Source organism: Parabacteroides timonensis (assembly GCF_900128505.1).
Lineage (GTDB): Bacteria > Bacteroidota > Bacteroidia > Bacteroidales > Tannerellaceae > Parabacteroides > Parabacteroides timonensis.
The window spans coordinates 3,497,273-3,612,615 of the sequence record NZ_LT669941.1; the positions used below are offsets into that span (position 1 = coordinate 3,497,273).

Consider the following 115,343-nt stretch of genomic DNA (forward strand, 5'->3'; position numbering starts at 1 on the left):
CGACAACGGTGTTATCCTTGATCTGAGCTTTTCCCGGTTCGAAAACACCGTCTTCTCCTGCAATCATAAACCCGGTCAGCTGTTTTCCTTTACACATTAGTCCGGCATCAGCATGAAGGAATGAAATAACCGCCTTGTTCTTGTCGACCGTCATTTTACTGAATACCGGGCTTTCGTAGCCGGAAGCGAGTTGTCCGTAAGCCTTTCCCAAAGCCATATTTGCCAGACGCAGACCAACGTTTTGCTTATCTGTCGGATGAATATTCGTTACATCTGCAACACAATCGGAGATTGCCACCATACCTGTTCCCGGAACCGTACGTGACACCCATTCCTGATGTTCGCGAACCAAAGCAGCCCCGTTATCGTTTGAATTATACGTATGAGGTGCGATCTGCACCAGATAAAACGGGAAATCTTTCTTAAAATTCTTACGCCAGCCTTCAATCATTGTCTTCAACAAAACACCGTAGGACGAAGCATGATCGCGGTTTGACTCTCCCTGATACCAGATTGCACCGGCCAGGGCATAAGGTACAACCGGATTGATCATCTGATTATATAAAACACCCGGCTCCACCGGCCACCAGGGATATGTTTTGTCCGGCATGACATCACATATCTGTGGATTATTCATCACCAACTCTTCCGGGGTCCAAACTTCGGCAGGAGTACCACCCCAGGAAGATACAATCAGGCCGATCGGTACGTTCAGCTCTTTTTGCAGATCACGACCAAAGAAATAAGCCACAGCACTGGTATTTTTCATTACATCAGGAGTACAGGCCGCCCAGGATGCTTCACAATTGTTCTGAAGAGTTTTTGCTCCGCGTTTAGGGATATGAAAGAAACGAATATTCGGATAATTGGCGGCAGAGATTTCTTCATCGCGGTTATCTATATTGCTCATCGGTGTCCATTCCATATTCGATTGCCCACTGCAAAGCCAGACTTCTCCCAGCATGACGTCCTTAAGTTCCCGGCTACCATCCCCCGACACAGATACCGTGTAAGGGCCTCCGGCTCCGGCTGTTTTCAATGCCGCTTCCCAGGTTCCATCCGGACGAACAACAGTTGTTGCCGTATCTTTAGGAGCCCAACTCCCGACAACTTTGATCGTAGCATTTGCCACTCCCCAGCCCCATACAGGCACATCACTCTTTTGTTGCAAAACCATGTGGTCGGTAAAAACAGAAGGCAGACTTATTTTAGCCTGCACACCGGCCATCAATAGGGAGAGACCGACAGCCATCCCGGTAATTCGTGTAAGTTTCATGTATTCCTTTGTATTTGATTGATTAACGAATTAACAAATGTACAATAAAAACTAAAACGCAAATCCCAGATTTAAATAAAACTGGAGGTTTGTGTTCTGATTCGACATACTGAAATTGGCACTCAACGGTCCGGCGATACTATTATAGGCATACCCGATACTACCGCCCCAAACGCTTTTTCCTTTTAACAGGTGAAGGAAGTCATCATGATGAATGGCATAGTTACCGATCAGCGAAATATAGTTTCGTCCGGCTATGCGTTGCCGAAAATGAAGGCGGGCCACCGCAATGGCATTGTCGAATATCTCCACCCGGTTGATACCGGCAAACGGTAATTGCTGGGGAACATATTTTCCTTCCACCTCTCCACCCACGGCATTCAGGAAAGGATAGGCCAGATTGCCTCCGATCAGTACACGTCCGTAAAGAGACGGCAGCACACTCAGATGGGAAGTGATGGGAATAACGGATGTAAAATTAAGCCCGACGGCCGAGAAAGGCGCATGACCGTTATAGCTGACAAAGTTATCCGTATAAAAAGAATAATCGGCTTTCAGGGAAACGCCTTTCGTCGGGAAATAACGCCGATCGAATGTCTCCAGATGGGCCAGAGCAAAATAACTGATGAAACCTTCCGGCTTTACCTCATACTCGTTGTTATTATCCCCTGTATACAAAAAGGAAGTATAGTTGAAATATTCATAGCGTAAGCCCACCTTAAACTTGAAGTTCAGCCAGTTCATATCAGAGTATCCGAACTCCGCCAGATGATGGGTATAACTGGTATTAAAGGTCTTATTTCCTTTCCGGTAAATATCCAGGTCATTATAAGTAAACTGATAAGCCAGATTCAGATTACGCAACGGATTCCGCTCGATCGCATAATCCAACCGTCCGTAGGAGATCTTTCCACCGACACGTCCGGTAAAAGCCAGCCGGGAATGGTTGCGTGCCCTATAATCTAAGGTTGCATTCAGTAAAACACCGATCACCTCTTCCGAATCGAAGCGGACACCCAGGTTAATCGAACTGATCGACTTCTTCTGTGCCGTCAGTACCAGATCCTGTTGTTGTTCGCCTGTCAATTTATAATTTACATTCGAATAGGCATTTGAACCGACCAGGATCGACATGGCTTTATGCAACTCTTTCAAGGTGATATGGCTATTTTCACGCAGGCCGCTGATCTGCATCAACCACTTCTCATCGCGCGGGTCGGTACCGGCAAAAGAAATATGCCGGATATAGAAACTGTCGGTAGGTAAAACTGGATATGACTTACGGGGTAATATATGTTCCTCCGGACGATAATCTTCCGGGATACCGATCTTCTTTTTTAATGCCATAATCTCATCCCAGCGGCCACGAGCTTCCTGCTCACCACGACGGATCAGCGTATCGAGTGCCGTCGTACTGAAACTGGCCGCATTATAAGGAGTCATATTCGGGCGAAACAGCAAATCGGCCCTCTCTTTATTTTTCGCATACTTTTCATAACCATGCAGGGCTATGATCTGACCGATTACATCACCGGGGGTATTCAGTCCCTCCAACACTTTCAGGTCGCTGGTCCCGAGATCAATGCCGATAATAATATCAGCCCCCATATTCAATGCGACATCGACAGGAAAATTATCATTCAGGCCGCCGTCTACCAATACCATACTGTCCAGTCTTACCGGGGCAAACACAGCCGGAATAGCCATACTCGCACGCATAGCTAAAGGTAAGCTTCCCTTATGGAAAACATAATCTTTCCCATTCACGACATCTACCGCTACGCAGGCAAACGGTATATTGAGATTATTAAAATCAATGGAATCATGGTAGCCGATCGTGAGGTTTGAGAAAAGATTCTGCAAATTCTGACCTTTGATCATACCGCTGATCACACGGTCTTTCTTCTCCTTCCCAAAAGGCAAAGAGAGAATATATCGCTCGGAATTTTCTTTTTCCGGAAACGACAGACTGGTACGTGTCACCCGATCGCTCAGGAGCATTGTCCAATCCTGATGTATCACCATGCTATCGATCTCCGCGGGAGTATAACCGATCGCATATAATCCTCCTACAATAGCACCCATACTGGTTCCCGCCACATAATCGATCGGGATACCTGCTTCCTCCAGCACTCTCAACACGCCAATATGAGCTACTCCTTTTGCTCCTCCGCCACCCAGTACGACCCCGACTTTCTTTCGCCCGGCTGTCAAGGAAGGTAAAGCGACCAGTAACATCAGCAAAAAGCAAAGTAACTTTTTCATCTGCACAATATTAATTTACGACAAATGTAATCGGTTTACATCAAAAATTGTATTAAATTTGAGCAAATTTCTCACCTTAAGAAGAAAAACTCAATATGCAAAAACTAGCATTATGTCTATTACTATGCAGCTTTACATTTCAAAGCTTTGCTACAGTAGATCCACTAAAAGGCTATCAGTATGCCTCAGAACAAGCGCCTAAAGGGGACGAATGGGAATCTCCTGAAAATCTTGCGCTAAACAAAGAACAACCTCATGCCTGGTTCTTCTCTTTCCAGGATCAGGAAAGTGCCCGGAAAGTATTACCGGAAAACAGTACGTACTGGCAGTCGCTCAATGGTGACTGGAAATTCAACTGGGTACGTACTCCCGAAGAGCGTCCGAAGGACTTCTATCAAACGAACTTCGATGTATCGGGATGGGACAATATCCCGGTACCTTCCAGCTGGAACATCGTCGGCCTTCAAAAAGACGGGACACAGAAGTACGGAACACCTATCTACGTGAATCAACCAGTTATCTTCCAGCATAAAGTAGCTGTCGACGACTGGCGCGGCGGCGTGATGCGTACCCCGCCGGAAAACTGGACAACCTTCAAAGACCGTAACGAAGTCGGTTCTTACCGCCGTGAATTCACCATCCCCCGGGATTGGGAAGACAAAGAAGTCTTTATCAATTTCGACGGGGTAGATTCGTTCTTCCATCTCTGGATAAACGGGCAATACGTCGGTTTCTCAAAAAACTCGCGTAATACGGCCAGCTTCAATATCACTCCTTATCTGGTGAAAGGGAAAAACATCGTAGCCGCTGAAGTGTACCGCAGTTCGGACGGTTCTTTCCTCGAAGCACAGGATATGTTCCGCCTGCCGGGTATCTACCGTACCGTATCGTTGACTGCCGTTCCTCAACTGCACGTTCGCGATCTGGTTGCCACGCCTGACCTGGACGCAACCTATACAGACGGTTCACTGGCTATCCGGGCAGACATCCGTAACCTGGGTAAGAAGATGGCGAAAGGATACTCGATGGTCTATTCGCTGTATGCCAATAAACTCTATTCTGACGACAATACGAAAATAGAGAACGTAACAGCTACTGCCCCCATCGCCCAGATTCCTCCGGGCTTGGAAATGAATGCTGAAACAGTCCTGAAAATACAAAACCCGAATAAATGGTCTGCCGAACAACCGTACCGTTATACATTAGTAGGCGAGTTGAAAGATAAAAAAGGTCGCACGGTGGAAACAGTCTCTACCACTGTCGGTTTCCGCAAAGTGGAAATCAAAGATACGCCCGCTTCGGAAGACGAATTCGGACTGGCCGGACGCTACTATTATGTAAATGGTAAGACTGTCAAGCTGAAAGGCGTGAACCGCCACGAAAGCAATCCGGCTGTAGGCCATGCCATCACACGTAAGATGATGGAAGAGGAAGTGATGCTGATGAAACGTGCCAATATCAACCACGTTCGTAACTCGCATTATCCGGATGATCCATACTGGTATTACCTGTGTAACAAATATGGTCTTTACCTGGAAGATGAAGCCAATATCGAATCGCATGAATATTATTACGGTGCAGCTTCCCTGTCCCATCCTGCGGAATGGAAAGATGCCCATGTGGCACGTGTCCTGGAAATGGTTCACGCCAATATCAACAATCCGTCTATCGTGATCTGGTCGTTGGGTAACGAAGCCGGGCCGGGACAGAACTTCGTGGATGCTTATAATGCGTTGAAAAAAGCGGACTTGTCACGTCCTGTACAGTACGAGCGTAACAATAAAATTGTGGATATGGGTTCCAACCAGTATCCATCTATCTCCTGGGTTCGTGGTGCCGTGAAAGGCGATTACGATATCAAGTACCCGTTCCATATCTCGGAATATGCCCACTCGATGGGGAATGCCTGCGGTAACCTGATCGATTACTGGGAGGCGATGGAGTCGACTAACTTCTTCTGTGGCGGTGCCATCTGGGACTGGGTAGACCAATCACTCTATAATTACACACCGGATGGAAAACGTTATCTGGCTTATGGCGGCGACTTCGGCGATACGCCTAACGACGGACAGTTTGTTATGAACGGTATCGTATTCGGCGACCTGGAACCGAAACCTCAATATTATGAAGTAAAGAAGGTGTACCAGCACATCGGTGTAACAGAAGTCGATGCCTCTAAAGGCCTTTTCGAAATCTTCAATAAATATTATTTCAACGACCTGTCTGATTATGCCGTAAAATGGTCACTATACGAAAACGGGAAAGAGGTGGAAAGCGGATCATTAAATCCGGGTACAGTAGCTCCCCGTAAGCGTGTGCAGGTAGCCGTTCCTTATAATTACAATAAACTGAATGCCGAAAATGAATACTTCGTCAAGGTACAGTTCCTATTGAACGAGAATAAACCCTGGGCTGATAAAGGCTATGTAATGGCAGAAGAACAACTTCCTGTAAAAGCAGCAACAGACAAACCCGCTATTAATGAAGTAGCGAATGCCGCTACCGGCAAACTAACTATCGACAAACAGGCTGATCCACGCTTCTCCACCATCAAGGGAGATAACTTCGAAGTTAAATTCGACAACGAGACCGGTACGATCTACTGTTTGAATTACAATAACGAAACAATCATTGCCGACGGTAATGGACCGAAACTGGATGCTTTCCGTGCCTTTACCAACAACGACAACTGGTTCTACGGGAGCTGGTTCGAGAATGGACTACACAACCTGAAACATAGAGCCACAGCCTCTAAGGTTCTTAATAGAAAAGACGGTGCTATCGTATTGTTCTACACCGTAGAATCGCAAGCTCCTAATGCCGCCAAAATCCTGGGAGGAACTTCCAGTGGCAAAAACAGCGTGGAAGAGCTGACCGACAAAGTATTCAGCGACGATAACTTCAAGTTTACTACCGACCAGGTATGGACCATCTATCGCGACGGCTCCATCGAACTACAGGCAAGTATCACATCCAACAACCCGAGTCTGGTTTTGCCTCGTCTGGGTTATATGATGAGAGTTCCTCAGCGTTATGAAAACTATACTTATTACGGACGTGGCCCTGTTGAAAACTATGCCGACCGTAAAGTGGGGCAGTTCATCGAAATGTATCAGTCGACTGTTGCCGACCAGTTTGTGAATTTCCCGAAACCACAGGACATGGGCAACCACGAAGACGTACGCTGGTGTGCCCTGACCGACAAGGCAGGTAAAGGAGCTGTCTTTGTAGCGACCGACCACCTCTCTACTTCGGCATTGCAATACTCTGCACTCGATCTGACACTGGCCGGACATCCTTACCAGCTACCGAAAGCCGGCGATACTTATCTGCATCTTGACCTGGCCGTTACAGGCCTGGGAGGTAACAGTTGCGGACAGGGTGGTCCATTGGTACAGGACCGTGTGTTTGCCGGACAAAACAACATAGGGTTCATCATCCGCCCGGCAGCGCAAGACCTTTCGGCTGTGGCACAGGTTTCAGCCGCAGGCGATATTCCTTTTTCTATTACCCGTAACCGTACAGGATTGGTAGAATTGTCGTCTATCGACAAAGAGGCCGTCATCTGCTACGTGATCGGTAAAGACAAGAAAGCGAAAGAATATACGGAAGCTATCCCGATGCGGGAAGGCGGAACGATCACAGCCTGGTTCAAGAATAACCCGGAGATCAAGTCTACAAAAACTTTCAATAAGATGGAAAGCATACAGACGGAAGTTATCTATGCCAGTAGCGAAGAAGTGGACGGAGGCGATGCCAAGAACCTGGTAGACGGCGATCCGAACACGATCTGGCACAGCATGTATTCCGTTACCGTCGCCAAATATCCGCATTGGGTAGATTTGGATGCGGGTGAAGAAAAAGCACTCAAAGGCTTTATCTATCTGCCACGTCAGGATGGCAGCAATGGAAACATCAAGGAATATTCCATCCAGGTCAGTCCAGACGGAAAGAATTGGGGAGAGCCCGTTTGTAAAGGCCAGTTCGCCAACAACAAGGATGAAAAGAAAGTCCTTTTCGACAAACCGGTAAAAGGACGTTACATCCGCTTCACAGCCTTGAGCTCACAGAACGGACAGGATTTCGCAACAGGGGCAGAACTTACTATTCTGAGTGAATAAAAAATCCATCTGCATAGAATTATGTAGATAATACTTAAAAAGAAGAGCGATTAGAATCTATTCGCTCTTCTTTTTTGATCTATATATTAAGGTTGGTCCAATCCTCATCATCTCACTTAATAATCAGATCAAACCATATATATTCTTTCATATCGAACACATTATGCCATTCCTTAGGTGGTAACTTTGCATTACGGACGTCACAATAACTACCTGCCAATCTTAACTCCCCATCAACCATCACCTCCCGTAAAGCACCACTCGTATAACCAATAAGAGGGATTGTATCACCAGAATGATAAAAGTCTGTCGGATATATTTCCAATAAAATACTATGTAAAACATCATCCACCTCTACTTTTTCCTTAACTTGCTTTTCTTCTCCAACAATAAAACATACCTCATGTGCATGGAGCGGTTCAGCTTCAATATGAATCAACAAAACTGTATCCTTTATTACATAAGAGGGGGCATTCAATATTTTATAAGATACAGTTCCTTCTTTGTAATGAGCCATCCGTATCCTATAAGTTTGTCCTTGTAATTCGCCGGATAGCTTTATTTTTTGAATACTTGCCGGAGATTCAGTCTCTTCATAATGAAGGCGAACTGGAAACGACTGTTTGTTATCGCAACCAATCATTAACAGAAATAATACGATCAATTGAAAATATTTCACCATCTCACTTTAAATAAACAATCATCAAGACAGGGTTATCATCCTCTCCTATTCCTTTTAGTTGTTCGTGATTGAGAATTTCAGGATTCTTTTCGGCTTCTTTGAATATATCCTGTACTTCCCAAACATACAATAAAGTTTTACTATCTAATGATGCTACAGGACGAAGAGGTAATCCTCCGCTCAAATCATTTTTAATAACACCACCGATTAGTTTATAACAATCTCCGTTTTTCTTATCAAACATGGCCATTTGCTGTTTGCGTACATTCTCACCCGCCCAGTTTGAATAAGGCATAAACAAATAAGGATCTGTTTCTATAGCCTGATACCTGATATAAGGAGCAGCAAGCGACTGGTACCGCTTATTATCTCCGTCCAGATATTCAAAACGACATTCAATAGGTAAAGAATATTTTCCCATTTGAAATATATAACGCGGCTCAAGTAGATCCTTTGTGACAATAAACAAGGTATCATTATAATAATCCTTACAGCAAACCATATTTTCATATCGGAACATATAGCGATCTGTGGGACTGCTCATCATCCATGAATACTGGCTATTGAGCTCAAATAAATCTGATCGCGGGAAAGTTTTCAACGTATCCCCTTTGATATCAGAAATATAAATACGAGTCTTTCTTTTCCCGTTTGTGTTACGTACAAATGTAACCGATGTCGTATCATTCAGCATGGAGAAATCACCCGATTCAATATCCGGACTTTTCATTGACCGAAGGAACTTTCCCGACTCCATATCATAGACATTAATCCGTTGAGAGGTTGTCATCATAAAAACCAGTCCTTTTTCTTCGTCGACATCTATTTGAGAGATCCAGACAAACTCACCAGGGCCACTTCCTTTGCGCCCGATCTTACGGACAAATTTACCATCCGTGGTATACTGGAATAAAGTTTCGATCCACGGCAGAAAGAAATACTTATCAGTCTTCAATATGTTCGCGTCTTTTAAAGCCCTGATCAAGCATTTATCATTCGTCTCTAGCGGTATATATTTTACAGAATCAGCAATTTCACTCAGTAACACTTCGCGCTCTGTCTCTATACCGGTTTCAAACGGAACAGTCATCGGGTATACTGGAACTGCCGGCACGACCTCTATTTCTTCTGCCGATTTCTCCGTCTTCTTTCCTCCGCAGGAAAACAGGAAAGAGATAATGATTACTATTGATAAAATTTTAAATCGATCCATCCCGTATATATTTAAATGATTACTAAACGATTCCTATTCATTTTAAATAAACAATCATCAAGACTGGGTTATCATCCTCTTTCAAATTCTTTAATTGCTCATATTCCATAACAGAAGGATCTTCTTCTGCCAGTTCCAGCACTTCGGATGCTTCCAGATAATAAAGTAATATATCATCTGCAATACGCGTTTCCGGATAAAAAGGCAAACTACCTTGCATATCATTCTTGATACGATTGTTTTTCACCTTATAGCAAGTTCTTTTCTTCTTATCATACAGAGCCAAACGAGGTAACTCGTCTTTGTTAGTAACGTCCCAGGAGGTATAGGGAAGAAACACCCATTTGGAAGTTTCGTGGAAATCCGGTCGCAGATAGGCTTGTGCGGGTTCAGAATAGGCTTGCCAGTTTCCCTCCAAAAGCTCAAAACGTCTTTCTTTCGGTATCTTATACTTTCCTAAATCGAGAATGTAACGAGGCAGAAGTTGCTCTGAAGTAACCGTAAAGACCGTATCATTATAGTATTCTTTACAACAGGCTTCTCCTTTAAAAGAGTATACATAGCGGTCGTAGCGTCCCCACAAATAATAATTCAATCCATTAGCAATCGTAAACTGATCATATTGAGGGAAAGCTTTCAATGTCTCTCCCTGCCGGTTAACCAGGACAAGCCGGTCTTTCTTCTGCCCCGTATTATTATAGAAATAGCCGACATACGTACTATCTCCTAACAAAGTGAACTGCCAGCAGAAAGGTATTTTAGACTCCCCTGCATAGTCTCCGTCTACTGTATAGGTAAGAATCCTTCCATTATCCATTATATAAATCTGTTTCAGCCTGTCGTTAGTAGCAATAAACCGAATTATGCTATATTCTCCTGGCCCTTGTCCCCGTTTGACTACTGAGCGGACAAACTTACCGTCATCTGTAAATTGCAATAGTCCTTCGCTGCATGGAATAAACAAATTATGATCCACCATCTGTATCATTCCTTGAGATACTTTTGCCACCAAACACTCGGGTTTTGTTTCCAACGGAACAATCTTTACCTCTTTGGCAATTTCACTCAACAGGACTTCCTGCTCCGTCTCAATACCTTTCGCAAAAGAAATCGTTACCGGATATTCCAGATCAAATACTGTTTCCGAAAGAGCTTGTTCACCAGATTTCTTTCCTCCACAAGCTGTCAGGAGCAAACTAGCAGAAAATATAAAAGATATATAGATCTTATTCATAACCGTATCTGATTAATTATCCTGTTTATTTCGATACTAATTCATTGATAATGCCAATAATCTCCTCATCCGTTGTATCCGCACTATACCCCTGTATGACTTTTCTGATTATCCGCTGACCATCGAGGATGAAAAAGAAAGGGACTGCCCCTCCGGTTTGAAAAGCCGCGACAACATCATCGTCGGCAGCTAAAAAAGTATACCCTATTTTATGCTTGCCGACATAATTCTGAAGTGCATGTCCTTTCCGCACCCATGTTTCTATAGCAACCACTTCGACATCTTCCGTATTATAATCTTTTTTCAACTTATTCAGAAAAGGAATGGATGCCATACACGGACCACAACCGATTCCCGTCAACTGAACAACCAGTACTTTGCTCTTATCAAAATCAGACAACGAAACAGTCTTCTCATCAGCATCTTTCAATACCCAATCCGGCGCTTTCTTACCAACGAGATCCGACTTTCGCGTCGTATCCCTCACTTCCCCATATCGCCTGATCTCATAGCCTTTCGGGAAATAGCCGAACAGGTCGAAATCAGAAATTGAGATCTTGTTTAGTTCCGCATCCACACAGTCTGAAGAAGAAATACTATGCGACATTTCCCGCCGATATTTATAAGGTAAGTCATTTGATTTACCGATCCATAGTTCATAGCCAGAAGTAGGATCTCCAAAATCGAATGGAGGCTTGGGAATATAATAAGCCTTTCCGAAAAACTCAACCTGCCTGTCCTCATGGATAACCAGTTTCAAATAACGGTAATCGTCGAACTCTTTCAAATCGGTCGAGATACTATCGGTCGTCTCCAGGATATAGTTGACAATACTTTTGGTATAATTAAAAAATGGGGGTGATACGAGTCTAAATGGCAAATCCCTATGCGTAAAATCATCAATCATGATCCCTTTCTTATCATGATAGGTGGTTACATTCACTTCACCATTATAGCCAAATTCGAAACAGGTAGTGTCCGTTCCTTTCAGTATCACGAAACTACTTCCGATAGTAGTATCTTTCGGATTAGTATATTCTTTACAGAATAGACGCTCTGCCACTATCGGAATGGTATCACCCGGTTCCCATGCTTTAACATCTTCATAATAGGTAGCCGAATTAATTTTATCCAACTTCTCCCACACCTTTTTCAGGTACTCTGTCGTACCGGCATCCATCTTTTTCTTCTGCCCTTCGCAAGGTATGCAAAGAATAAGGGTGAGTAGCCATATACCCGCCATTCCAATCCGTTTTCCCATATTTATTCTTATTTAGGTTATTCAGACTTTTTCCCTTGTTCGAGAATTTATCGGTCAACTTTCCTCTCTGCATTAACATTGCTGGCAGAATCCTTCGAAGCCATCTCTTTCTGTCCCTGTCTCTTCATAGCTGCACGCATCTGTTCATGATGTTGCTTTTCTATTTCAGGAGGTTCGGGTAAACTGTTAATCAGAGAACGTAAGTCGATCAATGAGAGTTTGCTCTTTTTCCCGTCGGGAGCCAACATCGTCAACTCGCTGACACTACGGAAAAAAGCTTCCTGATACAAGTCTTCCAGGAAAAAACGATAACTATGAAGTCCTTTGGCCGATTCATTCCGATTCATATATTCGGTCAGGTAGATATACTTACTGAAAAGTGTCTTCTGCAATTTCACCTCATCCTCAAACAGGCCAGCTTCTATTCCCCAATAATTCTTACTGATCTCATACAGGAAATTCAGTTGCGTCGGATCTTTCTTCCAGGCCTCATAATACAATTTTTCCGCTTCTTTGAAACGACCGTCGCGTTCTAACGTACTCCCCCTGAAAGTTGTCAATAAATTGACAAAGAAGGACTTCGGTTTCATACATTCTTCCGCTTGATCGAATAGCTGATAAGCCCGTTGCCGATCGTATGTCTTACCTAATGAAGCACCGTAAAGAAGGACAGTTTCCACATCAGTAGAATCAATCTCATAAGCAAACCCCAAGGGCTCGACAGCATCCAGTGCATGGCCCGACATATAGCGGGCGGCTCCTGCATATTTGAGGTTAAGAAAAGAAGAATCGCCTTCGGCCAGTAAACCGGTATAGACCGTATCCGCTTTCAGATAATTCTTCGTCATATACAAAGCCATCCCCTGACTCTGTCGTATCTGACGATTATCCGGGTTATAAAACAGAGCCGTATCGCATATCTGTAAAGCCCCCTTTCCATCTCCCATCCGAAGCAAGGTATTTATCAGGGAAGAAGCCACACGGATATTCTCAGGATTTATTTCCAAAGCACGTCCATACAAGGAAAGAGCAATCAAAGTATTCGGACCGGTTCCTTTTTTTATATGACAATCGGCAAGGCCGGCAAGAATGGAAGGATTATCACTTTCAAAGGAAGCAAGGGTATGGTAATATTCCATCGACTGCCCGTAATCTCCTAACTGATAATAAAGACGGGCTAACTGATTATTGGCATAAAAGTTCAGCGTATCCGATTCCAGTACTTTCCGGAAACAACGCTTCGCCTCTGTTATTTTTCCAAAATTAATGGCTGCACGGGCAACTGCATTCAATGCATCCACATTGGTTGTATCCATCGACAGACAATGCCGGAAACATTGGTATGCCTCCTTATACCGGAGCATGCCTTCATAAGCCTGGCCGATAGCTGACATAGTAACATAGTCGGCTGAATCTGCCGCTGTAAGACTATCGGCCCGGGCTATCACCTTCGCAAACTGCTTTTTGTTCACCAGTTCCTGAAGCGATGAACTCTGTGCCTGCCCCATAAGGGACAGGACACTGAGAAGAAGCAAAACAGTATATTTATGCATCATCAGCTTTACTATGTTTTGTGATTACTGCAATCTGAAAGTAAGAGGAACAGTGTATTTTACTCTCACTGCTTGTCCACGCTGAGTACCCGGTGTCCACTTCGGCATTTCACCGATGACACGTAAAGCTTCCTTATCTAATTCCGGATCAAGCCCCTGAATAACAGCAGCATCACTAAGCGAACCATCCTTTTCTACTATAAACGAACAAACCACCCGTCCCTGAATACCTTTTTCCTGAGCTTCTTTCGGATATTGTATCGTTTTTGACAGGAAACTGATAAGAGCATTCTGTCCGCCAGGGAAGTTCGGCATCTTTTCTACCATTGTAAAGACTTGATTGGAGGAGCTTGACTGATTGTCAGAATTACTGCTACCATATCCCACTACCATGATACCTTCGTTATCATTATCATCATTCGGAACAGAACTAGTACCATCCGCTCTTTGCAGGCGGAAGGTAACGGGTACTGTATATTTTACAGCCACGTCTTGTCCTCTTTGTTTTCCGGGAATCCAGTTCGGCATTCCCGAAAGTACCCTGACTGCTTCTTTATCGAGCGATGGGTCGACACCCCGGATCACCTCGATATCACGGATGGAGCCATCCTTTTCCACAATGAATGAAGCCGTCACACGTCCCTGGATACCATTTTCCTGGGCTATCACCGGATATTTAACACTCTTTGCCAGATATTTTAACAACTCCCCTTGTCCACCCGGATATTCAGGCATTACTTCCACTACGGTAAACACCTGATCCGACACTATTTGCGGTGTATTCGATGATCTCTGCGGAGTAGTTGACTGAGGTTGCGACTGCGTTCTGGAAACCGTTCCATCCGAATACAACTGTACCTTCAAATCTCCCAATACATCTTTCACTGCCACTTCTTTTGACTTAGTCCCCGGGAATGAGAATACAAGAACTGCGTTCTTCGTCGTCTCCAGAGCGAATTTTCCATCCAGATCCGTTATTGTCCCGATGTTAGTTCCTTTTACAATCACGTTCGCACCGATTATCGGCCCGTTAAAATCGTCTATCACCTGACCTTTCATTTTTACGACGTCTCCCGAAGCGATATTGAACTCGGTAGCTTCTTTTACTTCGGCAACGGCATCGGATGCAATTTTCCCCGTGATACGGGCAACCGCCTCGATGTTGCTAAGCAGCATCAGGAATGCCGCCAGAGGAATGAATATCAGGTATTTTGTTCTTCCGATCCCGTGGGATCTCTTTTTATTCATCATACTGATTCTGTTTTTTAGATGTAATACGTTAAAACTATTATATAATGTTGCTGCAGCCTGATAATGATGGGCAAGGCCTAACAGGTGATACTGATAGCTCTTGCTGTCGTATCCGGATTGGATAACGGTATTGTCCGCCAGGTATTCCAGATTATGGCGTACTTCACGTTTCAGAAGCCACGCAAAGGGGTTCACCCAGCATATAACGGTAATCAGCTCGCAAATCATCACATCTACCGAATGCCATTGGAATACGTGTGTACATTCGTGTGTAAGTATCTCATCTATCTCTTTATCCGAATGGCTTTCCGGATATATGAATATCATTTGAAAGAACGAAAAGGGTCCGGCGGGTTTACTGAGCCGGTAGACCGGCACGCCATGTATAACTGTCCGCTGGCTGTTATAGGCCAGTAGCAGGATACTGCCGAACTGAACCAGGAAACGGACTAAAAGAAGGGCCACGACACCCCAGTAAAAATAGGAACTTGCCGAAAGCAGGATATTCTTCCAGTCGGTCTTCACCACCACATCGGGTGTTACGGTGATTTCCGGCAAGATGGCCGAATACATCTGTATCACTTCCGTCATCGGCTCCTGTTCTTTTACCCATTCCTGTATATTAAGCAAGGGGTAAAGTAGCGCCAAGCCAAAGAAAGCAAGGAGAGAGATACGGCGCAACTTAAAGAACGTGTCCTTATAAAAGAGCAAACGGTAGAAGGCATAAAAGAGTACAAAGGCTACATTCACCTTCAGAAAGTAGGCAAATTCCGGTGTCATGGTAATAAGGTGTTAAAAGGTTTATTCTTTTCCTTTTTCTATCAGATCGATGATGTCTTTCAAATCATCCGTAGAGATCTTCTGCTCTTTGGCGAAGAAGGAAACCATCTCTTTGTATGAGTCTTCAAAGTAGTTACGAACAACACCGCTCATAAAGGTTCGTTTATATTCGCTCTCCGGTATCAGCGGAGTATATTCGTACGTATTACCATAGCGTTTGTTCTTCACATACTTTTTACGTTCCAGATTTTTCACGATAGAAGCAAGCGTGGTGTAAGGGGGCTTCGGGTCCGGATACTTCGCCAGTATATCTTTAACGAAACAAGGACCAATCTGCCATATCCAGCGCATTACCTCTTCTTCCTGCATTGTCAATTTTTCCATGATTCCTATTTATTTACGATTATATCGCAAATCTACGAAAATATCGTACACGCACAATAAATAAGAAGTTAATAAGTATTAAAGAAAATTTTCCAAAACGATCACGCGCTTAACAATTTATCTCCAAAAATTCAATACTTTTGTAATTCAATTCTAATACCATAATTTATAAAGTATAGATACTATGCAACAAACAACCCTTACAAAAATTCCACGCATCGAAGTGGTAGACGCTCTGCGTGGCTTTGCCGTACTGGCAATTATTCTTGTTCATAACCTGGAACACTTCATCTTTCCGGTATATCCCGATCCAGCCAGTCAACCGGAATGGCTTAATATCCTCGACGAAGGTGTATTCAGTGTTATTTTCTCTCTCTTTGCAGGGAAAGCCTATGCTATCTTTTCGCTCTTATTCGGTTTCACATTTTATATTCAATATACCAATCAACTAAGAAAAGGAAAAGACTTCGGATACCGTTTCCTCTGGCGTCTGCTTCTACTGGCAGGTTTTGCCACATTGAACGCCGCCTTTTTCCCGGCAGGTGACGTATTACTGCTTTTCTGCTTTGTCGGCTTGTTCCTATTCCTCGTCCGCAAATGGAACGACAAGGCTGTACTGATCGCTGCAATCATCCTTTTGCTGCAACCTGTAGAATGGTTCCATTACATCGCCAGCCTATTCAATCCTGAATATACTTTACCTAATCTGGGTGTTGGTGATATGTATGGCGAAGTAGCCGAATACACCAAAGAAGGTAATTTCTGGAAATTCATCTGGGGCAATGTAACGCTTGGACAGAAGGCAAGCTTGTTCTGGGCAATCGGTGCAGGACGCTTCTTGCAAACAGCCGGACTATTTATGCTGGGATTATTGATAGGCAGAAAACAACTGTTCGTTACTTCCGACAGCAACACTCGCTTCTGGGTAAAGGCACTCATCATTTCTTCCATCCTGTTCTGCCCGCTTTACCAACTAAAAGTAATGCTGTATGATAACATCGACGTTCCAATGATTAAGCAAACAGTAGGTGTCATCCTCGATATGTGGCAGAAATTTGCTTTCACAGCCGTATTGGTTGCCTCTTTTGTACTGCTCTATCAGAAAGAATCATTCAAGAAACTCACAGCTGGATTACGCTTTTACGGTAAGATGAGTTTGACAAACTATATCTCTCAATCCATTATGGGGGCTATTATCTATTTCCCCTTTGGATTATACCTGGCACCTTATTGCGGATACACAGTCAGCCTGTTGATCGGCTTCGTACTGTTCCTGTTGCAGGTAAGTTTCTGTAAATGGTGGCTGAAAGGCCATAAACAAGGGCCTCTGGAAAGCATCTGGCACAAGCTGACCTGGATCAATTCAAAATAACAGGGTAAATCTGGTTTAAAACGAAATATATCCGATAGTATCGATTGCTGCAAAACAAGCACTTATTCCTATAAGGAGATTTTTGTATTAAGAAAAGGATCAGAGGAAGAAGGAATTTCGTACTGAAGGAATGAGAAAAATCACACTAAGCATTTGCTTGTCGATAATTGTCGACAAGCCTGTTCATAATTGTCGACAAGCTTTCCCACAATTGTCAACAAGCCTGTCGACAATTATCAACAACAAACTTCTAAAGGATGTCCTGTCCTGAAATAAGTTGACAAAACACCAGGGTAAACTTATGTCAGGACAGGACAGTCGAAACGAGAAAGATCATATTCCCAAAGCAGGGCCTCGGAAATAAAATAATGATTTATCAAACACCCAAAAGATCTATTCTTATAAAATAAGTAATTCTTCCAACGCTTCCGCTAAAGCATCTATCTCGTCCTCACTCAGGATTCCGATCAACTTTCCTATACGTTGTTTATCTATTGTACATATCTGCTCTGTAGCTAACATTCCTTCTTTACCATCTAAAGAGCACTTAACCCGCCAGGGATAAGATTTTACTGTTGACGTCAAAGGAATAATAATTACCGTATTCAAATGTCGATTCAACTCATTCGGTGAAACAACCGCAGCAGGTCTGATCTTATTTATCTCACTTCCTTTCGTTGGATTAAAATCGACCCAGTAGATTGAATATTGCTCTATTTGTTCCATTCTATCTCCTCCATATCTTCATCTTCAAAAACATCAGGAATAAGTAATTCATCATCTCCCGCTGCATGCATTTCCTTTGCAGCCGCTTCCCAAATCCGTCGGGGAACAGGTTTAATAATAATACTATTATCCTCCAAAGTGACAAATACCTGATCTTTAACCGCCAGGTTCAGCCGTTTTAGTATGTGTGAAGGCAGTATAACCCCCATACTATTTCCTATTTGTACAATATTTCTTTCCATACATCCAATATGTTATAACATTATCTTTACACAAAGACAGTAATAAGAGCATCACGTTATAACATTATTCTGTTAAAAGATATATCTACAAATAATAACCTTAGATCAATTTAGAATAGAACCAATTGACAATATAATCAAGATATGTACTATTTAATTCCATTTTGTGCAAATGTTTTCGCACACACATTATAGGATATTAAATATAATCTACTACTTTTGCACTGGAATATAAATGTTTATGCCATGGATAAAAAAGTAATAACCTTTGGAGAGATAATGCTCAGACTGGCCACACCAGATTATCTCCGTTTTAGTCAGAGTAATCAATTGAATGCCACCTTTGGCGGTGGTGAAGCCAATGTTGCCGTATCGTTGGCAAATTACGGGATTGCAGCAGAGTTTGTTACCCGTTTACCGAAAAACGACATTGCACGGGCCTGTGTAATGGATTTACGTAAATATGGTGTAGGAACTTCACATATTGTTTATGGGGGCGACCGCCTGGGTATCTATTTCCTGGAAACAGGAGCCGTAGCCCGTGCCAGCAAAGTTGTTTACGATCGTGCACATTCTTCGATTGCTGAAATCCAGCCGGGAATGATCAATTGGGAAGAGGTATTGAAAGATGCTTCCTGGTTCCACTGGACAGGTATCACGCCGGCGATCTCTCAAGGTGCTGCCGATGCTTGCCTGGAAGCGATCCAGACAGCTAACAAACTGGGTATTCCCGTATCCTGTGATATTAACTACCGCAAGAACCTGTGGAAGTATGGAAAGACAGCTTCCGAAATAATGCCGGCACTGGTTGCCGGATGCGACGTTATCCTGGGAAATGAAGAGGATGCAGAAAAGGTATTCGGTATCAAACCAGAAGGATTTGACGTAGCACAAACAGCCGGTGAAGTGAACGCTGCCGAATTTGAATCGGTTTGTACACAGTTGATGGCAAAATTCCCACGTGCAAAGAAAGTGATCATTACACTGCGTGGTTCGATCAATGCGAACCACAATACATGGGGTGGTGTTCTCTATGCAGACGGTAAACTATATCAATCACGCCGTTACGATATCACACATATCGTAGACCGTGTAGGCGGTGGCGACTCATTTATGGGTGGTTTGATCTATGGCCTGCTTACTTATACGACCGACGATCAGAAAGCACTCGACTTCGCTGTTGCCGCTTCCTGCCTGAAACATACGATCTATGGTGACTTCAACCAGGTAACTGTCGACGAAGTGGAGAAACTGATGGAAGGCGACGGTTCAGGACGAGTTTCAAGATAGTTGAAAATTGACAGTTGACATTTAATATATTAAAGAATACATAGTTATGGCTAGATTTAGTAAAATGCAGGTATTGGATGCGATGATCAGCACCGGAATGGTACCTGTCTATTATAATAAAGATATAGAAACAGCCAAACAGGTATTGAAAGCCTGTTATGAGGGTGGTGTGCGTGCATTTGAATTTACCAATCGCGGGGATTTCGCTCACGAGGTTTTTGCCGAGTTGGTAAAATATGCGGCCAAAGAATGTCCGGATATGATCCTAGGTATCGGTTCCATCGTCGATCCAGCTACAGCCGCTTTGTTCCTGCAACTGGGAGCGAATTTCGTGGTAGGCCCGTTGTTCAACCCGGAAATTGCGAAGGTATGTAACCGCCGCCTGGTTCCTTATACGCCGGGATGCGGTTCTGTTTCAGAAGTAGGTTTTGCACAGGAAGTGGGCTGCGACTTATGTAAGGTATTCCCTGCCGGAAATGTTGGCGGGCCTTCTTTTGTAAAAAATATGAAAGCACCGATGCCCTGGTCATTAATCATGGCTACCGGAGCCGTAGAGCCGACGGAAGAAAACCTATCTGCCTGGTTCAAAGCCGGTGTTACTTGTGTAGGCATGGGGTCTAATCTCTTCCCGAAAGAGGCCATTGCCTCGAAAGACTGGAAAGCGATAACAGGCCTTTGTATCAGGGCTTTAGAGATCATCAAAAAATACCGTTAAGTTATGAAAGCATTTCTTGATTCTGATTTCCTGCTTCAGACGGAAACAGCCCGGCAGCTGTACCACGAACATGCAGCGAAAATGCCGATCATCGACTACCATTGTCACCTGATCCCGCAACAGATTGCCGACAATTATCAGTTTGCCGATCTGACCGAGATCTGGCTGGGTGGCGACCATTACAAATGGCGTGCGATGCGTGCCAACGGTGTTCCCGAAGAATATATCACCGGCAACAAACCTTCGTTCGAGAAGTTTGAAAAGTGGGCCGATACCTTGCAGCACGCTATGCGCAATCCGCTTTATCACTGGACTCACCTGGAACTGAGCCGTATATTCGGTGTCAATAAGGTGTTGAACCCTTCAACTGCCCGCGAAATATACGACGAATGTACAGCGAAGCTGCAAACACCCGAATTCCGTGCCCAAGCAATCATGGAGCGCATGAATGTAGAGGTTGTTTGTACAACCGACGATCCGTCGGACTCATTGGAATATCATATAGCGATTCGCAACACCCCGTTGAAGACCAAAGTGCTTCCAACCTGGCGCCCGGACAAAGCGATGGCAATCGAAAACGTAGCCGTTTACAACGAGTACCTGACCAAACTGGAAGCGGCTTCGAATATGTCGATCCTGTCTTTCAACGATTTGCTGGCTGCCTTGCAGAAACGTCACGATTTCTTCGAGTCATTGGGTTGCTGTGTATCAGATCACGGTCTGAGTACCTTCTATGCAACTCCATATACGAATGCAGAAATAGAGGCTATCTTTATGAAAGCCCGTATGAATAAAATACTGACCGGTGAAGAAATCGATAAGTTCCGTTCCGCCATGCTTTACGAACTGGCTGTAATGGATGCACGCAGTAATTGGGCACAACAGTTCCATATTGGTGCGACACGTAACAACAATGCCCGGATGTTTAAGAAACTGGGGCCGGATACGGGTTATGATGCTATCGGCGACCTGGAAGTAGCAGAACCGATGGTTCGTTTCCTCAGCCGTCTGGAAGAAGATGGCATGCTGGCAAAAACAATCCTCTACAACCTGAATCCGAAAGACAATGCCGTAATGATGACAACAGCTTACAGCTTCAACGACGGTTCACTGGCGGGCAAAATGCAATATGGTGCAGGTTGGTGGTTCCTGGATCAGATCCATGGCATGGAAGACCAGATGAATACGCTTTCCGACCTGGGTCTATTGAGCCGTTTCGTCGGAATGCTGACCGACTCACGCAGTTTCCTGTCATATCCGCGTCATGAATACTTCCGCCGCATCCTTTGTAATATGTTGGGTAAAGAAATTGAAAACGGCGAACTGCCTGTTTCCGAACTGCCTTTCATCTGCAAGATGGTAGAAGATATCAGTTACAGGAACGCTAAAGAGTATTTTGGATTTTAAGAATTGGTAGTTTTTAGCATAAAAAAAGGTGTATCATACAGCTCCGGCTATTTTTGATACACCTTTTCGCTTTATTACAATTTCATTGAAATACTCCCTGACTATTTCTTTTTGGCACGTGCAGCCGCCTCTTTAGCCTTTTGCGCTTCACGGCGGGCTTTTTCTTTGGCTTTGAGTTTTTCCTGATACTCTTTTTCCTTTTGCTTGCGCTCTTTTTCTTTCAGCTTTTGCCTTTCCTTATACTCGCGCTCCTTCTGCTTACGCAGTTCTTCACGAGCTTTCAGCTTGGCTTTACGATCGGCTTCCGCCTGTTTCAACTTATTCTTACGTTCCTGCTCAAGCTGTTTTTCACGATCAGCTTTTGCTTTCAGAAGCGCTTTTTCTTCTTCCTGCTGTTTTTTCAGTTCGTCCGCACGCTCTTTGGCTTTCTGCTCCTGGAGTTCTTTTTCAGCCTTCTGCTGTGCTTCAAACTCTTCGCGGGCCGCCTTCTTACGGGCTGCTTCCTCTTCAGCTTCACGTTTACGGATTGCTTCGATCTCCTTCAATGTAAGTTCTTTCTCTTCCGGGGCCTGAACGGCAGGAACACTATCCTGTGGTGTTACAGTTGTTACCGTTTCCGGTATAACCGGTTGCACAGAAAGGGTATCGACCGGCAATACAGGCACAGGAACAGTTGCGAGACTGTCAGGCGTCGTAACTTCCGGGATGACTGTATCTTTCGCTGCCGGCTGCTCTATCGGTCTTTCGGCTTTTGCCGGAACCTCTTCGCGACGAACTGGTTCTTTAGTCTCCTTGGCCGGAGTTTCTTCTTCCGGCTGCTGTTCCTCTCCGGCTGCTTCTTCTACCTTTTCCTCTTCAGCTTCCATACGATGCTGCCAGCGGGCTGCCAGTTCAGGAACCTCTTCGCCATAGTTTTCTTCGAAGAAGTTGATATATTCTTCGAGTGTCTTTCCACGCATCAGCGTTTCGTAGTTATCGTCGGAGATCGGAAGGATAGCCACATTTTTATCCAAAGCCTGGGCATAACCATCCTTACCATATATCATCTTATAATACTGGAGAATCTCATTGATTCCGTTAAATCCGCTGATATTGAGCATTGACATCGGACCTGCTTCTTCGAAGGTCAGATCGAACTCTTTCACCATAAAGTTGGCAAAGTTGTAGGCGGCTACGGCAAATAGTAACTGGTTCTTATCCACGCTTCCGTTCGGATACATCAAGATCATACGGTATGAAGTATTCGGTTCGGCAGTGAAAGTACGTGCTGAGTCGGCAGCAGACAACGAACCGTCTTCACCCAAACCAAAACGCAGGTTCCAGGCCATACCGGTTACACTACCCTGTATCAGCGTACGACCCCGAAGAATACCTTTCAGCATTTCGCCGGCAAGTTCCGTAACATCAGCAGTCGGATATTTTTCAACAAGCGCTTTCAGCGCGGCCTTAAAGCCTTCGGCATCCCCGGCCTGCACATATGTCAGTGCGTCAAGGAACATAAACTTAGGAATCAAGGTAGCCAATGGATATTTAGCAGTTACATCCCGGTAATTCTTACGAACGGCACTCGTGTCGCTAGCCAGATAGCTACTATAAGTTTGCTGATAGATAGAGTCCTGTACGGAATCCATCATACGGATATTATATTCGTAATTCGGATCGGCTATGGCAATCGTATAGTCAGCATCCGGGAAGGCGTTGGTCATCTTGGTCTTGTACTCGGCAGCCAATGCGGTATTGCCTGTACGAAGAGCCATCAGGTAAACCTGATAATAACTTTCCAGACGATGCGAGTTATCCGGGAAACGACGTTCCAGTTCCTCAAAAGCTTCTATCGACAATGGCAAATCTTCCAGTTTATCTTTATAGATCATAGCCATATTATATAAACCGTCCTCTATTATTATATTGGAAGCTGCTACTTCATCTTCAGTAAACGGCAACTGTTGCAGATAATACTCGCGCGACTTGGGATCATCTGCCGCTACTCCCGGCAGACCAGCTTCCAGTGAGTCAGCCTGCAGAGGCAGACCGTCTGCTCCAACGGCAACAGAGTCTGTTTCCTCCATACCTTCTTCCAGAGGGCCTTCATTGAATGTAGACATTTCCTTCTTACGGCGGCGCCAGTTATCTTCCAGTGCCCGTCGTCCCCACTTACGCTGGAACTGTGCTTTACCTTGTGAAACAGTTGAAGGATTATAGAAATAGAACGAAGTTCCACCTGAAGTGGTCGGCAATACAATACCTCCTGTCTCTGTCCCGGGACGATCGATTCCCGTACCCTTAGCAGCCTGGTCAGCCAGATAGGCTTCTTTCTCAGCCAAGGCTTTAGCTTCCTCTTCTTCTTTCTTTACCTGTTCGATAATCTTATCGATCACGGCCAGGCGTTCCGGTTCCGGCATCTTGGCCAGAGTCTGCAAACTATCCTGTAAATGGACAGCTTCCACATGCACAACCAGTTCATCGAGCACGGCCGAAAGCTTCGATACACGTTTAAAATCTTTATATTCTTTCTGTATCCCCGACAAAGCACCGCTAAAACAGGGTTGAGCTTTTACATAATCACGCATGGTGAAATAGATATCCCCCAGTTTGATCTGACAGATCGCTTTCTCCAATCCATTCTGGGTACTCTTTTCGATACCCAGTTCGTAGTTCTTAATGGCATTTACAGTATCCTCACGATTCAAATAGATATTACCCAAAGCATAATACACCTGATCCAGATAGTCCTTATTCTTATCGCTCTTCGCCATACGTGTAAGCATCTTGACCACTTTCTGGTAGTTGCCGCCGGTAAAGACTTCGGTCTGGCGGATACGGGCAGCAAATTCAAGTTCATAAGGGGGATTGGCCCGGGCTACTTCGTTGAACATCTTATAAGCCATCCCGTCCTGATCCTGGGCGGCATAGATCTGTCCCAGCAGGTATTTCATACGGGTACGCTGACGTTTGTTCTTTTCTGATTTGATGGCAGACTTGAAATAGGGGATTGCATCCTCGAACTGCTTGTTCTTCACCAGGTAATCGGCATATACGGAAGCATACTGTTTCAGGTTCTTCTTAGGTATACCATTAGTATTCAGTTTACCCAGAATATCTTCAGCTTCGTAAAACCATTCCATCTCCGAATAGCAGCGTGCCTGCCACAGACGAGCTTCAGCCACCATTTCTTCATCCTGCGAATAATGGCGGGCAATATAGGAAAATGTAGCAGAGGCTTGCAGGAAATCGGCATTATAGAATTGTCCCTGGCCAATCAATAGCCAGCATTTCTTCAAAAAAGGGTTATATTCTTCCTGCTCCTGGAAGGCACGTTGTTTAGGATCGTTTCGCCATCCGGGCTTTTTGGCTGGCTTTGCTTTGATTGAATGAAGTTTGATTGCCTTATTTCCCTTCTCTATAGCGCGGTCGAAAGGTCCTCCGGTTTCTTTCTTGTCTTTCGGCTGTGCACTGATCGGATACATGTGGATCATTTCGGAATAACTTTCCTTATAACCGGTCTGCATTCCTAATAAAGATTCATCGAAAGAAGTTTTCCCGTTAAAATAGATATTATAACGAGACGTAAAAGCATGATAGAACCGGCTTGATTTGGTGTTTTTCTTCGTGCTACACGACCAAAGCAAGAGTACTACGAATATTGAAATTATATAGTAAAAACCTCTCTTCACGTATTATGATAGTTCTTTATCATATAATAAACTAAGAACAACCTCTTTTATTGCCTTTTCGTTAAGAATAATACGCCTTTCACAAGTAAAAAGACCAATACCAGAACCAGGATGATAAAGGCACCGGAAGGTACGTTCAGAAAATAAGAAAGGATCAGGCCGGTAACACATCCCAGGAACCCCAGAACGATGCTGCCTACAATTATCTTTTTAAAGTCGGAAGTGAAAAGATTGACAGTAATCTGCGGTAATGTTAAAAGACTCATCAGCAGCATAATCCCTACCAGACGGATAGATAAGACAATGGTGACGGCAATAAAAAACATCATCATATACTCGATCCACTTTACATGGATATGTTGTGTCTTGGCAAAATCACTGTCGAAAGCGACATATACTATTTCCCGTAGATACAGGGCAAAGACAGCGATCAATACGACTGCAAAGGCGGCTATCCAGATTATATCGGACATGGAGATCGTCAGGATATTACCGAACAGGTAGGCGGAAAGGTTCGGCGAATAGCCGGGCGTAAGGAAAATAAAGATCACCCCCAAAGCCATACCTAACGCCCAAACACCGGCAATTGCCGAGTCTTCACGGACATTCTGCGTCTTACTGGCCCACTCTACCCCGAAAGCGGAAAGGACAGAAAAGACCATCGCCATCAGGATCGGGTTCATCCCCAGATAGAAACCGAGTCCCAGGCCTCCGAAAGAAGCATGTGTTATTCCACCGCTGATAAAAACCAGCCGACGTGCAACCACATAGGTACCGACAATACCGCAGGTGATGGCAGTTAACAGGCTACCGATCAGGGCATGTTGAAAAAAAGTATATTGTAGTAAATCCATTCTGTTAATGTATTCTTCGCTCACCAACGATCAGGAATGCTTCATCCTTCAGGGCATCCGGCAGGTTCACAGCACGAAGCTGGAGACTGCGAAGCCATCCGGCCACCTCGATATCCTGCAAGGTATAGAGCACTTCACGGAATTCGTTGACGGCTTCTTCATCGTATTCGTCACCTTCCAATCCCCGGAAACGATCCAGTTCCTCATCGTCGTAATATTCTATTTTTTTACTTACGGCAGCAAGCAAGCTATCGCGTTCGCAGGTTTCATGCTGCCCGCAACACTCTTCAGGTATTTCGCGGGCTTCGGGGATCTCGCTGATCTCCCCGCGTTCCAGCATCTTCTGCAGTTTCTTATTTCTGAAATAACCGGCAACGGCAGCAAGAACGCCCAGCACGATTACACCTATGATGATATACCACATATTAAACCTCCTCTACAGTATAACCAATTTCCCTGAGATCATCCCAGTAAGCAGGATAACTCTTTGTTACCACCCCGGGATCGGCAATCTTTATACCCTGTGCCAAAACCAAAGCAGCCGGGGCAAAAGCCATCGCCATACGATGATCTTCGTAAGTGGCAATTACCGGATCCGATTCCGGCTCGCATCTTTCTCCGTTCCATTCCAGTATGCTGTCGTTACTGTCGGTCAATAGATAGCCGAGTTTACGAAGTTCCGTTTTCAATGCTTCGATACGGTCGGTTTCTTTTATCTTCAGTGTTTGCAGCCCGGTGAAGCGGAAGGGGATATTTAATAACACACAGACAACAACAAATGTTTGCGCCAGGTCCGGCTCGTTCACAAAATTGTAGATAAGTTTCTTTGCCACATTCCCATTGCGTTTCAACAGCACACCGCGGTCGGTAAAAGTGGTGCCGACTCCCAGTTGGGCAAACAGTTTCGCTCCGGCAGCATCACCTTGCAAACTGTTCCTGAATAGGCCGAGTAGTTCTATTTCAGCGTTTTTCGACAAAGCCATGATGGAATACCAGTAAGAGGCGGCACTCCAGTCAGACTCTACAGTAAAACGGATCGGTTTATATTCCTGAGGAAGTATCCTGATTGTCTGTCCGTTCCAAGTAGCTTTCACACCGAACAGCTCCATCAACTGCAATGTCAGGTTGATATAAGGACGGGAAATAATGTTCCCTTCGAGGTTTAGCGTCAGGCCATTCTCCATCAGCGGAGCGATCATCAATAAAGCAGATATATATTGCGAACTGATACCTCCATTCAATGAAATCTCGCCACCCTGCAAAGCACTTCCGAAAATACGTAAAGGAGGATAGCCTTCTTTTTCGATATATTCGATACGGGCACCTAAAGAATTCAGTGCATCGACCAGCAATTTAATAGGGCGGTTCTTCATCCGTTCCGTTCCGGTGATCGTCCATTCACCGATGATCTTGGAAAGGAAAGCAGTCAGGAAGCGCATCGCTGTTCCGGCTGCTTTTATATCGAAGTCACTACTATTGGAGTTCAACGCCCGGATCATCACCTCAGTGTCATCACAATCGGAAAGGTTCTGTATATCATACGGACTATAACTTAGGGCATTCAATATCAATGCACGGTTACTGATGCTCTTGGAAGCAGGAAGTTGTACGGAAGCCCGGATAGCTCCCTCCGGGCTTTTTATCAGATATTTCATTGCTTTTGTCTGTTCTTTAAATTAGAAGACAAAAGTACGGAAATTTCCGGATAGTTAGGTATTCTTTCTACGACTACTCTTTTTCCCGTGTTAAATTCTCCACTGCATTAGTTTGTACCGGGTTGAATACTTCGCCTGACTCGATCATATGGGGCATCAATGGAAAGATAGAGCCACAGGAATAGATAAAGGTGTGTCATTCATGTTCAATAATATTTAAAGCTTGTTCATTTCAAAAGAGACACGATATTCAGTCCGTATGGAAAACTTCTTCCATGGCTGCCCACCATTCTCCGGAAGCACGGTTCTCGATGGCTTGCTGACAAGGATCGGTCAGTTTCCACCATTCCTGTGTCGTAGGATCGGCAGCCATTCTTTGCATATCTTTTTCGTAATCATCACCGACAAACTTTTCATGCATATTAGATTAAGTCTCAGAAAGATATTGAATACAAAACAGCAGGAGTTTTCAATATTCGTGGTTATTTTGACTGTTTCCGACATTTACCGGCTTGGAATGGTAAAACGCAAAAAAACCCTGGCAATTTTACTTTTACCAGGGACTTTTATTATCTATGAGTAATCAATATCCTGGATTCTGTACCAATGAACCTTTGGCCAAATCGATTTCAGTTAAAGGAATTGCCCATAAGTAATTCTTGTTCGGATCGAACTTGCGTTGTTCCACCAATACTTTTTTCCCGTCGAAAGTCATACCGTAAGCTGGTTTATTCACACAAGCTTCGGTTGTCTTCCAACTACGGGTTTCAAACAAATGGATCCCTTCAAAGGTAAATTCCACACGGCGCTCACGTCGAATAGCATCACGCATTTGATCCTTCGTCAGACTAGCCGGTAAAGGAGGTAGTTCTACACTTGGACGCTGACGGATGTTGTTCACAGCATCATATACGGAAGCATCCGGTCCATTTAGCTCATTCTGGGCTTCTGCGTAGATCAGTAATATCTCAGCATAGCGGAACAGGATATAATTAGTCCAGCCGGGATATTCGTTTCCTACATTCTTTGGATTAATATATTTACGCATGGTATAGCCGGTACGGGTGGCATTTCCATTCCCCATTGCTCCTTCCGTGCTGTATATCTGTCCTCCGAATTCACAGCCATGCCACAAGATAGAATAAGCCAGGCGAGGATCACGATTCTCAAAAGGTTTATCCGGGTTATACAACTTCGAATCCTGTATGGATTTTCCATCCATACATTCATAAGAGTCGATAAGATCCAGCGTCGGCGACAAGGCCTCCCAACCGCCCATCATCAACGGGGAGAAGAATTGGTCGATCCAGCTGCCTGTGTAATCATAATCCAGTGCATTCTCCATGTACTGATGATCGAATATCACTTCGCTGTTATTTTCATGTTCAGCAGAGAACAGATCTCCATAATTACCATACAGACTGTAAACCCCCAGGTCCATTACTTCCTTTGCTGCACTAGCTGCCATATCATATTTCTTCATCAGGTAACTGATATGGGCTTTCAAAGCCAAGGCAGCCCCTTTATTAGCACGCCCCAGTTCCGTATTATCGGAGCGGGTTAACGGTAATTTTTGCGCAGCCTTATCACACTCCTCTACAATGAACTTATAAACTTCTTCTTCCGTATTACGTGAAGGTATTGTTTCGTTCAACTCCAGAGCATGTGTGAGAATGGGAACACCTCCGTAGAACTTCAACAAAGTTGCATGAAAATAAGCCCGTAAAAATTCTATTTCTCCGATAAGGACCGCTTTCTCCCCCTCTTTCATATCGACCTTGGCTATATTATCCAGGAAAATATTACAGCGGCGGATTCCCCGATAGGCATCTTGCCACACCTGCTTGAAGTGAGGATTCGAAGCTGTGGCGGTACAAGACGATATATCACCCTGTTCCGCATGAATATGAACGGGCACGGCGTTGTCTGTATAACAATCGAGCATAACCATATGATTACCCGATTGAACCAGGTAACGATAAGTTGCTGCGGAATACTTCACAGCATCTTCTTTCACCATCCAGAAAGATTCGTCTGAAAGCTGGTCTGTTGGGATCTTGTCTAAAAAACCATCGTTACAACCGGTTCCGGACAACAAAATAAGTGAGATAAATAAATATTTCAGTTTCATAATTCGTCTACAGTTTATTAAAATGAAAGGTTAACACCAAATGAATAATTTCTTGTCAGCGGATAATAGCTACTAGACACAGATAAGTCTTTCATATTGTAAGCAGATTCCGGATCGACACCGTCAAAACCAGTAATAGTGAACAGATTGTCTACACTAAAATACACTCTCAGGCGAGTTATGCCCGAATCAGCCAACACCCGTTTAGGTAATGAATAACCAATCTGCATATTTCTCATCTTCAGATAAGAGGCATTCTGCATCCAGAAAGTAGATGTCATCCAGTTCTTTTTCGAATCTTTCATCGACAGACGTGGATAAGTGGCATCCAGGTTATCCGCTGTCCAGCGATCCAGATGATATTCGGTTACTTTGCCACCGTTATAGAAAGCCTTGTTGATTTCAGCTTTTACAATAGCATCTACCATACCGGCTCCCTGCATCAATGCAGAAAAATCAAAATTCTTATATTCAAAGCCCAGACGAAGCCCAAAGTTTATTTTAGGGAAATAAGTACCTAACGACTGACGATCGTTTTCATCTATCTTATTATCGTTGTTCAGGTCTTTATACTTAAGATCGCCCGGCTTGGCTCCCCATATTTGTGTAGGGTGTGCGTCGATATCCGCCTGGTCTCTAAAAATGCCTTCACAAACATAGCCATAGATATTGTTTATAGGATCGCCTACCGAACGTCCGGGAGTATCACCTCCGCTCAAATCAGTAATTTCATTATGCACATAACTGAAATTGAACGTCGCATAATATTTAAAATCGTTGATCTGATTATTGTGGCTTATCTGCATTTCCATACCTGTATTACGAACCTTTCCGGCATTCTGCATCGGAGGTTTTACACCGACAATCTCAGGAATAGGCAACTCCAGTAAAATATCCCTGGTATTCTTGATAAAGAAGTCACCGGTAAAGCTCAACTTTCCACCGAAGGCATCTGCATCGACACCGACATCTATCTGGTCTGTCTTTTCCCAGGTAATAATGGAGTTAGCCATCTTATCATTAATTGAAATACCCGGATACAGCATATTTCCAAAGTTATAATCCTGACCGAACATATAAGTATTATAGAATGCATAATCGCCAATCTCCTGATTACCGAGCTGTCCCCAGGATGCACGGAACTTCAGGTTATCGATCCAGGAAGCTGTGAAAAAGCTTTCTTCAGACATACGCCAACCGGCAGAAAAAGAAGGGAATGCTCCGAAACGGTTGTATTTCGGGAAACGTGAAGTACCGTCGTATCTGAGGTTCGCTTCCAACAGATAACGGTTATCGAAGGTGTAGTTCACACGGGCAAATGCCGAACGTAAAGCATATTCTACCTTGTTTCCTTCGGTTGCCTGCGTCGTAACATCACCTGCATTTATTTCACCCAGGCTGTTATTCAGGGGAAGATCTTTACGGGACGCGCCCAGAATACGATATTGGTTATACAACTGAGAATACCCCAATAAACCTTTCAGGTCATGTTTACCGAAACTCTTCGCATAATCCAGATAAGCCTGCAGGTTTACCTCGAGCATCTTATTATCCTTATTTTCCACAGAACTGCGGGTTGTCCGGATGGGATCTGTAGAATCAGCCGTATAGAACTTCATACTCCGCAAAAAAGTATGTTCGTCTTTCAGATTAAAGGTCGTAGAGGCATTTCCACGCAAAGATAATCCTTCGAGAATCTTATAGGTAAAAGATGCACTTCCCTGGAAATTATTGTTGTAAGTACGCGCCAAACCACTTTCCCGAGCAGAAGCTACAGAGTTGTGCTCATTCTTAAACAGTCCGTAATTCCCATTCTGAAACTGAATCGGAGTAACTGGTGTTTCACGAAAAGCATAATACATTATATCTGTAATCCCGGTTGAAGGAGCAGCCATGCGGCTACGGTAAGCGGAAAGATTCAAGGACACATTCAATCGGTCGTTAATCTTTGCATCGAGGTTTGAGCGAACATTGAATTTGTTATAATCAGTATTCGGCATTAACCCTTCCTTATTATGATAGCCGAAAGAAAGAGAGTATTTAATTGCCTCAGATCCTCCGTTCACACTGAGATGATGGTTGTGGAACAGTCCGTTTTCACTGAACAAAGCATCCAACCAATCGCTATTGGCAAAATGATCGGGATCCGAACCGTCTTTTAACTTTTGCAGCGCCGTATCATCATATAACCCTTCCAGACCATCATTCTTATAGGCTTCATTCAGCAGAACACCATAGTTGTAAGAATCCAGATATTTCGGTAGACGAGTGGCCTGCTGCCAGCCCACATACCCGTTGTAAGAAATAACCGGCTTGCCTACAGCTCCTCGTTTTGTGGTAATCAAAACGACACCATTCGCTGCACGTACTCCATAGATGGATGCTGCAGCCGCATCTTTCAGGACGGAAATATTTTCAATATCATTCGGATCGACATTACTCATCGACGATTCTACGCCATCGACAATAACCATTGCTTCCGAGTTTCCTAACGTTCCAACACCACGGACACGCAGGGCAGCACCGTCCGCTCCCGGTTGTCCGGCATTTTGTACGATCGTTACACCCGATACATTACCTGTCAGCATATTGACCGGATCCGATGTCGTTCTGTTTTCAAGAACCTCTGCTTTCACACTACTCACGGCACCGGTCAGGTTCACTTTCTTTTGTGTTCCGTAACCGACTACGACGATCTCATCCAGATTTTGTGTATCGTCCAATAAAGATACAGGAATATCATTCCGGTTATTTACCGGGATATTCTGCTCCATATATCCGATATAAGAAACTTGTAAAATAGCATTCTGAGGCACTTCCAGAGTAAAATGCCCATCAAGATCCGTCACTGTACCATTCGTTGTTCCACGTTCTATCACATTCGCACCAATAACCGGTTCACCGGTTTTGTCTCTCACGACACCTGCCACCTTTTTCTTCTGCTGGGAAACTGATGCTTTCGTAGTCTTCTGCGAAATGACGATCATTTTCCCTTGAATAGAGTAACTCAATCCATTATCCAGTATAACCGACAAAACTTCTTCTACAGACGCATCCTTAAAATTATGGGTTATCTGTTTGTTTTCATTGACTTCATCCTTTTTATAAATGACTGAATATTGAAGCTGCTTTTCCACTTCCTTCAGAACTGTTTTCAAAGGAACATTCCTGAACTGTTGAGTGATTTTCTGAGCGTCCACCGATAAGGAGCCGGAAAGTAGCAAGGCCAGTATTAAAGACCTTCCCACAAGTTTTTTGTACATCATAAGATAGATAATTAGTTATTAGATTTAATACATATATAAACAAACGCGCTATTGTTTTCTAATATAAATGTCCTGTCCCTGCCGCTCAAAACGTATTGGGATAATATCTGACAGTGCCCTCAGGAACTGATCAATAGTCTCCTCGTTCCGCAATGAGACCCTGAAGGTGGCGTCTTCATCAAGCGTTGTATCCAGATGTATCTTCACATCATACTTTCTTGACAGGCGGACAGCCAATTCGCCCAAAGCTATTTCGTCATATTCGACTCTTCCTTCTATCCACGACCGGTATTGCGAGGCCTGTACATGATGGCTGGTAAAGTCTTTCGTTTCTTTATCGAAACAAATCATTTCGCCGGGCTTCACCTCCATTTGCCGACCTTGATACAATACCTCGACAGCTCCTTCCAATAAAGTCGTTGACGAAAAAGGATCTTCCGGATAAGATGTTACATTGAACTTGGTTCCTTTTACCACGACATCATAGCAACCGGTCTTTACCAGAAAAGGCGTTTTATCGGATTGCTTTTCCACTTCGAAATAGGCTTCTCCTTCCAGTTCTACCACCCTGTTCCTTGCATTAAAATTATCGGCATAGCGTAAAGTCGATCCGGCATTCAGCCAAACAACGGTTCCATCGGTCAGCATCACTCTGCTTTTCTCACCGTAAGCAGTGACCAAGGCAAAATAAGCGGGATCTACTTGCTTACTGAAAAGAGAAAATATCCCCAAAGAACCACCTAACAATACAACTACGATTACAGCGGCCACTGCCACCGCCTGGCGCAAACTATACCGTTTGGGCCTCAACATTTCCGACATACCGCCTTGTATATGGACACGTCGTTGCAAATGTTTCCATTCGCTGACGACATCCCGGCCGGGTACAACTGATTGCATCCACTCTTTTTCCCACAGACGGAACATTTCATAATTATCCGTACGGGCATTCACAAACAGAAAAAGTTCTTCCTCTTCCGGTAAGGTGATGTTCCCCTCAAAATAATGCACAGCTAATTGATGAATATTCTCCTTTTCCAATTCCATAATTTTTGCTTTCTATATGATGTAACAACTCATTTCTATTTTACCCAACCCCGGGAGGGTGTTTTTTATCATTGGAACTACTTTTTCTTTTACCGGTTGTGAGATCTATATATGATACTCCAGTAACCTCGGAGGAAGATTATAGATAGCTGATAGAGGAAGGGGCGACAAGTCTAATGTTTCCCTCTAATCGGATAACAACCATGCAATAACAACAATATAAATATCAAGCGGATACTTATCTTTAAAATATTTGGAGAAGGTCATTAAGGCTTTGGCTATATGCTTTTCAACAGCGGTCGTGGAGATACCTAAAGTTTCAGCTATCTCACGATTTTTCTTTTTATCAAAACGGCTCATAATAAATACTTCACGGCAACGTGGAGGCAATGTGTTTACAACGGTGTCCACCTGTTCCTGTAATTCCTTATATAATAAGGTACATTCGGGTGTCAGGTTAAAATCCAGACTATACAATTCTTCTTTCCCGGGAAGAGTGGCCAGATACTCGACATTATGCTGTTCTACGATTTGAATATGTTTTAAGTAATTCAGACAAGCATTCCGAACCATTGCAAACAAAAGGGAAGAGACGGATATGGCTTCTATTAACTGACGCTTTTCCCAGAATTTCAAAAAACTTTCCTGAATAATATCCCGTATGGCCTCCTGATCTTTCACAAAACGAGAGGCATATCCGCGCAAACGAGGATAATAGCTTCTGAAAAGAAATTCAAAAGCCTGATCGTTTCCGTTCTTTATTTCCTGCAATAATGTTTTCTCGTCGGTAAAATCTGCCATACATCACCATGTAACGCCGTTAATAGAAAGCAAAAGTATAGAAATTATTCTGAAATCTACACGACAAACCTTTCTTCTGCTTTCTACAAGTATTATTTTATATAAGATTTGAAAACAAAACAACCCTTCAGATCAACACATCCGAAGGGTTGTTAATAAAAATCAACGGTCTTTTTCAACCGGAATCTTCCCTTTTATTTTATTTATTCCAAAGTGGCTACCCAACCTCCGTTACGAACCATACGGATCGTTACACTCGAAGAAGCATTCACTTTCTTATTGTCCTTTTTATAATCCATCGCCTGACGCTCTGCATTTACGCCATCCTGGAAATAGTCTATATTATATTCTTTGCCTTCGGGCAGGAAGTCGAGGTTTATTGTGACCTCTTTTCCTTTACTTCCGGAAATACCTCCGATATACCATTTATCTCCTTTGCGACGAGCTACGACAACAGCTTCGCCCACTTTGGCATACAGGCAACGTGTTTCATCCCAGACAACCGGAACAGAAGCCATAAAATCCAAACAATCCTTCTCCCGGTTATAATAAATAGGATTATCAGCCAGCATTTGCAATCCACTTTCAAAGACAACATACAAAGCCAGCTGATAAGCACGGGTACCGACGCTCATGGCATTGGTACGGGTATAATGTACATCTTCGGGATGGGCACTGATCATCGAACCCGGTGTATAATCCATCGGACCGACAAAATTCCGCATAAAAGGCTGATAGATACTGTTGTCTGGTATACAGCGGTTTCCCTGTTCCATTCCCAGTACACCTTCGTAAGAGATCACATTCGGATACTTATGTTCCAGCCCTGCCGGTTTGAATGAGCCATGAAAATCGACAAACAAATGGTGCTTGGCTGCTTCTTTAGCCACACGTTCATAATAGTTTACCATCCACTGGTCGCTGCGATCCATAAAGTCGATCTTCACTCCGGCAATTCCCCATTCGTTGAATTTCTGGAACAGGTCGAAGTTATTTTCCACTGCCAGCCAGGTAAGCCAAAGGACTATTTTCACATTCCGTTCTTTGGCATAACTGATTAGTTCGAACAAATCGATCGTAGGATTGGGGATGAAAGGATTATAAGTCGTCTCGGCCCATCCTTCATCCATCAGCATATAAGGAATGCCATTGGCAGATGCAAAATCAATATAGTACTTATAAGAGTCCATATTATAACCGGACTTGAAATCCACTCCGTATAATGCTGCATCATGCCACCATTCCCAGGCAACATGACCGGGTTTTACCCAACTCACATCACCCAATACATTCTGGGACGATAACTTACAGACCATATCGTTTCCAATCAGCTGACGATCGTCTTTGGTAATCATGAAGAAACGCCACGGAAAGCTACGGTTACCGGAAGTACGTGCAATATAATCGGCTTCTTTTACAATTTTCAGACTGCGGTCGCCATCTTCACCAAACTCCAAAGGGCAATTCGGGAATACAGAAGTCAGGCCATTTCTTCCTGTACTTTTGAAAAACATACAGGGATAGTCGGACAGATCGGCTTCCGAAATCAATATCTTATATCCTTGCTCATTTTCCAGCAGGATAGGCAAATAGGTCATCTTATCATTTGCCTTATAGTCTGTTGTATGGATATGGGTATAAGGATATTCATACGATGTTTTAAAACTATTGGGTTGCGAGATATGGGCCAGATAATCGCTACCGAAATTGATACCGCAAGTTTCATCATAAATATCTATCTGTCCTTTTCTGGCTGTTATAAAACGATAGGCAACACCATCGTCGAACACTCTGAATTCGACAGAAAAATCTCCTTTGAAGTTAAGTAACAGGATATTGCAATTGTTCTCCACCACTGCATTCTTAAAGGAGATCTCAGGTTTTATCGTTTCATGAATAGTCCCTCGCTTGACAGTTTTCAACACGGCTGAAGTACCCAGTACCTCATCACCCAAATCCAACCGGAGGGAACAGTCTTTCAACAGAAGGTCGTCGCCGGCATAAACAGAATAAGCGATCTGTCCGGTAGTATTGACCGATACTTTCAACTTCTTATCAGGAGAATACACATCCTGAGTAGCAGCATGCATTTGTGCTGCAAAGAGTAAAAGCAGTAGCCAGAGGCTACTGCTTATTGATACTACTTTTTTCATATACTAGTTATTATTTATAATAAGACAAAGCCCACCATACATCATTCATATAATCGTTTGTCTTATTGGATAACTCAGCCGTTCCATTCAGATAGTTGGCTTCATTACGTACCATTTCATCCTGCGGATAAGGCAGACGACCGATCATCTTTCCATTTGTAACGCTTAACTTGCTGGGGTTCGGATTGTCGGTAATGACACTCGGATAATGCGTACGTCTCCAGTCGTTCCAGATTTGAAGACCATTGCCGAACAGTGCCAGCCATTTTTGTGTGATCACTTCATCCAAGGCACCTCTCAGGTTCATTGCTTTATTTTCACCCAGTGCGGGAACCGTACTGATATAGTTTTCAATTTCCTCATCGGTGATAGGAGCTCCGAGCAGGGTCAACGAACGCATACCCATGCGGATACCTTCCCGGTAATATGTATCTGCTGTTCCGGAGATATAGCCTTTCAACACCGCTTCAGCCAACAGGAAGTAAACTTCGGCTGCACCCATTACCGTTGTTGCGCCTTTCCGGTTGAGTACCGTTTCTTTTTTGAAAGAAGCAAAGCCGTAACGTCCGATATTAGGAGCGAAATCTTCATCAAATGTCATATTTTTCAAAACATCATCGACATCATCCATTTCGCATCCGTTCTTCATACCTTCGTAGTCCTCGTAATTGCCGTAATACTTTCCTTCGGCATCGTAAACGGCTGCTATATATTTCAAACGTGGATCGATTTGAGAAGCACTGTATTTCTTAAATGCAGAAATATAGGTACTTGAATAACAGTAACCACGTGAACCTATATAATATTGAATATCGGTAGCCCATTCATTATCGAGGTAACTGGGTTGTCCGGTCACTGTCGGCTGATGATTGACTTTTGCCACTTCATCCATCGAAGAAATAACCCCGGCAGCAACGGCTTTACCCACATACTTCTTAGCCAGTTCCGGTTCTACATTCGATATCTGGATAGCCATACGCAGCATAAGTGAAGCTCCGAATTTAATCCATTTGTCGCGACTACCGCCATACAGGATATCGTCTTCGAAAACCGGATCTGAAGAGTTTTGCAATGTTTGAACTCCATCATCCAGTAATTGCAGAAGACCTTTGAACTTATCCGTTCCCAAATAGATATCCTTTTCAGTTCTGTATACAGGATAAGAAATTCCATTCAGCGCCTTTCCTCCTTCATCATAAGGAACGGGACCGAATGTATCGGTATATCTGCTTGAGACAAGTACACGGACGATATCGACCTGTGCTTGTTTGGAGGCCGAAGCAGTTTCCTCTGCCAGTTGATCGTCCATCAGGTTGATGTAACGCAGATAGTCTACACAATAAGATCTCCATATACTTGAGTAAACACCCATTGCGGTTCCGTCTACCGTAAAAGTATTACCGACGATGTCGTAGTTACCATTGGTGGTTGCTGTATACTGCATCATCGGAGCGAAATATTTCATTTCGCCGGAAGGTATACTCAGCGTACCTACTACATTGTGGAAAAGGTTGTCTGTTCCTACCTTTGTCACTTTATTGGGATCTTTATTCAAATCACCAAAGTCGGCATTACAATTAGTCAATGTAAGTCCCAGTAATGCTATCGACAAATAATTTATTATATGTTTCATTGTTTACCAGTGTATTAAAATTTAAGATTCAGATTTATACCTAACGAACGTACAGCAGGTTCACCGCCATTTTCAACACCTTCCATACCCACAGTCGAGTTCAGGGAGAATGTCGGATCACAGAAATCGCTTCCTCTCCAGATGAAGAACGGATTACTGAATACCAACGAAACATTGGCCTGTTTAAGCATCAGCTTGGAGATAAAACTTGCCGGTAACTTGTACCCCAGTGAAATTTCCTTCATACGGATAAAACCACCGTTATATACGTTCTGGGAAGCTGTTACACTCTGTATCTTGCCTAATTTCAACGGATCGAGACCAGTTCCGTTCGCATAATATTCATCGCGTCCCGGCACAGAATTGATATGGGTTCCGTGTTCATACATCCAACGGGAAGTCTTTGAATAATACTTATGTCCCAGGCGGCTGTCGATAGTCAGGTTCAAATAAAAGTCTTTATATTCCAAATGACTGGTAAGTCCCATAATCACTTTTGGAATAGCAGAGCCTAAATAAGAGTTATAACTCTTATCGTACAATGGATATCCATTGGCATCGCGCTGAATATTCCCGGAGTCGTCATACAGATAGTCTGAGCCGTACATCACACCGTAAGGTTCACCTTCAATGGCCATTACACTCATTGCCTCCACAAAATACATTTGTATACTCTTCAAACCATCATGCAGTTTCTTCACTTTACTATAGTTACGTGACAACGTAAAGCCCAGATCCCAAGTGAAATCTTTTGTCTCGACAGGTCTTCCGCTCAATGAAATTTCAAAACCATGATTATTCACAGAACCGGCATTCATCAGGCTGGATGAAAATCCGGATGAATTAGGAATAGGTATCTGCAAGATCTGATCTTTTGTCGTATTATTATAGTAGGAAACATCCAAACCAAGGCGATCATTAAAGAAACGGATATCGAGACCATATTCAGCTGAATTAGTTCTCATCGGCTTCAGGTCAAGCGGTGGCAACTGTGTATTCTGGATATTTCCGGGATATACAGTCGAACCTGATTCAGTGGGGAAACCTCCGGGGAATAAGCCGTAATACATATCGAGCTGATAAGCATTCGTATCACTACCAACCTGTGCCCATGAAGCACGGATCTTTCCAAAGCTGAACCAGTCCGGGCGATCCATTAACTCAGAGAAAACCAAGCTACCTCCGACTGAAGGATAGAAATAAGAGTTATTCTGCTTGGGCAGAGTAGAACTCCAGTCGTTTCTGGCCGTAAATGACAGATAAAGGAAACGGTTATACGACAGGTCCAAAGAACCGTACATGCCCCACATCCGTTTGTTCATCATATAAAAAGAAGCCTTCTGATTTTTGGCATTGCTCGGAGTATATAGACCTTCTGCAATGAAGTCGGCGGCTTCCACACTGGTGCTGCGAGTTTTCTGTGACCAGTAGTTTCCTCCCATCATCGCATCCAGCCCGAACTTACCAAACTCTCCATGATATTCTGCATACAAATCACTGTTTACCAGCAGGTTTTTGCTATTATATTTACTCATTCCACCCTTTGTCATATAATCGGAACGTCCGGCCATGGAAGCCCAGAAACCTGATCTCTGCGGAATAGTCTGATCGGTATTAAAATCGGTCATTTCTAACCCCTGACGATAAGTGACTTTCAGGTTATTCAGTATCTTATAACTGACAGAAGCCAGTCCGTTACCATTATAGCTCTGGTCGTTATTCTTATATTGATACAGTATATAATAAGGGTTCAGGGCACCGTCCCAGTTATTCATCAGACCACCGGTAGTGATATCACGTCCCATAGCTTCCAGTTTCTTCAGATCCGTATCGGCCCCCATAATGGGTAATACCGTTGTCGGGTTGAATTGTCCGTGTCCGCTCTCCGGGCGTTGATGGGCATTGGTTACATTAAAATTGATCTTAAAATCATAACTCAGGCGTGAGGTCAGATCACCATTCATACGCATGGTCAGGTTATGTTTCATATAATTAAAAGCCGGCGTAATATCCTTGTAGTACTCGTTTCCATAAGCAAAACGGAAAGTAGCTTTCTTTGTTCCACCGATGATAGAGAGCGTATTGGCTGTATTAAAACCATTATTATAAAAATCCATCGGTTTATAACGGGAAACATATTTATGTTCCGAGCCATCGATAAAGACAGATGTCGTATTAGGATCGAGCTTCGCACCATAAGCATCTTCAGAAACAGCCATAGCATCAGCCAGTGTCTTCGGATAGTTTCCTCCTTGTCCGCTACCATACACCTGCTGATACTGAGCCAATCCGGCATAAGGCATCAACATGGATGTATTTGTGTTGAACTCGATACCGATTCCCTGATCGGCCACCCCTTTCTTTGTAGTAATAAGGAGAGCTCCACGGGAAGCTTTCGAGCCATAAAGAGCGGCAGCCGACGGACCTTTCAGTACGCTGATGGATTCAATATCATCCATATTCATTCCACTCAGGCCATCGCCATAGTCTGTCCCACCAAATGGGCTCACATCGGTATTGTTCGAGTTATCGACAGGTACACCGTCAATAACATACAAAGGTTTGTTTGTAGACCCTGATGCTATTTCACCAATTCCTCTTAATACTATCTTAGTTGAACCGCTACGTTTATTTCCGGTAATATCCAATCCGGCGATCTTACCTCCCAAACTTGTCAGTAAGTTTCCTGAATGCACTTCGCTTATCTCCGATGCAGATAACTGGGCGGCAGAATAGTTCAATGCACGTTCGCTCTTTGAGATACCCAAAGCTGTAACCACTACTTCATCCAGCAATTGGGTATCTTCCAATAATTGAACAGATAGGGTTTTCTCTTTACCGACTGCTATTTCTCGGTTCTTATATCCGATATAGGATACCAGAACAACCGGACTTCCGGATATCTCCAATGAGAAATCACCATCCATATCGGTAATTGTACCGTTTGTTGTTCCTTTCACTGATACATTGGCTCCAATAACCGGATCACCTTTCTGGTCGGTTACACGTCCTGTGATTATCCGTGTGGATTGTTGTTTTGTCTGAGCCGAACGGGCAGATAAAACAATCTGGTTATTCTCTTTCAGAATATAAGTTATTCCTGCTTCAGCAACTATCTTATCCAATACTTTCTTAATATCTCCATTGGTTGCTTCAACAGATACAACTGTGTTTAAACCGGTCAGGTCTTCATTATAGAAGAAACGATAATCGCTGCTCTTTTCGATATCTTTAATAACTTCACGTAAAGGCTTATTCTTTGCAGCGATTGAAATCTGGGCAGCAATTGTCATGCCTGAAGAGGCAAGCATAAGACTGCATAAAGCTGCCCGTAAAATTATTTGCTTGATGTTACTCATTTTTAGATGTTTTTTAATCGTATAAAAGATTATAAATAGTAACTTTACAAGCAGAATCAAGAGTCATTAAACTCCGGAGATAACCGGCAAGTTATCTCTATAAATAAGGAGAATGATTGATTCTGATTTGTAAAAGATCGTGTGAGTGGGACAGCTCTCCTTTGGAGCCTGTCCCCTTTTTTTGACTATTCTTACGTCATAGGCCGCTCAATTTTTAAGATTAACAATTTATTTATTCTCACTACGGCTTCGCATCCAATATGATCGTGTCTCCATGCGACTCATAAATAATGGGAGCTGTAAGGCTTATTATCTCTATTACATTGTCTAAGCTATTATTCTTTATAACACCCGAAAAACGATAGTTCCTTATCTTGTCTGATTTAAACTCGAGCTGTACATTGTACATTCGATTCAGCAAGATGGCAATGTCATCCAGTTTCTCTCTTTCAAAAGCCAGTTCGTTATTGCGCCACATGCGGGCATACGAAACATTCTCCGACGTGCCGACAGTCAGACTCCTGCTTTGCCGATTCAGGCTGACATGCTGATCTGGGGTCAGGATAACCGAATTATCTTCTCCCGTTCCGGCCTTTATGCTTCCTTCAAACAGGGTAGCGACAAAATCGGGATCTTCATTATATGCCTTCACATTGAATGATGTGCCCAAAGCCTCCACCTCCATCTCACCGGCTTTTACAACAAAACGATGTTCCTTATCTTTCGACACCTCAAAATAGGCCTCCCCGTTTAAAGAGACATTACGTTCTTTTATACCGTAATCGCTTTTGTAACGGAGCTCGGTATGCGAATTCAGCCAGACCTTGGTTCCATCCGGTAGTACGATACTTGCCCTCTGTCCCTTTTCTGCCGATACGATATATTCACTGGCAACCTGCGATTTTTTCAGTGTATATAAATAAGAAGAGAAAATTCCTATACATAATAATATAGTAGCTGCATAAGGCAAGAAACGAGTAAAAGACGATTTGGATTTTATCGTCCTGGTTTCCCGACCTTTTTGTGATTCCTCTATTTCATGCATTCTTTCCTTAATGCGCAGGAACATCCGTCCCTGAACTTCTGCAGGCAATTCCTCATCAGAGGTTTCAATCCATCGCTGTTGATAAAAGTTCAGAACTTCGTCCCTCGACGCTGAATTGCGGAACCATTCCAGAAGCAACTGCTCTTCTTCCGGAGATGTTTCGCCACGCATAAAGCGATCGAGTAACTCTATATTTATATTGTTTTTTGTCATTGTTTAAGTTGTATATCCGAAAAGAAGGGCAATCCCTTACAAGGGGAGTAGAAAAAACTTGTATTTAACATTCATTGGCTAATACGACCAGTAATATAGCCAATAAATGATCATTGGATAATTTCTCTTTCAAGAAACGTAATGAACGGTAGAGTTGAGTCTCAACCGTTTTTTCGGAAATCGACAAACGGGTAGCAATTTCTTTATTCGACAGGTGTTCTCTACGGCTTAACTTAAATATTTCTTTTCTGGACAGAGGTAATTGTTCAATCAGGTTATCGATATAGAGACGGAGTGAATCTGCATCGATTTTCTCTTCCATCAGGAAGTATTCATTAGTTTGCTGCTGAGACAATGCATAAAATGCCGACTCTGATAACAGGCGGTTCTCCGTTTCCTTATAGACCATATTACGGGCTATAGTAAAGAGATACGCATCAAAACCCTTATCCAGGTCTATCGATTCACGTCTCTCCCATATTTTCATAAAAACACTCTGAGTAATATCTTCGGATATGACTCTGTCGTACAATAGCGAATTGATAAAGTTGAATACATGCGAATTGTATTTCCAATAAATAGATTCGAAAGCAGTTTCATCTCCTTCCTTCAGGCGTCTCAGTACTGTAGCATCTATATCCTTCAGTGTGTGCTTTTCCATATCTCTTTCTCTCTATTAACTCGGGCAAAGATAAAAATTTATTTGAATGTTAGATCCCTTTTAGCAGTATAGAAATAAGACTTAGAGATATATTGATCTATAAATGATACGCATCCTTTTCCAGTTTCAGGCACAATCTAAAATGTGATTCATTTTATTGACCTAGTTCATAAAGGACTAAGTCATTTAATCTGTCAGATGAAAGAATATATAAAAAACGAACATTCTGATTTAATCATAAAATATCTGCAAGGAGGATTAGACTCGCAGGGTATGAATGATTTCTATACCTGGGTGAATGAGAATGCTGATAATAAAAAGCTATTCTTTGAAACCAAGGCGATTTATGATGCCTGCAGTAATTCCGACAGACTGACAGAGGAGATCCGGAAAAGCTGGGATCGTCTTTTACAAAAGAAGAGAATGCAACGCCAGATAAAAAACAAATGGCATCAATTGGGTAATTATGCAGCAGTGTCCCTGGTCGCAGTCTGTCTTACCTCAGCTTTCTTTCTCTCCAATGAACATGAGACTAAAATAGCCACCCGTTATATCGGAGGGGACGGCCTGGATGCAGATGTAGTCGAGTTACCGGATGGTACTCAAGTCTGTTTAGGTTCGAAAACCATATTCCGGTATGAAAATGACTATGGAAATAAACAGAGAACTGTTTATCTGGAAGGAGAAGCCTTTTTCGAGGTTGCGAAAGATAAAGATAAGCCTTTCATCGTAAAGACGAAGGAACAGGATATTGAAGCTTTAGGAACTAAGTTCAATGTGACTGCTTACCCTTCGGATTCTCTGCTCACGACCACCTTATTGGAAGGATCAGTCCGGTTGACGACAGAAAACAGGTCGCAGCGTGTTATACTTAAACCCAACCAGCAACTGGTGTATAACCGGAATACCCATGTCAGTAGTATATTTAATGTAGATGCGGAACAATATACTTCCTGGACTACTGGGTATTACTACTTTCCGGAGCAAAGCCTGAAAGCTATTCTTTACCGGTTAAGCCATGTCTATGGAGTACAGTTTACTGTTAACTCCGAAAGGTTAAACAGACGTACTTTCACCGGAACATTCTATCGCGGACAAAGTATAAAAGATATTATGGAAATCATCCACCTTTCTATTCCGATCAAATATAAGATAGATGAACGCCATGTAACGATTTCAGAAATATAAGTAGTTGTTAATCTTTAAAATGAGGATAGTATGAGTGAGTAAAAGGTAAAATAAAAAAAGAAGAGAAAATCTTGCCGGATTCTCTCTTCTAAAATGTGTGATTCAATTAAACTTCCATTGCCGTGGAATAATGTTTAATCTTAAAAACATTCAAAAGTATGAATAATCAACGTATAGTTGTTTCCGTAAATCTGAAAAGAACTATAAAAATCATGAAATTAACCGTGTTAATGTTAACCGTTTGCTTATCGCAAATGGTCGCCGCAACTTATGCGCAAACAGCCAAGCTAAGTGTTTCTGCTAAAGAAGAAACACTAGAAAATGTACTGAAACAAATAGAAAAACAGTCTAAATTCCTGTTTTTCTATAATCTGGAAGAGATCAATAAAAATGAGAAGATCTCTATTGACAAAAAGAATGTAGATATCGAGGATTTACTGAAAGCGATCACCAATAAGACAGGTCTGAAGTATACGATCAAAGACCGTCATATTGTATTGACATCCGAAAATTCTCCCGTATCTGCCGGAACGACACAACAAACCCGTAAAGTAACCGGCGTTGTAAGCGACGCTATGGGACCTGTTGCCGGGGCGAACGTTATTGAAAAGGGTACTTCAAATGGAACAACTACCGATATAGATGGTAAATACTCAATAGAAGTTTCCGCCAATGCCATCTTGCAGGTTTCTTTTATCGGATATATCCAGCAGGATATAGCAGTTAAGAACCAGAGTGTAGTGAACGTTCAGCTGAGAGAGGATACACAGGCACTGGAAGAGGTAGTAGTAGTAGGTTATGGTACTATGAAGAAAAAAGACCTGACAGGTGCTGTCGCTTCCGTAAAAATGGATGATGCTCCTGTCGGAACAGTTTCAACGATCAGTCATGCACTGGCAGGAAAAGCAGCAGGTTTACAGGTTAGTACGATCAGTGCACAACCCGGTGGCCAGTCTACATTCCGTATTCGTGGAGCCGCATCATCAGATAAGGCAGGAAATGATCCGCTGATCATTATTGACGGCTTTCCTGTAAGCGACCCGGGATCACTGGATAGCGGTAACCAATACAAGGACGGTAATAAAGATAATATCTTATCTTCAATCAACCCAAATGATATTGAATCGATCGAAGTACTGAAAGATGCGAGTTCTACTGCTATTTACGGTGCACGTGCTGGTAACGGTGTAATCATCGTCACTACAAAACGTGGAAAGAGCGGAGCTGCCAAAGTTCAGTATTCAGGATCTGTTTCTGTTCAGGATATTTCCAAGTCTTATGAGATGTTGGATGCATCGGGCTTCATGCAGGCCACAAATGATTACAGAAAAGAACTGTGGCTACGTACAAACGGTGTCGGTATCTACGGAGGTAAATCGGAATCAGATGTAACTTCGCCTTTCGTTCCCGACTACACAGCAGAACAGATAGCCAATCCCGCACATAATACGAACTGGTTTGATGAAATCTCCCGTTTAGGCTTCCAGACTTCTCATAACCTCTCGATAACAGGTGGTAATGACAATACGAAATATCTGGTTTCAGGAAACTACTTCAAACAGGACGGTGTTATTAAAAATAATACCATGGAACGTTATTCAGCACGTGTGAACCTGGACCAGAAGCTTAGTAAATACGTGAAGATGGGTGTAAACCTGAATGTTTCACGCAACCAGTATGACAACATTCCTCTGGGTAACGGACAGAATGAAAATGCAGGTATTTTGGTTTCTGCAGCCCAGTTCAACCCAACGCTATCGGTGCGTGATGAGAACGGCGAATATACAATGAACCAGGACGCTTCATTCCTGCCGAACCCCGTATCTCTGTTGGATATCACGGATAAGACGACCAAAGAACGTTTACTGGGTACTGTATTCTTTGAAGTTCGTCCGATTCAGGACTTATTATTGAAAGCAAACTTCGGCATCGACCGCAACTATCAGAAACGTAAACAATACATGCCTACAACAACACTGTATGGAGCCAGAGAAAACGGATCAGGATATATTGCTCAGGCCGATAACTCCGACTATCTGATGGAATTGACAGCCAATTATACCAAACAGTTCGGTGATCATAACCTGAATGCCTTGGTCGGCCATTCCTATCAGCTGTTCGATTATGAATTCCTGTCAGGAAAAAGCAACGACTTCATTACAGACGGTTTCTTATATAACAACCTGGGAGCCGGTAATGCAAAACGTCCGACTGTCGGATCAAGTGCGACCAAGTCACGTATGGCCTCCTTCTTCGGACGCGTGAATTATTCTTTTAAAGACCGTTATTTATTGACTGCAACACTGCGTGCCGACGGTTCTTCCAACTTTGCCGAAGGAAACCGTTGGGGATATTTTCCTTCTGTTGCTGCCGGATGGAGATTCACAGAAGAAGAATTTTTACAGCCACTCACAAAAGTACTGTCAAACGGTAAATTACGCTTGAGCTATGGTGAAACTGGTAATGCAAATGTAGGAGATAAAGCATACAGCTACTATAAAGTTGGTAATAACAATTTCTTTGGCGGTAGCGCTATCAACGGTGTTTATCTGGACCAGATGGGAAACAATGAACTTACCTGGGAGACCACACGCGAATGGAACCTCGGTCTGGATCTGGGTTTCCTGAACGGACGCATCAATGTAACAGCAGAATACTTCCATAAAGTAATATCAGACCTGTTGAACGAACGTACCTTGCTTTCTTACAACGAAGTTAACAAAATTATTGCGAATGTTGGAAAAACACAGAGCCAGGGTTTTGAACTGACAGTGAACACGACTAATATCCGTAACAAAGATTTTGAATGGACTTCAGACCTGACATTCTCGTTGTATCGTGACAAATGGAAAGAACGCGATCCGAACTGGAAACCCAGTGCATATAGTGAATACAACGGTTATATCCGTTCTTATGCCGGCTATTTGTCAGATGGTTTGGTACAACCGGGTGAAACAATAGATCATATGCCTGGCGCACTTCCCGGACAGGTAAAAATTAAAGATATCAACGGATATGTTTATAATGAGGATGGTTCCATCAAGGTCGATGAACACGGTATTCCGATGAAAACCGGTAAACCCGACGGTAAATTGGATGATGCCGACAAAGTGATCTATGGCTCAGCCGACCCTGGTTATCTGTTCGGCTTCAACAACACATTCCGTTACAAGAATTTCGACCTGAATGTATATTTCTACGGCCAGTTTAATAAACTATCTGCCGGTAGTTATAAGAAAACCTGGATCAGCAATAACGTCAACGACTTGCGCCGCGGTTACAATCAGCCGGTTTCCGTAAGCGATATATGGAGCTCAACGAACCCGAACGGTACGCTGCCCGGTTATTTCCAAACGGAAAGTGCATACGGCACAGGCGACTATTATTACGAAAAGACCTGGTTTATCCGCTGCCGTAACATTACGTTAGGTTATAATATACCGATCAAGACCAGCAAGCATATCTTGTCCAATGTACGCGTATATTTCGATGTAAACAATCCGTTCGTCATCACTCCGTACACAGGTCTTGACCCGGAAACAGATATTTCAAGCTCCGAAAGTACTCCTTCCAGCCTGCAATGGGCGTATCCGAATGTACGTACTTATAGCTTTGGTTTGGATATTACATTCTAATTTATTAATCGACAAAAGAAGATATTAGATCATGAAGAAATTATTATATACACTAATGTGCTGCTGCGCATTAAGCTCATGTACCGACCTGGAACCGGAAAGATATGATGCCATCAATCCCGGATTTTTCCCGAAAACAGAGAAGGATGCGGAAGCATTGGTTACAGGTGGAGTTTATGCTCCTTTCCGTTGTGATAATTATAGCGGTATATTTAACGTCGCTACCGGTGTACAGATCATCGGTGATATGTCGACGGATATAGCTGTTTGCTGCTGGGTCAATGATGCATGGATTCCGTTGACCAGCCATAACTGGACGCCCAATCATCAATATTCAACGATCAACTACACCAATTATGCAAAATACCTGGGGACTATGACGTTAACTCTGGAACGTATTTCCGGTGTGGAAATGGCTGATGACGTAAAGGCACGCATGAATGCCGAGATACACATGGGGCGTGGCTGGCTAGCCTTCTTATTATATGATTTTTACGGTCCAATCCCCATCCCTACATTAGATCAGCTGAATAATCCGCTGGCAGAAGAGATCATACCACGTGCTACCCAGGAAGAAATGACTACGTTTATTGAAACAGAGTTGAAAGCAGCTTTGGAAGGTCTTCCTACCCGCGCCTCTTCTTTCGGACGTTTCGACAAAGGTTTGGCATATACCGTTCTGATGAAATTCTATATGCATGAAAAGAACTGGGCAAAAGCGGTTGAATGCGGTCGTGAACTGATGAAAGCAGATTATGGATACGGTTTGATGGATACGTATCAGTCTATCTTCACACTGGAAAATGAACAAAACAAAGAAATCATCTTTGCCTGTACGGAAGAAAGAGGAACCCAGTTGGAATTATGGCACGACCATTGCCTGCCGGGCAACTATCCTTGCAAAAACAACTCTATCCAACGCTGGGACGGTTTCAAAGTTCCCTGGCCGTTCTATCGCACATTCGATAAAAAAGACGATCGCCTCTCCGTACTGGTTGGTGAATACGTTGGAAACGATGGTGTATTGTTCAATGAAGAATCCGATATTATCAAGCACGGTAATACCTATTCGGGAGCCGTACCGGTTAAGTATGCAGAAGACCCCGAGTCAACCGGCGATGGTAGCCAGATCGACTGGATCGTTTATCGGTATGCCGATGTATTGACATTATTGTCGGAAGCGATTGTCCGTAATAATAATGCAGTTAACCAGGAAGCACTGGATTTACTGAACCTGGTTCGCGTACGTGCCAAACTGAATGCATATACCATGGGCGATGTGAAAGGTGCAGACGATTTTCTGGATAAAGTTCTTCAGGAAAGAGGATATGAACTATGGTGGGAAGGCGTACGTCGTTCTGACCTGATCCGCCACGGTAAGTTTATCCAGAACGCGATAGACAGAGGATCCACGACTACCAAACCGGAGTTTGTATTGTTCCCGCTGCCACAAGCAGTAATCAATGAAGGCAAAGGAATTATTATACAAAACGCTGGATATTAATTCGTTTTTTAATGATTTAAATATATATTTGCATTATGAGAAAGGGCCGCTTTAATTGCGGCCTTTTTTCTCTCTATTAACAACTAAATATCATGAACTATAAACACTTATTCAGTACTTTGTGTGCATGTTTTCTCCTGCAGGGAGCTACACTGGTAATACAGGCGCAAGATTATCCTGCCAATCCACTGGAAAAAGAAGGATACCGCCTGATCTTCCACGATGAATTTGAAGGAAATGAAATTGATAAAAGTAAATGGATTCCGGAATATTTACCCTCCTGGCCCAAAGACAGGAGTATCTGTACACCTACTTATGAGATGAAAGACGGAGTTATCAAACTCATTATTGATAAAAATTCAAAGAATGAATTCGATAAAAGCATGTATATCTCCGGATTTATGAGTGCCAGTCGTACAGGGCTTCACCATTATGACCCTAAAAAGAAAGCACTGCACGAGATAAAGACAGAAGCCACTCAGATCAATCAATATGGTTACTATGAAATGCGTGCAAAGATGCAAAACGGAGGAGGCGTACATTGTGCCTGGTGGCTGATCGGCTTCGAGGATGATCCCAACCAAAGCTGCGAGATCGATATTTTTGAGATCCTGGGGACAGATGTAAATAAAATATGGGCAACAGTGCATAGCTGGAAAGACTCTACGATCCAGTATCATACAGAGCATCCCTGGTTTGCCAACAAAAAGTTGGCAGAAGAATTTCATATATATGGATTTGACTGGACGCCGGAAGGGGTTGCTGTCTACGTCGACGGCATACAGGTGATGAAGCATAAAGCAGCTATAACATATCCACTTATTCAGATCATTTCTTTTTATGATAACCGGAAAGCGAAAAATGGCTGGACCGGCACCTATGATCCGTCCATTCCTTACCCTAAAAGTTTCGATATCGATTATATCCGCATGTATAAGAAGATACCGGATGGTTATAAGGCCGTTTCTGCCAATGAACTGCGCATAATCTCCATTGAACCGGCCCGTATGGAAGTTACCGAAGGAAAAGCCGTATTGCGGAATATCGACGGGCATATCACTCGTGAACTCCTATATACACCATCTTATGTGAATGTCCATTATAATGACGGAACTGTCACTCAACAGTTTGTTGAATGGGAAGCGCTGAGTGATGAAGCATTCAGCCGGATTCAAAAAGCCGGGACTGTCATTGTCGACGGTAAAATAACCGGTCTATCCGACACTCTGTTAAAAGGGGAAAAGGCAACATTGATCATTACAACCAAATAAAAGCAAATACTTATGAAACATATAGCGATTATCTTTTTTTCCATCAGCATGTTGTTAAACTTGGGAACGGGATGTACCTCGGAAAAACAACACCTCACATTCCGTGGTATATATGCCGATGATCCGGCCGGAACAGAAGGTTTACATAATCCGGAACGTGGTTTCCGCCTGGAGGTGGCATTGGATGTCACAGAAAAGAACTATGTATGGGCTCCCGATAAATATCCCGATATCACATCTTATCTGGAAGAAGAAGCTGAGAAATATGCTTCTGATAGTATATCCCTGGTGCAGACTTATTTCTATCTGACAGGAGCAGTCGGAAAAGCGTTGACAGCTGACGATTTTAATACGATGGATATCTTTTTCGATAAACTACGTGAACTCGGGATGAAAGCTGTTTTACGTTTTGCCTACGAAACTCAATTCATGGGACGCGCTGCTACAGGACCGACTTTGGACGATATCATCCGTCACACAGAACAACTCAAACCATTTCTGGCAAAGAATAAAGATGTGATCCAGGTCGTACAGGCCGGCATGATAGGTGCATGGGGCGAATGGCATAGTTCATTCCATGGCCTAGAGAGATCAGACGATACCAAACGTACCATTTTACAACATATTTGCCGAATGACACCCGAAGGACGTTATATCCAGATCCGCGTACCGGAATATAAGAATCTACTAGATCCCTCCTCCGATGATTATAAACGTACTTCTTTTCACGATGATTTTATTGTCATCAAGAAACATCTTTGGGATGGAGGAATGTCGGAAGGAACACCGGCATACGAACAGATCGTGCGTGAATCGGCGTATCTTCCGGTCGATGGAGAATTGCCTTGGGGTACATGGAGTATGAATGAAGATCCGGACAGTCCGGAAGCCGGCTGGATAATTGACGGACTTCAAACAGCAAAGCGTCTTTCCCTGCAACACTATACCTCCCTGAGTGCCATTCATAATTATAAGGAGAAAAACACCAAAGACAAATATTCCATGAAATACTGGAAAGAGACACCTGTCACAGAAGCTTTCCTGAAAGAGAATAAAATGCCTGTTTCAAATGGTTATTTTAATACTAAAGATAAAAAGATTGCTGAACGTAATGTTTTCGATTATATCCGGGATCACCTGGGATATCGAATTGAGTTACAGGATTTAACAATAGCACCCACCGCTGATAAAAACAATAAGGAAATAGAACTGTCACTGATCAACCGTGGTTTTTCCACACTGTTTAATGAACATCCTGTTTATTTCGTACTGATAGACAATAAAGGGAACATTGTCCATACCGAATTAACAGGTGCCAACGTAAACGAATGGCAACCTTATAGCCCGGATGATACGCTTTGTACTCCGTTGATCCATAAAATCAAAACGAATATGCATATACCGGAAACCATCGATCCCGGGAATTATCAGTTAGGCCTATGGATTCCGGATGGGGCTGATCGTTTGAAGAAAAACGCCCGCTATGCAATTCGTTGTGCCAATGGCGATGTGGAATGGTGGGTCTCCGAAGACAACCAATATGGTATAAATATTTTGACAACATTAATAATCTGATAAAATGAAAATAATTAATATTCTGTTGCTATTATGCTTTTCGGCAGTGATGCAAGCAAGCCCGATAGACGGGTTATTAGAGCGTATTGACAAGGGAGCTTCCCGTAAATTTATCATCGAACAGATCAAATCGCCCACCGACTTTTTTGAACTGGATCAGAAAGGAGATAAAGTCGTTATCCGCGGTAACAATTATGTCAGTATTGCAACCGGAATAAACTGGTATCTAAAATATCATGCAGGGATTCACCTCTCCTGGAACGGAATGCAGGCTACGCTTCCGGAAATCCTTCCTGCCGTAACAAAAAAAGAACGACATGAAACAGGAATGAAACTACGTTATGACCTGAACTACTGTACGTTTTCTTATACAATGGCATTCTGGGACTGGGATCGCTGGGAGAAAGAGATCGACTGGATGGCTTTGCATGGAATCAATCTGCCATTAGCCATGACAGGGGTGGAAAGTGTCTGGTATAACGTTTTGAAAAAGTTGGGCTATAACAAGGAGGAGATCAATGAATTTATCTCCGGTCCCGGTTTTATGGCCTGGTGGCTGATGAATAACCTGGAAGGCTGGGGCGGCCCTAATCCTGACAGTTGGTATCAGCAGCAGACCGTTTTGCAAAAGAAGATACTGAAACGTATGCGTGAATACGGCATCGAACCTGTATTGCCGGGATATTCCGGCATGGTCCCTCACAATGCCAAAGAAAAGATGGGGCTGAATGTTTCCGACCCGGGCTTATGGTGCGGTTATCGCCGTCCGGCTTTCCTTCAGCCTACCGATCCTCGCTTTCAGGAGATAGCTTCCCTTTATTACAAAGAGATGGAGAAATTGTTTGGCAAAGCCAATTATTACAGCATGGACCCGTTCCATGAAGGAGGTAGCGTTGCCGGAGTCGATCTGGATGCTGCCGGCAAAGCAATCATGTCTGCCATGAAGAAGGTAAATCCGAAAGCCGTTTGGGTAGCCCAGGCATGGCAAGCCAATCCTCGTTCAAAGATGATTGAGAATCTGAAGGCTAGAGATATGATCGTCCTCGATTTGTTTGCAGAAAGCCGCCCGCAATGGGGAGACGCCGAGTCGACCTGGTACCGTAAAAACGGTTTTGGGCAACACGACTGGATCTATTGTATGCTGCTGAATTATGGCGGAAATGTCGGTCTGCACGGAAAAATGGCGCATGTGATCGATGAATTCTATAAGGCAAAAGAAAGCCCTTTCGGTAAAACGTTATGTGGCGTCGGTATGACGATGGAGGGTAGTGAAAACAATCCGGTCATGTTTGAGTTATTAACCGAACTCCCTTGGAGAGAACAACGGTTCGATAAAGAGGAATGGCTGGCAAACTACGTTCGTGCCCGTTACGGTTCTGATAATAAAACAGTGGAAGAAGCCTGGACGTTACTCAGTAACTCGATCTATAACTGTCCTTCTCAATCCGTTCAGCAGGGAACACATGAATCTATCTTTTGTGCACGTCCATCGGAAAATGCTTATCAGGCTTCCAGCTGGTCGGAAATGTCTGATTATTATAATCCCCAGGATGTTATCCATGCTGCTCGTCTGATGGTATCGGTAGCCGATCAGTATAAAGGGAATAATAACTTTGAATATGATCTCGTTGATATTGTTCGCCAAGCCATTACAGAAAGAGGTCGTCTGCTGTACAAAGCAGTGATGGCCGCTTATACATCAGGAGATAAGCCACTCTTTGAAATGGCCTCCCGGCATTTCCTGCAACTGATTCTTTTGCAGGATGAATTATTAGGAACACGTCGTGAGTTTATGGTAGGAAACTGGATTGAGCAGGCTCGTAATCTGGGGAAGACTCCTGAAGAAAAAGCTTTATATGAATGGAACGCACGTGTACAGATTACCACCTGGGGCAACCGTCAGGCCGCTGACGAAGGAGGTCTGAGAGATTATGCCCACAAGGAATGGAACGGGATACTAAAAGATTTCTACTACATGCGATGGAAAGCCTATTTCGACAATCTTACCCAAAAGATGGATGGGAAGAATCCAGAAGAAATAGATTTTTATGTATTGGAAGAACCTTGGACAAAAGAGACAAATCCGTATCCATCTAAACCAGAAAATGATTGTATTCCAACTGTAAAACAAATATTCAAAGAAATTTTTGAATAACAAAAAAAGGAGTAGATTTATCGTTCTACTCCTTTCCTTTTTTACTTTATCTTCTCAAACCAGGGTAATCTTTCCAGAGGAGCATTCACCTCTATAGTTTTAGGCCCACGGAATTTTTTGCCGGTATCATCTCTCCACTCTCCTTTGGGCAACATAACCTTACGTATATGTTCTTTTGTCAGGATCGGAGCTACCAGGTACTTATCTCCCAACATGAACTGATCTTTGCAATTTACAAATCCCTGATGAGGAAAAGCATATTCCATATGACGAATGATCGGTTCGCCTGTTTGTGCTGAAGAACGTGCTTGATCCAGAATATACCCCCCCATCTTTTCATGCAAATGAGCATAATCACGACAGATAGCCAGATGCTTTTCATCGAGGATGCGCCAAGGTGCTACAGAAAACTGCATCATAGGCATCAAGGTATGCACCTGGCAGGAACGAACAATCAATTCCTGATCCAATTTGGTCTGGTCAATACCCAAAAAAGAACCGAACTGCCCCCCACCGATCATATCTGGACAAGCATAAGCATATCCTAACAGACCCGCAGCAATCATATCAGGGATCAACAAGCCTACTGCATTCCAGGAATAGTCTTTATCCCCCAAGCGTTGCACTAAAGGCTGCCCTCCCATCTTCCAACCGGCACGGTATTCGTTGAATGGGAAATCCAGACCTATTTTTGCCCAATATTCACACATATCGACTGAAGTAGCGTCTTTATCATAGAATTCCAGATCAGGATCACTGTAAGGACCGATATCACCTGCATCAAATTTGAAACCATCCACACCATACTTATCCTGCATAGTACGTAACTGTTGTTTTAAATGTTCCGCAGCAGCCGGATTACTCAGATCATAACATGCACTATATCCGTTCCACCAAGGAATAATAGCCGCCTGGTTAGTTCCTTTTTTCTTGATTAAATAATTTTTTTGCTGCAATTCGCGAAATTCTGGACTATCCGGGCTAACAAACGGGCAGATCCATAACATAATACGGAATCCGTCTTTATGGAGCTGATCGATCATACCTTTCGGATCAGGAAAACGTTCGGGTTTAAAATCAAAATTACCATAATATTTCTGCCAGTTGTCATCAACCATAAAAACACCTACGGGAAATTTATATTTCAAAATATTGTCGGCATATTTCAATACATCTTCCTGATTCTGATTGTACATCAGTTCAATCCATGTGTTATATTGAGGCATGGAAAAGAATAAAGAGTCGGGTAACTGACCAGAGGGAGGGAAATATTTTGCAGATGCAGCTATATAGGCATCTTTCAACGTATTACCTGCTAATACCGGTTCTATATTCTCAAAATCGGAAAACAACTGTAATATTCCGTTTTCAAACTTGAATGAAAAAGGTTTATCACTCCATATGTATCGTCCCTCTGATGAAATCAAAAGGGGAACATTCTGATTATTCAAATTCTCAGTAGAAAGATCGAACAGACGCATATTTTCCTTAAACGGCATTTGAGAGCCAAGTGCCACCATACCTCCCCACCATTTTTCATTTTCCAAAGAAGATATTTTGGATTCATATTTACTTCCTGCCCTACAAGGTAATATTCCTAAGATTACAACCAGGGACAACAAAAAGGCTTTCATCGAATGCTTCATGTTTGTTTTATTAGATTTATTAATTCTCCCGCAAAGATAGGGATAACTTCTTATTTTCTAAACATAAAAGTGGCCAAGAGATTCAGATCTCCCGGCCACTAATTATATATCTTATTACCGTCGATTAAAACGTATGATTTAGGAATTGTTTAGCCCAAATCAAATTCGGATTCATATCTACAGCTTTCTGAAGCAATACTTTTCCTGTAGCGTCATTGCCCTTATAACATTCCAACAAACCTTTCAGATAATTCAAATTCGCAATCCGTTCATCCCGTGAACCGTCTTCTCCAAATTTAGAATAAGCATCGACTGTTACTCGTCCGGCTAACTGTTCTTCAATTTCAGTAGAAAGCTTTTGAAGTAGCTCTTTCGATTCCGCCTGTCTGCCGGCCTCATTCATTGCCAGAGCATTGAATAAAGTATTCTCTGAAGCCAACTCCATACGCCGTCTTCTTACCTGACTGTTTGCAGCAATGTCAAAACTTTCTTTTGCCTTCTTCTTGTTTCCTAAAGCCTGATAAGCTTTACCCAGATAATAATATCCCTTAGCACTATGCCCGCCGGTTTCCGGCCGGCCTACTTCGAGATTTTCTGGATACAGATCGGCTGTTTCAAACTCTTTTACAGCTTCCTTATAATTTCCTGATTTAAGTAAATCCATACCTTTCAACAAATGAGAATCGACATAAATATCATGTATCTCACCTCCGCCTTCCCAAACGTGAAAATGACGGGCAGTCATTATATCGATAGCCTTATCATAAGCTCCGGTTTCATTATACAATGTCAATAAACGAATAACGGCTTCATCATGTTTCATAACTGTTGGCAAGTTCTTTTCCAATACCGCTAAACGTTCGGTTGCCGGTTTCTTTTCTTTCTCATAGAGTATATCCAGCTCCTGGAAAATGCGAGGATCCTGATTATTATATTCAATTGCTTTCTCATAACCGGCTATTGCTTTTCCTAGCTCGTTCAAACGATTATAACCAAAACCTAAGTTACGATAGGCTTGGGCGAAAACCGGATCCTTTGCTACAGCCTGTTCCCAGCAAGCCATCCCTTGCTCTTTCTGTCCCAGGAAATAATACAAATTACCCAGATAATAAGGAGCGCGTGCATCTTCCAGAGATTTTGAACAAACGGTCGACAGGATATTTATTTCCTCCAAACGGAACGGAAAACACCAGTCGGTAGTAAGTGAAGAAGCTTTCTTCCATTGCTCCAATGCCATCTCTTTCTTCCCTGATAACAGGTTATAATAACCATTATAATAATATACTAAAGGAGAAGAAGTGTAAGGTTCACCGATTTGCAGGGCTCTATTCAGTAAAAGAGTAGCTTCCTCATAGGCACCCGCATGGGCATACTCCAAGGACATTTCCAATAGTTCCTGCACCCGAATAATACCTTCACCACGCTGTTTCTCAGCCCTATCCAGGAAATTCACACCATTCCCACTCAAAAAACTTTGCTCTGCCATACTCCAATAATCCAATGGATCGATAGCTACAACCTGTTGTATTTGTTTCAACGCATCCTCTGTTTGTCCTAGTTTCCTCAACAAATAAGCTTTCAAGGTCAAAGCTTTTGTATCTCTTCCTCCGACTGCCAACGATTGATCGACCAGATCCAATGCCTCAGGCAAATTTCCTTTTAGGGCTGACAACTGTGCCAATGCGAGATAAGCCGGGTGTTGGAATGTCGGATACCAGGTGGCTTTCCAATACTGGTCTGAGGCCTCTTTATAACGACCTTGCATCTGATAAATCAATCCGAGGTAATAATGCGGTTCCGGATCCTTCACAACCGTATAATCTTTGGCCGGACGGAGTAATGCACGTTTCAAATGTTTTTCTGCCATTCCCCATTCACCTGCTTTGGCATAATGGATACCCACAACCGTATTCACACGCGAATCGAATGAATCTCGTTTCAGTGCCTCATTATAGAAATCCATCGCATTTAAACGGGCATTATGGAATTGCTCCACACGAAGTCCGGCATAATATAATTCTTCTACTGTCTGATAGTCTTTCACAGGCTTAGTCCCTTCAACAACTTCAGGAAGTTCTTTTTCCTCCAACTCCACCGGTTGATAAGCAACCAATTCATTTCCCTTATTATCCAGTAAAACAGCACGAAGGCTTGTTTCTTTCACTGTAGCCGGAACCGATACTGTTGTTGTAAACGGAGTTGCCGGATCGATAGAAATCACCTTCTCAAACAACACTTTACCGTCCTGTTGTAGCAAAACTTTTGCATCAGGATATTTAGTCGTTGCATTAAACCCAAGAAAAACTTTTCCGGATGCTTTTTTCTCCAGGTTAACAGCAGCATCGTCATTCGCATTCTTCACAGAACCTATATCACGAATACCATACCAACGTTGAACGAACTCACGTGTTTCCCCTGGTCCTACCCAACTATAATCCGGTTGATTATCCGAATAAGCACCGACCATCAGTTCCAGATAATGTCCGTCTTTGTCAGATAGCATCTTATTCCACATCTCTCCACTCGGGTTGTTACCCCATAAGAAAAACTTCTTACCATTGACAATATGGTGGTTAGCCACATGTACCGTACCTGCCTGTTTCCCATGATCGTAGCCGGCCAGGAAATTGTCTTCGAAGTTCCAGGCGAAGATAGAGCGGGAATTACCGGTATAGTTCTTCCACCAGGCAAGTTCAACTTCATTACCACTACCGCGAACAGCTTCTCCCATAGGCCATTTGGTAAAATAGACTTTGGAATGATCCGTACCGAATTGTGTAGCCGGCGGGAAAATGACTTCATAATCCTTATTACAATGTACAGAAACATTGGCCCAATAAAGAATAGACTGTATGAACGGCGTACGATTAATGATCTTCACTTTGGCTTCCACCCATGAGCGATTCGGATAGACAGTGACACCTACCGACCATTTCATACGATGACGCAGCTCCATTTCACCCACCCAGATCGTTTTACTTCCATCTTTATTCTCTTCTATCTTCCAATCGATAGGCATGTAACTGGAAGGACGATGATGATGAGGGATATTCCATTCCACTCCTCCGGATAGCCAAGCTCCGAGCATACCGATCAAAGCCGGCTTTATACCTGTCTGCCGATAAAATATTTCATAATCATTCGTCTTATCGGTTGCCGACAAAATACGTCCTCCGATCTCAGGCAGCACACAAACATTCACATACTCATTATCCAGATAAACGGCATCATAGGTTTTGTCTACTTTCTCATCCGTTAATATATCGTAGAGCGGATAAGGATAAATATGTCCCTGAGCTCCCTGATATACACGCCCGGTAAAAAAGATAGGGTTTACATCCGGTGCCCCGATTTCATAAGTAGGCAATACCAATGGTTTCTCTGTAACTTTGACAGTCTGAGCGAATAATTGAGGGACTGATAATAGAAGCGCCAGCCCTATAATAAATATATTCTTCATAGATCACTTAATGTTATAATTAATAATGTATAGCCGGTGTTTTAGGTATATCGGCACTATAAGCCTCCACTTTTCCTGTTGCGACATCATATATACGTTCATTCGTTGTTGTCATAGCCTCTGTCAATTCCGGATAAGGAATATTGCAGGTCGTAACAACACCTATATTATAATTCTCTCCATCGAAACGGCCGTAATAAGGTTGATCGATCCACTGGAAATAATGCATACCGACTAATTCCGGGCGTGCAAAGCCTTGTTCTATATAATTCCGGTATGCTGCAGCACGTTCCTGTTGGTTCAGGACACCGATTATCCCCGTAGCAGGTAATGCCCTGTCAACAGCTCCCTGATGGAACTCCCCAATCATTACGGGCTTTCCACTTCGTTCGGCAATTTCAGCAGTGGGAGGCGGAACCAATCCGTAACCATTTATAGAAAAGACGTCGAAACGCTCTCCTGCTTTGTAAAGTAAATCAGAACTTAACCAGGCATAACGCATCCCTAAATTCATATGATTCTTGTCAATCTTTACAACTTCGTCGCATGGAATATCGACATACATCTTCACCATAATTGTTGAGAACTCATAGAAGTCATCATTAGCCACATCCGAAGGATACTCCTTGAATGTACAATCCTTCAAAGAGACAAAATCCTTCAGTTTCAGATTCCATTTTTTATTTACAACCGTTATATCTCCCTGATATTTCTTTTCCAGCCAATTAATAAATTCATCTTTAGTATGTGAAGCCTGTCGGGTAGCAAACATTTCATAAGCCAGATTATGATAACCGAAAGCCCATTGAGGTTCGTTCCTTAAAAAATAGCCAACCATATACGGATCGTCTTTATAATCTGCTAATTGACGGGCGAATGCTTTGGCATTTTGCAGATATTCATCAGAAAAGACATCCGGAAAGTCACGATAAAGCGAAACAGCCGTACCGGGAAAATCACGTAAAGGCAAAACATAAGGGATACGACTTTTGCGGGCAAAATCGATATCCGACCAGTTTCCCACTGTATTAAACCGAATCTTTTTCATCAGATTTTCAGTGAGCTTATCCCATTGACTTCTCCAATCCTGACCGTACACACGGATCATATTGGCAATATAAAAATCAACTGTCTTGAAACCTCTTCTATCTTTTACAGCTTCTGTATACGTAGCATCCCCGTTCTCAGGAAGCCACTCGAACAGATCTTCCATTCCATTCACCGGCCCACTGGAATTGGGGCCTATACAGTCGATACCTACACTTAAAAAGGCATATCCGTCCGGATCGACCAGCCACCAACGAGTCCCGTCATGCTGAGTCCTGAAAAAACCGGTGCCTTTAAACTGTTTCTTTTTCCAACCGCCGAACCGTCCCCATTCCGAAGGATAACCGACATTCTCGATTTCTTTGGCTATCGCCTGATTCTGCCGGATCATATCCTCTTCATCTTTCAGTTTACCCGGCCACTCTTTATCTTTCCATTGTCCTAATCGGTCGATAACCGGAGTAGAAATAGCTGGATAAGGATCCGGCAACGAATCAGTAATAGAAACAGAAGCCAGTTCGTAAGAAGCCCGATAATTACTCCCGTCATAAGGTCCGAAACGAAGAACCACCTTAATAATATCCTCCGGAGCTAACCGATTACCACTGACCGTACCTTTCAACTGGCGAGGAGAGCGGGGAACAAACAATTGTTGTGCATCCAGATAAGACAAAGGGAAAACGACCTGTGTCTTCAGTTGCGGCAACACGCCCATCAAACAAGAGATCCAGGGCATATCCTTATCTGTACCGGACGTTTCACCACCTTGAAGAACGATCTTCTCAGCAACGAAATTCTTCATATCCTTATAAAACTCGATATTGATAACGCCACTATACTGCGCCTCACCATACAATTCAAACACCAGATAATTTCCCTGGTTCCAAAGCGGTTTGTCGCCTTTTTCCCAGATCACGACACCCTTATTACCATCTTCCGGCGAAACATATAATACATTCTTCTTAAATATATCACTCTGCTTCATACCTGTCTCTGTGTCTGCATAACGGGCCGCTATCTTTTGCATATCAAAAGATTGTACACCTTCAGGTTGAGGATTACAGGCCACAGTCAATAGCTCCAATAGTCCAACAACTAATCCTAATACATTCTTTTTCATAACCTATCTCCTCTGTTTTTCCAGATATAAACTACTCCACTTTTCCCAAGCTTTCTCAGAGTCATCACTATACTTCCGGTCTATTTCCTCCATTTTCGCCTTATCACCAAACATACCCGAACCAATCTGCTCGTATGCTCCGAAATCAGTATGTCCATCTTCTAAAGGATTTCCCCAGAAATCATGCTTACCGGAAAGAGGAACATAGATACCAGTATTGATACAAGGGGAATTCAGTTGTAACTGGTAACCTCTCAACGAGCATAATCCTTCACCACCGCTACCGGGAGCGACAAAAAGAGGATCAGCCACCAATTTCTCAGGATCATCAGGTAGGCCATTTTTCCAGGGACCGTAGTAACAGTTATGATAAAACAGCTTATCAGGAGCACCTGTAGCAGGTTTGACTGATTCATCAAAAGTTCGAGTCAATACTTCTCCGGTAGAATAGGCTGTTCTGAAATAACTCTGCCCTGAAGCATAAAAGATATTATTGTAATAAACAGCCCCCAACTTAGTCTTATCTACCGAACCATCGTTACCGCAGAAGAAATCCAGATCCACTGTGCCGTAATCGATATAAAAGACATTATTGTACAAGATATTACGATCACTAATATCACACTGCATTTGTACCAGATGCGTCTGATCGTTTTCACTTATATTATAACGGGCAATATTCTCAAACGTACGATTCATCAGCAATAAAAAGCCATGATTATTCTGACTGTAATTATACTGGGCAATGCAACGTTTGCAATAAAAGTCGAAGTCGTAAGCAAATCCATCACCATTCCCCGGCTGACGTCCTGTATCATAAACGGCATTATACTGCATAATCGTCTCTTCCGCATCCTGTATCCAAATGGCAGCCGTATGTGGCCACCAGATTTCGCCTCCCTTCAGGTCAAGATATCCGGAGCGCATACAAGTGCGTTTAGCCACATTATGTTCGATCATGCCCCGATAACATCCACCTACAAAAATTCCGTCTCCACCCAGATTTTCCATATAATTATGACGGACATTCAGATTGTTCTTACAGCCGCGAACAATGATACCACATTTATCAAAACGTTCGATACGATTATTTTCAATCAGTACATCGTTCAGGGTCGTATTCATACGATTGTTGTTAATACCTCCCCTTTTATTCTGGATCTGTACTAATATGGCACAACTGTTATAACCGGTATATTCCGTATCACCGCCAAGCTGTCCCCAGATATCATGGATATAGCAATCACGGATTATTATATGTTCTACCTGTTGATTTTCCCCCTGGGCCAGTGCTACGATACCTTGCCGTCCGATTCCTAGTTCAGGGGCGGCACCACTAGTAACTTCCATATTCTCTATTATCCACCAGGATTGATTGTTGAGGCGGATTCCGGCACCTTCAGCTTTACCTATATTGATTATCGGTTTAGCCTCTCCGCCATAACAAGAAAGGAGGATCGGATTTCCTTTCTCTCCGGAACCCTGCAGTTTGAGCTGCCCATTCCAGACTGCCCCTGATTCAAACAGAATCTTGTCGCCCGGGAGGAAGGTTACATTATTCACTTTATCTAAACTTTTCCATGCTGTTTGAATAGATAAACCAGATGCATTATCATTCCCATTGGGAGATACAAAATACGTTTTGTTCTGGGCATAAACGACCAAAGTCATAAATACCAGACATATTGATAATAAAATCTTCTTCATTTTTATGTTATTAGTGTTGAGTGAATCGATCGGGAGAAGATGTTGTTACTCTTCTCCCGATGTTTAAATATATAAACAATTATCAATAACCCGGATTTTGTTCCAAAGCTCCGTTAGAAAGGGTTACTTGATCTTCAGGTATAGGTAGTAATTCGCTTTTTCCTTCCACAAAGTTCTGTCCTTTGATGGAATTATACTTTTGAGAATAAGCCTTCATAACACTTCCAAGACGCCCTTGACGAGCCAGATCCCAGAAACGTTGTCCTTCGCCGGCCAGTTCAACACGACGTTCATGCCAGATAAGATCACGTAGCTTGTCTTTTCCGGTTTCCGTGATTTTCGGTAACACATTGTCAGCAGTAGCATTCAAACGGGCTCTGCTACGGACTTGTTCCAGGTAATCGAGAGCTTCTGTTGTCTTTCCTAATTCATTGGCTGCCTCAGCCATATATAACAATACATCGGCGTAGCGATAGAAGATTATATTCTTAGGACAATCACTCTGGTCGACCTGTGAGCGCTGTGCATAAGGAATATACCATTTCTTAGGTTGATATCCTGTAGAACTGGCTTTGTTATAATTAATACGCCCGTCAAAGAATTCTCCGGGGAAAATAACAGTTGCATTCAGACGGGGATCACCATCTTCATAACTCTTCACCAGATCCTCTGTAAGGCAATGCATAGACCATCCGTTATGCCATTTCACGGGATCGTCAGGATCGGCATCATGCTCATAGAAAGAAAGGATCGAACCTTCATTCGAGTCTGCCCAACCTGTACCGCTAATACTGTGCTGAATCTCGAAAAGCGATTCGATACCATTCTCATGCTCGAGAGTAAAAACATCCGCATAATTAGGCTCCAAACCATACTCGCCCGAATTCACCACTTCTTTCAGTGCTTCATAAGCTTCCTGGAATTTCCCCTGGTAAATATACACCTTGCCGAGCATGGCATAGGCAGCCCCTTGTGTAGCGCGACCTAAATCGGCAGCCTCATATTCACTTTTCTTCGGTAAAAGTTCGATTGCCTTCTTTAGATCCTGCGCTATAAACTCCCAGGTATCTTCAATGGAAGCACGGGACATATAATATTCCTCGTAAGAAAGTACATGATCGATAATAGGCATCCGTCCATACTGCCGTGTCATGAAGAAATAGTTAAATGCTCTCAGGAAATGAGCTTCACCTAGGAACTGGTCTTTCTTGGCCGGTGATAAATGATCAGCATTAGCCGTAATACTTTCTATTGCCTGAGTAGAAGCGGAAATTCCTCTGAAACCTTGCGCCCACAAAGCATTGCTTACCCAGTTGGTAGGAAGATTATCGAACTTTTGAAGTGATTGGGCTACAGAGCCCAACCAGGAGAATGCCTCGCTATTGTTATTTCCTAAATCCGAATCATCCGAACAGTCGTCTCCAATTATCAAGAAAGGTGCCAACTGGAAGGATTCATTCTGCATAATGGAATAAATACCGATGATCGAAGTATTCGCCTCATCATCCGTGGAGTAATAGGTCTGAACTGATGTCTGAACTAAAGGAGTCTTATCCAGAAAGTCCGAACATGAACTTAATAGTAGTATTGATAAACCTACAAGTATCTGATGTGTTTTCATAATATCATGCCTCTTTAAAAATTAATAACTGTTCCGATCATAAAAGATTGAGCCTGCGGATATTGCCCTCTGTCAACCGAAAGATCTGTTGCCACCTCAGGATCAAAGCCACTATAACCGGAAATTGTAAACAGATTCTGTGCCGAGATATACAAGCGGATAGATGGCTTGAAACCTTCAGCCAATCTGGGTGAGAATGTATATCCTAACTGGATATTCTTCAGACGCAGATAAGAACCGTTTTCTACATAATAATCGGAATTACGGAAGTTACGACTGTTGCGGGTCAAGTCCTTGGTCGGTATAGACTGGACATTAGAGGTATTCTCTCCTCTCCAGTAATCGTCCAGATATTCCTGGCGTACATTCTGCTTACCATCAAACCGCATATAATAATACTTAGCAGCATTATAAATTTCATTACCGGCTACCCCCTGGAATAAAAGGCTCAGATCAAAATTCTTATAACTTGCATCGAATGAAAGACCATAAGTAACATCAGGGATCGGATTTCCGATAAAGTCCATATCGCCATCGTCGATCTTACCGTTATTATTCAAATCCTTAAACTTACGGTCACCAGGTTTGGCATCCGGCTGGATCAAATTACCATCTTTTACATATGCATCGATCTCTGCTTGATTCTGGAAGATACCATCCGTTACATAACCATAGAATTGTCCGTAAGGCTTACCCACTTCACTGCGAATAATATTTCCTAAAGCTCCCTGCAAGTCGATCAAACTATAATCATAAGGGAAGCTAGCAACCAAAGCCTTGGATGTTCCCAAGCTAGTGACCTCATTACTTACCAATGCAAAGTTTCCATTAACGCTGTAAGAGAAATCCCCCTTACTTCCTTTAAAGCCTAATGAGAACTCGAAACCTTTGTTCTGCATACCACCAACATTACGAACCATACTACTGAAGCCGGAGATGTTCGGAATTTGCTGTGTCAACAGAATATCTTCAGTCTTTCTGATATAATAATCGGCTGTCACACTCAACCGGTTATTGAGCAGGCTTAAGTCAACCCCAAAGTTTAATTGAGTTGAAGTTTCCCATTTGGCATCCACATTACCGATACCGGATGGCAATGAACCGTTTATTCTGTCCTGATTTTGACCCAACGTATAATATTGTTGTTGAGAGATCGGGGTTAAATAGGGATAGTAAGAAGTTATATTCTCATTACCAATTGCACCGTAACCTGCCCTCACCTTCACGCCGCTTAATGCATTTTGTTCCCAGTTCTTAAAGAAACTTTCTTCTGACAATTTCCAGGCGAGAGCGGCAGAAGGGAAGTACCCCCATCTGTTGTTCTTCATAAAACGAGAAGAACCATCAGCACGAAAACTTGCAGTTATCAGATAGCGATCTAATAAATTATAATTGACGCGTCCCAGATATGACAACATAGTCAACTCTGCACCATCACCTTTGGCTAATGGATTTTCAGTTGCAGAATCAAAATACCAGAATTCATCACTTTCAATAGGTACATTTTGCTTAGTCACCTCATAAGCATCATTTGTATAATTACGGGCAGACATAGCACCCATCACAGTCAAATCATGCTTATTATTAAAATTGTGATGATAAGTCAGCATATTTTCCCAAGTCCAATCAATTGTACGAGATGTCTTTCTCGATACAGTATTCATTAAAGTAGAATTATCTGCTGTTTCATAAAAAACAGGGACAAAATCACTATCATGATTATTTCTGACTTTAACGCCATAGCGGGAAGTAAAAACCAGATCTTTTGTCAGATTTAGGTCGGCACTGAAATTACCTACAAAATATAAACGTTTATTTTTCCCGTTATTTCGGGCAATTCTACCGGCTGGATTCTCCAGTCTCATTTTACGAATACCCGTATAATAATTTGTTTCCGGATCGATAACTGGTATATCAGGTGGTGCAATCAAAGAAGAAAGAAAAATACTGGTAGGATCCAATCTTTTATGATCGGTCATAGCAACAGAAAGTGAAGTTTCAAATTTCAGGAAACTGGTTGCTTTAAATACATTATTCTGGTTTAATGATATACGGTCAAAATCAGTTGATTTAACAATACCCTCTCTCTTGTAATAGTTAGCACTAAAAACAGACTGTACTTTTTCGCCACCACCAGTCATACTTATATTATAATTCTGGAATTGGCCTAAATGAGATACTGCATCATACCAATCTGTATTATACGGCATATTAGTCGTACTAGAATATAAAGGATCTTCACCAGCATTCGTATAAGCCAGGTTGGATAATTCTGCATATTGCGAAGAATTTAGCATCGTAGGTTTCGATGCTAGACGTTCAATACCATAATAAGCATTAAAATTAACCTTCAAATCACCAGCTTTTCCTTTTTTCGTCGTAATCACAACTACCCCATTAGCACCGCGTGATCCGTAAATAGCACAGGCCGAAGCATCTTTCAAAATCTCGATCGACTCAATGTCGTTAGGGCTTAAATGATTAATATCACTCATCGGGAAACCATCCACCACATAGAGAGGAGAAGAATCATTCGGTGTTCCTACCCCACGGATCTGGATAGAAGCCGTTGCATCGGGCGAACCTGAACCTAATGATACAGAAACACCTGCAGCCCGTCCTTGTAAAGCTGCCACCGGCGAACTGGTTGCTATTTTAGTAATATCTTCTGCTTTTACAGATGAAACCGAACCGGTCAGGTCACTTTTCTTTACCGAACCATAACCTACTACCACCAGTTCATCCAACGTCTGGGCATCTTCTCTCATCATAATGTCCAGTGACTTTTGGTTACCGATCTTGACCTCCTGAGGCAAATAACCGACATAAGTAAATTTCAATACGGCATTTTCTGAAACCTCCAAAGTAAACTTTCCGTTTAAATCAGAAATCGTACCGTTGGAGGTACCCTCTTCGAGTATATTCACTCCAATGACAGGCCCACTTACATCCCTTATAATACCAGAGATTGTTCTCTTTCCAGTTTGTTGAGAAGAAGGAATTTCTGCCTTATACAATACAATATGACGATCTTTTATAGCATACCTCAGTCCTGTGTTATTGGATATAAGATTCAGTACATCATAAATATTGGCATCTTCTTTATTTATAGAGATCTTCGTGTTCTTATTGATCTCTTCCAGGTTATAGAAAAACAGGTATTCGGATTGCTTTTCTATTTGTTTCAGTACATTCTCCAACGTTTCATTCTTTGCAGAAACTGTTAGTTTTGCAGTCTGTGCATAAGTTGCGGCAAAAACTTGAGACAGACAAACAGTTAGCATTAGCACGGTTAACTTCATAATGTTTATAGCTCTTTTTGGGTTTACAAAAGCAACTATACGTTGATTATTCATACTCTAATAGTTTTAAGATTAAACACTTTTTCCACGGCAATGGAAGTTTAATTGAATCACACCCTTTAGAAGAGAGTATCCGGCAAGATATTTTTCTCCACTTCTTACTTTTTACATTATCCACTCATATATTACATTTTAAAAGGTTAACTAATCCATATCGCTCATTCCGAAATCGTAACATGTCTTTTATCAATCTTGTATTTGATAGGTACGGACAGGTTAATAACTTCCATGATATCCTTTATACTTTCCCCACGATAGAATGTACCGGTAAAGGTACGTTCGTTCAAGTCTTTCGATTGAATAGTGAATTGTGCACCATACACATGACTCAATCGATCGAGAATAGACTCCAATGTCTGTTCCGAAAAATAATAATAACCGGTTATCCAGGATGTATATTGCTGGGCATCAACCCGGTTCAATGAGATATTTTTTCTATTCCGGTTATAAACAAACTGCTGGTTTGGCTGTAAGATCGCCTGCCTGTCGATACCCAAAGTCGTCAACCGGACAGACCCTTCCAATAAAGTCGTTACAACCAGCGAATCCAGCGGGTAAGCCATTACGTTGAACTTGGTTCCGAGGGCTTCGATATCCTGTTCCTTTGTTTTTACGATGAAAGGTTTGTCTTTTTGTTTGGCTACATCAAAGTAGGCTTCACCTTCCAGATAAACAATACGTTGTTTTTTACCAAAGTCTTTATCGTAATGGAATGTTGTTTTTGATCCCAGGCTGACCTGAGTGCCGTCAGGCAACTCGACTACATCCGCCTCCAGACCATCGCCTCCTATATATCTGGAATATAATCCGTTATCAGCATCTCTCGAAGAAAAGAAGAATACAGAACTGATGGCTACCGCAATCAAGGCTACGGCTACATAGCTACCGATTTGATACCAAAGTCTGAGTCTGCGAGATTGTGAATTTTCCTTTTTATTAAGTAAATGCAGCCAGCTCTCATCCACATTTAGAGGCTTTCCCATAGAAGTTCCGGCATCATACATAGCTTTGATCTCAAAGAATAATTCCTTATTGGAAGCACTCTCGTTCACCCAATCATAAAAAAGATCTGTTTCTTCTTTAGACAGATTACCTTGTAAATAGCCTATAATTAGCTCTGTATGTTCGTTTTCCATGATATCTCCTTTGTATCGTTACCCTTCGGTGACTTAGTCCTTTATGAACTTATAACGAATGGCAGCAAAAAAGTACTCACACAAAAACAAACTTTTTTTAAAATTAAATACGAACGGTTGAAAATGAGGGTGAATACGAATAGGATTTAAGTAAAGCCCTAGGTTCAAATCAAGGTAAAAAGATAAAAGAAAAGATGCGAGCAACGTTTACGGAGATAAAGCAAAGACCTGTACAGCTGGTTCTCGACTGTGCGGACAGAGAGGCCTAACTGATCCGCAATTTCGGCCGCTTTCATCCCTTTCAGATAGGAAAGACGGAAAATCTCCTGACTCTTTTCGGGCAGCTCCGCCACTTTCTTCATCAAAAGATCCAATAGGTCTTTCCGCATAAACAGTTCGTCGGACGACTCAAAGTAGTCCAGTTCCTCCAGTTTGAGCTGGACGGCCCGGTGATCCAGAATTTCCTGTTCCATATTCGAACGGCGCAGGTGATCGATACAGGCGTTGCGGACAGCAACGTAAAGAATACGTTTCAGATCGGCATCTGGAAGGAGGAAGACTTGTTTGTCCCACAACTTGAGAAAAACGTCGTGCACGATATCTTCCGCAAAGAAACCTGAGACGAACTTCCCCGCAAAGCGAAGCAACATCGGAGCATATTCAAGATATATGCGCTGATAACAATTCGTCGTCTGATCTTTCACTTCCATCTTGCAAACATATAAAATATCAGGTATTATTCCGCAACTTCGCCGGCTTTTAACGCATATTGCCCGTTCAAAAGAGTTCAGAGGCGGAAGAGTACACCTTCGAAGGCAACCTCACCAGCCCCGGCTGATATTTCAGGAGAGTAAGGCAGATATTCTCATTACACCGGCATCTCTTTTCGGTTACCTGCCGATTTAATTTTCGTTCGACAAAGGTCGGACGGCTGTCCGACGAGTGTGGGACAGCTGTCTGAGCCGGGTCGAACAGCTGTCTGACGTCCGTCGAACAAAGATTTCATCGGCACTTAAGAGAAAATATAACGGCATCCGGAAATCTTTTCCCCGGCAGAAAGATAAAAACATCCCGGCAAGAGGCAACAGGAAGACACCCGAAGTCGTAAAACAGAAAAAGGGCACAAGCCAATCATGACCTGTGCCCCTTTTCCGTTTCTTTACTTTACAATAAAACTATGTACGGACGGTTCATCGAAAGTGATGGAGTCGATCGCACCCGTTTCGGTATTGAAATAGCGGATCGTATCCTGCTCCGTATTCTGGATGGTTACTTTCCAGCCGTCGCCTTCCCGGTCGATCGACAGGATATCCGTCGTGTTGCTGCCGGGAGATACAGCCAGGCCGTCGGCACAATGAACGGTTTCGATATGATAGCGCCTTACATCGAGCGGGAATTTCTTCCCGTTGCAGGTGAAGTTGGCGGTATGTTGCAACTCGTTACTCTGCCAGTCGGTGTTCAATAGATAGATCGTGCGGCAGTCTTTATTGTCCCATACGGTGAAACCGATGGAGGGGGCAGACTCGATCCAGCCGGCCTTCTGTTCACCGGCGACTGTCGCTTCGGCGATTTCACGCAGGGTGGCTTCGTACTGAGCCCGCAACGTATTTTCTGCCGGATAGGTATGAGCGGGGAAATAGACGATCTTTCCGTTTCCGAAGGTAAGCTCGGTTTTAGCGGTCAGTGCCCGGTAGTTCTCTCCCAACATTTCACGGATGACGGCATCATTGGCAGGGAAGCTGACAGGCTGATCCGGTTGAAGCTCCACGTTCAGATGGGCGGCAGTCAGGACGAGTGTTCCGCCATCGAATACATAGTTGCGGATACGCAGGAAATCATTCTCGTCGAAGCTGTTCCAGCCGAGGAAGACCATCGCTTTGTACTTATTCATTACGTCCAAGGGAGCTTCCACCGGAAGCAGGTCGACCGTACCGTACGGAGTGGCGGTGAACCAACCTTGGGGACCGCAGGCATCCACCGTATTATCCGGATAGAAGACATTCAAGAGGTCGAAGCTTTCGGTTGCCTTGTTGAATGCCCACTTATCGCCTTTCTGCGACCACAGGCTGCCACGTCCGAACGACTTCCAGGCATCATTCCTTCCCTGGATAACGGCAATATTACTTTTCAGTTCGCCCCGGCGGGTATGTGTCTCGATAAAATCGAGTACACGATGCTGGGCATACATATGCTCCTTGCCCGACTTGGAATAACGGTCGTTGGCATATTCGTCCGTCCACAAGGCCTCCTCGGTATTGATATGGGAAGAACCGTGCATGTAGGCAACGGCGAGCGACATATAAAGGCGGAGGGAATGTTTCGGGTCGGTAAACGGTCCGGAGCCCCATTGCATGGCATGCAACGAACCGTACTGCGGCTTGCTGTAAGCCCGTGAAGCGCCACGGAGAGAAGAAAGGATGATCTCTTCGGGACCGTACATCTGTTCGGCTCCCAGCCAGTTGTACCCCGCCTGATACAGATAACGGAACAGGGAAGACGGGCCGGTATGGCGGGTACTTTCGCCTTTCGAATAGCGGAAGTTCTCAACCAGCTTGCGGGCTCCGTCGGCCATATCTTTCACACCCTGCGGATCGTAATGGATGAAAACGCCATGATCCGTATAGATAGGACGGTGCTTGGCAAAGATACCGCCATAAGGACGGTTGCGGGCGGCCATATCGGAAAAGACTCCCTGGTAAAGGAAATGCTGCCAGTAGTAATAACCACCGTCATTCTCATGCGCCTGCTTGCCCCGGAACATGGGTGAGGCTAACGTTTCAAGGTCGGGATTGATGCGCTTCGCGGCCAGGGTACGTCCCTCGACCTGCCACGCATACGGCATTTGAAGCTTATTCAACAAATCGGTATAATGACTGATGATCTCCGGATTGGCTACGCGGAAGCCGCTCCATTGGTAAGAGGGACGGAATTGATACCAGTTACCGATACGGTTTGAGACATACCATTTAAAGAAATAGTCGTACGGAGTGTATTCCTTATCGATATGGATCTCGTCGCCCGAAGAAAGGTACACCTCATCGCGTCCCTTTTGAATGATCTGGCGGATGGTGGCTTCCGCCTTGCGGGAACCGTCGTCGAACGTCAGCGGCACTGCAGAGGCAATCCCATCAGCACAGAACTCCACGACATGCAAACCTGTTTCTTTCAGTTCTACTTCCTGGAATGAAGGAGTTACGGAGGCCGGAGCCTGTATCTTGAGTTTCACATCCGGTTTATTCGTTTCGAGCAGAACGCCGAAAGCGCTTCCGGCAGTGACATATTCGGGGACAGACACTATTTCATAGTCGCGCGCACTCTCTTCTATAATCTCCAGCGAACGCAGTTCGTAAGGATAAGCCGCCCGGTTATCTTCTTTCAACAGGGTTAACTTCAGGTCGCCCTTTCCACTGACGGAGGCAGGCAGCAGGATATAGAAGTCGGCCACATCGGATGCCCGGTCGAAGATATTGCCTTCGAAAACGGTCGCGCCGTTGTAGTCCACTTTCCAACGCGGCCAGCTACGGGTGGCGAGGTTGCAACCGATCCAGTAATTGTAATCGTCCGGTTTATCGGCAAACTTCGTAAACGGAATGGAACAAACCGGTTTTTTATTTTGCACCAGCCGGGGAGCTTCCACCCAGCATTCTCCGCTGAAATGTGTCCCGCCGATACGCAGGAAAGCACAGGCCACATTCTCCGGCAGGATAAACTTACCGGTGATATTCCGGAACTTGGATGTTCCTTCGGGGACACTGAGATAAAGGAGAGAGTCGGGACGGTCGTAGATATCATCCTTATAACGCCCCGGTTTCTTGTAGAACAGTTCGATAGCCACCCCGAAGTCGCCGCCGGGAGAGACCGACAGGTTCTGCTGTTTGACAACGGGCAGCGTAACGGTCAGTTCGCCGGCCTTCAAGAGATCGCCCGACACACGGTAATAGGCATGACGTTCGAAGTTATTGTCTTCTCCCTTGAAATAAAGGGAATATTTATCCTTCTTTACATGAACGGAGTCGAGGTTATCGTCGATATAGAATTCGGAGCGGCGGAACATCTCCTCCCCCCTGTTCTGGAAAGGTGCCGGCATCTTCACACCACCTACCACGCGGAGGAATTTCCGTGTCGGATAATCCGCCTGCTGAAACGAGACATTCTCGGTAAGGCTGTTGCCGGGGGTTAATAGATACACCTTCTCACCACCGGAAGGGGTGAAAACAACGGTTCGTTTCTCTGTCTGCATAGGGGCGGCCAGAAGAAGCGACACCGCAAAAAGCTGACTGACCAGAAGGTAAAAGACTCTTTTCATAACTAATATTAAGATATATCTGTTAATAGACAGCCCAAATGTACGATTAATTTCCTTCTTTATGTACTTTTGCCTTTCTATTGAACGAGCGAAAGAAAAGAAAAATGATAGTTATCAGAGATACGGAGTTATTGAAAGGAAAGAAACTGGCTGCCACCATCGGCTTCTTCGACGGCGTGCACCTGGGACACAGGTTCCTGATAAATGAACTGAAAGAGACCGCGAAAGCCCGCAATCTGCCTTCAGCAGTGATCACATTCCCGGAACATCCCCGCGCCGTATTGCATGCCGATTATCAGCCGAAGTTACTCAACTCTTTTGATGAAAAGCTGGAACAACTGGCCTCGACAGGGATCGATTATTGCATTGTCCTCGACTTCACCGTCGAACTATCGCACCTTACGGCACAGGAGTTCATCACTACCGTACTGGCCGGGAAGCTGCATGTCGAAGTCCTGTTGATCGGCTACGACCACCGTTTCGGCCACGACCGGAAAGATGGATTCGAACAGTATGTCACCTATGGGGCGGCTTGCGGCATGGATGTTGTCAAAGCATCCCCCTATGACGACGGACAGACGGCTGTCAGCTCTTCCGAGATACGCAAGTTGCTGACAGAGTGCCAGGTGGAAGAGGCGGACAAGTTACTCACCTATCCGTACCAGCTGCGGGGCACGATCGTAAACGGCTACAAAGTAGGCCGTAAACTGGGATTTCCGACAGCCAACATACAGGTGGACGAACCGTTCAAGATCGTCCCCGGCATCGGAGTTTATGCCGTCTGGGTCTATCTGAAAGGGGAAAGATATAAAGGAATGCTTTATATCGGCGACCGTCCCACGCTCGACAACGGCAGCAACATCACGCTGGAAGTGAATATACTGGACTTCTCCGGTGACATTTACAATAACGAAATAACCGTTGCGTTTATATATTATGTACGCGAAGATATCAAGTTCGGTTCGCTGGACGAGTTGAAAGAGCAACTGGCCCGCGACCGGGAAACGGTCAACAAATTATTATCGGAATAAGATGGAACTTTACTACGAAGCAATAGATACATTAAAGGGAATGATTTCCCGCCCTTCCTTTAGCCGGGATGAAGCGGCAGTAGCTGATTATCTGCAACAGACCTGGCAGTCGGCCGGACATACGGTACACCGCAAAGGCAACAACCTCTGGATCGTCTCCCCGGGTTTCGACCTGAACAAGCCGACCCTGCTACTCAACTCCCATATCGACACCGTCAAGCCGGCCTCCGGTTGGACGAAAGATCCCTTCAACCCCGAAGAGAGCGAAGACGAAAAGCTTTACGGCCTCGGTAGCAACGATGCCGGTGCAAGCGTGGTCTCCCTCTACACCGCCTTCACGCAACTGATCGGGAAAGAGCAGGCTTATAACCTGATCTTCCTTGCTTCCTGCGAAGAAGAAGTATCCGGTAAGAACGGCCTCGAAAGTGCGTTGGCCGACCTTCCTCCGATCGCTTTCGCTGTTGTCGGTGAACCGACGGGAATGCAGCCGGCCGTGGCTGAAAAGGGGTTGATGGTACTCGACTGCGTTTCTATCGGCAAAGCCGGACATGCGGCCCGCAACGAAGGGATCAACGCGATCAGCCTGGCGATGAAAGATATAGAATGGTTCCATACGTACCAGTTCCCGGAAAAGAGCGACTTCCTCGGCCCGGTGAAGATGAGCGTAACGATCATTCATGCCGGCACACAGCATAATGTCGTGCCCGACCGTTGCGAATTTACCGTGGATATCCGCACGAATGAATTCTATCCCAACGAGAAACTGTTCGAACTGATCAAAGAGCAGGTCGGCTGCGAAGTGAAAGCCCGTAGCTTCCGCCTCAACTCGACACGGACAGCATTGGATCACCCGTTCGTTAAGCGGGCTGTGATGATGGGGAAAGAGCCATTCGGCTCGCCTACCCTGAGTGACCAGGCGCTTATGCCGTTCCCTTCCGTCAAGATCGGCCCGGGGAACTCCGCTCGCTCACATGCGGCAGACGAATATATCGGTTTAATGGAGATCAGGGAGGCGATCGATACGTATGTGCGGTTGCTGGACGGACTGAAACTATAATTATATGCTGAAAAAGATACTGGGGACAATTGGAACACGCTATCTGATTGCCTTTCTGAACCTGATGCTTATTTTCATTAATGCCAAGGCATTGGGGGTGGAAGGTGTCGGTCTGGTGGGTATCATCCTGGCTTCGATAAATATTGCTGTCGTATTCAACGGGGTTCTCTCGGGTAATACGATCGTGTATTTCATGAACCGTTATTCCATCCACACCATTTTGTTCCCGGCTTATGCATGGCCCCTGATCGGATCAGGGCTGGCGTGCGCTTTTATGTTATTTTTCGGTTTATTCCCGGAAGAGTACCTGACAGACATATATGTACTGTCGCTGATATCTTCTTTCATTACGACCAATGCCCGTTTCCTTCTGGGTAAAGACAGGATCACAGGGTTCAACATTACTTATATGCTGCAAGGGGGATTGTTGTTCTTTATCCTTCTCTATTTCTACTACATAGCCGGGAAGCAGGAAGTTTCATCCTACATCTACGGATTATATATCGCTTATGGCATTGCCTTTGCCGGTAGCCTGGCCTTGCTTTTCCCCTACCTGATCAAAAGAGAGAACAAGCCGACAGACAAACCGTTCGTTTCCATCCTGAAAGAGATGTTCAGTTATGGACTTTGGGGAAGTGCAGACAATATCGCCGAAGTGCTTACCACCCGGTTGAATTATTTCCTGATCCAACGTTTCGCCGGCCTGGGCAGTGTGGGGTTGCTGGATGCCGGGACAAAGATATCGGAAAGCGTCTGGCATATCAGCCGGAGCGTCAGTTTCATCGAATACAGCAGCGTGGCACAAACGACGGATGCCGATGTACAAAAAAGAACGACACTGAAACTGTTCAAGCTTACTTTTTGTGCAATCGCGTCGGCAACCGTCTGTATTCTGTTTATCCCGGAATGGATCTATACGGATTATCTGTTCAGTCCTGAGTTTACAGGGATGCGAAAGGTTATATTCGGCTTATCCGTCGGGATTGTCGCTTTAGGGTGCAACAGTATACTCAGCCACTATTTCATCGGAAGCGGGAAGATACGTTACAGTGCAGTCAGTTCCTGTATCGGACTCCTTACCCTGCTTATAGCGGGTTATATACTGATACCCCTTTATGGCGTTGTCGGGGCAGCCATCAGTTCCAGCATAGCATTCTGTGCCATGCTGGTGTTTTCCATGACTGTGTTCTGCCGGCATAACCAGACCCGGATAAGCGAATTCATCCCAGACAAAGAAGACTTCAACGAACTCGTCAAACGAATACGCAGCAAGTTCAATACCTGAAACTTCCTCCTCCCAGGAACTCACGCAGAAGCGAAGTGCCGGGCAGCCCTACATCCGGGATATAGTTGAAGTAACGGAGGAACCGCAACAGGCGATAAGCCTCCGCGTTCTCGTTGTCATTTTCGCGCACCTCGGCCAGGATCGGCTCGGCAAACTTGCGAAGGGCCGCCAGTTCATACAACATGGCACTGTTAAACATGGCATCCGCATTCTCCTGATAAGGGAAGATCCATTTATCCTCACCCCGGCGTACACTGGGCCAACGGGCAATTGTGTCTTTTGCCGAATAACCACGGAAGCGGTAGTCACGGATGATACGGCGCAACAGACGGTTGTCGGTGGTCGGTATCCAGTTATGGTTATCCAACGAGATCGAGGTAAGGACGGAGACATAGACCATGTACTTGAACTTATCGTCTATCATAGCCGTCAGTTCGGGGTTCAGGGCATGGATACCTTCTATTACCAGGACTGAATTCTTCTGCATCTTCAGTTTCTTACCCTTATAAATACGCTTACCGGTTCCAAAATCGAAAGTCGGCAGATCGATTTCCTTCCCGGATAATAAATCCTTCAACTCACTGTTGAAATAAGGAAGGTCGAGGGCATAGAGCGATTCGAAATCGTAATCGCCGGTTTCATCTTTCGGCGTATCTTCCCGGTTCAGGAAATAGTCGTCGAGCGATATACTTACCGGGTGGATCAGGTTTGTGATCAGCTGGACTTCCAGGCGTTTGCAGAAAGTCGTTTTCCCGGAAGACGAAGGGCCTGAGATCAAAACGATACGGACTCCCTCTTCATACCGCTTCGCTATTTCTTCCGCGATCTTGGCAACCTGTTTCTCCTGCATGGCTTCCGACACCATTATCAGTTCGGAGGTATGGCCGCTCTCGATGGCACGGTTCAGGTCTCCGACATTATTCAGGTCCAAAGTACGTTGCAACGTTAAGTGCTGCTTATAGGCTTCGAACATCTTATCCTGCTGGATAGCCGGCTCGAGTTCCAGCGGATTACTTCTTTTGGGTATCTGAAGCAATACGCCGTCAAAGTAAGGCACGATATCAAACAGTTGGATATAACCGGTTGAAGGGGTCAGACATCCGTAAAAGAAGTTGATGTAACCGTCCAGTTCATAATACGAAGTATAAGGCATCCCGGCCGTTTCGATCAGGCGGGCTTTGTCATTCATTCCGCGTTCACGGAACAGGACCGTGGCATCGACCGTGCGAACCGTCTTATGAAGGAAAGGCAGATCGGCATCGATTATTTCACGCATGCGCTTCTTTATCTTGTCGATCGTTTCGATATCGATCTTCTTTCCGTTATGGATCACACAGTAGTAACCTTTTGATATCGGATGTTCTAAATTTAATGTAGCAGAAGGGAGTACGTCGTTCACCGCTTTGGAAAAGATATGACACAGGGAACGGACATAAGTTCGAAGCCCTGAAGACTGCGTATAATCCACGAACTCAACATCTTTCGGATGCCAGCAACGGAAATTCAAACCCTCTACCTTATTGTTCACCTGCGCATTCATCGGGCGGTAACGCAAAGGCGCACCAATCATCGTATAGATGTCTAATAGAGAAGAACCGATAGGAACCTCTTTATAGCTATTGTTATTTTTGCAATAAATTGTGATTGTTTCAGACATATTATATCAGTTATTATTTGTAGTTTTGCTGCCTAAAGTTAGGACTATTAATCGGATATACTTCCAGGTATAACTATTTTTTTGATGGATGATACAATTTTTACCGTACTAAAGTTGCTCGGTTCGCTTGCGCTTTTAATGTATGGAATGAAAGTTATGAGTGAAGGTCTCCAGAAACTGACAGGAGATCATCTTCGTAATATCCTAGGCGCCATGACGACTAACCGGTTCACCGGGCTACTCACCGGTGCGTTCGTTACCGCAGCAGTACAGTCATCGACAGCAACCACCGTTATGACCGTCAGCTTTGTAAACGCAGGACTTCTGACTCTGACACAAGCTATCTCCGTCATCATGGGGGCCAACATAGGGACAACGGTCACCGCCTGGATCATGTCGATTTTCGGTTTCCAGTTCAACATGACCAACATTATCTATCCGCTCTTCGCCCTGGCTTTACCTCTCATCTTCTCTAAAAAAAGCAGTCGCAAATCATTAGGTGAATTCGTTTTCGGGTTCGCATTTATGTTCCTGGGGTTGACGACCTTGCGGGAGAATGCCATGCACATGGACTTGGAGCATAATCAGGCGATCCTGTCATTCATCACTTCCTGTAAGGAATGGGGAATGTGGTCTGTGTTGCTATTCCTGCTGGTGGGAAGTATCATTACGATGGCAGTCCAATCGTCGGCGGCCGTTATGGCTATTACATTAATATTATGTTCGAGTGGTGTGCTCGACCTGTACCTGGGTATCGCTCTGGTGATGGGAGAGAATATCGGAACCACCGTGACATCCAATATCGCTGCACTTACCGGTAATGCACAAGCCCGAAGGGCGGCATTTGCGCATTTCATATTTAACTTCTTCGGAATCATCTGGGTACTTTGCATCTTCCATCCGTTCATAGATACGGTCAAGAGTATCGTTACCTACCTGGCACCGAATACCCCAAAAGACATCGCCATCACTTATACGTTGTCGGCATTCCATACCGCCTTTAACATCTGCAACGTATTATTATTAATATGGTTTATAAAACCGATCGAACGGTTGGTTTGTTTTGTGATCAAATCGAAGCCGGAAGACGAAGAATATCGCCTGCATTATATCACCGGCGGCCTTCTGTCGACAGCCGAGTTATCTATCCTGCAAGCCAGTAAGGAGATTTCACTTTTTGCAGAACGGACCACCCGCATGTTCAACATGGTGAAAGAGGCATACTATGAAAAAGACGAAGACGCTTTCATGAAAACGTACAACCGGATCGAAAAGTACGAGAACATCAGCGACCATATGGAGATAGAGATAGCCAATTACCTCACCCTGGTAGCAGAAGGCCGTCTGAGCTCGGAAAGTAAGGAAGAGATCCGTATCATGCTCCGCGCCGTATCGGAAATTGAAAGTATCGCCGACTCGTGTAACAACCTGGCACGTACCATCAAACACCGGAACGAAGGGAAGTCGATCTTCACCGACAAACAGAATCACAATATAGACAAAATATTCGAATTGGTGACTCAGGCTTTGTACCAGATGAACCTGATATTGAAGAAACCGGAATTGGTACACGATGATATCAATCCATCTTACAATATCGAAAACGAAATAAACAATTATCGTAACCTGCTTAAACAACATAATGTGGAAGATATCAATAATAAAGCATACCAGTATCAGGACGGTGTGTATTACATGGATATCGTTAGTGAAGCTGAAAAGCTGGGTGATTATGTACTAAATGTTGTCCAGGCAGTTATCGAAAAGAAAATATAATTATGCATACATATATTTTAATCGGATATTTATCCACTTAAACTTAGATAGATGGACTATTCTTTTTTTGATTTTCTTACGCTTGTAGGAGCATTAGGTATGTTCCTATACGGAATGAAAGTGATGAGTGAAGGTTTACAGAAAGTCGCGGGAGACAAGCTGCGAGGCATTCTCTCTGTAATGACAACTAACCGTTTCACAGGTGTTCTGACCGGAATTCTGATCACAGCACTCATTCAGTCATCAAGTGCCACCACCGTGATGGTTGTAAGTTTTGTTAACGCAGGACTTCTTACATTGACCCAGTCAATCAGTGTTATCATGGGAGCCAATGTCGGAACGACAGTTACGGCATGGATTATTTCACTCTTTGGTTTTAAAGTTGATATCAGCGTCTTTTCCCTGCCGCTTATCGGTATATGTATCCCGCTGATATTCTCCGGCAAAAGCAAGCGAAAGTCATGGGGTGAGTTTTTAATGGGTTTTGCTTTCCTCTTCATGGGACTTTCTTATCTGAAATCGTCCGTCCCCGACCTGCAAAGCAATCCTGAAATTCTCTCTTTTCTACAAGATTACACCTCTTTGGGATATCCTTCCCTTCTTATATTCCTTCTTTTAGGGACTATCCTTACAGTCATCGTACAGTCTTCCAGTGCGACCGTTGCCATCACATTGATCATGTGTACACAGGGATGGATACCTTTCGAAATGGCAGCAGCCATGGTATTGGGAGAAAACATCGGAACAACTATCACTGCAAACATTGCAGCTATCTCGGCCAACGTGTCGGCCCGCCGCGCAGCAATTGCCCACCTGATGTTTAACGTATTCGGAGTTTGCTGGGTTATGGCTCTGTTCTATCCGTTCACCAATATGATTTCCTGGATCGTAACAAACTACGGCCCCGGTGATCCGAACGAAATGACCCAGTTCCTCAGTACGCTCGATCCTAAAACGATCTCGCTGATCACATCCAGCGCACAGATTACAGACCCGCACCTGCTTGCATTACAAAAACAATTAATGACTTTACAGGTATCTGTTTCTTACGGTCTTTCCCTCTTCCATACCGTATTCAACATTGCCAATGTTTGTATCATGATCTGGTTCGTGAAATTCTACGTATATGTTTGTTCCGCCCTTATCAAGCCGAAGAATGTCAGCGACGAAGAAGAGTTCCAGCTGAAATACATTCCGTCGGGTATGCTTTCAACGTCCGAGTTGTCATTGATGCAAGCTAAAAAGGAAATTGCCGTATTCGGAGAACGTACGCAACGCATGTTCGGCATGGTCAAGGACCTGTTCTATGAAAAGAACGAGGATAACTTCCTGAAAATATACAGCCGTATCGAGAAATACGAGAACATCAGCGACCGCATGGAAATCGAGATCGCCAATTACCTGACATTCGTTGCTGAAGGCCGCCTGAGCTCGGAAGGTAAAGAAGAGATCCGCATCATGCTCCGTACCGTTACGGAAATAGAAAGTATTGCCGACTCTTGTAACAACCTGGCACGTGGTATCAGACGCCGCAACGAAGGCAAATCTGAGTTCACCGACGAACAGAACCACAACATCGACCAGATGTTCGCCCTGTTGGAAAAGGCGTTGACCCGAATGAATGAAATCCTTCACATGCCGGAAGTCGTACACGACGATATCAACCAGTCTTACAACATTGAAAACGAAATCAACAATTATCGTAATCAGTTGAAGATCCATAATATGGAAGATGTCAACAACAAGAAGTATCAGTATCAGGACGGTGTATACTATATGGACCTTGTCGGCGAATCGGAAAAGTTGGGTGATTACATTCTAAATGTTGTTCAAGCAGTTATCGAAAAGAAAATATAATCGTATATTTGTTGGCATAACGAACATTAAAGTCCTGATCTTGCATAAGATCGGGGCTTTTTCAATATAGAAAAAAGATGAATCACAAACATTATTTCTGTTTCCTCCTGGGATGTTTATCAATAGTTATGGCCTCCTGCTCGACAGACGATCCAAAACCGGACCCAACGCTCGACGAGAATGTAAATGCCTGGATCTACGATATCATGGAAAAGCATTATATGTGGTATGACGAAATCCCGGCAAAGGAATCACTCGACATGACAACCGACCCCGAGAAATTCTTCAACCTGTTGCTTTCCGATAAAGACGGCAAAGTGTTAAAGGGAGAAACAGAGCATCATTATTTCTCAAGAATAGAAAAGAAAAAGACTTCCACCAAATCAATCGACGAAGAATCGACATACGGTTTCGACTTTGCAACAGCCAAAATACCGGGTACAAATACAAAAGTTGCCTGGATAATATACACTCTCCCTAATTCACCTGCAACAGAAGCAGGCCTAAAGCGGGGCGACTGGATTTTAGCTGTAAACAGCGAAACACCCAACATCACCGACATCAGTGTATTAAGAAGTGGAAACGCTGTCAAATTCTATACCGGCACATACAATTCCGCAAACAAGAGTTGGACAATCACCAACTCTGTCAATATCTCAGCAAGCCTCCCGGTAGAAAACACCCCTTTCTTAAAAGACTCGGTCTATCATTATGGAGATAAGCATATCGGCTATCTGGCATACAACCATTTCTCTTCCGGCCCAGATGGCTACGAAGACAAAACATGGGATAAACAAATGAAACAGATATTTGCGAACTTCAAGTCTCAGAATGTAAACGAATTCGTTCTCGATTTGCGCTATAATGGAGGAGGATTGGTCACTTCTGCACAGTTGTTAACTTCTATGCTTGCCCCTGCTAAAGACCTGGGTAAGACCTTCTGTAAAATGGAGTACAATGATAAATATAAGGATAACAACAGAAGTTTGGCTTTAGAATCGGCCGCCTCTGTATCCGGAGAGAATCTGGACCTGAAACGGTTATATGTGTTAGTAGGCCCGAATACAGCCTCAGCCTCCGAGGCAGTTATCAACTGCCTGATCCCATATATGGGAAGATCGAACATTACACTGATCGGAGAACAAACGATCGGAAAAAACGTTGGCTCCGAACAATACGGAGATAACCAGGACTACGACTGGTTAATTTCCCCTATCGTCCTGCATATAAAGAATGCGGATGGAAACGCGAATTACGAGGACGGCTTCGTTCCGGATATCCTGTTGGAGGAATTGTTTGTAAACAACACTTTATATCCATTGGGAGATCCCGACGAATTGCTGCTTAAAACTGCATTCAACCAGATTTTGAACAAAGGATTGAAAAGCACTCCTATTGAAAATACGGAGCACGCAAAGATCTTCTTTAATCCTATCCTGAATAAAAGAACGAACGGAATGTTATTACTTCCACAATAACAGCTTACCGAACGCAGAGTAACGCAGATATATTGTTTATCAACAAAATAAGTCCGCGTTACTCTGCGTATTCTGTGATAATAGAACTTTCAGGGTTCACCCAGATATTCAAAAATGAGCGTTACTTGTTTGGGAGTTAAAATCTTCTGCCCGTTATAGTAGCCAGCATCGACAAGGGCCTGCATGAGCGGTTTGTTATACACGAGCCAGCGTTTTAACTGTACGCCTGCGCTACGGATGTTGCTGTGCGGGAAATACATCACACTCAGCTCTTTGATAGATAATGTTGTTGGTTTCATCTTGATAACAAAGATAGCGAAAAGAATTGAAAATCGGAATGTTTATCGTACCATCTTTAATAGGATCAACCCGGAAAGAATCAGGAGGATCAATAAGGTTGGGAGCTGCCAGACCGTTGTCTCTTTCTTTTTTTCCTGCGTTTGTGCGAATAACCGTTCAAGCTGTTCTTCATATTGATAAACGAGCGTCTGCAAGCTGTCGCAGGTGGCTGTGACAAACAAGGTGTCGTGCCGGAAGCGGATTTCGGCTGTCGCCTGTCCGTGTAATCTGCGTTCCTTAATATCGACTTTGATACATCGCCCTACTTGTAAAGTACCTGCTGCCGGTTGAAACCTTCGCGATAGGAAAGATGCAGGAACTTTTTCCGCCGGTAAACGATTGCCTGGTCGAAAGCCAGTCCGGAAGCTTGCAGGATTCCCAATAAAACCTCCGGCCCTTCAGCGATATAGCAATCGGCTGCTTCGCCTTTCGTATGCTGCGAGTTTTTAACGCCTCCTGCAAGCAGGTTGACAGCCTCGTTGCGGTAGCCGCTGGTGATGGCGATGGTTTTGCCATAACGATTCCGAAGTGGTTGCAACAGATGGGTTGTTAGGTTTTTCAATGCCAGAAGCGCTTGCGGATTCGGGATGTTTTCGAGCCCCTGTTCGATGGCGATCCGGCTGTAAGTAAATTCTTCTAAGGTGAAATTTTTTGATAGCTGGAGATGCATTCTTATTTATTAGATTTATATTTATAATCGACCCCGAACAACGCCCCGGCAAAGGTGCTTGTCTCGCCGAAAGCCACCAGCACGCTGTTATGGATTTCCCCCAGCGGTGCCGTCCAGAAGCCGAAAAATAAAAGCAGGATGCCGGCTGCTGTCAGCAGCACGGCAATCCAAAGTTGTACACTGTGTTTCTTCTTCACTCTTTTCCTTGCCAACTGTCACTTGTCAACTGTCAACTATTCAATCACCGGTCTGTCGTCCTCGTCTCCGCTTCCGGAGTCGCCGTCTTCCTTCTTTTCGGTAGAAGTGAAGGCGACCAGCTTCTTGGTGTTGCGTAGCGCTGCACCCGGATAGAAAAGCACGCGTGCTCCTTTGACATCCGCCTGGGTGAACGACTTCTTGTCGGCAGCACCCCTGCTGGAGAGTGAGAGGCGGAAATTACCGAACTCACCCAGCTGCACGATACGCCCTGCACGGAGTTCCATGTCGAGAATGAAGTTAAGGTTGTCCAACACTGCTTTCACATCCGCACTGGAGACGGTAGATCGCGCCCCGATCATAACACACAGTGTGTCCATGTCGGTGTAGCCGTTGTAATCCGGTATTGCATAAGTTTTTTCCTGTATTGCACCGCCTTTCAGGTCGGTCACTTTTCTTGTTACTAATTTGTAGCCCTGAGCCATTGTTTAATAAATTGTTTTTAAGGTTGATAATTTGTTGTTTTGTCTGATTGACAATACAAAGGTACAACGGGCTGAAAAGGCGGAGTTGAGTTGTGTGCAGATGGATCCCATTAAATGATCTTTTGCATAATATCCTTTATTTCCAGGTTTAATTTAGAAAAGGCGAACCACTTTTTACCGAGGTCTTTCAGCGAAGCACCGATATGATAAATATCTTTGTCATCAATCAACAGGAATCGATCGTGCGATTGTTTAAACTGATTGATCGTGATCGGCTCATAATTGATTTATGAGCCGATTTTATCAGATCAGCAGCAAATTTATAGGCGTCGAACAGTTGGCCATCGAAGAAAATACCTTCGACGGGAGGAAGCGACGTTTTTATAAAGAAGTCGATCTTTTGGTCATGTTCAACCAGTTTGGCTTCTATGTCTTCAATTTTCTTGTTGATAGAATAACCTTTTAGTAAATAGTCTTTCAGAATCTTGCTGGCCCAAATACGGAATTGTGTTCCACGCCTTGACTTAACTCTGTAACCGACAGAGATAATAACATCAAGGTTATAAAATTTCTGTATTCTTTTTACCATTCTGCTCCCCTCTTCACGAACTTGTAAGAAATCCTTACAGGTTGAATCTGTTTCCAATTCTTGTTCGGTATAAATGTTTTTAATGTGTAGTGTTATATTTTGAGAGGTTGTCTCAAATAAGTCTGCCATTTGCGCCTGAGTCAGCCAAACGGTTTCATCTTCCATTCTGACTTCCAGCTGTAAAGTTTTTTCCGGCTGATAAACGATGATCTCTCCTTTATTTTTCATAGCTATACGATTTTGTTTGTGGTAAAGTTAAGATTATTATTTATCTGATAGTTGTTTTTAGGAAAAATATATGTCATTTCTGTGTATTAAATAACGAAAGCCCGACGGAATAATCCGCCGGGCTTGTTTTTGTCTGTTGTTGCTCTTCACAGAGATCGAACAGAAGAACTTTATTTCATTACTTTAGTATTAATATCGACCGCTTGTTCGCCCTCGCGGGGTAATTGGTTGATTTTTGTCCGATATCACCGCGCAGTCAAATTTAAATTTATTGATTATAAATAGTTTCTATTATTTTACGATTGCCTTTACAGCAGCTTCACCTTCAACAGCTACTACAACTACACCTTGAGGAGCAGCGATTGTAGCGTTGTCAGAAGAAAGAACTGTGTTAGCAACTGTCTGGCCAAGAACGTTAGTGATAACAACTTTCTTGCCTTCAGCACCCTTGATCGTTACATCACCGTTGCCGGCAATTACACTGATTGCAGAAGCATTGAGATCTTCGTTGGCAACAACGTCCATACCTTCTGTTGCACCATTAACCATGGTGTAATAAGATGCCTGGCGAGCCAAAACTACGTTACCGTTCAGATAAGCTACATAATAACCTGTTGCCGGGTTGTAGATAGCATATTCTTTTTCATTTTCCGGGTTGATTTCGAATGCGAACAAACCGAAGTTATCGTCTGTCGGAGTTACATCCAGATGTTCCTTGACTGCTTTACCGAATTCTTCAGAAACTTCAAATCCTTTCAGCCATTCAGCCTGTCTTGAAGCGATGATGTCAGTTGATACGGCACCGGCTTTCAAAGTGTCTTTTGCACTCGGTTTAACAGAAGCTACGATCATTGTATCAGCAATATGCTTGGCATCTACGAAACGAAGTCTTGCAAAATGTTCAGTATTTGTGTAGTGGTAGCAATAATCTTCTTTCTTGATGTCTTTATCTTTTGCATATACGATAGAGTCGTACATAGCGAACAGATATTTACCAACTACTGTATCGTTCATTGCATAGTGTGTACATTCAACCGGATGACCATATTGATCCTTTTCACCAGAATGTAACGGACCTACTTTCTCACCACGTTTTGCACCTTTTTGTGCCAGGTAATACAAAGGCATTGTGTTGCCGGCTCTGTTCACATAAGCAGTGTCTACAGCGATACTGAATGCTACTGAATCGTAAGCCAAGCCACCCATAGATTTTAATGCTGTTGACGGAACGCCTTCTACCAGGAAGTCGTTTTCGCCGCTAGCCAACATATAAGCAGAATTACCTACCAGGTTCTGAACAGAATACAGGTTGATGTTAGCCAATGTTGTGTCGCTTTCAGCCTTCAGGTCTTTCAGGATGTCTGCATACTTAGGAGATGTAGATTCATACAAACCGAATTCGTCGGCGATGTCTTTCTTGTACAGATCATCTTCATTGTGCAGGTAACCAGTACCAACGTTTACATATACTTTTTTGTCATCAGTTTTTGTAACCATTACATATTGTCCGTCTTCTTTTTCTTTCAGGAAGAACTGTGCAGCTTCTTCTGCATTTGTAATCGTTGGATTCAGGATATATTTACCATCAGCATCTAATGTCACGAAACGTTTTGTAACTCTTTCCTGCAGTGCGTAAGGAATTCTGCGTAATGAGTCGTTTTTGTTTACAATTGCTTCATAATATTTAGTTGTTTCCTTGTTGATACCGTAAGCTAATGTATCGATAGAAGGAATCAGATAGAATGACAAACCTTCGTCAGTCTTTACGTTAATGCTCAATGTGTTGTTGTGAACACCTGAGTTCTGGATGAATACAGGTTCGTCAGAAGGATTGTTTCTGATACCCAGTTTGTAAGCTGTGCTCAACAAAGCAACTTTGTCGAACTTACCACCATTGGCATAACCGCCCAAACGAGCAGGTGTAAGAGACTGTTCTGTCAGTTTCAGAGTGTCGACAGCTTGAGTGCCCACAGTTACTTGACTAACAAAATAGAACTGATCGGTTGTGTTTTCAACCAGATAGATAACATCACCAAGATTAACATTATCACCAGTTTCTCTATTCTTCATAGTGAACTTGTTAGATGCTGCGTCTTTGTCGTAAAGAACAACCCACTGTCCTTCCGGTCTGTTAGCTAAGAATTCAGAAGATTTTTCCCAAGAACTTGCTTCCGGATGAATAGTATATCCGGTAAGAATAGCACCATTTATTTCTTTCTTATCAACAACAGTTACACTAAATGCTTTTCCCTTGAATGCATCAATAGTTACAGCAGAAGAAGCACCAAAGCCGATCTGTGCCCATTTTTCAACAAGAGTGTTTGAAGGAATTGCCATCAATGTATTTACATCACCTGTTGTAGAAATCTGAGGACGTACAGTTGCATCTACTGTCATTTTACCGTCTGAATCCGGGAACTTAGCAGCAACAGTAATGATCATATTGTCATTAGTTGCAGCTTCTCCGTCATTCAAATTGTACTTAACAGTCATCCATGCGTTATTCACAGGAACATCTTTGTTTGTGTCGTTAGCACCTAACAGAGCTGCACCGGTAAAGTTAGAGAATGCATAACCATAACCTGCTACTGAGCTGGCTGCAGAAACTGATTTTACTTTGTCAACAGCAACCAATGTTGCAGCATTGAAAAGAGGCATAACTTCTTCAACATCTTCATAATCTTCGATTGAGATAACACCTTTTGTTGATGCAGCCAACAGCTCTTTACCTCCTTTATTGCTTACAACGAAGAATATTTTTGAGTCAGTAGAACTTTGGTCGATTTTTCCAGTTGTAGTGCTAGTCGTATTTCCTAGCATCTTCTTTACAGATTCGATCAATGCTTTTTCAGCATCAGAACCTGCACTCTTATCAATATCAGCAGCACTATTTGCCAATGTAATAGTAATCGCAGTCAACTGTTTGTTAAACAGACCATTTTCAGCCGAAGTAATAACAGTTGAGCCATCCTTTGCATTCAGGATGAAGCCGTTGCCCATCTTCGAATTCAGGTCAGCAATTGGCATATCTGCATCATCAACTGTGTAAGCGATTAGAGCTGTACCACCAGTACCCATTTCCCAAGTCGTATTCAACTTAATCTCTTTGTCGGTAAAAGCAACCACTGGTTTACCACTCAAGCCGGCAGCTTGCAAACCTCCGTCTTTTGTGTACTCTGCAGTAGTCAACCATGTCAGCTTTGTAATGGTGTTGTTAGCATCGTTGACAGAGGGTATTTCTCCTGCATTTGTAAATGTCAATACACCGCCTGTTCCTTTGTTCGTTAAAACAAAATCCCAACCTCCATTACGTTCTATTGCAGTGATTTTCCATAAAGAGTTGTCGTTTTGATCACTAACAGCCGTATTCAAAATTGTCAATTTTGAAAATTTAGGAGGCCCTGCTACTTCTGCCAATTCGCCAGCAGAAACAATATTATCAGAAGCATCCTTCAGGTAAAAAAATTGAGTGCCATCAAACTTAGTTCCTTCTGGAGCCTTGTTCGTTTGCGCATTCGCAGTAGTAAACAACGCACCTACCATTAGCAGACCCGCTGTCATCAGCGTAGAAAACTTTTTGTTCATAATTTAAAATTTAATATTAATAATAGTGTTAAAATAGCGTCGCAAACCTTGTGAATCCTGCTCTACACCTTTCCCCTTTCTTTCCCTAACTATGTATTTGTTAAAAGGTGTTTAGCAAAATGACGAGATTAATCGATCCTTTTTTCTCGTCATTTTTAGAATGGATTTTGATTTCATACCGGAAAGAGAGAATTTCATACAAACTTTGTTATGTAGTTGATAAGAAAGGCTATATATTTGTAAAAATAAATTTGAAAAGAATTGTAGGTTCAAAAAACAGTTGTACCTTTGTGACGAGAAAAAAGGATCGATTAAATTAGTCATTCCTATTTAACATCTTATCCACCTGTATAACAGAGTAATATATTTCAAAAAACACCTATTTTCCATCGTTTTTTAACACTTCCTTCATTTATAAATAAGACTCTGGTATGCAAATAGTTAATGACTCCTTCCGTTGTTTGCTTCCCTGTATGTAAATAGCTGTATAGTAATGAATTAAAATCTGAAGTTTGCTTAGAAGCTGTTTTGGATTTATTGTTTGTTTCAGTTATTATCAGATATGAACTATCTCTCTTTACAAGGCATAGCCTTGTGCCGCAGGCTATATTTTGCCGTCTGCTTCAGCTGACGGACTAATAATCAGGAGGCAAAGCCTCTTCCCTTGTGGGCTTAAGCCCCTTTAAAACAGAGACAAGCAGTATATATCAATGGGGTTAAAACCCACAGAGGAATCCGGCAAAGCCGGAGCATTTAATCTATCCGTCGGTTAAAAACCGACGGCAAAAGAGAGCCTGCGGCATGAGGCGGAGCCTCATAAAAGACTCAGTTTTTTCTATCTCCGAACGTGAAGCCCAATTGTCAATTAAAATAATCCCCTTTCTTTTTATCCAACATAAGCCACCCCCTCATCAATGTTACTTAGCCATTACAGGTTCATTTGTCGGAAAACCTGATTTACATATAATGTACGCGACTGCAGGGCGAAAAAATTTATTTGATTTTTCCGGCAGAAACCTTTGTTTGTCAGGGAATAATACCTACATTTGTAAACCCAACTATGTATGATAACCCAACGGACTTTCTTCCCCGAGGTAGAGATACTATTGTTTTTTTACAATAACAAATCTTGCTCTTTATAGTATATCCGAATGTATTTTCAATTTCTTCCGAATGAAATTTTATTTTCTCCCGAAAGGAATTTTACTTTCTCCCGGTACCTCGTTTTTTCGTATCAGGAAGACGATTTCGGAATACAGATGAAAAATGACAATAACTGTAACTATATAATTATTTACTAATTTTTAAAACCTTAAAGTAGTGAAGAAGCATAAAATCTTGACTAAGAAACAGGACAATCTGATTGTCGCTGTTCAAAATGGAGTAGGCATACTCAGTGAAAATGCCAACCGAAGCCTGGCATGTAAGACGGACGGTCTTCAATTGATCAGCCGTATCGACCATGAAGGCGGTATGAACGAAACCTTGGCTACCGAAACCGAAAGCTATCTCTCGCAGTGCCGCAGCACGCTGTCGGGCATGAACACGGCCCGCAAACCGTTTACCCAACAACTGACGGACGTGCAAAAGCTATTCGTTTCCCTTGAAAATGAGATCGACCCCACGAAAAAGGACAGCCCGGCAAATGAACTGGCCGGCCGTCTCAACGCGTGGAAGCTGGCTCAGATACGCGAAGCCGAAAAGGAGGAACAGCGCTTGGTAGCTAATTTCCAGCGCACCGAAAAGCGCGTTGCCGGACGCGACGACCTGGATGAGGCACAGAAGGCAGTTGCCCTCAGCCGTGCCGGGAGTCGTCTGCAAGCCGGATGTGCTATCCTGAAAATGAACGCTATAGCCACCGAGCTAGAGCCTATTGTAACCGAACCCGAAGGTTATATCGACCTGTTGCGCCTGTGGTGGCAGGAGATTGGTCGAAACCTGCCCGACAGCGATTTGCAGCGTATCTTCCGCCCGATGTTGTCGTATGCCCGCAAGCAAGCCCGCAAAAATATCCTTATCGACAGTGTTTACGTAGAATATCGCCCGGTACCGAAAGGGATCCAGGCGGCTTCGTAGGGGCGGGTTCCAAACCCGCCCAATATCAACAAGATGTGATCTTTGTCACAACGGGCAGGTTTGGAACCTGCCCCTACGAGGACGGTCATAATGTTTCATTTCTGCAAAAAAATAGAATTACCACAAAAATATGAACAATAATTCAGTAACCTTTTCTCTGGTTTCCGTCAAGGACGGGAATTTCAAAGCCCGCTATGAAGCCTTTACGGAAAGTACGGGAGACAACCGCGTGATCACCTACGAAAACACAGCGCCTGTACACAGCGACTTGACGGAAGCCTTGCAACGACTGGTGTATCATATGGTCAATTTCATGGCAATGACGACAAATAGTGACAACCTGCTTATCACCGGCCTGCAACGTCAGAACTGCGGCAACGCACAATTGCTGACCATCTATGCACGTAAGGAAAACCAGCTGCATGAGTGTTGCGGCAATATCGTCAGCCGCTTTTATATCGGCCGCGACGAATACCCTTCGATCGACTTACTGCTCGAAGACCTCTCTGCCTGCGAACGTGAAGCGCTGGCGTATATCGAAAACGGTAAACGCCTGGAACACGACACGTTTATCCGTCTGGACGAAAACGATTTATCCATCCTTCATTCTGCCGCCTGATGAAAAGATGCACACTCACCATTGGCTGCCTCTTGGGAGACCAGGCGGCAGCTTGCCTGATGCGACTGATTACAGGCGAAAAAGGTTCGCGCAATTACAATTATTCGTGCGGCGAGGAATACGGATATTTCTACGACCCGTTCCTGAAAAAATGGATGGCATTCGACAACCGGCACAACACTTGCCTGGTCGAACAGTGCAACACCTCGAAAGAGGCCGAAAACTTTCTCTATGACGGAGCAGACCTATTCGCCGCTTAGTGCGCTAATCCGTAAGCACACGGGCGAAGAAGTGGTGGCGGAATACCGTTTCTATCCTTCGCGGGACTGGCGGTTCGACTTCGCCATCCCTTCCCGTCGTGTGGCTATCGAGGTGGAGGGCGGTGCCTTCAACGGCGGCCGCCATATCCGTCCCGAAGGTTACCTGCGCGACATGGAGAAATATAATGAAGCGGCAGTCTGCGGCTGGTGCGTGATACGTGTATTGCCGGCGGAATTGCTGACGTTTAAAACGGTGCGACTCGTTATTCGAGCGGTGCTTTTTCAGTTGACAGTTGACAAGTGACAGTTGACAGTTGGGCTTCGCGTTCAGAACTAGAAAAATTTGAGTCTTTTTTATGAGGCAAAGCCTCATGCCGTAGGCTCTATTTTGCCGTTTGCTTCAGCTGACGGATAGATTAATACCCCGGCTTTGCCGGATTCCTCTGTGGGTTTTAACCCCTTTAGACATATAATGGTAGTCCCTGTTTTAAAGGGGCTGAAGCCCACAGAGGAAGAGGCTTTGCCTCCTATCTTTTATATCCGTCGGTTAAAAACCGACGGCAAAAGAGAGCCTGCGGCACAAGGCGTTGCCTTGTAATGAAAGATAGCTCACATCTGATAATAACTGTCAACTGTCACTTGTCAACTGTCAACTTCAGAAACGTCTCATTTCTGATAAATTCTGAATCTGTTGCTATCTCCATTGACATATAATCTAATTATTCTTTGATAAATTTATTACAATCATGGCAAGACCTATAAAAAAAGGGCTGGATTATTTTCCGGTCGATACCGATATATTTGAGAATATACAAGTGCGCAAATTGAAAAGCCGGTATAAGGCGTCCGGTTTTCTAGTTTACTTCACTATTCTATGTGATGTTTATAAGAAAGAAGGTTACTTTCTTCAACTCTCGGACGATTATGTGTATGACCTTTCTGATCGTATCGGTGAAACGGAAGAAAGGGTTCAGGAGGTAATCGAATTCTGTTTGCAGGCCGATTTGTTTAATAGGCAAAAATACGAACTCTATAAGGTAATAACATCTAAAAGTATTCAGGTTCGGTACATTCAGGCACAAAAGCGATGCAAAAATCCCGTTCGCGAAGAGCTGGACTGCATTAATGTAACAGAAACCCCGGTTATTGTTGCAGAAACTACCGAAAACACGACAGAAAGTGCACATATTATATTAGATAATATTAAAGTAAATACTGAGAGAGAGTGTGTGCGCGAGGAGTCGGTTGAAATTCCGGAAAAAAGTTTCAACGAAAAATGCGCTACCTGGCAAAAGGAACTGCTGGAAGACGAAGAATGGTGTGCTTCCGCTGTCAGGCAATCCGGAATCGGAGCAGATTTCTACGCCATGCTTCCCCCTAAAATGCAGGAATTTCAGGATTTCATCGTTTCGAATGACGAAAAAGAATCCATCAACTCGAAAAAAGATTATGCCCGCCGTTTCCATTTCTGGTGGCTTTATCACGGGGCGAAGAATCATTCCGGCGGCGGCGCGAATACTTTCCAGCTTCGCGGGAAGCCCGAACGTAAATCGCGTGTGGAGGAATTGATGGAAACAGGTAAACGGGCAACGGAAATAGCCCTTAAAATCTATAATTCGCAAGTCGTATGAGTTTGGAAATCAGATTGCAGCACGCCATTGCCGACCGCCGCCTGATGGCTTACCAGCCGGGAGAAATTCTTTCGGCGGTAAATCAGATTTTATTGCAAACCTATGTCCTGCTGAGCTTCGCGCCTCCCAAAGACAATGACCTGGGCATATTGATTGCCAAACTGTCTGCCGACCTACAAGAATCGTATCCCGGCCTGACCTTGCAGGAAGTCGCCCTCTGTTTCGAACTGGGTGCCAAAGGCGAATATGGCGACTTTATGGGATTGAACCTGCGCACTTTCACCCGCTGGCTGAAGTCGTACCAGACGAGCGAACTGCGTTACCGGGCTGTTGTGCAGCGTGAGCGGCTGGCGCAGGCGGCTCTGCCGCCGGTCTCCGAAGACTATAAGGAAGAACACGAACGGACGTATCTGCTCCGTGTGTTCGCGCAATACCGTGCCGGTTATCCGCTCGACCGCCTTTATCCGGCACGCGTCTACCGTTCTTTGCAGGGGCGCGGCATTATCCGCAACACGGCGGAAGAAAAATGGGAAGCCGTGCGGCAAGCTGCCGGATATCGGCCTGCCGGAAATATGATTGTCGGCGAAGATGTGCGGCAGATATTGATCAAACAACAGGCAATGGCGATTCTTTTAAAGCGCTTTTTCGACCGGCTGATCAGGGATGAAAAGGATTTGTTCGGAAAGACGGCTGCATAAGGAAGGGGCTATAAACAATTAAAGCCTGTCTCACGACAAGCCCTAACCAACTTTGTTAACCTTAAATCTAATACTATTATGAAAAAACCACAGTACAAAGATACTGTCGCTGCAAGCTTTTGTCAAGTCTTTTACAGACAATATATGTTAAGCCCGGGCGCTTTCTTCTCCAAAAAATGTTATCGATCACAAAACTATATACACTATAATCAAAAACTGCTAAAATTAACATATCAGAGAGCCGTTTTCCGGATATTTTCCCTACCGGAACACCTTACAGCCGGTCTACGATTTTTCGCTGCTGTTCAAAGAACATGATGCGGTCTTTCTCTCCACTTTTCGAGATCAGGGTAGACGTCCGGATAAGTGAATGTAACCATTTTTTCATCCGCAGAAATATTTCATCATCACACGAAGTGGCATCGTTTAAGGTAAACGACTTAAGCATGGTTACATGGCAATTGCGGGTTTCCACATAACTGTAACTGGTTTCAAAATTGATACTGCTGACAAAAAAATGAACATTCTTACCTTCCTCCCAACAACCACGGGCAGCAAGAGTCTCCATGTCATCGAGGAATTTATGCAATTCTCTTTTCAGCAATTCTATCTCTTCACGGGTAATAAGATAGATACTGGCAAAATATTTAATATCGTTCACCAGATACAAAAATGTCATATTATCGATTATATGATAAGCATTGGCAGCTTGCCTTACTTCCATCACGATCTCGTGATTTATCAATTGGAGCCTGTCCGGAGGATTCACATCACAATATTTGGTAGGAATGGTTTCTCCGCACTGATACATCCATTTGAAAAGATAGAAGCGATAAATATTCCTGTAATCTAATACAATCGACTGGGGAAGAATATTCAGCGCATCCCCTACTTCCGAATTCGGATCGTACCTAAGATGCCTCAAAGAATCGAGGAAATGCTCCAGCATCCCATAATCTTCCTCCCGGGGATGAAGGAAATTCACCATTTTCATCTGGAAAGGCCGGCTCTTTTTCAGGGAACAACCGACAATATGGTCGAGAGAGATATCCAGCTTGCTGGCTATAGCTGCAATTTCAAAGATTGTGAACGGAACATCTCCCCTCAACCGCCGGTAGACGGCCTCTTTTTCTATCATCAACAGATCGGCCAACATACTTGTCAGCTTTCCACGCTCGGGGAACTTCTCTTTGATCGCCATCACCAGGTTTTCATACAACACATCATTCTTCATACTAAAATCTTTCTTTCAAAATTGGTCCTTAACACCTGCAGTTTCTTTGCCTAAACAACCCTACACCTTCCACAAATATATTAAAAAGTTTTGATTATGTGTGCATTAGACAGAAAGAGAGATCATGTTGTTTGTCGTACAATTTGTCGTATATTTGCCGGAGTCTTTAAATTTTGGGCGAAGGATGAAAAATGCATTTATCAAACTTCATATATCTATTTTGCTGGCAGGCTTCACCGGACTGTTTGGGAAACTGATCACCCTGAATGAAGGATTGTTGGTCTGGTATCGTATGATGTTTGCCGCTGTTTTACTGTTCACCATTCTGAAAATCAGCAACAAGCTACAATCTATTCCCCTGAAAGAGCAATTGAAAATTGCCGGAACAGGTTTTATACTGGGCTTACATTGGGTATTCTTCTATGGAAGTATCAAAATGTCGAATGTTTCCGTTGGGGTCGTTTGCTTTTCGCTGGTCGGATTCTTTACTGCTCTGCTGGAACCTTTGCTTATTCGTCGCAGGTTTAAGGTCAAAGAATTGTTATTCAGCCTGATTACCGTAGCAGGGATCCTGCTCATTTTCCGATTTGACATGCGGTATCGTTCCGGTATCATAATAGGTATTATCTCTTCAGCTTTAGCTGCCCTATTCACCATAACCAATAAAAAAGTAGGTGCACATCATCCCTCCCGCATCATGTTATTGTATGAAATGGCCGGCGGTTTTCTGGGATTGAGTTGTCTATTACCTGTATACCTGTACTTTTTCCCTGTCGCAACAATACTTCCGGATATAAATGATTTTCTTTATCTGCTTCTACTGGCCTTGGTCTGCACAATCGGACTATACCTGTTACAGATACAGGTATTGAAGACAATATCGGCTTTTACCGTCAACCTGAGTTATAATCTGGAACCGGTTTACAGTATCATCCTTGCCATGTTGTTTTTCGGTGAAGCCAAAGAATTAAATCTCGCTTTCTATACCGGATTGGGGCTTATCTGTATCTCTGTATTACTGCAAACCAGAGAGGCCCTCATCAACAAGGCAAAGTGAACCAGAAACGGGAGCCTTTACCGGGGGTGGAACTTACGCCGATATCTCCGTTCAGTGCTTTAACGATGGTTTTACAGATAGATAACCCCAAGCCTGTCCCTTGTTTAAAAGAGTCGACCTTAGTAAACCGCTCAAAAACAGATTCAAGATATTTAGTCGAAATGCCTATCCCGGTATCGCATACCTCAAAAAGAACATGATCATCCTTCAATGTGTAAGAAAGAGTTATCGTACCCTGCTCGGTGAACTTTATTGCATTCGACAACAAATTTGAAATAACCTGGGTAACACGTTTAGCGTCCGTATAAAGGGTTATATCAGGCAAAGCGGCCAAATCACACAACATAGTAACCCCTTCCTGAACTTTCAGGCGGTGTACCTGAAACTCCTCACTGCATATCTCTTTTATATTGACTTCACTCAGCGAATACTCCATCACTCCGGATTCAATCTTCGAAAAATCAAGAATATCCGTTATCAGGCGAAGAAGCAGGTCGCAGTTCTTATTGATGATCTTTACATATTCATCTTTATCTTCCCTGGCGTCCATTTCTGCAATAATTCCAGAAAAACCGACAATGGCATTCAAAGGAGTACGGATCTCATGGCTCATATTGGCCAGGAAGGTCGACTTCAGCTTATCGGCCTCACGGGCTTTCTGCATTTCCAGCTCATTCCTGCGCGACTCATCGCGGGCTTGCTGCAGTTTTTCTTCCAGTAGCTTTTCTTGCGTTATATCTCTTATATAACAAATAACCTTACTTGGATGACCGTCTTTGTTTATTTCATGAGCTTGCGCATTGATCCGGACCCAAACCGGCTCAGTTCCTACTGCCAGTTTACAGACAAAACTGCAATTGTCGACTTCTCCGCGAACAACCTGTAAGAAAGGAGACATATCATTCGCCTCTTCTTCCGCGAATTTGCCAAGATTACGTAAATCCTGAATAGACATATAATTGTATGTCTTCATATACTCAAATAACGGGTTGGTGCTCGGGAAATCGTTCAGTACAGGGTTGATATATAGCTCATCCTCCTCTACATTATATTCACCTACAATGGAACGGCCGGATAACAGAACTGCCTTCAGGATTGCCAGGTTATTCTTTGTCTGCTCAGATTTTATCTGGGCATCCGTATTATCTGAAATAATCATTAGATATCCTACCCTTCCAAATTCCGGATCATCCAGGCCGATACCTTTTATTTGCAAATACTTTATATGATCGACAAACGCAGAAGAATAATAACTGGTACTCTGTATAGCGCTGAAATCATAAACCAGAGGAAAACTAAACGGTTGTCCGTGCTTTATACCGTCAAGGATCGGGGCAGGAACAGCCGGATTTTCAAACAAATTAATCCCCAAAAGGTCTTTGCGGGTAGAACCGAATATACGGGCATCCGCTTCATTTAGGTCGATCAGATACCCTTCAGAGTCGTATAACTCCACCCCGACAGGCAAATTGTTAAAGAATTGCTTGAATTTGGTGCTGAGTTCCGATAGATGCTTTCTCGATTCTTCCAAACTGCTTTGCGTTTGCAGGCGTTCGATTATAATAGAGAAGATCCGGGCAATAATATGTAAATCTTCGACATCTTCCAACGTCCAGGAGCGTTGAACCCGGACAGAGTCGAAACCGATAAAGCCTTGTACCTGATTATGAAATGAGAGTGGGAGAATAAGCATGGATTTGAGACGTTGCAACTCAAACAATTTCTTATCGACATTGGCTTCCGGCGGCAACTCGTTCATACTGCACATCACAATATCATGTCCGGACTTTATCGTGTCCATAATCCATGGGATCGTTTCATAGGTAAGTTCGGAATGATCTTCTTTCGGCACTTCGACCCATTTGCTCATCACTTCGCACGGGAAACTCGCCATCCGACCATTATCTTCAAAAATAGCCACATAGCCCCAGTCAGCATTGAAAAAGTCGAGAAGCAACCGCATTGATTTCTCTATCGGCTGTTCCTCTTCGTTGAACAGCAAGACAAGCACCTCCGATATAATACGCTTTATATTGGGAATACCGGAAGAAGAACTATTTACGTTATGTATCTGTTCCTTGTCCCGTATTTCCAATAATCGTATTAACTCTTCTCTGGATAGCTGACTATATTTACTCTTAGTTAGCGTTGATGTCATATAGGGTAACTTTATAAACGCAAAAATATGGAATAGTTTTGATTTTTAAGGCATTTCAAGAAATTAATTACAGGAGATGTATGTTAAAATCGAAAGATAACCGTCAGTCAAACAGTTTCTTTAGAACAATTATGTTTTTAATCATAAGTCTGTTCGGCGTAAAAAGTTATATTTGCATGTTCTAAAGTAGACGATTTTAAATATGTTGAAGCAACAGTTACAACAAAAGTTACAGCAAAAGCTCTCTCCGCAGCAGATACAGCTAATCCGGCTTCTCGAGCTTCCCGCTATCGAGCTGGAAGAACGTATCAAGCATGAGTTGGAAGACAACCCTGCCCTGGAAGAAGGAAAAGATATTGCAGACGACTTTGAACGGACTGACGATGAAGGTGGTGATGATATATCTACAAACGAGACAGAGGCAGACATCTCGCTCGGCGATTATATGACCGAAGACGACATTCCAGATTACAAACTACGTGAAATAAGCGAAAAGACAGAACGCAAAGAAGATATTCCTTTCTCCGTAAGCCAATCGCTGAACGAATACCTGTTACAACAACTCGGATTACGCGACCTGCCCGAGAAACAGGTAAAGATAGCCGAATATATAATAGGTAACATAGACGACGACGGCTATCTTCGCCGCGAACTTTCCGCCATAGCCGACGACCTGGTATTCCAGGCCGGACAAGATGTAGACGAAAAAGAAATAGAAGAAGTACTTGCCATCATACAAGACTTCGACCCAGCCGGAGTCGGAGCACGCAACTTGCAGGAATGCCTGTTATTGCAGCTCAATCGAAAAGAACCGACTGCCGGAGTAGAAATGGCCGTCCGTATCCTTACGGAATATTTCGAAGAATTCACCCGCAAACACTACGACAAGATCATGCGGGGGCTGAACATCAGCGAAGAAACGCTGAAGAAAGCCATCCACGAAATAATTGCCCTCGATCCTAAACCTTGTAGCAGTTGGGGCGGTTCTATGGAAGTAGCCATGAGCCAGGTGATCCCAGATTTCCTGGTGGAAGCTATCAACGGAGAACTGATCTTAAGCATGAACAACCGGGATATTCCCGACCTGCGGATCAGCCGTGATTATGCGGAAATGTTTCAGGACTATGCCGGCAACAAGGCAAACCAGACATCCAAGATGCGCGAAGCCGTACAGTTTGTAAAGCAGAAACTCGACTCGGCCCAGTGGTTTATCGACGCGATCAGGCAACGCCAGGAGACATTACAACGCACGATGGAAGCCATCATCCTTCTGCAACGGGACTTTTTCCTGACCGGAGACGATGCCACCCTGCGCCCAATGATACTGAAAGATGTGGCCGAACGTGCAGGATACGATATATCGACCATTTCGAGGGTTAGTAACAGTAAGTATGTACAAACCAACTTCGGTATCTACCCTCTGAAGTTCTTCTTTTCCGAGTCGATGCAGACCGACAGCGGTGAAGAGATTTCTACCCGCGAAGTGAAGAAGATTATGAAAGAACATATTGACAGCGAGGATAAACGTAAACCCCTTACCGACGAGGAACTCACCACCATTCTGAAGGAGAAAGGATATGTTATCGCCCGCCGAACAGTGGCTAAATACCGTGAACAGTTAGATATTCCGGTTGCAAGGCTCAGAAAAGAAATATAAATTTGAAGCGTATGAGACTGTTTTCAAATATAATATCCGGTATGTTCCACCCGTTGCTGATGGTAACGTATGGAGTAATACTGGCACTGACATTTACATATCTTGCCATCTATCCCCCCACCATGAAGCTGTTTCTGGTTGGCGGTGCGTTCCTGTCTACGGCTGTAGTACCGGGACTTTTCATTTTTCTGATGGTGAAGAACGGAGCAGCCGGCGACCTGGAACTGACAAACCGCAAGGAAAGAGTCGTTCCTTACCTGATCATCATAACCTCTATGATGGTCTGTATCTTCTACATGTATAAGATGATGATACCCTTCTGGTTTCTGTCCCTATTGATGGGAGCCTGCGTAGCCTTGCTGATGTCCCTGTTTATCAACTTTTACTGGAAGATCAGTGCACATACGCTGGGAGTCGGAGGACTGTTGGGAGGCATGATGGGGATTGCCCGTCTCCACCTTATAAATCCGTATTGGGGTTTCATTATCGTGCTCCTGGCAGCCGGTCTGGTCGGTACATCGCGTATCTTTTTAAAACGTCACACACCAATGCAGGTGTATGCCGGCTTTTGTCTCGGATTTATATGTACCTTTGTAGCCTCATTATTGAGTTATATCTATTTATTCATCTAATAAAAACACTAAAATTATGAACTTTCCTGCTGATTTAAAGTACACAAAAGATCACGAATGGATTCGTGTAGACGGCGCAGTTGCCTATGTTGGTATCACTGACTATGCTCAGAGCGAATTGGGCGAAATCGTTTTTGTAGACATCACTACAGAAGGCGAAAAGCTTGACAAAGAAGAAGTTTTCGGTACAATCGAAGCCGTAAAGACTGTTTCCGACCTGTTCATGCCTGTTAGCGGAGAAGTAATCGAGGCTAACTCTGAACTTGAAGACAAGCCCGAATTGGTAAACGAAGATGTTTATGGAAACGGTTGGTTGATCAAGATCTCCCTGGCAGATCCTTCCGAGCTGGACGACCTATTGTCGGCTACCGAATACGAACAATTGATCGCAAAATAAATGACACCTGTAGTTAGTATTATCATGGGTAGTACTTCCGACCTGCCCGTAATGGAAAAAGCAGCCAAATTGCTGGACGAGATGGAAATCCCGTTCGAAATGCATGCTTTGTCTGCCCACCGTACTCCGGCTGAAGTAGAAGCCTTTGCCAAAGGCGCTAAAGACCGTGGTATCAAAGTTATTATCGCCGCTGCCGGAATGGCTGCGCACCTGTGTGGAGTGATCGCATCGATGACTACCCTGCCGGTAATCGGTGTCCCCATCAACTCGACACTCGACGGTATGGACGCCCTATTGGCTATCGTACAGATGCCTCCGGGTATTCCTGTTGCCACAGTAGGTATCAACGGCGCATTGAACGCAGGTATCCTGGCCGTTCAGATGCTGGCTGTAGGAGACGAACAACTTCAGGGCAAACTGACGAATTACAAAGAAAACCTGAAGAAAAAGATCGTAAAAGCAAACCAGGAGTTAGCTCAGGTTTCTTTTAAATATAAAACAAATTAATTAGTTGACAGTTGACAAGTGACAGTTGACAGATTTCACGCTGCCAGAACTGTCAACTGTCAACTGTCACTTGTCAACTGAAAAAGATGGATCATTTTAATTACAGTCGCCGCAAATCGTCTGTTGTCAATATAGGGAACACGCCGCTTGGAGGCGACAATCCGATACGTATCCAATCCATGGCAAATGTTTCGACCATGGACACCGAAGCCGCCATCCGCCAGGCCATCCGCATGATCGAAGCGGGAGCCGAATATGTGCGTTTCACAGCCCAGGGCGAACGCGAAGCCCGCAACCTGGGAGAAATTCGCAAAGAACTAACTGCCCAGGGATATACCACCCCGCTGGTTGCCGATATCCATTTCAACCCCAAAGCAGCCGATGCTGCCGCTGCAGAGGTAGAAAAAGTACGTATCAACCCGGGTAACTACGTTGACAAAGTAAAGACCTTCGATCTTCTGGAATATACCGACGAAGAATATGCCGCGGAGTTACAGAAGATACGCGACCGTTTTGTTCCCTTTCTCAATATCTGTAAAGAACACGGTACCGCCATCCGCATTGGCGTAAATCACGGTTCACTGTCCGACCGCATCATGAGCCGGTACGGTGACACCCCCGAAGGAATGGTAGCCTCCTGCATGGAGTTCTTGCGTATCTGCCGGGATGAAAACTTCCCTGACGTAGTCATATCGATCAAGGCTTCCAACACCGTCGTAATGGTCAAAACCGTACGCCTGCTCGTTCAGACGATGGATGCTGAAGATATGCATTACCCGCTTCACTTGGGAGTAACAGAGGCCGGCGACGGAGAAGACGGCCGTATCAAAAGTGCTGTCGGTATCGGAACCCTGCTGACAGACGGCATAGGCGACACGATCCGCGTCTCTCTCAGCGAAGACCCGGAAGCAGAAATGCCGGTGGCCCGCAAACTAGTCGACTATATCCTCGAACGCCGGGGACATAAACCTATTACAGCCAATATCGCTCCCGGTTACGACCCGATCACAGCCACCCGCCGTATCAGCCGCGTAACGGAAGGTATCGGAGGCAATTTTCCTCCTATCGTTATCTCCGACCGCAGTAATGGCGACTTTGAATTCGACCATTTGTCGATGCCGGACTATATTTATATCGGCAAGGAGGATCCTGAAAACCTTCCCGACAATTTCCGCATGCTGGTAGACGCCCATTTCTGGAAAGAACGTCCGAATGCATTCCCTTACTTCATAGCCTCTGAAATAGAAGAAATAAAGAACTTCAACTCTCCGCTGAAGTTTATACGGCTGACGTACAACGACCTGACAAGCCGTACATTGGAGATACTGAAACAAGATCCGACCATCGTAGTCGTACTAAGCACCCACCACCGGAACGGTGTCGGTTCCCAACGCGCAGCGATGCATAAACTGATGATAGCCGGCTGCGACGTCCCGGTCGTCCTTCACCGCGAATACCACGAAACGGACAAAGAGTCGCTGCAATTGAAATCGGCCGCCGATTTCGGTACCCTGCTGCTCGACGGTTTCGGCAACGGTATCATGCTGCAAAACGACGAGTGCGAAGCTACTATCACAGACAGTTGTATGTTCGGTATCCTTCAGGCCACCCGTTCACGTATCAGCAAAACAGAATATATCTCCTGCCCCAGCTGCGGACGTACGCTTTACGACCTGCAGACCACCATCGCCCGTATCAAGGAAGCAACCTCGCACCTGAAAGGCCTGAAGATCGGTATCATGGGATGTATCGTAAACGGTCCCGGCGAAATGGCCGATGCCGACTACGGTTACGTTGGCGCAGGACGCGGACAGATCAGCCTTTACAAAGGCAAAGAATGCGTATTGAAGAACGTCGCCGAAGAAGATGCAGTAGAACGTTTAGTTCAGTTAATAAAAGAGAACGGAGACTGGAGTAATTAGTTAATTCCTTACCTTTGTGAGGATCAAGTATTAAAACTTATTAAGTATGGCTGTGAATGAATTGAAATATGTATACATAGAGGAAACCATGAGTGCCTTAGGAAATGAGGAGCTTATGGAAGCTATTCTTGATGCCGTAAGAAAAGTAAAAGTAAAGTTTCAAGCAAGGCAAGAGGTTTCTAATGACTTGCTTGGGGATATACCAGCATTACCACATTCGATCACTCAATTGAAAGAAAGTTTAGAGAGAGCTGAAGAGGATCGTATCGCCGGACGTTTCACCTTAAGCGAAAACGTCTTTCAAGAGCTAAGAAATGAATATCCGTTTTTATGCAAGTAATTTGGCTTGATGAAGCTAAGGCATTGTTTAAGGAAGCGATATCGTTTGGTATGCTTGCTTTTGGGGAAAAGGCAGTGATCCGCTTTGTGGACGAAGTACAAAAGACTGATGAGCGGCTGTCTGTTTTTCCTCTTTTAGGTAAGATTGAACCCTCTTTGAAAGGGCTCGGACAAGAGTATCGTAGTTTAGTTATTCACAGAAATTATAAGGTTATTTATTATATCGATGATGATATAGTTTTTATCGCTTCGTTTTGGAGTACCCGGTGTGATCCGGAAAGTCTCCGTTCGGAAATAAAGAAAACAAGATAATATATGGAAGTAAAGATAATTAACAAGTCACATCACCCGCTACCCGGTTACGCGACCGAATTATCGGCAGGTATGGATATTCGTGCAAATCTGACAGAACCCGTCGTACTGAAACCGCTAGAACGTAAACTGATCCCGACAGGGCTCTACATCGCCCTCCCGGAAGGATATGAAGCGCAAATGCGTCCCCGTAGCGGCCTGGCACTGAAACATGGCATCACCCTGTTAAACACACCGGGAACGATCGATGCGGATTACCGGGGCGAAATTGGCGTTATCCTGGTCAACCTCTCTTCCGAGCCGTTCACTGTAAACGACGGAGAACGTATCTGCCAGATGGTGATCGCCACCTACAACCAGGTAAGTTGGAAGCAGGTAGAAGTGCTGGACGAAACCGAACGCGGTGCCGGCGGCTTCGGACATACCGGCAAGCAGTAACATGCAAACAAATATAGAAACATCAGATATATGTTGAAGCAATTAATATACGGGATACTCTTTTCATTCTTTCTACTTATGGGCATTCAACCGTTGCATGCAGGAGAAGAAAAGAAAGACACCCCCTCAAAGCCGAACGAACTAAGCGCAGCCGAACAGAGGAAATTCGACTATTTCTTTTTTGAAGGGTTGAACCTGAAGACTGCCGGAAAATTCGACGCCGCCTTCGATGCGTTTAACCATTGCCTCGCAATCGACTCTACCGCATCCCCGGTGTTGTACGAACTTTCCTCTTTCTACATACAGTTGAACCGCCCCGAAAAGGCTGTCGACATGCTGAAACGCGCCGTAGCGAACAGTGCCGACAATTTCACCTACCGTATGGCACTGGCCACTATCTCCCGCAACCTCGGTATGTACGGAGAAGCCGCCGAAGAATACGAGAAGCTGCTCAAAGCCTATCCGGGCAAACCGGAGCTCAACTATTACCTGGCAGAAGCCCTTACACAGGAAGGTGAAATCGGAGAGGCCATCGATGCCTACAACGCCCTCGAGTCGTCGATAGGAATGAATGAAGCCCTTTCCATGCAAAAGTATAAACTCTACAACCAACTGGAGCAATCGGATGCTGCCTTCAAGGAGATAGAGAAACTGGCTGCCAAATACCCGATGGAAGCCCGTTACCAGATCATACTGGGTGACCTTCACCTGGAAAAGAACGATACGATAAAGGCCCGCTCTTACTATGACAAAGCGCACCAGATCGATCCGGGTAACCCTTACTACATCGTTTCTATGGCAAACTACTACGAAGCAACCGGTAACAAAGAGGCTGCCGAAGAACAGATACGTACCGCCCTGATAAACGAGAAACTAGATGTAGATACCAAAGTCGGCATCCTCTCTCGCTATATCCTGAAACTGCAACAAACACAGAAAGATACCGACAGCTCCAACGCTCTCTTCCAGACCTTGCTGGAACAGCACCCGGAAGACACCGAGCTGAAACAGATGTACGGTAGCCTCCTGTTGTCGCAGGGAAAGACCGACGAAGCACGCTTCCAGTTCCAGCTCATTACCGAAATGGAACCCGAAAACGCCGGAGCCTGGCAACAGCTTCTCAACATGTCGTTGAAAGCGGAAGATATACCGGAAGTGATTCGCATCTGTACCAAATGCCAGGAACTGTTCCCGGACGCTCCCGAATATTACTTCTATCTGGGTATCGCTTATTACCAGCAGGAGAAATACCAGGAAGCCCTGAACACCTACTATGCCGGTATCGGCATCATCCCAGCGGAGAACCCGCGCCTAAAATCGGACTTTTACGGTCAGATCGGCGACATCTACTACCAGATGAAGCAGATGGACCAGACCTACAAAGCATACGACGAGGCATTGAAGTACAACGAAAACAACATCGTCGTCCTCAACAATTACGCCTACTTCCTTTCTCTCGACAAGAAAGACCTGAAAAAGGCGGAACGCATGAGTGCACAATGCATCAAGCTCGAACCGGACAATGCCACTTATCTCGACACCTACGCCTGGATATTCTTCGTGCAGGGCAACTATACCCTTGCCAAGATCTATATCGAAAGCGCCCTGGAAAAAGATAAGACAAAAAGCGCCGAACTGGTAGACCATTATGGCGACATCCTTTATATGACAGGAGATAAGGACAAAGCCGTCGAACAGTGGAAAAAAGCCCGCGAACTGGGTAAAGAAAGCGAAATACTCGACCGCAAGATAATCGAAGGCAAATATATCGAAGAGGAGGTCAAGAATGAATAAAACACGAGAACGAATAACCCTGGGTATCATCTTATGTTGCATCGTATTCCTTTCAGGCTGTAAATCTTCAAAGAAGATCGGTACAGTCGTATCGGGAGGTGCCAAGGCGCATAACGAATTCTTCGAACTGATGGAAGAACATGCTTTTCAGTTCAATACCCTGACGGCCCGACTGAATGCGGAACTTAAAATGTCGAAGAACAACATGAGCTCACGTGTCGACCTGAAGATGGTGCGTGACAGTGCCTTCCAGTTATCCGTACAGCCTTTCCTGGGGATAGAGGTATTCCGCGCCGAATTCACCGTGGACAGCATCAAGGTAATCGACCGGATGAACAAACGCTATGTAGCCGAACGTTATGCCGACCTGAAAGGACAAACCCCGATCGAGTTTAATTTCTATAACCTGCAGGCGTTGTTTACCAACCGTATATTCCTACCCGGCCATCAGGAGATCGAGCCGAAACAGTTCAAGCGGTTCAAGCTAAACCAGGACGGGGACAAAGCCGAGATCAAGGTAAAAGACGCTATCGGATTGCTCTACACTTTCTTTGCCGACGGCGAAGAGAAGCTGCTTTCCACCTACATAACAGATCCGTCCGAACAATACGCCCTGCAATGGGACTATGCCGATTTCCGCGTGACGGACGGACAACCGTTCCCGCAATTGATGGATGTAAATGTACTGTCAAACGGCTCGTCACAAGGAGGGATTGCTTTCCGTTTCTCCCGTATACAGACAAATGTGCCTGTTAATCTCGATTTTGCTATTCCTGCTAAATATAATCGTATTACCTTTGCACAAATCATAAAGTCAATCAGTAACAGTCAAAAATAGAGATGAAGTATATTTGGATTGTCATATTCACGTTATCCGCCCTGACCGCCTTCGGTCAGAAGTCAGCCCGGGTGAGACAGCTTGAAGAGCAGCGTAAGAAAGCGCTGGCTGAAATCGAAATGACAAACCAATTACTGAAAGAGACTACCCGGACAGCCCAAAACTCCCTCAACCGCCTGAACCTGCTCTCACAGCAGATTCTTTCCCGTAAGAAAGTAATCAGCCTGTTGAACCAGGAAGTCGGCGAGATTGACAACCAGATCGCTGCTGCCCGCCGTGAGATCAACAAGCTGGAAAAGGAATTGGGCGAGAAACGTACCAACTACGGAAAATCAGCACAAAGCCTGTATAAACGCCGCAGTTCGCAAGACAAACTACTGTTTATCCTCTCTGCCGACAATTTCGCCCAGTCCATGCGCCGCATGCGTTACCTGCGCGAATATTCCGACTGGCAAAAAAACCAGGCAACGGAGATCATCGACAAACAAACCGAGATCAACCTGAAACAACGGGAACTGGAGAAGACCCGTGCCGAAAAGAATGCTCTGTTGGGAACCCGTGAACAAGAAAGCCAGAAGCTTCAAACCGAAGAAAGCAACCAAAAAGTAGAGGTACAGGAACTTAACAAGAAACAAAAACAACTGAAAGACGAACTCCGGAAGAAGCAGCAACAGGCCAACGCCCTGAACCGTCAGATCGAAAAGCAGATCGCCGAAGAAATAGCCCGTGCCGAAGCCGAAGCAAAAGCTGCCCGCGAACGTGAACGCCGTGCCCGTGAAAAGGCCAATGCCAAAGCAAAAGCCGAAGGAAAAGAGCCGGTACAAGAGCCGATACGCGAAGAACGTGTAGCCGATACTAAAGGAGGTTACGCTATGACCAAGGCAGAAAAGAAACTGTCCGACGATTTCGCCAGCAACCGCGGACGCCTGCCGTTCCCCATATCAGGACGTTATACTATTGTCGGAACCTTTGGCGAACAACAGCATTCGGAACTGAAATACGTCCGTACCAACAACAGCGGTATCGATATTCAGACTACACCGGGAACCGATGCCCGTGCGATATTCAACGGCGAAGTAACCCGTGTATTCGTAGTTCCCGGCTATAACAATTCAGTGATCGTCCGCCACGGCAACTACCTGACCGTTTACAGTAACCTTAGCCAGGTATACGTAAAAGCCGGCGACAAAGTCAGCACCCGTCAGGCCATCGGTAAGATATTCACCGATACGGAAGCCGGAAACGCTACCATCCTTCATTTCCAGCTTTGGAAAGAGAAAACGAAACTCAATCCTACACCCTGGCTCGACTAAAAAATATTCCCTATCTTTGTCGCTTACTTTTAAAGGGATAATTAAATTATGTATTGGACGCTCTTTCTTACATTCCTCAAAATAGGTGTGGGTACAATAGGCGGCGGATATGCTATGTTACCGCTGATCCAGCGGGAAGTCGTAGACCGAGGCTGGTTATCTAAAGAAGATTTCATCGACCTCTTTTCCGTTGCACAGTCGTTACCGGGTATTTTTGCAGTGAATATATCCATCTTTGTCGGCTACAAGCTAAAGAAAAGCATGGGAAGCGTCATCTGTGCCCTCGGTACGATCCTGCCGTCATTCCTTATCATCCTGGTGATCGCTTCATTCTTTTCGCAGGTGCAGGACAACGAATGGATTGAAAAGATATTCAAGGGATTACGTCCGGCAGTTGTTGCCCTCATCGCGGTTCCTTGTATCACTACGGCACGATCCATCAAACTCAACTACCTGACAATGATTATCCCTATTGCAGCAGCTCTGCTTATCTGGATGGGAGGCGTCTCACCGGTATGGATCATCCTTGTAGCTATTGCGGGAGGGTTAGTGTATGGTTTAAAGATAAAGAAGAATTGATATGATTTGGTTGCAGTTACTTTACGTTTATCTGAAGATCGGTATCTTCGGTTTTGGTGGCGGATATGCCATGCTTTCACTGATACAGGCGGATGTGGTAGACCGTTACAAATGGATTTCTTTACAGGAATTCACGGACATTGTAGCTATCTCCCAGATGACACCGGGCCCGATCGGTATCAATAGTGCCACTTATATCGGTTACACGGCCATTCATAACGCAGGATACTCACCTGCGATGGCAGTTTTGGGCTCATGCCTGACTACGTTCGCCGTCTGTCTGCCTTCGTTCATCCTGGTATTGGTCATTTCCTATTTCTTTGCTAAATTCAAGAACAACAAATACGTCGTAGCCGCTTTCACAGGCCTGCGCCCCGCAACAGTCGGACTGATAGCCGCGGCTGCATTAATGTTGATGAACAAAGAAAACTTCATCGACTACAAAAGTTTCCTGATCTTCGGCGCCGCCTTTATCCTCACCTGGAAGTTCAAAGTCCATCCGATTCTGATGATCGTATTGGCTGGGATTGCAGGGCTGATATTATATTGGTAATCAGGAGAAATCCAATTACATAGCTGTATTCTTTAGCTTATCAGAGATATCGAGAAATGTAGTTCAGTTATTGTCAGTTTTGAGCCTATTTGTCTCATTGTCTTTTATGGGGCAAAGCCCCATGCCGCAGGCTCATAAAAAAGGCTCAAATATTGCTCCTACTTGAAGCTCACCTTTTTCTATAACTACTATTATATTCATTTTATTTTTCCTGCCGATTAAACCTTTTTATCGCCTCTTTGTCTATATTCCGATTGAGTTGTGTATATTTACATGCCTATTGATAAGTTTTAAAGTAGATACCATTGAAAATATGACGAAGAGAGTGAAGTGGGGCGTTACCGCCGCAATCCTTCTATTGATTGTAGGAATGATTGTTTATCCACAGATTAAGACCCAGTTGACTGCATCCGGCAAAGCGGACGAAGTGGCTCCCGCCCCGGGAACGAGCTTACGGAAGCAGGTATTGAACATTAACGCCGAAGTGCTGAAATTCCAATCACTGACCGACAAAGTTATTAGCACGGGCAGTATCATCCCCGACGAAGAAGTAGACTTATCCTTCGAGTCGTCAGGAAAAGTAGTGAACATCTATTTCACCGAAGGTACGCATGTGAAAGCAGGCGACCTGTTGGCAAAAATCAACGACAAGCCTTTACAGGCCCAGCTTAGAAAACTGGAAGCCCAGATCCCCCTGGCAAAAGACCGGGTGTACCGCCAACGCACACTTCTTGAAAAAGATGCCGTCAGCCAAGAGGCTTACGAGCAGGTGACTACCGAATATGAGAAACTGATGGCCGATATCGACCTGGTGAAAGCCAATATCCTGCAAACAGAGCTACGCGCTCCGTTCGACGGGATCATCGGGCTGCGCTCGGTCAGCGAAGGGGCCTATGTCTCTCCCACTACCGTCATTACCAAATTGACGAAGATATCGCCGCTGAAAATCGAATTCTCCATTCCGGAAAACTATGCGACCGACGTAACCGACGGCACTTCCATCGTCTTCCGCCTGGAAGACTCCAACGGTATGATGCGCGATTACAGCGCGAAAGTATATGCCGTGGAAAGCAAGGTGGATATGTCGACCCGTACCCTGAAAGTGCGTGCCACCTACCCCAACACCAACGAGTCGATCTTCCCCGGACGTTATACCTCGGTGGAGATCACCAAACGCGAAATAAAAGACGCATTGGCTATCCCGAGCGAAGCGCTGATCCCCGAAATGGGAAAGAATGTGGTCTACCTGTATAAGAACGGAGTAGCCGAACCGGCGGAAGTCACGATCGGACTGCGTACGGAAAGCCGTGTGCAGGTACTTCAAGGCATACAGCCCGGCGATACATTGATCACCACCGGTGTGATGCAGCTGCGTACCGGTATGCAAGTTACTATTGATAATCTGTATTAAATTCCCCTATGGCAAATATATCGGAAACCAGTATAAACAGGCCGGTACTTTCGACAGTAATGATGCTCGTCATCCTGCTGTTCGGTATGATCGGCTACAAGTTCCTGGGGGTTCGCGAGTTCCCCAGTGTAGACCAGCCTATTATCTCGGTAAACGTATCCTATCCGGGAGCGAATGCCGAGGTTATCATGAACCAGATCACGGAGCCGTTGGAACAGAACATCAACGGTATCCCGGGTATCCGTTCACTGAGCAGCGTCAGCAGCCAGGGTAGCAGCCGTATCACCGTCGAGTTCGAGTTGTCGGTGGATATGGAAACGGCGGCTAACGACGTGCGCGACAAGGTATCGCGTGCCCAACGCTATCTGCCGCGCGACTGCGACCCTCCTACCGTATCGAAGGCCGATGCCGACGCATCGCCTATCATGCAGATCGGTATCCAGAGCAGCAGGCGTTCGCTGATGGAATTGAGCGAGATCGCCGAGCTGACGGTAAAAGAGCGTTTGCAGACGATCTCGAATGTGAGCGGGGTGGATATCTGGGGACAGAAACGTTACTCCATGCGCCTGTGGCTCGACCCGATCAAGATGGCGGGTTATGGCGTCACTCCGTTGGACGTGAAGAATGCGGTGGATGCGGAAAACGTAGAGTTGCCCTCCGGCAGTATCGAAGGAAATACGATCGACCTCTCCATCCGTACGCTGGGACTGATGCATACGGCTAAAGAATTCGACGACCTGATCATCAAGGAGGATGCTAACAATATCGTTCGTTTCAAAGATGTGGGACGGGCGGAACTGGCCCCGGAAGACCTCCGCAGTATCCTGCGCAAAAACGGCGAGCCGATGGTGATCGACGTAATCATCCCCCAGCCGGGAGCCAACCATATCGAAATTGCCGACGAGGCTTACAGACGTATCGAGCAGCTGAAGAAAGATCTTCCGGAAGATGTGACGATCGAAATGATATACGACAATACCCGTTTCATCCGCGCCTCCATCGCCGAGGTGGAAGAGACGATCTATGTGGCATTCGCACTGGTGGTATTGATCATCTTCCTGTTCCTGCGCGACTGGCGTGTGACGCTGGTACCGTGTGTGGTAATCCCGGTATCCCTGGTCGGGGCCTTCTTTGTAATGTATATATCCGGCTTCTCCATCAACGTATTGACCATGTTGGCCGTCGTGCTCTCCGTAGGGTTGGTGGTAGACGATGCGATTGTAGTCGCGGAGAATATCTATGTCCGTATCGAAAAGGGGATGAACCCGAAAGAGGCGGGGATAGAAGGGTCGAAGGAAATATTCTTTGCGGTAGTATCCACCACGATCACCCTGATCTCCGTATTCCTCCCGATCGTGTTTATGGAAGGGATGACAGGACGTCTGTTCAAGGAGTTCAGTATCGTAATTGCAGGTTCCGTGGCGATTTCTTCATTTGTCGCCCTGACTTTTACGCCTATGCTCGCAACTAAGCTACTACGCAGGCGGGAAAAGAAGAACTGGCTGTATGTGAAGACCGAACCTTTCTTCGAAGGGTTGAATAATATTTATGCCCGGTCGCTCAATTATTTCCTGAGCCATAAATGGTGGGCGATCCCCATCGTGGCGATCCTGTTCGGTTCGATCGGATATTTCTGGAAAACGATCCGGTCGGAATTGTCACCCCTGGAAGACCGTTCGTCCATCTCGA

General features: G+C 44.2%; 80 protein-coding genes and 3 pseudogenes (2 of these 83 running past the window's edge). 40 read left to right on the top strand and 43 right to left on the bottom strand.

Annotation, left to right across the window (positions count from 1 at the left end):
* Both BQ7394_RS21680 and BQ7394_RS21685 read right to left on the bottom strand, forming a co-directional pair.
* Positions 1–1,276: the 5' portion of a sialate O-acetylesterase gene (locus BQ7394_RS21680; protein ID WP_075559313.1), read on the bottom strand. It extends 134 nt beyond the left edge of the window; only the first 1,276 of its 1,410 coding nucleotides appear in the window; the start codon lies at positions 1,274–1,276; its stop codon lies beyond the left edge, outside the window.
* 51 nt (positions 1,277–1,327) lie between these two features.
* Positions 1,328–3,541: a patatin-like phospholipase family protein gene (locus BQ7394_RS21685; protein ID WP_075559314.1), complete on the bottom strand. Its 2,214-nt coding sequence runs from the start codon at positions 3,539–3,541 to the stop codon at positions 1,328–1,330.
* Between the two features lie 95 nt (positions 3,542–3,636).
* Here BQ7394_RS21685 and BQ7394_RS26685 point away from each other — a divergent pair.
* Positions 3,637–6,016: pseudogene (locus BQ7394_RS26685) on the top strand (glycoside hydrolase family 2 TIM barrel-domain containing protein); the annotation flags it as partial.
* A gap of 89 nt (positions 6,017–6,105) precedes the next feature.
* A pseudogene (locus BQ7394_RS26690) lies at positions 6,106–7,662 on the top strand (beta-galactosidase small subunit-related protein); the annotation flags it as partial.
* Positions 7,663–7,774: 112 nt separating this feature from the next.
* Here BQ7394_RS26690 and BQ7394_RS21695 read toward each other — a convergent pair.
* From BQ7394_RS21695 to BQ7394_RS21725, 7 genes are read right to left on the bottom strand one after another with little or no spacing between them, the layout of a single operon-like run.
* Positions 7,775–8,344, bottom strand: coding sequence for a hypothetical protein (locus tag BQ7394_RS21695; RefSeq protein ID WP_235848798.1), 570 nt, complete (start codon positions 8,342–8,344; stop codon positions 7,775–7,777).
* Between the two features lies 1 nt (position 8,345).
* Positions 8,346–9,557 carry a 6-bladed beta-propeller gene (locus BQ7394_RS21700; RefSeq protein WP_075559316.1) on the bottom strand — a complete coding sequence of 404 codons (1,212 nt, stop codon included), beginning with the start codon at positions 9,555–9,557 and terminating at the stop codon, positions 8,346–8,348.
* 37 nt (positions 9,558–9,594) lie between these two features.
* Positions 9,595–10,791 (bottom strand): 6-bladed beta-propeller, encoded by a 1,197-nt coding sequence (locus tag BQ7394_RS21705; protein WP_075559317.1) that lies wholly within the window; start codon positions 10,789–10,791, stop codon positions 9,595–9,597.
* Positions 10,792–10,816: 25 nt separating this feature from the next.
* A complete protein-coding gene (locus BQ7394_RS21710) occupies positions 10,817–12,052 on the bottom strand; it encodes a TlpA family protein disulfide reductase (RefSeq protein WP_235848799.1) in 1,236 nt (411 codons plus the stop codon).
* Positions 12,053–12,099: 47 nt separating this feature from the next.
* Positions 12,100–13,608: a tetratricopeptide repeat protein gene (locus BQ7394_RS21715; RefSeq protein ID WP_075559318.1), complete on the bottom strand. Its 1,509-nt coding sequence runs from the start codon at positions 13,606–13,608 to the stop codon at positions 12,100–12,102.
* Positions 13,609–13,629: 21 nt separating this feature from the next.
* On the bottom strand, positions 13,630–15,636 hold the full coding sequence (locus BQ7394_RS21720) for a M56 family metallopeptidase (protein ID WP_075559319.1): 2,007 nt from the start codon (positions 15,634–15,636) through the stop codon (positions 13,630–13,632).
* Between the two features lie 21 nt (positions 15,637–15,657).
* On the bottom strand, positions 15,658–16,020 hold the full coding sequence (locus BQ7394_RS21725; protein WP_075559320.1) for a BlaI/MecI/CopY family transcriptional regulator: 363 nt from the start codon (positions 16,018–16,020) through the stop codon (positions 15,658–15,660).
* A 184-nt stretch (positions 16,021–16,204) separates the two neighbouring features.
* Here BQ7394_RS21725 and BQ7394_RS21730 point away from each other — a divergent pair, with 184 nt between their 5' ends.
* The gene (locus BQ7394_RS21730; RefSeq protein WP_075559321.1) at positions 16,205–17,392 is read left to right on the top strand and encodes a DUF418 domain-containing protein; all 1,188 of its coding nucleotides are present in this window, start codon (positions 16,205–16,207) and stop codon (positions 17,390–17,392) included.
* Positions 17,393–17,791: 399 nt separating this feature from the next.
* Here BQ7394_RS21730 and BQ7394_RS21735 read toward each other — a convergent pair whose 3' ends face one another.
* The gene (locus BQ7394_RS21735) at positions 17,792–18,118 is read right to left on the bottom strand and encodes a type II toxin-antitoxin system PemK/MazF family toxin (RefSeq protein ID WP_075559322.1); all 327 of its coding nucleotides are present in this window, start codon (positions 18,116–18,118) and stop codon (positions 17,792–17,794) included.
* Positions 18,106–18,360 (bottom strand): AbrB/MazE/SpoVT family DNA-binding domain-containing protein, encoded by a 255-nt coding sequence (locus BQ7394_RS21740; protein ID WP_075559323.1) that lies wholly within the window; start codon positions 18,358–18,360, stop codon positions 18,106–18,108. Before BQ7394_RS21740 ends, BQ7394_RS21735 begins: the two co-directional genes overlap by 13 nt.
* Positions 18,361–18,606: 246 nt before the next feature.
* Here BQ7394_RS21740 and BQ7394_RS21745 point away from each other — a divergent pair, with 246 nt between their 5' ends.
* From BQ7394_RS21745 to uxaC, 3 genes are read left to right on the top strand one after another with little or no spacing between them, the layout of a single operon-like run.
* Positions 18,607–19,650, top strand: coding sequence for a sugar kinase (locus BQ7394_RS21745; protein WP_075559324.1), 1,044 nt, complete (start codon positions 18,607–18,609; stop codon positions 19,648–19,650).
* Between the two features lie 46 nt (positions 19,651–19,696).
* The gene (locus BQ7394_RS21750; RefSeq protein ID WP_075559325.1) at positions 19,697–20,365 is read left to right on the top strand and encodes a bifunctional 4-hydroxy-2-oxoglutarate aldolase/2-dehydro-3-deoxy-phosphogluconate aldolase; all 669 of its coding nucleotides are present in this window, start codon (positions 19,697–19,699) and stop codon (positions 20,363–20,365) included.
* A gap of 3 nt (positions 20,366–20,368) precedes the next feature.
* On the top strand, positions 20,369–21,772 hold the full coding sequence (uxaC, locus tag BQ7394_RS21755) for a glucuronate isomerase (RefSeq protein ID WP_075559326.1): 1,404 nt from the start codon (positions 20,369–20,371) through the stop codon (positions 21,770–21,772).
* Positions 21,773–21,873: 101 nt separating this feature from the next.
* Here the strand turns inward: uxaC and porW are convergent, their stop codons facing one another.
* From porW to BQ7394_RS21825, 14 genes are all read right to left on the bottom strand, one after another.
* Positions 21,874–25,446 carry a type IX secretion system periplasmic lipoprotein PorW/SprE gene (gene porW / locus BQ7394_RS21760; RefSeq protein WP_075559327.1) on the bottom strand — a complete coding sequence of 1,191 codons (3,573 nt, stop codon included), beginning with the start codon at positions 25,444–25,446 and terminating at the stop codon, positions 21,874–21,876.
* A 47-nt stretch (positions 25,447–25,493) separates the two neighbouring features.
* Entirely contained in the window at positions 25,494–26,300 is an 807-nt protein-coding gene (locus BQ7394_RS21765; protein ID WP_075559328.1) for a metal ABC transporter permease, read from the bottom strand.
* 4 nt (positions 26,301–26,304) lie between these two features.
* Complete coding sequence (locus tag BQ7394_RS21770) at positions 26,305–26,724, bottom strand: phospholipase (RefSeq protein WP_075559329.1); 420 nt, start codon at positions 26,722–26,724, stop codon at positions 26,305–26,307.
* A 1-nt stretch (position 26,725) separates the two neighbouring features.
* Complete coding sequence (locus BQ7394_RS21775; protein WP_075559330.1) at positions 26,726–27,955, bottom strand: 3-phosphoshikimate 1-carboxyvinyltransferase; 1,230 nt, start codon at positions 27,953–27,955, stop codon at positions 26,726–26,728.
* A gap of 250 nt (positions 27,956–28,205) precedes the next feature.
* Positions 28,206–28,376, bottom strand: a complete 171-nt coding sequence (locus tag BQ7394_RS21780) for an L-rhamnose mutarotase (protein WP_082212076.1) — start codon at positions 28,374–28,376, stop codon at positions 28,206–28,208.
* Positions 28,377–28,538: 162 nt separating this feature from the next.
* On the bottom strand, positions 28,539–30,086 hold the full coding sequence (locus tag BQ7394_RS21785; RefSeq protein ID WP_075559331.1) for a RagB/SusD family nutrient uptake outer membrane protein: 1,548 nt from the start codon (positions 30,084–30,086) through the stop codon (positions 28,539–28,541).
* 17 nt (positions 30,087–30,103) lie between these two features.
* Positions 30,104–33,349 carry a TonB-dependent receptor gene (locus BQ7394_RS21790; protein WP_082212252.1) on the bottom strand — a complete coding sequence of 1,082 codons (3,246 nt, stop codon included), beginning with the start codon at positions 33,347–33,349 and terminating at the stop codon, positions 30,104–30,106.
* A gap of 51 nt (positions 33,350–33,400) precedes the next feature.
* Entirely contained in the window at positions 33,401–34,399 is a 999-nt protein-coding gene (locus BQ7394_RS21795) for a FecR family protein (protein ID WP_210436539.1), read from the bottom strand.
* Between the two features lie 186 nt (positions 34,400–34,585).
* The gene (locus BQ7394_RS21800) at positions 34,586–35,200 is read right to left on the bottom strand and encodes an RNA polymerase sigma-70 factor (RefSeq protein ID WP_075559333.1); all 615 of its coding nucleotides are present in this window, start codon (positions 35,198–35,200) and stop codon (positions 34,586–34,588) included.
* A 203-nt stretch (positions 35,201–35,403) separates the two neighbouring features.
* Entirely contained in the window at positions 35,404–37,353 is a 1,950-nt protein-coding gene (locus tag BQ7394_RS21805) for a glycoside hydrolase family 97 protein (RefSeq protein WP_075559334.1), read from the bottom strand.
* A gap of 10 nt (positions 37,354–37,363) precedes the next feature.
* Positions 37,364–38,986: a SusD/RagB family nutrient-binding outer membrane lipoprotein gene (locus BQ7394_RS21810; RefSeq protein ID WP_075559335.1), complete on the bottom strand. Its 1,623-nt coding sequence runs from the start codon at positions 38,984–38,986 to the stop codon at positions 37,364–37,366.
* A 14-nt stretch (positions 38,987–39,000) separates the two neighbouring features.
* Positions 39,001–42,345, bottom strand: coding sequence for a SusC/RagA family TonB-linked outer membrane protein (locus tag BQ7394_RS21815; protein ID WP_082212078.1), 3,345 nt, complete (start codon positions 42,343–42,345; stop codon positions 39,001–39,003).
* A gap of 241 nt (positions 42,346–42,586) precedes the next feature.
* The gene (locus BQ7394_RS21820) at positions 42,587–43,603 is read right to left on the bottom strand and encodes a FecR family protein (RefSeq protein WP_075559337.1); all 1,017 of its coding nucleotides are present in this window, start codon (positions 43,601–43,603) and stop codon (positions 42,587–42,589) included.
* Between the two features lie 64 nt (positions 43,604–43,667).
* Positions 43,668–44,264, bottom strand: coding sequence for an RNA polymerase sigma-70 factor (locus BQ7394_RS21825; RefSeq protein WP_075559338.1), 597 nt, complete (start codon positions 44,262–44,264; stop codon positions 43,668–43,670).
* 210 nt (positions 44,265–44,474) lie between these two features.
* Between BQ7394_RS21825 and BQ7394_RS21830 the strand changes: the two genes are divergently transcribed.
* The 6 genes from BQ7394_RS21830 to BQ7394_RS21855 all read left to right on the top strand — a co-directional run bounded on the left by BQ7394_RS21830 (position 44,475) and on the right by BQ7394_RS21855 (position 55,592).
* On the top strand, positions 44,475–45,452 hold the full coding sequence (locus tag BQ7394_RS21830) for a FecR family protein (RefSeq protein WP_075560168.1): 978 nt from the start codon (positions 44,475–44,477) through the stop codon (positions 45,450–45,452).
* A 158-nt stretch (positions 45,453–45,610) separates the two neighbouring features.
* Entirely contained in the window at positions 45,611–49,087 is a 3,477-nt protein-coding gene (locus BQ7394_RS21835) for a TonB-dependent receptor (RefSeq protein WP_075559339.1), read from the top strand.
* A 31-nt stretch (positions 49,088–49,118) separates the two neighbouring features.
* A complete protein-coding gene (locus BQ7394_RS21840) occupies positions 49,119–50,591 on the top strand; it encodes a RagB/SusD family nutrient uptake outer membrane protein (RefSeq protein ID WP_075559340.1) in 1,473 nt (490 codons plus the stop codon).
* 92 nt (positions 50,592–50,683) lie between these two features.
* Positions 50,684–51,862 (top strand): family 16 glycosylhydrolase, encoded by a 1,179-nt coding sequence (locus BQ7394_RS21845; RefSeq protein WP_075559341.1) that lies wholly within the window; start codon positions 50,684–50,686, stop codon positions 51,860–51,862.
* 12 nt (positions 51,863–51,874) lie between these two features.
* Complete coding sequence (locus BQ7394_RS21850; RefSeq protein WP_075559342.1) at positions 51,875–53,437, top strand: DUF4832 domain-containing protein; 1,563 nt, start codon at positions 51,875–51,877, stop codon at positions 53,435–53,437.
* 4 nt (positions 53,438–53,441) lie between these two features.
* Positions 53,442–55,592, top strand: coding sequence for an alpha-N-acetylglucosaminidase (locus BQ7394_RS21855; protein WP_075559343.1), 2,151 nt, complete (start codon positions 53,442–53,444; stop codon positions 55,590–55,592).
* Positions 55,593–55,633: 41 nt separating this feature from the next.
* Here BQ7394_RS21855 and BQ7394_RS21860 read toward each other — a convergent pair whose 3' ends face one another.
* The 9 genes from BQ7394_RS21860 to BQ7394_RS21900 form a co-directional block, all read right to left on the bottom strand.
* Complete coding sequence (locus BQ7394_RS21860) at positions 55,634–57,238, bottom strand: glycoside hydrolase family 31 protein (RefSeq protein WP_075559344.1); 1,605 nt, start codon at positions 57,236–57,238, stop codon at positions 55,634–55,636.
* A 124-nt stretch (positions 57,239–57,362) separates the two neighbouring features.
* Positions 57,363–60,698 carry a tetratricopeptide repeat protein gene (locus tag BQ7394_RS21865; RefSeq protein ID WP_075559345.1) on the bottom strand — a complete coding sequence of 1,112 codons (3,336 nt, stop codon included), beginning with the start codon at positions 60,696–60,698 and terminating at the stop codon, positions 57,363–57,365.
* A gap of 19 nt (positions 60,699–60,717) precedes the next feature.
* Positions 60,718–62,865 carry a hypothetical protein gene (locus tag BQ7394_RS21870; protein ID WP_075559346.1) on the bottom strand — a complete coding sequence of 716 codons (2,148 nt, stop codon included), beginning with the start codon at positions 62,863–62,865 and terminating at the stop codon, positions 60,718–60,720.
* A gap of 3 nt (positions 62,866–62,868) precedes the next feature.
* Entirely contained in the window at positions 62,869–64,572 is a 1,704-nt protein-coding gene (locus BQ7394_RS21875) for a right-handed parallel beta-helix repeat-containing protein (RefSeq protein ID WP_082212081.1), read from the bottom strand.
* 82 nt (positions 64,573–64,654) lie between these two features.
* On the bottom strand, positions 64,655–66,193 hold the full coding sequence (locus BQ7394_RS21880; RefSeq protein ID WP_075559348.1) for a RagB/SusD family nutrient uptake outer membrane protein: 1,539 nt from the start codon (positions 66,191–66,193) through the stop codon (positions 64,655–64,657).
* 14 nt (positions 66,194–66,207) lie between these two features.
* The gene (locus BQ7394_RS21885; protein WP_082212083.1) at positions 66,208–69,549 is read right to left on the bottom strand and encodes a TonB-dependent receptor; all 3,342 of its coding nucleotides are present in this window, start codon (positions 69,547–69,549) and stop codon (positions 66,208–66,210) included.
* Between the two features lie 164 nt (positions 69,550–69,713).
* Complete coding sequence (locus BQ7394_RS21890) at positions 69,714–70,691, bottom strand: FecR family protein (RefSeq protein WP_075559350.1); 978 nt, start codon at positions 70,689–70,691, stop codon at positions 69,714–69,716.
* A gap of 164 nt (positions 70,692–70,855) precedes the next feature.
* Positions 70,856–71,401: an RNA polymerase sigma-70 factor gene (locus tag BQ7394_RS21895; protein ID WP_075559351.1), complete on the bottom strand. Its 546-nt coding sequence runs from the start codon at positions 71,399–71,401 to the stop codon at positions 70,856–70,858.
* 449 nt (positions 71,402–71,850) lie between these two features.
* Positions 71,851–74,997, bottom strand: a complete 3,147-nt coding sequence (locus BQ7394_RS21900) for a hypothetical protein (RefSeq protein WP_075559352.1) — start codon at positions 74,995–74,997, stop codon at positions 71,851–71,853.
* Positions 74,998–75,101: 104 nt separating this feature from the next.
* Between BQ7394_RS21900 and ribF the strand changes: the two genes are divergently transcribed.
* From ribF to BQ7394_RS21915, 3 genes are read left to right on the top strand one after another with little or no spacing between them, the layout of a single operon-like run.
* Positions 75,102–76,028: a riboflavin biosynthesis protein RibF gene (ribF, locus tag BQ7394_RS21905; RefSeq protein WP_075559353.1), complete on the top strand. Its 927-nt coding sequence runs from the start codon at positions 75,102–75,104 to the stop codon at positions 76,026–76,028.
* A 1-nt stretch (position 76,029) separates the two neighbouring features.
* Positions 76,030–77,085 (top strand): M20 family metallo-hydrolase, encoded by a 1,056-nt coding sequence (locus tag BQ7394_RS21910; protein ID WP_075559354.1) that lies wholly within the window; start codon positions 76,030–76,032, stop codon positions 77,083–77,085.
* A gap of 4 nt (positions 77,086–77,089) precedes the next feature.
* Entirely contained in the window at positions 77,090–78,370 is a 1,281-nt protein-coding gene (locus tag BQ7394_RS21915; protein WP_075559355.1) for a lipopolysaccharide biosynthesis protein, read from the top strand.
* Here the strand turns inward: BQ7394_RS21915 and BQ7394_RS21920 are convergent.
* Complete coding sequence (locus BQ7394_RS21920; protein WP_075559356.1) at positions 78,360–80,027, bottom strand: nucleoside kinase; 1,668 nt, start codon at positions 80,025–80,027, stop codon at positions 78,360–78,362. The two genes, BQ7394_RS21915 and BQ7394_RS21920, sit on opposite strands and share 11 nt — an antisense overlap.
* Before the next feature lie 84 nt (positions 80,028–80,111).
* Here BQ7394_RS21920 and BQ7394_RS21925 point away from each other — a divergent pair, with 84 nt between their 5' ends.
* From BQ7394_RS21925 to BQ7394_RS21935, 3 genes are all read left to right on the top strand, one after another.
* A complete protein-coding gene (locus BQ7394_RS21925; protein WP_075559357.1) occupies positions 80,112–81,803 on the top strand; it encodes a Na/Pi cotransporter family protein in 1,692 nt (563 codons plus the stop codon).
* A 51-nt stretch (positions 81,804–81,854) separates the two neighbouring features.
* Complete coding sequence (locus BQ7394_RS21930) at positions 81,855–83,660, top strand: Na/Pi cotransporter family protein (protein ID WP_075559358.1); 1,806 nt, start codon at positions 81,855–81,857, stop codon at positions 83,658–83,660.
* A gap of 77 nt (positions 83,661–83,737) precedes the next feature.
* Positions 83,738–85,138 carry a S41 family peptidase gene (locus BQ7394_RS21935; protein ID WP_075559359.1) on the top strand — a complete coding sequence of 467 codons (1,401 nt, stop codon included), beginning with the start codon at positions 83,738–83,740 and terminating at the stop codon, positions 85,136–85,138.
* An 89-nt stretch (positions 85,139–85,227) separates the two neighbouring features.
* On the opposite strand, the gene BQ7394_RS21940 is transcribed toward BQ7394_RS21935, so the two are convergent.
* The 6 genes and pseudogenes from BQ7394_RS21940 to BQ7394_RS26575 all read right to left on the bottom strand — a co-directional run bounded on the left by BQ7394_RS21940 (position 85,228) and on the right by BQ7394_RS26575 (position 91,229).
* Entirely contained in the window at positions 85,228–85,437 is a 210-nt protein-coding gene (locus tag BQ7394_RS21940; RefSeq protein WP_075559360.1) for a DUF4248 domain-containing protein, read from the bottom strand.
* Between the two features lie 302 nt (positions 85,438–85,739).
* Entirely contained in the window at positions 85,740–86,147 is a 408-nt protein-coding gene (locus tag BQ7394_RS21945) for a D-Ala-D-Ala carboxypeptidase family metallohydrolase (RefSeq protein WP_075559361.1), read from the bottom strand.
* Positions 86,148–86,149: 2 nt separating this feature from the next.
* On the bottom strand, positions 86,150–86,359 hold the full coding sequence (locus tag BQ7394_RS21950) for a hypothetical protein (RefSeq protein ID WP_235848800.1): 210 nt from the start codon (positions 86,357–86,359) through the stop codon (positions 86,150–86,152).
* A gap of 21 nt (positions 86,360–86,380) precedes the next feature.
* Positions 86,381–86,827 (bottom strand): HU family DNA-binding protein, encoded by a 447-nt coding sequence (locus tag BQ7394_RS21955; protein WP_075559363.1) that lies wholly within the window; start codon positions 86,825–86,827, stop codon positions 86,381–86,383.
* A 110-nt stretch (positions 86,828–86,937) separates the two neighbouring features.
* Positions 86,938–87,644, bottom strand: a pseudogene (locus BQ7394_RS21960) (virulence RhuM family protein).
* Between the two features lie 291 nt (positions 87,645–87,935).
* Positions 87,936–91,229, bottom strand: coding sequence for a DUF6383 domain-containing protein (locus tag BQ7394_RS26575; RefSeq protein WP_139317739.1), 3,294 nt, complete (start codon positions 91,227–91,229; stop codon positions 87,936–87,938).
* 1,320 nt (positions 91,230–92,549) lie between these two features.
* On the opposite strand from BQ7394_RS26575, the gene BQ7394_RS21970 reads away from it, so the two are divergent.
* From BQ7394_RS21970 to BQ7394_RS21995, 6 genes are all read left to right on the top strand, one after another.
* Positions 92,550–93,305, top strand: a complete 756-nt coding sequence (locus tag BQ7394_RS21970; protein ID WP_139317740.1) for a hypothetical protein — start codon at positions 92,550–92,552, stop codon at positions 93,303–93,305.
* Between the two features lie 130 nt (positions 93,306–93,435).
* Positions 93,436–93,924, top strand: coding sequence for a hypothetical protein (locus BQ7394_RS21975; protein WP_075559366.1), 489 nt, complete (start codon positions 93,436–93,438; stop codon positions 93,922–93,924).
* The gene (locus tag BQ7394_RS21980) at positions 93,924–94,184 is read left to right on the top strand and encodes a hypothetical protein (protein ID WP_139317741.1); all 261 of its coding nucleotides are present in this window, start codon (positions 93,924–93,926) and stop codon (positions 94,182–94,184) included. Before BQ7394_RS21975 ends, BQ7394_RS21980 begins: the two co-directional genes overlap by 1 nt.
* Positions 94,156–94,488, top strand: a complete 333-nt coding sequence (locus BQ7394_RS26355; RefSeq protein WP_075559368.1) for a PDDEXK family nuclease — start codon at positions 94,156–94,158, stop codon at positions 94,486–94,488. The genes BQ7394_RS21980 and BQ7394_RS26355 overlap by 29 nt, the downstream gene beginning before the upstream one ends.
* A gap of 442 nt (positions 94,489–94,930) precedes the next feature.
* The gene (locus BQ7394_RS26360) at positions 94,931–95,815 is read left to right on the top strand and encodes a DUF4373 domain-containing protein (RefSeq protein WP_082212086.1); all 885 of its coding nucleotides are present in this window, start codon (positions 94,931–94,933) and stop codon (positions 95,813–95,815) included.
* Positions 95,816–95,964: 149 nt separating this feature from the next.
* On the top strand, positions 95,965–96,513 hold the full coding sequence (locus BQ7394_RS21995; protein WP_139317742.1) for a hypothetical protein: 549 nt from the start codon (positions 95,965–95,967) through the stop codon (positions 96,511–96,513).
* A 274-nt stretch (positions 96,514–96,787) separates the two neighbouring features.
* On the opposite strand, the gene BQ7394_RS22005 is transcribed toward BQ7394_RS21995, so the two are convergent.
* The gene (locus tag BQ7394_RS22005) at positions 96,788–97,747 is read right to left on the bottom strand and encodes a helix-turn-helix domain-containing protein (protein WP_075559370.1); all 960 of its coding nucleotides are present in this window, start codon (positions 97,745–97,747) and stop codon (positions 96,788–96,790) included.
* A gap of 184 nt (positions 97,748–97,931) precedes the next feature.
* On the opposite strand from BQ7394_RS22005, the gene BQ7394_RS22010 reads away from it, so the two are divergent.
* On the top strand, positions 97,932–98,804 hold the full coding sequence (locus BQ7394_RS22010; RefSeq protein ID WP_075560170.1) for a DMT family transporter: 873 nt from the start codon (positions 97,932–97,934) through the stop codon (positions 98,802–98,804).
* Here BQ7394_RS22010 and BQ7394_RS22015 read toward each other — a convergent pair.
* Positions 98,788–100,962: a sensor histidine kinase gene (locus tag BQ7394_RS22015; RefSeq protein WP_075559371.1), complete on the bottom strand. Its 2,175-nt coding sequence runs from the start codon at positions 100,960–100,962 to the stop codon at positions 98,788–98,790. The genes BQ7394_RS22010 and BQ7394_RS22015 overlap by 17 nt on opposite strands.
* A 202-nt stretch (positions 100,963–101,164) precedes the next feature.
* Here BQ7394_RS22015 and rpoN point away from each other — a divergent pair, with 202 nt between their 5' ends.
* The 15 genes from rpoN to BQ7394_RS22090 all read left to right on the top strand — a co-directional run.
* Positions 101,165–102,619, top strand: a complete 1,455-nt coding sequence (gene rpoN / locus BQ7394_RS22020) for an RNA polymerase factor sigma-54 (protein ID WP_075559372.1) — start codon at positions 101,165–101,167, stop codon at positions 102,617–102,619.
* A gap of 11 nt (positions 102,620–102,630) precedes the next feature.
* Positions 102,631–103,251 (top strand): phosphatase PAP2 family protein, encoded by a 621-nt coding sequence (locus BQ7394_RS22025; protein WP_075560171.1) that lies wholly within the window; start codon positions 102,631–102,633, stop codon positions 103,249–103,251.
* A 16-nt stretch (positions 103,252–103,267) separates the two neighbouring features.
* Positions 103,268–103,648, top strand: coding sequence for a glycine cleavage system protein GcvH (gcvH, locus tag BQ7394_RS22030; RefSeq protein ID WP_075559373.1), 381 nt, complete (start codon positions 103,268–103,270; stop codon positions 103,646–103,648).
* Entirely contained in the window at positions 103,649–104,155 is a 507-nt protein-coding gene (gene purE, locus BQ7394_RS22035) for a 5-(carboxyamino)imidazole ribonucleotide mutase (RefSeq protein WP_075559374.1), read from the top strand.
* Between the two features lie 86 nt (positions 104,156–104,241).
* Complete coding sequence (locus BQ7394_RS22040; protein WP_075559375.1) at positions 104,242–106,077, top strand: 4-hydroxy-3-methylbut-2-en-1-yl diphosphate synthase; 1,836 nt, start codon at positions 104,242–104,244, stop codon at positions 106,075–106,077.
* Positions 106,078–106,123: 46 nt separating this feature from the next.
* Complete coding sequence (locus BQ7394_RS22045; protein WP_075559376.1) at positions 106,124–106,417, top strand: hypothetical protein; 294 nt, start codon at positions 106,124–106,126, stop codon at positions 106,415–106,417.
* On the top strand, positions 106,408–106,728 hold the full coding sequence (locus BQ7394_RS22050) for a type II toxin-antitoxin system RelE/ParE family toxin (protein ID WP_075559377.1): 321 nt from the start codon (positions 106,408–106,410) through the stop codon (positions 106,726–106,728). The genes BQ7394_RS22045 and BQ7394_RS22050 overlap by 10 nt, the downstream gene beginning before the upstream one ends.
* A gap of 3 nt (positions 106,729–106,731) precedes the next feature.
* Positions 106,732–107,166 carry a dUTP diphosphatase gene (gene dut / locus BQ7394_RS22055; RefSeq protein WP_075559378.1) on the top strand — a complete coding sequence of 145 codons (435 nt, stop codon included), beginning with the start codon at positions 106,732–106,734 and terminating at the stop codon, positions 107,164–107,166.
* Between the two features lie 30 nt (positions 107,167–107,196).
* A complete protein-coding gene (locus tag BQ7394_RS22060) occupies positions 107,197–108,960 on the top strand; it encodes a tetratricopeptide repeat protein (RefSeq protein WP_075559379.1) in 1,764 nt (587 codons plus the stop codon).
* Positions 108,953–109,798, top strand: coding sequence for a lipoprotein insertase outer membrane protein LolB1 (locus BQ7394_RS22065; RefSeq protein WP_075559380.1), 846 nt, complete (start codon positions 108,953–108,955; stop codon positions 109,796–109,798). Before BQ7394_RS22060 ends, BQ7394_RS22065 begins: the two co-directional genes overlap by 8 nt.
* 2 nt (positions 109,799–109,800) lie before the next feature.
* Entirely contained in the window at positions 109,801–111,111 is a 1,311-nt protein-coding gene (locus BQ7394_RS22070) for a murein hydrolase activator EnvC family protein (protein WP_075559381.1), read from the top strand.
* Between the two features lie 48 nt (positions 111,112–111,159).
* Entirely contained in the window at positions 111,160–111,690 is a 531-nt protein-coding gene (locus BQ7394_RS22075) for a chromate transporter (RefSeq protein ID WP_075559382.1), read from the top strand.
* 1 nt (position 111,691) lies between these two features.
* The gene (locus tag BQ7394_RS22080; RefSeq protein ID WP_075559383.1) at positions 111,692–112,243 is read left to right on the top strand and encodes a chromate transporter; all 552 of its coding nucleotides are present in this window, start codon (positions 111,692–111,694) and stop codon (positions 112,241–112,243) included.
* 313 nt (positions 112,244–112,556) lie between these two features.
* Positions 112,557–113,654 carry an efflux RND transporter periplasmic adaptor subunit gene (locus BQ7394_RS22085; protein ID WP_075559384.1) on the top strand — a complete coding sequence of 366 codons (1,098 nt, stop codon included), beginning with the start codon at positions 112,557–112,559 and terminating at the stop codon, positions 113,652–113,654.
* A gap of 8 nt (positions 113,655–113,662) precedes the next feature.
* On the top strand, positions 113,663–115,343 hold the 5' portion of the coding sequence (locus BQ7394_RS22090) for an efflux RND transporter permease subunit (RefSeq protein WP_075559385.1). It continues 1,349 nt past the right edge of the window; only the first 1,681 of its 3,030 coding nucleotides appear in the window; its start codon is at positions 113,663–113,665; its stop codon lies beyond the right edge, outside the window.

Coding starts and splice junctions, on each gene's coding strand:
- BQ7394_RS22010 (WP_075560170.1), top strand. CDS start 97,932: ATGAAAAATGCATTTATCAAACTTCATATATCTATTTTGCTGGCAGGC.
- BQ7394_RS21925 (WP_075559357.1), top strand. CDS start 80,112: ATGGATGATACAATTTTTACCGTACTAAAGTTGCTCGGTTCGCTTGCG.
- BQ7394_RS21805 (WP_075559334.1), bottom strand. CDS start 37,353: ATGAAAAAAGTAGTATCAATAAGCAGTAGCCTCTGGCTACTGCTTTTA.
- BQ7394_RS21815 (WP_082212078.1), bottom strand. CDS start 42,345: ATGAGTAACATCAAGCAAATAATTTTACGGGCAGCTTTATGCAGTCTT.
- BQ7394_RS21745 (WP_075559324.1), top strand. CDS start 18,607: ATGGATAAAAAAGTAATAACCTTTGGAGAGATAATGCTCAGACTGGCC.
- BQ7394_RS21895 (WP_075559351.1), bottom strand. CDS start 71,401: ATGGAAGTGAAAGATCAGACGACGAATTGTTATCAGCGCATATATCTT.
- BQ7394_RS21750 (WP_075559325.1), top strand. CDS start 19,697: ATGGCTAGATTTAGTAAAATGCAGGTATTGGATGCGATGATCAGCACC.
- BQ7394_RS21710 (WP_235848799.1), bottom strand. CDS start 12,052: ATGGGAAAACGGATTGGAATGGCGGGTATATGGCTACTCACCCTTATT.
- BQ7394_RS21980 (WP_139317741.1), top strand. CDS start 93,924: ATGAAAAGATGCACACTCACCATTGGCTGCCTCTTGGGAGACCAGGCG.
- BQ7394_RS21840 (WP_075559340.1), top strand. CDS start 49,119: ATGAAGAAATTATTATATACACTAATGTGCTGCTGCGCATTAAGCTCA.
- BQ7394_RS21835 (WP_075559339.1), top strand. CDS start 45,611: ATGAATAATCAACGTATAGTTGTTTCCGTAAATCTGAAAAGAACTATA.
- BQ7394_RS26575 (WP_139317739.1), bottom strand. CDS start 91,229: ATGAACAAAAAGTTTTCTACGCTGATGACAGCGGGTCTGCTAATGGTA.
- dut (WP_075559378.1), top strand. CDS start 106,732: ATGGAAGTAAAGATAATTAACAAGTCACATCACCCGCTACCCGGTTAC.
- BQ7394_RS21685 (WP_075559314.1), bottom strand. CDS start 3,541: ATGAAAAAGTTACTTTGCTTTTTGCTGATGTTACTGGTCGCTTTACCT.
- BQ7394_RS21765 (WP_075559328.1), bottom strand. CDS start 26,300: ATGGATTTACTACAATATACTTTTTTTCAACATGCCCTGATCGGTAGC.
- BQ7394_RS21775 (WP_075559330.1), bottom strand. CDS start 27,955: ATGAAATATCTGATAAAAAGCCCGGAGGGAGCTATCCGGGCTTCCGTA.
- BQ7394_RS21865 (WP_075559345.1), bottom strand. CDS start 60,698: ATGAAGAATATATTTATTATAGGGCTGGCGCTTCTATTATCAGTCCCT.
- purE (WP_075559374.1), top strand. CDS start 103,649: ATGACACCTGTAGTTAGTATTATCATGGGTAGTACTTCCGACCTGCCC.
- BQ7394_RS21920 (WP_075559356.1), bottom strand. CDS start 80,027: ATGTCTGAAACAATCACAATTTATTGCAAAAATAACAATAGCTATAAA.
- BQ7394_RS21695 (WP_235848798.1), bottom strand. CDS start 8,344: ATGGTGAAATATTTTCAATTGATCGTATTATTTCTGTTAATGATTGGT.
- BQ7394_RS21915 (WP_075559355.1), top strand. CDS start 77,090: ATGCTGAAAAAGATACTGGGGACAATTGGAACACGCTATCTGATTGCC.
- BQ7394_RS21885 (WP_082212083.1), bottom strand. CDS start 69,549: ATGAATAATCAACGTATAGTTGCTTTTGTAAACCCAAAAAGAGCTATA.
- BQ7394_RS26360 (WP_082212086.1), top strand. CDS start 94,931: ATGGCAAGACCTATAAAAAAAGGGCTGGATTATTTTCCGGTCGATACC.
- BQ7394_RS22080 (WP_075559383.1), top strand. CDS start 111,692: ATGATTTGGTTGCAGTTACTTTACGTTTATCTGAAGATCGGTATCTTC.
- BQ7394_RS22040 (WP_075559375.1), top strand. CDS start 104,242: ATGGATCATTTTAATTACAGTCGCCGCAAATCGTCTGTTGTCAATATA.
- BQ7394_RS22005 (WP_075559370.1), bottom strand. CDS start 97,747: ATGAAGAATGATGTGTTGTATGAAAACCTGGTGATGGCGATCAAAGAG.
- BQ7394_RS21945 (WP_075559361.1), bottom strand. CDS start 86,147: ATGCATCTCCAGCTATCAAAAAATTTCACCTTAGAAGAATTTACTTAC.
- BQ7394_RS21720 (WP_075559319.1), bottom strand. CDS start 15,636: ATGACACCGGAATTTGCCTACTTTCTGAAGGTGAATGTAGCCTTTGTA.
- BQ7394_RS21940 (WP_075559360.1), bottom strand. CDS start 85,437: ATGAAACCAACAACATTATCTATCAAAGAGCTGAGTGTGATGTATTTC.
- BQ7394_RS21860 (WP_075559344.1), bottom strand. CDS start 57,238: ATGAAGCATTCGATGAAAGCCTTTTTGTTGTCCCTGGTTGTAATCTTA.
- BQ7394_RS21795 (WP_210436539.1), bottom strand. CDS start 34,399: ATGGAATTGGAAAAGGAGAATATTCATCAATTAGCTGTGCATTATTTT.
- ribF (WP_075559353.1), top strand. CDS start 75,102: ATGATAGTTATCAGAGATACGGAGTTATTGAAAGGAAAGAAACTGGCT.
- BQ7394_RS21730 (WP_075559321.1), top strand. CDS start 16,205: ATGCAACAAACAACCCTTACAAAAATTCCACGCATCGAAGTGGTAGAC.
- BQ7394_RS21700 (WP_075559316.1), bottom strand. CDS start 9,557: ATGGATCGATTTAAAATTTTATCAATAGTAATCATTATCTCTTTCCTG.
- BQ7394_RS22085 (WP_075559384.1), top strand. CDS start 112,557: ATGACGAAGAGAGTGAAGTGGGGCGTTACCGCCGCAATCCTTCTATTG.
- BQ7394_RS22050 (WP_075559377.1), top strand. CDS start 106,408: ATGCAAGTAATTTGGCTTGATGAAGCTAAGGCATTGTTTAAGGAAGCG.
- BQ7394_RS21900 (WP_075559352.1), bottom strand. CDS start 74,997: ATGAAAAGAGTCTTTTACCTTCTGGTCAGTCAGCTTTTTGCGGTGTCG.
- BQ7394_RS21770 (WP_075559329.1), bottom strand. CDS start 26,724: ATGTGGTATATCATCATAGGTGTAATCGTGCTGGGCGTTCTTGCTGCC.
- uxaC (WP_075559326.1), top strand. CDS start 20,369: ATGAAAGCATTTCTTGATTCTGATTTCCTGCTTCAGACGGAAACAGCC.
- BQ7394_RS21810 (WP_075559335.1), bottom strand. CDS start 38,986: ATGAAACATATAATAAATTATTTGTCGATAGCATTACTGGGACTTACA.
- BQ7394_RS21850 (WP_075559342.1), top strand. CDS start 51,875: ATGAAACATATAGCGATTATCTTTTTTTCCATCAGCATGTTGTTAAAC.
- BQ7394_RS21855 (WP_075559343.1), top strand. CDS start 53,442: ATGAAAATAATTAATATTCTGTTGCTATTATGCTTTTCGGCAGTGATG.
- BQ7394_RS21735 (WP_075559322.1), bottom strand. CDS start 18,118: ATGGAACAAATAGAGCAATATTCAATCTACTGGGTCGATTTTAATCCA.
- BQ7394_RS22060 (WP_075559379.1), top strand. CDS start 107,197: ATGTTGAAGCAATTAATATACGGGATACTCTTTTCATTCTTTCTACTT.
- BQ7394_RS22065 (WP_075559380.1), top strand. CDS start 108,953: ATGAATAAAACACGAGAACGAATAACCCTGGGTATCATCTTATGTTGC.
- BQ7394_RS21780 (WP_082212076.1), bottom strand. CDS start 28,376: ATGCATGAAAAGTTTGTCGGTGATGATTACGAAAAAGATATGCAAAGA.
- BQ7394_RS22025 (WP_075560171.1), top strand. CDS start 102,631: ATGAGACTGTTTTCAAATATAATATCCGGTATGTTCCACCCGTTGCTG.
- BQ7394_RS21930 (WP_075559358.1), top strand. CDS start 81,855: ATGGACTATTCTTTTTTTGATTTTCTTACGCTTGTAGGAGCATTAGGT.
- BQ7394_RS21715 (WP_075559318.1), bottom strand. CDS start 13,608: ATGATGCATAAATATACTGTTTTGCTTCTTCTCAGTGTCCTGTCCCTT.
- BQ7394_RS21820 (WP_075559337.1), bottom strand. CDS start 43,603: ATGACAAAAAACAATATAAATATAGAGTTACTCGATCGCTTTATGCGT.
- BQ7394_RS21880 (WP_075559348.1), bottom strand. CDS start 66,193: ATGAAAACACATCAGATACTTGTAGGTTTATCAATACTACTATTAAGT.
- BQ7394_RS21890 (WP_075559350.1), bottom strand. CDS start 70,691: ATGGAAAACGAACATACAGAGCTAATTATAGGCTATTTACAAGGTAAT.
- BQ7394_RS22045 (WP_075559376.1), top strand. CDS start 106,124: ATGGCTGTGAATGAATTGAAATATGTATACATAGAGGAAACCATGAGT.
- BQ7394_RS21825 (WP_075559338.1), bottom strand. CDS start 44,264: ATGGAAAAGCACACACTGAAGGATATAGATGCTACAGTACTGAGACGC.
- BQ7394_RS22015 (WP_075559371.1), bottom strand. CDS start 100,962: ATGACATCAACGCTAACTAAGAGTAAATATAGTCAGCTATCCAGAGAA.
- BQ7394_RS26355 (WP_075559368.1), top strand. CDS start 94,156: ATGACGGAGCAGACCTATTCGCCGCTTAGTGCGCTAATCCGTAAGCAC.
- BQ7394_RS21785 (WP_075559331.1), bottom strand. CDS start 30,086: ATGAAACTGAAATATTTATTTATCTCACTTATTTTGTTGTCCGGAACC.
- BQ7394_RS21845 (WP_075559341.1), top strand. CDS start 50,684: ATGAACTATAAACACTTATTCAGTACTTTGTGTGCATGTTTTCTCCTG.
- BQ7394_RS21935 (WP_075559359.1), top strand. CDS start 83,738: ATGAATCACAAACATTATTTCTGTTTCCTCCTGGGATGTTTATCAATA.
- BQ7394_RS21790 (WP_082212252.1), bottom strand. CDS start 33,349: ATGTACAAAAAACTTGTGGGAAGGTCTTTAATACTGGCCTTGCTACTT.
- BQ7394_RS21740 (WP_075559323.1), bottom strand. CDS start 18,360: ATGGAAAGAAATATTGTACAAATAGGAAATAGTATGGGGGTTATACTG.
- BQ7394_RS21800 (WP_075559333.1), bottom strand. CDS start 35,200: ATGGCAGATTTTACCGACGAGAAAACATTATTGCAGGAAATAAAGAAC.
- BQ7394_RS21975 (WP_075559366.1), top strand. CDS start 93,436: ATGAACAATAATTCAGTAACCTTTTCTCTGGTTTCCGTCAAGGACGGG.
- BQ7394_RS21955 (WP_075559363.1), bottom strand. CDS start 86,827: ATGGCTCAGGGCTACAAATTAGTAACAAGAAAAGTGACCGACCTGAAA.
- rpoN (WP_075559372.1), top strand. CDS start 101,165: ATGTTGAAGCAACAGTTACAACAAAAGTTACAGCAAAAGCTCTCTCCG.
- BQ7394_RS21875 (WP_082212081.1), bottom strand. CDS start 64,572: ATGAAGAAGATTTTATTATCAATATGTCTGGTATTTATGACTTTGGTC.
- BQ7394_RS21910 (WP_075559354.1), top strand. CDS start 76,030: ATGGAACTTTACTACGAAGCAATAGATACATTAAAGGGAATGATTTCC.
- BQ7394_RS21705 (WP_075559317.1), bottom strand. CDS start 10,791: ATGAATAAGATCTATATATCTTTTATATTTTCTGCTAGTTTGCTCCTG.
- BQ7394_RS21870 (WP_075559346.1), bottom strand. CDS start 62,865: ATGAAAAAGAATGTATTAGGATTAGTTGTTGGACTATTGGAGCTATTG.
- BQ7394_RS21725 (WP_075559320.1), bottom strand. CDS start 16,020: ATGGAAAAATTGACAATGCAGGAAGAAGAGGTAATGCGCTGGATATGG.
- gcvH (WP_075559373.1), top strand. CDS start 103,268: ATGAACTTTCCTGCTGATTTAAAGTACACAAAAGATCACGAATGGATT.
- BQ7394_RS22075 (WP_075559382.1), top strand. CDS start 111,160: ATGTATTGGACGCTCTTTCTTACATTCCTCAAAATAGGTGTGGGTACA.
- BQ7394_RS22070 (WP_075559381.1), top strand. CDS start 109,801: ATGAAGTATATTTGGATTGTCATATTCACGTTATCCGCCCTGACCGCC.